Source organism: Leucobacter chromiiresistens, assembly GCF_900102345.1.
GTDB lineage: Bacteria > Actinomycetota > Actinomycetes > Actinomycetales > Microbacteriaceae > Leucobacter > Leucobacter chromiiresistens.
The window spans coordinates 1-110,241 of record NZ_FNKB01000001.1 but is presented as its reverse complement, the minus strand read 5'-3'; the positions used below and the strand labels follow the sequence as shown (position 1 = coordinate 110,241).

General features: G+C 68.5%; 126 protein-coding genes and 2 tRNA genes (1 of these 128 only partly in view). 42 read left to right on the top strand and 86 right to left on the bottom strand.

Translation table 11 applies throughout. The features are described from left to right. From BLT44_RS00600 to hpf, 6 genes are all read left to right on the top strand, one after another. Positions 1-328 carry the 3' portion of a metallopeptidase family protein gene (locus BLT44_RS00600; RefSeq protein WP_010156131.1) on the top strand. It extends 128 nt beyond the left edge of the window, so the window shows 328 of its 456 coding nt (coding positions 129-456); its start codon lies beyond the left edge, outside the window; its stop codon occupies positions 326-328. Between the two features lie 142 nt (positions 329-470). Further along, on the top strand, positions 471-1,154 hold the full coding sequence (gene mtrA / locus BLT44_RS00595; protein ID WP_010156132.1) for an MtrAB system response regulator MtrA: 684 nt from the start codon (positions 471-473) through the stop codon (positions 1,152-1,154). Positions 1,155-1,162: 8 nt separating this feature from the next. After that, complete coding sequence (gene mtrB, locus BLT44_RS00590; RefSeq protein WP_010156133.1) at positions 1,163-2,863, top strand: MtrAB system histidine kinase MtrB; 1,701 nt, start codon at positions 1,163-1,165, stop codon at positions 2,861-2,863. Next, positions 2,860-4,539: an LpqB family beta-propeller domain-containing protein gene (locus tag BLT44_RS00585; RefSeq protein ID WP_010156134.1), complete on the top strand. Its 1,680-nt coding sequence runs from the start codon at positions 2,860-2,862 to the stop codon at positions 4,537-4,539. Before mtrB ends, BLT44_RS00585 begins: the two co-directional genes overlap by 4 nt. Positions 4,540-4,681: 142 nt before the next feature. After that, positions 4,682-5,467, top strand: a complete 786-nt coding sequence (locus tag BLT44_RS00580; RefSeq protein ID WP_050803106.1) for a ComF family protein — start codon at positions 4,682-4,684, stop codon at positions 5,465-5,467. A gap of 111 nt (positions 5,468-5,578) precedes the next feature. Next, complete coding sequence (gene hpf, locus BLT44_RS00575) at positions 5,579-6,208, top strand: ribosome hibernation-promoting factor, HPF/YfiA family (protein ID WP_010156136.1); 630 nt, start codon at positions 5,579-5,581, stop codon at positions 6,206-6,208. 89 nt (positions 6,209-6,297) lie between these two features. Here the strand turns inward: hpf and BLT44_RS00570 are convergent, their stop codons facing one another. Then, positions 6,298-7,038 carry a polyprenol monophosphomannose synthase gene (locus BLT44_RS00570; protein ID WP_010156138.1) on the bottom strand — a complete coding sequence of 247 codons (741 nt, stop codon included), beginning with the start codon at positions 7,036-7,038 and terminating at the stop codon, positions 6,298-6,300. 197 nt (positions 7,039-7,235) lie between these two features. Here BLT44_RS00570 and secA point away from each other — a divergent pair, with 197 nt between their 5' ends. The 4 genes from secA to BLT44_RS00550 all read left to right on the top strand — a co-directional run bounded on the left by secA (position 7,236) and on the right by BLT44_RS00550 (position 12,347). Continuing rightward, on the top strand, positions 7,236-9,971 hold the full coding sequence (gene secA, locus BLT44_RS00565) for a preprotein translocase subunit SecA (protein WP_010156139.1): 2,736 nt from the start codon (positions 7,236-7,238) through the stop codon (positions 9,969-9,971). Between the two features lie 61 nt (positions 9,972-10,032). Further along, a complete protein-coding gene (locus BLT44_RS00560) occupies positions 10,033-10,992 on the top strand; it encodes a DsbA family protein (RefSeq protein WP_010156140.1) in 960 nt (319 codons plus the stop codon). Positions 10,993-11,029: 37 nt separating this feature from the next. Beyond that, positions 11,030-11,105, top strand: a tRNA-Thr gene (locus BLT44_RS00555). 300 nt (positions 11,106-11,405) lie between these two features. Beyond that, positions 11,406-12,347, top strand: coding sequence for a DMT family transporter (locus BLT44_RS00550; RefSeq protein WP_010156141.1), 942 nt, complete (start codon positions 11,406-11,408; stop codon positions 12,345-12,347). Here BLT44_RS00550 and BLT44_RS00545 read toward each other — a convergent pair. Both BLT44_RS00545 and msrB read right to left on the bottom strand, forming a co-directional pair. Further along, positions 12,344-12,901 (bottom strand): nitroreductase family protein, encoded by a 558-nt coding sequence (locus tag BLT44_RS00545; RefSeq protein ID WP_010156142.1) that lies wholly within the window; start codon positions 12,899-12,901, stop codon positions 12,344-12,346. The two genes, BLT44_RS00550 and BLT44_RS00545, sit on opposite strands and share 4 nt — an antisense overlap. After that, positions 12,898-13,356, bottom strand: a complete 459-nt coding sequence (msrB, locus tag BLT44_RS00540; RefSeq protein WP_010156143.1) for a peptide-methionine (R)-S-oxide reductase MsrB — start codon at positions 13,354-13,356, stop codon at positions 12,898-12,900. Before msrB ends, BLT44_RS00545 begins: the two co-directional genes overlap by 4 nt. A gap of 296 nt (positions 13,357-13,652) precedes the next feature. Here msrB and BLT44_RS00535 point away from each other — a divergent pair, with 296 nt between their 5' ends. The 9 genes from BLT44_RS00535 to BLT44_RS15805 all read left to right on the top strand — a co-directional run bounded on the left by BLT44_RS00535 (position 13,653) and on the right by BLT44_RS15805 (position 27,497). Continuing rightward, entirely contained in the window at positions 13,653-16,265 is a 2,613-nt protein-coding gene (locus tag BLT44_RS00535; protein WP_010156144.1) for an HtaA domain-containing protein, read from the top strand. Between the two features lie 281 nt (positions 16,266-16,546). After that, entirely contained in the window at positions 16,547-19,426 is a 2,880-nt protein-coding gene (locus BLT44_RS00530) for an HtaA domain-containing protein (protein WP_074689805.1), read from the top strand. 68 nt (positions 19,427-19,494) lie between these two features. Continuing rightward, on the top strand, positions 19,495-20,445 hold the full coding sequence (locus BLT44_RS00525; protein ID WP_074689803.1) for an HtaA domain-containing protein: 951 nt from the start codon (positions 19,495-19,497) through the stop codon (positions 20,443-20,445). After that, positions 20,445-21,566 (top strand): heme/hemin ABC transporter substrate-binding protein, encoded by a 1,122-nt coding sequence (locus tag BLT44_RS00520; protein WP_010156146.1) that lies wholly within the window; start codon positions 20,445-20,447, stop codon positions 21,564-21,566. Before BLT44_RS00525 ends, BLT44_RS00520 begins: the two co-directional genes overlap by 1 nt. Positions 21,567-21,663: 97 nt before the next feature. Then, positions 21,664-22,734, top strand: a complete 1,071-nt coding sequence (locus BLT44_RS00515) for a FecCD family ABC transporter permease (protein ID WP_010156148.1) — start codon at positions 21,664-21,666, stop codon at positions 22,732-22,734. Beyond that, positions 22,731-23,540 carry a heme ABC transporter ATP-binding protein gene (locus tag BLT44_RS00510; RefSeq protein ID WP_010156149.1) on the top strand — a complete coding sequence of 270 codons (810 nt, stop codon included), beginning with the start codon at positions 22,731-22,733 and terminating at the stop codon, positions 23,538-23,540. Before BLT44_RS00515 ends, BLT44_RS00510 begins: the two co-directional genes overlap by 4 nt. Before the next feature lie 97 nt (positions 23,541-23,637). After that, positions 23,638-24,474 carry a LytR C-terminal domain-containing protein gene (locus BLT44_RS00505; RefSeq protein ID WP_010156150.1) on the top strand — a complete coding sequence of 279 codons (837 nt, stop codon included), beginning with the start codon at positions 23,638-23,640 and terminating at the stop codon, positions 24,472-24,474. A gap of 196 nt (positions 24,475-24,670) precedes the next feature. After that, positions 24,671-26,293, top strand: a complete 1,623-nt coding sequence (groL, locus tag BLT44_RS00500) for a chaperonin GroEL (protein WP_010156151.1) — start codon at positions 24,671-24,673, stop codon at positions 26,291-26,293. Positions 26,294-26,657: 364 nt separating this feature from the next. Beyond that, positions 26,658-27,497 (top strand): DUF559 domain-containing protein, encoded by an 840-nt coding sequence (locus tag BLT44_RS15805; protein WP_010156152.1) that lies wholly within the window; start codon positions 26,658-26,660, stop codon positions 27,495-27,497. 104 nt (positions 27,498-27,601) lie between these two features. On the opposite strand, the gene BLT44_RS00490 is transcribed toward BLT44_RS15805, so the two are convergent. From BLT44_RS00490 to BLT44_RS00470, 5 genes are all read right to left on the bottom strand, one after another. Beyond that, a complete protein-coding gene (locus tag BLT44_RS00490; protein WP_010156153.1) occupies positions 27,602-29,098 on the bottom strand; it encodes a sensor histidine kinase in 1,497 nt (498 codons plus the stop codon). Between the two features lies 1 nt (position 29,099). Further along, a complete protein-coding gene (locus BLT44_RS00485; protein ID WP_010156155.1) occupies positions 29,100-29,801 on the bottom strand; it encodes a response regulator transcription factor in 702 nt (233 codons plus the stop codon). A gap of 121 nt (positions 29,802-29,922) precedes the next feature. Further along, entirely contained in the window at positions 29,923-30,831 is a 909-nt protein-coding gene (locus BLT44_RS00480; protein WP_083351953.1) for a carbohydrate kinase family protein, read from the bottom strand. Beyond that, complete coding sequence (locus tag BLT44_RS00475) at positions 30,828-31,598, bottom strand: SDR family oxidoreductase (protein WP_010156159.1); 771 nt, start codon at positions 31,596-31,598, stop codon at positions 30,828-30,830. The genes BLT44_RS00480 and BLT44_RS00475 overlap by 4 nt, the downstream gene beginning before the upstream one ends. Further along, positions 31,595-32,554 carry a sugar-binding transcriptional regulator gene (locus tag BLT44_RS00470; RefSeq protein ID WP_010156160.1) on the bottom strand — a complete coding sequence of 320 codons (960 nt, stop codon included), beginning with the start codon at positions 32,552-32,554 and terminating at the stop codon, positions 31,595-31,597. The genes BLT44_RS00475 and BLT44_RS00470 overlap by 4 nt, the downstream gene beginning before the upstream one ends. Positions 32,555-32,733: 179 nt before the next feature. On the opposite strand from BLT44_RS00470, the gene BLT44_RS00465 reads away from it, so the two are divergent. From BLT44_RS00465 to BLT44_RS00455, 3 genes are all read left to right on the top strand, one after another. Next, entirely contained in the window at positions 32,734-34,338 is a 1,605-nt protein-coding gene (locus tag BLT44_RS00465) for a sugar ABC transporter ATP-binding protein (protein ID WP_010156161.1), read from the top strand. Position 34,339: 1 nt separating this feature from the next. Further along, positions 34,340-35,353, top strand: a complete 1,014-nt coding sequence (locus tag BLT44_RS00460; RefSeq protein ID WP_010156162.1) for an ABC transporter permease — start codon at positions 34,340-34,342, stop codon at positions 35,351-35,353. A 70-nt stretch (positions 35,354-35,423) separates the two neighbouring features. Continuing rightward, positions 35,424-36,497, top strand: coding sequence for a substrate-binding domain-containing protein (locus BLT44_RS00455; RefSeq protein ID WP_010156164.1), 1,074 nt, complete (start codon positions 35,424-35,426; stop codon positions 36,495-36,497). A gap of 61 nt (positions 36,498-36,558) precedes the next feature. On the opposite strand, the gene BLT44_RS00450 is transcribed toward BLT44_RS00455, so the two are convergent. Further along, entirely contained in the window at positions 36,559-37,500 is a 942-nt protein-coding gene (locus tag BLT44_RS00450; protein ID WP_010156165.1) for a sugar-binding transcriptional regulator, read from the bottom strand. Between the two features lie 154 nt (positions 37,501-37,654). Here BLT44_RS00450 and BLT44_RS00445 point away from each other — a divergent pair, with 154 nt between their 5' ends. Genes BLT44_RS00445 through BLT44_RS00420 form a run of 6 tightly spaced genes read left to right on the top strand, consistent with a single transcriptional unit; the run spans position 37,655 to position 43,383 of the window. After that, positions 37,655-38,299 carry a KpsF/GutQ family sugar-phosphate isomerase gene (locus BLT44_RS00445; protein WP_010156166.1) on the top strand — a complete coding sequence of 215 codons (645 nt, stop codon included), beginning with the start codon at positions 37,655-37,657 and terminating at the stop codon, positions 38,297-38,299. Next, entirely contained in the window at positions 38,296-39,753 is a 1,458-nt protein-coding gene (gene xylB, locus BLT44_RS00440; protein WP_074689801.1) for a xylulokinase, read from the top strand. The genes BLT44_RS00445 and xylB overlap by 4 nt, the downstream gene beginning before the upstream one ends. Next, positions 39,750-40,493 carry a beta/alpha barrel domain-containing protein gene (locus BLT44_RS00435; RefSeq protein WP_010156168.1) on the top strand — a complete coding sequence of 248 codons (744 nt, stop codon included), beginning with the start codon at positions 39,750-39,752 and terminating at the stop codon, positions 40,491-40,493. The genes xylB and BLT44_RS00435 overlap by 4 nt, the downstream gene beginning before the upstream one ends. After that, positions 40,490-41,527 carry an NAD(P)-dependent alcohol dehydrogenase gene (locus tag BLT44_RS00430; RefSeq protein ID WP_010156169.1) on the top strand — a complete coding sequence of 346 codons (1,038 nt, stop codon included), beginning with the start codon at positions 40,490-40,492 and terminating at the stop codon, positions 41,525-41,527. The genes BLT44_RS00435 and BLT44_RS00430 overlap by 4 nt, the downstream gene beginning before the upstream one ends. Before the next feature lie 60 nt (positions 41,528-41,587). Next, a complete protein-coding gene (locus tag BLT44_RS00425) occupies positions 41,588-42,346 on the top strand; it encodes an SDR family NAD(P)-dependent oxidoreductase (RefSeq protein WP_010156170.1) in 759 nt (252 codons plus the stop codon). Beyond that, the gene (locus BLT44_RS00420; protein WP_010156171.1) at positions 42,346-43,383 is read left to right on the top strand and encodes a zinc-dependent alcohol dehydrogenase; all 1,038 of its coding nucleotides are present in this window, start codon (positions 42,346-42,348) and stop codon (positions 43,381-43,383) included. Before BLT44_RS00425 ends, BLT44_RS00420 begins: the two co-directional genes overlap by 1 nt. Before the next feature lie 116 nt (positions 43,384-43,499). On the opposite strand, the gene BLT44_RS00415 is transcribed toward BLT44_RS00420, so the two are convergent. From BLT44_RS00415 to BLT44_RS00380, 8 genes are all read right to left on the bottom strand, one after another. Then, positions 43,500-44,768 carry an AGE family epimerase/isomerase gene (locus BLT44_RS00415; protein ID WP_010156172.1) on the bottom strand — a complete coding sequence of 423 codons (1,269 nt, stop codon included), beginning with the start codon at positions 44,766-44,768 and terminating at the stop codon, positions 43,500-43,502. A gap of 90 nt (positions 44,769-44,858) precedes the next feature. After that, entirely contained in the window at positions 44,859-45,989 is a 1,131-nt protein-coding gene (locus tag BLT44_RS00410) for a substrate-binding domain-containing protein (protein WP_010156174.1), read from the bottom strand. A gap of 35 nt (positions 45,990-46,024) precedes the next feature. After that, positions 46,025-47,443: a multiple monosaccharide ABC transporter permease gene (gene mmsB / locus BLT44_RS00405; RefSeq protein WP_010156175.1), complete on the bottom strand. Its 1,419-nt coding sequence runs from the start codon at positions 47,441-47,443 to the stop codon at positions 46,025-46,027. Next, on the bottom strand, positions 47,440-49,029 hold the full coding sequence (gene mmsA / locus BLT44_RS00400) for a multiple monosaccharide ABC transporter ATP-binding protein (protein ID WP_010156176.1): 1,590 nt from the start codon (positions 49,027-49,029) through the stop codon (positions 47,440-47,442). The genes mmsB and mmsA overlap by 4 nt, the downstream gene beginning before the upstream one ends. A gap of 80 nt (positions 49,030-49,109) precedes the next feature. Next, positions 49,110-50,132 (bottom strand): LacI family DNA-binding transcriptional regulator, encoded by a 1,023-nt coding sequence (locus tag BLT44_RS00395; protein ID WP_010156177.1) that lies wholly within the window; start codon positions 50,130-50,132, stop codon positions 49,110-49,112. A 115-nt stretch (positions 50,133-50,247) separates the two neighbouring features. Next, the gene (locus BLT44_RS00390; RefSeq protein ID WP_010156178.1) at positions 50,248-51,912 is read right to left on the bottom strand and encodes a DNA repair helicase XPB; all 1,665 of its coding nucleotides are present in this window, start codon (positions 51,910-51,912) and stop codon (positions 50,248-50,250) included. A gap of 87 nt (positions 51,913-51,999) precedes the next feature. Then, a complete protein-coding gene (locus BLT44_RS00385; protein ID WP_074689799.1) occupies positions 52,000-53,958 on the bottom strand; it encodes a helicase-associated domain-containing protein in 1,959 nt (652 codons plus the stop codon). A 13-nt stretch (positions 53,959-53,971) separates the two neighbouring features. Then, on the bottom strand, positions 53,972-54,238 hold the full coding sequence (locus BLT44_RS00380; protein WP_010156182.1) for a hypothetical protein: 267 nt from the start codon (positions 54,236-54,238) through the stop codon (positions 53,972-53,974). 139 nt (positions 54,239-54,377) lie between these two features. On the opposite strand from BLT44_RS00380, the gene BLT44_RS00375 reads away from it, so the two are divergent. Beyond that, positions 54,378-54,755, top strand: a complete 378-nt coding sequence (locus tag BLT44_RS00375) for a cold-shock protein (protein ID WP_010156183.1) — start codon at positions 54,378-54,380, stop codon at positions 54,753-54,755. After that, entirely contained in the window at positions 54,748-55,386 is a 639-nt protein-coding gene (locus tag BLT44_RS00370; protein ID WP_010156184.1) for a DUF3027 domain-containing protein, read from the top strand. Before BLT44_RS00375 ends, BLT44_RS00370 begins: the two co-directional genes overlap by 8 nt. Positions 55,387-55,648: 262 nt before the next feature. Here BLT44_RS00370 and serC read toward each other — a convergent pair whose 3' ends face one another. After that, complete coding sequence (serC, locus tag BLT44_RS00365) at positions 55,649-56,767, bottom strand: phosphoserine transaminase (protein WP_010156185.1); 1,119 nt, start codon at positions 56,765-56,767, stop codon at positions 55,649-55,651. A gap of 88 nt (positions 56,768-56,855) precedes the next feature. Between serC and BLT44_RS00360 the strand changes: the two genes are divergently transcribed. The 4 genes from BLT44_RS00360 (at position 56,856) to BLT44_RS00345 (ending at position 60,185) form a co-directional block, all read left to right on the top strand. Beyond that, entirely contained in the window at positions 56,856-57,548 is a 693-nt protein-coding gene (locus tag BLT44_RS00360) for an iron-dependent transcriptional repressor DtxR (RefSeq protein ID WP_010156186.1), read from the top strand. 30 nt (positions 57,549-57,578) lie between these two features. After that, positions 57,579-58,931, top strand: coding sequence for an NADP-specific glutamate dehydrogenase (gene gdhA / locus BLT44_RS00355; protein WP_040504956.1), 1,353 nt, complete (start codon positions 57,579-57,581; stop codon positions 58,929-58,931). 277 nt (positions 58,932-59,208) lie between these two features. Next, positions 59,209-59,895, top strand: a complete 687-nt coding sequence (locus BLT44_RS00350; protein ID WP_081473385.1) for an NlpC/P60 family protein — start codon at positions 59,209-59,211, stop codon at positions 59,893-59,895. Positions 59,896-60,112: 217 nt separating this feature from the next. After that, a tRNA-Arg gene (locus BLT44_RS00345) sits at positions 60,113-60,185 on the top strand. 51 nt (positions 60,186-60,236) lie between these two features. Here BLT44_RS00345 and BLT44_RS15080 read toward each other — a convergent pair. Both BLT44_RS15080 and BLT44_RS15800 read right to left on the bottom strand, forming a co-directional pair. Then, on the bottom strand, positions 60,237-60,494 hold the full coding sequence (locus BLT44_RS15080) for a hypothetical protein (RefSeq protein ID WP_143025928.1): 258 nt from the start codon (positions 60,492-60,494) through the stop codon (positions 60,237-60,239). Between the two features lie 99 nt (positions 60,495-60,593). Continuing rightward, complete coding sequence (locus BLT44_RS15800; protein ID WP_010156189.1) at positions 60,594-61,322, bottom strand: DUF2510 domain-containing protein; 729 nt, start codon at positions 61,320-61,322, stop codon at positions 60,594-60,596. Between the two features lie 145 nt (positions 61,323-61,467). Between BLT44_RS15800 and BLT44_RS00335 the strand changes: the two genes are divergently transcribed. Further along, positions 61,468-61,755: a hypothetical protein gene (locus tag BLT44_RS00335; RefSeq protein WP_050803108.1), complete on the top strand. Its 288-nt coding sequence runs from the start codon at positions 61,468-61,470 to the stop codon at positions 61,753-61,755. Positions 61,756-61,919: 164 nt separating this feature from the next. Here the strand turns inward: BLT44_RS00335 and BLT44_RS00330 are convergent, their stop codons facing one another. The 29 genes from BLT44_RS00330 to BLT44_RS00200 form a co-directional block, all read right to left on the bottom strand. Next, positions 61,920-62,297, bottom strand: coding sequence for a DUF7882 family protein (locus tag BLT44_RS00330; RefSeq protein ID WP_331270909.1), 378 nt, complete (start codon positions 62,295-62,297; stop codon positions 61,920-61,922). A gap of 44 nt (positions 62,298-62,341) precedes the next feature. Then, positions 62,342-62,692, bottom strand: coding sequence for a DUF7882 family protein (locus BLT44_RS00325; protein WP_010156192.1), 351 nt, complete (start codon positions 62,690-62,692; stop codon positions 62,342-62,344). 179 nt (positions 62,693-62,871) lie between these two features. Continuing rightward, positions 62,872-63,174 carry a hypothetical protein gene (locus BLT44_RS00320; protein WP_010156193.1) on the bottom strand — a complete coding sequence of 101 codons (303 nt, stop codon included), beginning with the start codon at positions 63,172-63,174 and terminating at the stop codon, positions 62,872-62,874. Next, a complete protein-coding gene (locus BLT44_RS00315; protein WP_010156194.1) occupies positions 63,174-63,557 on the bottom strand; it encodes a hypothetical protein in 384 nt (127 codons plus the stop codon). Before BLT44_RS00315 ends, BLT44_RS00320 begins: the two co-directional genes overlap by 1 nt. Positions 63,558-63,651: 94 nt before the next feature. Further along, positions 63,652-64,290 carry a M23 family metallopeptidase gene (locus BLT44_RS00310; RefSeq protein WP_010156195.1) on the bottom strand — a complete coding sequence of 213 codons (639 nt, stop codon included), beginning with the start codon at positions 64,288-64,290 and terminating at the stop codon, positions 63,652-63,654. A gap of 35 nt (positions 64,291-64,325) precedes the next feature. After that, a complete protein-coding gene (locus BLT44_RS15075) occupies positions 64,326-64,625 on the bottom strand; it encodes a hypothetical protein (RefSeq protein WP_143025927.1) in 300 nt (99 codons plus the stop codon). A 10-nt stretch (positions 64,626-64,635) separates the two neighbouring features. Then, positions 64,636-65,166 carry a hypothetical protein gene (locus tag BLT44_RS00305; protein WP_231291530.1) on the bottom strand — a complete coding sequence of 177 codons (531 nt, stop codon included), beginning with the start codon at positions 65,164-65,166 and terminating at the stop codon, positions 64,636-64,638. A gap of 2 nt (positions 65,167-65,168) precedes the next feature. After that, positions 65,169-66,206 carry a hypothetical protein gene (locus tag BLT44_RS00300; protein WP_010156197.1) on the bottom strand — a complete coding sequence of 346 codons (1,038 nt, stop codon included), beginning with the start codon at positions 66,204-66,206 and terminating at the stop codon, positions 65,169-65,171. 15 nt (positions 66,207-66,221) lie between these two features. Further along, entirely contained in the window at positions 66,222-68,408 is a 2,187-nt protein-coding gene (locus BLT44_RS00295) for a fibronectin type III domain-containing protein (protein ID WP_010156198.1), read from the bottom strand. Next, positions 68,408-71,260 (bottom strand): peptidoglycan DD-metalloendopeptidase family protein, encoded by a 2,853-nt coding sequence (locus BLT44_RS00290; RefSeq protein ID WP_010156199.1) that lies wholly within the window; start codon positions 71,258-71,260, stop codon positions 68,408-68,410. The genes BLT44_RS00295 and BLT44_RS00290 overlap by 1 nt, the downstream gene beginning before the upstream one ends. Before the next feature lie 3 nt (positions 71,261-71,263). Continuing rightward, on the bottom strand, positions 71,264-71,704 hold the full coding sequence (locus BLT44_RS00285) for a hypothetical protein (protein WP_010156200.1): 441 nt from the start codon (positions 71,702-71,704) through the stop codon (positions 71,264-71,266). Then, complete coding sequence (locus tag BLT44_RS00280) at positions 71,650-72,021, bottom strand: hypothetical protein (RefSeq protein WP_010156201.1); 372 nt, start codon at positions 72,019-72,021, stop codon at positions 71,650-71,652. Before BLT44_RS00280 ends, BLT44_RS00285 begins: the two co-directional genes overlap by 55 nt. A 103-nt stretch (positions 72,022-72,124) precedes the next feature. Beyond that, positions 72,125-72,715 (bottom strand): phage tail tube protein, encoded by a 591-nt coding sequence (locus tag BLT44_RS00275; protein WP_010156202.1) that lies wholly within the window; start codon positions 72,713-72,715, stop codon positions 72,125-72,127. 74 nt (positions 72,716-72,789) lie between these two features. After that, positions 72,790-73,212 carry a hypothetical protein gene (locus tag BLT44_RS00270; protein ID WP_010156203.1) on the bottom strand — a complete coding sequence of 141 codons (423 nt, stop codon included), beginning with the start codon at positions 73,210-73,212 and terminating at the stop codon, positions 72,790-72,792. Next, a complete protein-coding gene (locus BLT44_RS00265) occupies positions 73,209-73,457 on the bottom strand; it encodes a hypothetical protein (RefSeq protein WP_029608208.1) in 249 nt (82 codons plus the stop codon). Before BLT44_RS00265 ends, BLT44_RS00270 begins: the two co-directional genes overlap by 4 nt. Continuing rightward, positions 73,457-73,798 (bottom strand): hypothetical protein, encoded by a 342-nt coding sequence (locus tag BLT44_RS00260; protein WP_010156205.1) that lies wholly within the window; start codon positions 73,796-73,798, stop codon positions 73,457-73,459. Before BLT44_RS00260 ends, BLT44_RS00265 begins: the two co-directional genes overlap by 1 nt. Continuing rightward, positions 73,795-74,298: a hypothetical protein gene (locus BLT44_RS00255; protein WP_040504958.1), complete on the bottom strand. Its 504-nt coding sequence runs from the start codon at positions 74,296-74,298 to the stop codon at positions 73,795-73,797. The genes BLT44_RS00260 and BLT44_RS00255 overlap by 4 nt, the downstream gene beginning before the upstream one ends. 41 nt (positions 74,299-74,339) lie before the next feature. Next, complete coding sequence (locus tag BLT44_RS00250; RefSeq protein WP_010156208.1) at positions 74,340-74,573, bottom strand: hypothetical protein; 234 nt, start codon at positions 74,571-74,573, stop codon at positions 74,340-74,342. A gap of 65 nt (positions 74,574-74,638) precedes the next feature. Then, entirely contained in the window at positions 74,639-75,871 is a 1,233-nt protein-coding gene (locus BLT44_RS00245) for a phage major capsid protein (RefSeq protein ID WP_010156209.1), read from the bottom strand. A 17-nt stretch (positions 75,872-75,888) separates the two neighbouring features. After that, positions 75,889-76,638, bottom strand: coding sequence for an HK97 family phage prohead protease (locus BLT44_RS00240; RefSeq protein ID WP_010156210.1), 750 nt, complete (start codon positions 76,636-76,638; stop codon positions 75,889-75,891). An 11-nt stretch (positions 76,639-76,649) separates the two neighbouring features. Next, positions 76,650-78,599, bottom strand: coding sequence for a phage portal protein (locus BLT44_RS00235; RefSeq protein ID WP_010156211.1), 1,950 nt, complete (start codon positions 78,597-78,599; stop codon positions 76,650-76,652). 14 nt (positions 78,600-78,613) lie between these two features. Further along, positions 78,614-80,347, bottom strand: coding sequence for a terminase large subunit domain-containing protein (locus BLT44_RS15500; RefSeq protein WP_176783255.1), 1,734 nt, complete (start codon positions 80,345-80,347; stop codon positions 78,614-78,616). Then, the gene (locus tag BLT44_RS00225; protein WP_010156213.1) at positions 80,274-80,597 is read right to left on the bottom strand and encodes a terminase small subunit; all 324 of its coding nucleotides are present in this window, start codon (positions 80,595-80,597) and stop codon (positions 80,274-80,276) included. The genes BLT44_RS15500 and BLT44_RS00225 overlap by 74 nt, the downstream gene beginning before the upstream one ends. A gap of 253 nt (positions 80,598-80,850) precedes the next feature. Further along, positions 80,851-81,279, bottom strand: a complete 429-nt coding sequence (locus tag BLT44_RS00220) for a hypothetical protein (protein ID WP_040504959.1) — start codon at positions 81,277-81,279, stop codon at positions 80,851-80,853. Continuing rightward, the gene (locus BLT44_RS00215) at positions 81,276-81,578 is read right to left on the bottom strand and encodes a hypothetical protein (protein ID WP_010156215.1); all 303 of its coding nucleotides are present in this window, start codon (positions 81,576-81,578) and stop codon (positions 81,276-81,278) included. Before BLT44_RS00215 ends, BLT44_RS00220 begins: the two co-directional genes overlap by 4 nt. Positions 81,579-81,580: 2 nt before the next feature. Then, positions 81,581-81,772 carry a hypothetical protein gene (locus tag BLT44_RS00210; RefSeq protein ID WP_010156216.1) on the bottom strand — a complete coding sequence of 64 codons (192 nt, stop codon included), beginning with the start codon at positions 81,770-81,772 and terminating at the stop codon, positions 81,581-81,583. Further along, the gene (locus BLT44_RS15495; protein ID WP_155819043.1) at positions 81,772-81,927 is read right to left on the bottom strand and encodes a hypothetical protein; all 156 of its coding nucleotides are present in this window, start codon (positions 81,925-81,927) and stop codon (positions 81,772-81,774) included. The genes BLT44_RS00210 and BLT44_RS15495 overlap by 1 nt, the downstream gene beginning before the upstream one ends. After that, complete coding sequence (locus BLT44_RS00205) at positions 81,927-82,235, bottom strand: hypothetical protein (protein ID WP_010156217.1); 309 nt, start codon at positions 82,233-82,235, stop codon at positions 81,927-81,929. Before BLT44_RS00205 ends, BLT44_RS15495 begins: the two co-directional genes overlap by 1 nt. Before the next feature lie 72 nt (positions 82,236-82,307). Beyond that, positions 82,308-82,874: a DUF4352 domain-containing protein gene (locus BLT44_RS00200; protein WP_010156218.1), complete on the bottom strand. Its 567-nt coding sequence runs from the start codon at positions 82,872-82,874 to the stop codon at positions 82,308-82,310. Between the two features lie 46 nt (positions 82,875-82,920). Between BLT44_RS00200 and BLT44_RS00195 the strand changes: the two genes are divergently transcribed. Continuing rightward, positions 82,921-83,253, top strand: coding sequence for a hypothetical protein (locus BLT44_RS00195; RefSeq protein WP_143025932.1), 333 nt, complete (start codon positions 82,921-82,923; stop codon positions 83,251-83,253). Between the two features lie 121 nt (positions 83,254-83,374). Here BLT44_RS00195 and BLT44_RS00190 read toward each other — a convergent pair whose 3' ends face one another. Genes BLT44_RS00190 through BLT44_RS00175 form a run of 4 tightly spaced genes read right to left on the bottom strand, consistent with a single transcriptional unit; the run spans position 83,375 to position 85,095 of the window. Beyond that, a complete protein-coding gene (locus tag BLT44_RS00190) occupies positions 83,375-83,608 on the bottom strand; it encodes a hypothetical protein (protein ID WP_010156220.1) in 234 nt (77 codons plus the stop codon). Further along, positions 83,605-84,222, bottom strand: a complete 618-nt coding sequence (locus tag BLT44_RS00185) for a hypothetical protein (RefSeq protein WP_010156222.1) — start codon at positions 84,220-84,222, stop codon at positions 83,605-83,607. The genes BLT44_RS00190 and BLT44_RS00185 overlap by 4 nt, the downstream gene beginning before the upstream one ends. Continuing rightward, positions 84,212-84,487: a hypothetical protein gene (locus BLT44_RS00180; RefSeq protein WP_010156223.1), complete on the bottom strand. Its 276-nt coding sequence runs from the start codon at positions 84,485-84,487 to the stop codon at positions 84,212-84,214. The genes BLT44_RS00185 and BLT44_RS00180 overlap by 11 nt, the downstream gene beginning before the upstream one ends. Beyond that, entirely contained in the window at positions 84,484-85,095 is a 612-nt protein-coding gene (locus BLT44_RS00175) for a hypothetical protein (RefSeq protein WP_010156224.1), read from the bottom strand. The genes BLT44_RS00180 and BLT44_RS00175 overlap by 4 nt, the downstream gene beginning before the upstream one ends. Before the next feature lie 27 nt (positions 85,096-85,122). Between BLT44_RS00175 and BLT44_RS15490 the strand changes: the two genes are divergently transcribed. Further along, positions 85,123-85,281 carry a hypothetical protein gene (locus BLT44_RS15490; RefSeq protein WP_155819046.1) on the top strand — a complete coding sequence of 53 codons (159 nt, stop codon included), beginning with the start codon at positions 85,123-85,125 and terminating at the stop codon, positions 85,279-85,281. 99 nt (positions 85,282-85,380) lie between these two features. On the opposite strand, the gene BLT44_RS00170 is transcribed toward BLT44_RS15490, so the two are convergent. From BLT44_RS00170 to BLT44_RS15060, 14 genes are all read right to left on the bottom strand, one after another. After that, positions 85,381-85,611, bottom strand: a complete 231-nt coding sequence (locus tag BLT44_RS00170) for a hypothetical protein (protein ID WP_010156225.1) — start codon at positions 85,609-85,611, stop codon at positions 85,381-85,383. Positions 85,612-85,625: 14 nt separating this feature from the next. Further along, on the bottom strand, positions 85,626-85,988 hold the full coding sequence (locus BLT44_RS15070) for a hypothetical protein (RefSeq protein WP_143025931.1): 363 nt from the start codon (positions 85,986-85,988) through the stop codon (positions 85,626-85,628). A gap of 274 nt (positions 85,989-86,262) precedes the next feature. After that, a complete protein-coding gene (locus BLT44_RS00165; protein WP_010156226.1) occupies positions 86,263-88,728 on the bottom strand; it encodes a phage/plasmid primase, P4 family in 2,466 nt (821 codons plus the stop codon). A 4-nt stretch (positions 88,729-88,732) separates the two neighbouring features. Next, complete coding sequence (locus BLT44_RS00160) at positions 88,733-88,933, bottom strand: hypothetical protein (protein ID WP_010156227.1); 201 nt, start codon at positions 88,931-88,933, stop codon at positions 88,733-88,735. 69 nt (positions 88,934-89,002) lie between these two features. Then, complete coding sequence (locus tag BLT44_RS15485; RefSeq protein ID WP_074689797.1) at positions 89,003-89,659, bottom strand: hypothetical protein; 657 nt, start codon at positions 89,657-89,659, stop codon at positions 89,003-89,005. 25 nt (positions 89,660-89,684) lie between these two features. Then, a complete protein-coding gene (locus tag BLT44_RS00150) occupies positions 89,685-90,554 on the bottom strand; it encodes a hypothetical protein (protein WP_010156229.1) in 870 nt (289 codons plus the stop codon). 8 nt (positions 90,555-90,562) lie between these two features. Next, positions 90,563-90,916 carry a hypothetical protein gene (locus BLT44_RS00145; RefSeq protein ID WP_010156230.1) on the bottom strand — a complete coding sequence of 118 codons (354 nt, stop codon included), beginning with the start codon at positions 90,914-90,916 and terminating at the stop codon, positions 90,563-90,565. A gap of 5 nt (positions 90,917-90,921) precedes the next feature. After that, entirely contained in the window at positions 90,922-91,269 is a 348-nt protein-coding gene (locus BLT44_RS00140) for a hypothetical protein (RefSeq protein WP_010156232.1), read from the bottom strand. Next, entirely contained in the window at positions 91,266-91,664 is a 399-nt protein-coding gene (locus tag BLT44_RS00135) for a hypothetical protein (RefSeq protein ID WP_010156233.1), read from the bottom strand. Before BLT44_RS00135 ends, BLT44_RS00140 begins: the two co-directional genes overlap by 4 nt. After that, positions 91,661-92,260: a hypothetical protein gene (locus BLT44_RS00130; RefSeq protein WP_010156234.1), complete on the bottom strand. Its 600-nt coding sequence runs from the start codon at positions 92,258-92,260 to the stop codon at positions 91,661-91,663. The genes BLT44_RS00135 and BLT44_RS00130 overlap by 4 nt, the downstream gene beginning before the upstream one ends. Beyond that, entirely contained in the window at positions 92,247-92,495 is a 249-nt protein-coding gene (locus BLT44_RS00125) for a hypothetical protein (RefSeq protein WP_010156235.1), read from the bottom strand. Before BLT44_RS00125 ends, BLT44_RS00130 begins: the two co-directional genes overlap by 14 nt. Continuing rightward, complete coding sequence (locus tag BLT44_RS00120; RefSeq protein ID WP_010156236.1) at positions 92,496-92,765, bottom strand: hypothetical protein; 270 nt, start codon at positions 92,763-92,765, stop codon at positions 92,496-92,498. Positions 92,766-92,845: 80 nt separating this feature from the next. Further along, positions 92,846-92,986 (bottom strand): hypothetical protein, encoded by a 141-nt coding sequence (locus BLT44_RS15480; RefSeq protein ID WP_155819049.1) that lies wholly within the window; start codon positions 92,984-92,986, stop codon positions 92,846-92,848. 89 nt (positions 92,987-93,075) lie between these two features. Beyond that, positions 93,076-93,339, bottom strand: a complete 264-nt coding sequence (locus tag BLT44_RS15060) for a transcriptional regulator (protein WP_143025930.1) — start codon at positions 93,337-93,339, stop codon at positions 93,076-93,078. 150 nt (positions 93,340-93,489) lie between these two features. On the opposite strand from BLT44_RS15060, the gene BLT44_RS00110 reads away from it, so the two are divergent. Genes BLT44_RS00110 through BLT44_RS00095 form a run of 4 tightly spaced genes read left to right on the top strand, consistent with a single transcriptional unit; the run spans position 93,490 to position 96,377 of the window. After that, on the top strand, positions 93,490-94,005 hold the full coding sequence (locus tag BLT44_RS00110; protein ID WP_143025929.1) for a hypothetical protein: 516 nt from the start codon (positions 93,490-93,492) through the stop codon (positions 94,003-94,005). A gap of 9 nt (positions 94,006-94,014) precedes the next feature. Next, complete coding sequence (locus BLT44_RS00105; RefSeq protein WP_010156238.1) at positions 94,015-94,497, top strand: ImmA/IrrE family metallo-endopeptidase; 483 nt, start codon at positions 94,015-94,017, stop codon at positions 94,495-94,497. A 25-nt stretch (positions 94,498-94,522) separates the two neighbouring features. Next, positions 94,523-95,185, top strand: coding sequence for a DUF2335 domain-containing protein (locus BLT44_RS15055; protein ID WP_074689791.1), 663 nt, complete (start codon positions 94,523-94,525; stop codon positions 95,183-95,185). Between the two features lie 4 nt (positions 95,186-95,189). Continuing rightward, the gene (locus BLT44_RS00095) at positions 95,190-96,377 is read left to right on the top strand and encodes a site-specific integrase (protein ID WP_010156240.1); all 1,188 of its coding nucleotides are present in this window, start codon (positions 95,190-95,192) and stop codon (positions 96,375-96,377) included. Positions 96,378-96,486: 109 nt separating this feature from the next. On the opposite strand, the gene BLT44_RS15050 is transcribed toward BLT44_RS00095, so the two are convergent. Both BLT44_RS15050 and BLT44_RS15795 read right to left on the bottom strand, forming a co-directional pair. Continuing rightward, positions 96,487-96,744: a hypothetical protein gene (locus tag BLT44_RS15050; RefSeq protein WP_143025928.1), complete on the bottom strand. Its 258-nt coding sequence runs from the start codon at positions 96,742-96,744 to the stop codon at positions 96,487-96,489. A 99-nt stretch (positions 96,745-96,843) separates the two neighbouring features. Beyond that, complete coding sequence (locus BLT44_RS15795) at positions 96,844-97,572, bottom strand: DUF2510 domain-containing protein (protein WP_010156189.1); 729 nt, start codon at positions 97,570-97,572, stop codon at positions 96,844-96,846. Positions 97,573-97,717: 145 nt separating this feature from the next. Between BLT44_RS15795 and BLT44_RS00085 the strand changes: the two genes are divergently transcribed. Next, positions 97,718-98,005: a hypothetical protein gene (locus tag BLT44_RS00085; RefSeq protein ID WP_050803108.1), complete on the top strand. Its 288-nt coding sequence runs from the start codon at positions 97,718-97,720 to the stop codon at positions 98,003-98,005. Positions 98,006-98,169: 164 nt separating this feature from the next. On the opposite strand, the gene BLT44_RS00080 is transcribed toward BLT44_RS00085, so the two are convergent. The 17 genes from BLT44_RS00080 to BLT44_RS15475 all read right to left on the bottom strand — a co-directional run. Further along, complete coding sequence (locus BLT44_RS00080; RefSeq protein ID WP_331270909.1) at positions 98,170-98,547, bottom strand: DUF7882 family protein; 378 nt, start codon at positions 98,545-98,547, stop codon at positions 98,170-98,172. A 44-nt stretch (positions 98,548-98,591) separates the two neighbouring features. Further along, positions 98,592-98,942, bottom strand: a complete 351-nt coding sequence (locus BLT44_RS00075; RefSeq protein WP_010156192.1) for a DUF7882 family protein — start codon at positions 98,940-98,942, stop codon at positions 98,592-98,594. 179 nt (positions 98,943-99,121) lie between these two features. Then, on the bottom strand, positions 99,122-99,424 hold the full coding sequence (locus BLT44_RS00070) for a hypothetical protein (protein ID WP_010156193.1): 303 nt from the start codon (positions 99,422-99,424) through the stop codon (positions 99,122-99,124). Next, on the bottom strand, positions 99,424-99,807 hold the full coding sequence (locus tag BLT44_RS00065; RefSeq protein WP_010156194.1) for a hypothetical protein: 384 nt from the start codon (positions 99,805-99,807) through the stop codon (positions 99,424-99,426). Before BLT44_RS00065 ends, BLT44_RS00070 begins: the two co-directional genes overlap by 1 nt. A gap of 94 nt (positions 99,808-99,901) precedes the next feature. Continuing rightward, entirely contained in the window at positions 99,902-100,540 is a 639-nt protein-coding gene (locus tag BLT44_RS00060; protein ID WP_010156195.1) for a M23 family metallopeptidase, read from the bottom strand. A 35-nt stretch (positions 100,541-100,575) separates the two neighbouring features. Beyond that, complete coding sequence (locus BLT44_RS15045; protein WP_143025927.1) at positions 100,576-100,875, bottom strand: hypothetical protein; 300 nt, start codon at positions 100,873-100,875, stop codon at positions 100,576-100,578. A 10-nt stretch (positions 100,876-100,885) separates the two neighbouring features. Next, positions 100,886-101,416 carry a hypothetical protein gene (locus BLT44_RS00055; protein ID WP_231291530.1) on the bottom strand — a complete coding sequence of 177 codons (531 nt, stop codon included), beginning with the start codon at positions 101,414-101,416 and terminating at the stop codon, positions 100,886-100,888. Positions 101,417-101,418: 2 nt separating this feature from the next. Next, entirely contained in the window at positions 101,419-102,456 is a 1,038-nt protein-coding gene (locus BLT44_RS00050) for a hypothetical protein (protein ID WP_010156197.1), read from the bottom strand. Positions 102,457-102,471: 15 nt separating this feature from the next. After that, positions 102,472-104,658, bottom strand: a complete 2,187-nt coding sequence (locus BLT44_RS00045) for a fibronectin type III domain-containing protein (RefSeq protein WP_010156198.1) — start codon at positions 104,656-104,658, stop codon at positions 102,472-102,474. Then, positions 104,658-107,510: a peptidoglycan DD-metalloendopeptidase family protein gene (locus tag BLT44_RS00040; RefSeq protein WP_010156199.1), complete on the bottom strand. Its 2,853-nt coding sequence runs from the start codon at positions 107,508-107,510 to the stop codon at positions 104,658-104,660. Before BLT44_RS00040 ends, BLT44_RS00045 begins: the two co-directional genes overlap by 1 nt. A gap of 3 nt (positions 107,511-107,513) precedes the next feature. Then, entirely contained in the window at positions 107,514-107,954 is a 441-nt protein-coding gene (locus tag BLT44_RS00035) for a hypothetical protein (protein ID WP_010156200.1), read from the bottom strand. Next, positions 107,900-108,271 carry a hypothetical protein gene (locus BLT44_RS00030; protein WP_010156201.1) on the bottom strand — a complete coding sequence of 124 codons (372 nt, stop codon included), beginning with the start codon at positions 108,269-108,271 and terminating at the stop codon, positions 107,900-107,902. Before BLT44_RS00030 ends, BLT44_RS00035 begins: the two co-directional genes overlap by 55 nt. Positions 108,272-108,374: 103 nt before the next feature. After that, positions 108,375-108,965 carry a phage tail tube protein gene (locus BLT44_RS00025; RefSeq protein WP_010156202.1) on the bottom strand — a complete coding sequence of 197 codons (591 nt, stop codon included), beginning with the start codon at positions 108,963-108,965 and terminating at the stop codon, positions 108,375-108,377. A gap of 74 nt (positions 108,966-109,039) precedes the next feature. Then, positions 109,040-109,462, bottom strand: coding sequence for a hypothetical protein (locus BLT44_RS00020; protein ID WP_010156203.1), 423 nt, complete (start codon positions 109,460-109,462; stop codon positions 109,040-109,042). Continuing rightward, positions 109,459-109,707, bottom strand: coding sequence for a hypothetical protein (locus BLT44_RS00015; RefSeq protein WP_029608208.1), 249 nt, complete (start codon positions 109,705-109,707; stop codon positions 109,459-109,461). Before BLT44_RS00015 ends, BLT44_RS00020 begins: the two co-directional genes overlap by 4 nt. Beyond that, positions 109,707-110,048 (bottom strand): hypothetical protein, encoded by a 342-nt coding sequence (locus tag BLT44_RS00010; protein WP_074689789.1) that lies wholly within the window; start codon positions 110,046-110,048, stop codon positions 109,707-109,709. Before BLT44_RS00010 ends, BLT44_RS00015 begins: the two co-directional genes overlap by 1 nt. Then, on the bottom strand, positions 110,045-110,241 hold a 197-nt coding region (locus BLT44_RS15475), incomplete at its 5' end, for a hypothetical protein (RefSeq protein ID WP_176783254.1). The genes BLT44_RS15475 and BLT44_RS00010, both read right to left, overlap by 4 nt.

Here is a 110,241-nt window from a genome sequence, read left to right as displayed (position 1 = left end):
CAGGTTCCGCAGGTTCGAGGCCGACGCCCGCGCCGCGGTCGAGGTGGTGCAGGGGTACCTCCCCGACGAGCTGCAAGGGGTGCGCTTCGGCTTCCAGACCGCGCCGTCGGGCGAGGGCGAGAGCCAGCTCCCGCTGCTCTACGCGATCGATCGGCCGTCGAAGAGCATCGTGCTCTACCGCATGCCGATCCAGCGGGCGAAGACGCTCCACGTCGACGATGCCGAGCACCGGCGCGCGTTCCTCGAGTTCTGCGTGTATCGCGCCGTGTGCGAGTACCTCGGAGCCGACCCCTGGGATCTGATCCCCGGCCGGTTCGAGCACTACTGATCCCCGCCCGCCCGATCCGGATGCCGGTCCCGGCGCCGCGGCGGCGACTGCGACGCCGCAGCGACGCCGCCGGTGCGGCGCCGGGGCGCGACCGCGGCGCGACACTCCGCGGATCCTGCAGCTTTGCCGACATAATGGAGCCATGAGCGCGCGCATCTTGGTGGTTGACGACGACAGGGCTCTGGCAGAGATGCTGGGGATGGTGCTGCAGGCCGAGGGGTTCGTCACGGAGCACTCGGCCGACGGGGCCGATGCGGTCGAGCGCTTCCGCGAGATGCGCCCCGATCTCGTGCTGCTCGACGTCATGCTGCCGGGGCTCGACGGCATCGAGGTCGCCGAGAAGATCCGGGCCGAGTCGGGCACCCCCATCATCATGCTGACCGCCCGCACCGATACGCGCGACGTGGTGCGCGGACTCGAGGCGGGGGCGGACGACTACGTCGTCAAGCCGTTCAATCCGGCTGAGCTCATCGCACGCATCCGCGCGCGTCTGCGCGAGCCGCAGCAGGAGAGCGCCGAATCGCTGCGCATCGGCGACCTCACCATCGACGTGTCGGCGCACGAGGTGCGCCGCGGCTCGCAGCCCATCCCGCTGACGCCGCTCGAGTTCGATCTGCTCGCGATCCTGGCCCGCAAGCCGCAGCAGGTGTTCACCCGCGAGGTGCTCCTCGAGAAGGTGTGGGGCTACCAGTACAAGGCCGACACCCGACTGGTGAACGTCCACGTGCAGCGGCTGCGCGCCAAGATCGAGCAGGATCCCGATCACCCGACCATCGTCACGACCGTGCGGGGCGTCGGGTACCGGGCCGGCACCGCCGTCGAGTAGGGGGCGCCATGACGCGCGCCCGCCGCTCACGCTTGATCACCGCGCTGCGGCGGTTGCGCCTGCGCTGGCTGCGGTTCTCCGAGCCGGTGCTGGGCGGGTTCCGCGCGCGCTGGCGCCGCTCCCTCATGGTGCGCACCATGACGGTGACGGGTCTCGTCACCGGGTTCATCGTGCTGACCGCGGGGCTCTTCATCCTCGGCAGCGTCGCGAGCGACCTCTACTCGTCGCGGCAGGAGCAGGCGCTGCAGGACTCCGCGCGCGCCACCCTCGCCGCGCAGCGGCAGATCGACGCCTCCGAGGCGTCGGACCGGGGCGCGCTGTCGACGCTCGCGGCGTCGGTGCGGCGCACGGTGCGAGACACCACCTCGAGCCAGATGATCTATCTGCGGAGGCAGGCCGGGCAGGAGCCGTTCGCAGACGCGCCGCCCCCGTCGTTCACGAGTGCGCTGCTGCCGGAGGCGGTCACCCCCGAGCTCTCGCACGCCGTCGAGGAGGGCGGCGCGGCGCAGCACTGGCAGCCGGTCACGTTCATCGAGGAGGACGGATCGCCGTCGCCGGGGATCGTCGTGGGGTCGAGCGTCACCTTCCCCGCGGGCGCGGGAACCTACGATCTCTTCATCGGCTACAACCTCGCCGATACGCAGGACACGCTGTCGTTCGTGCAGCGCACCCTGCTGATCACGGCGGCCGCGATGATGGCCTTCATCGGCGTGCTCGTATGGATCATGTCGCGGATCGTCTTCCGGCCCATCCGTTCGGCGGCGGCGGCGAGTCGCCGTCTCGCGTCGGGGGAGAGCGATGCGCGCATGCCGCTGCAGAACGACGAGCACTTCGACGTGCTCTCGGAGGGCTTCAACGACATGGCGGAGACCCTGCAGATGCGCATCGGCGAGCTCGATCAGCTGTCGGAGATGCAGCAGCGCTTCGTCTCGGACGTCTCGCACGAGCTGCGCACCCCGCTGACCACGGTGCGCCTCGCCAGCCAGGTGCTCCAGAGCAGCACGCAGGGACTCGAACCGGGCCAGCAGCGCGCCGTCGAGGTGCTCGGCGCGCAGATCGACCGCTTCGAGTCGCTCCTCGAGGACCTGCTCGAGATCTCGCGATACGACGCGGGGCGGGTCACGCTCGAGACGGAGCCGACGAACCTCGTCTCGCTCGCGACCGAGGTGGTGGAGGGGCTGCAGCCGCTCTCGCGCGGCATCATCGAGGTGCGCGCGCTCGGCGGCTACGCCCCGATCGATGTGGACGCCCGGCGCATCCGCCGCATCGTGTCGAACCTGGTCGGCAACGCCATCGAGCACGGCGAGGGGCGCAGCATCCTGGTCTCGATCGATTCGAACGCCAGCGCCATCTCGCTGTCGGTGCGCGACTGGGGCATCGGGATGCGCGAGGAGGATCTGGCGCACGTGTTCGACCGCTTCTGGCGCGCCGATCCGTCGCGCAAGCGCACGCTGGGCGGCACGGGCCTCGGGCTCGCGATCGCTCAGGAGGATGCGGCGGTGCACGGCGGCATCCTGGAGGCGTGGTCGCAGCTCGGCGTCGGAACGAACTTCAGACTGACGCTGCCCCGCGGCGAGAGCATCACCGACTTCATGTCGCCGCTGCCGCTCATCCCCGACGACATCGCCGGCGACCAGGGCGATCCCCGGGTGACCGGCGGGTGGTTGCGGCGGCCGGGGCGACGCATTCGGAAGGAAGGCAGAAGATGAAGCGTTTCCGGAGCCGCGCGCGGGCGGCGGCGGTCATCCTCGCCGCCGCGTCGCTCATGCTCACGGCGTGCAACGCGATTCCGAGTTCGGGGCCGGTGCGGGCCGGGGCCGAGGATCTGCAGCAGGCCGAGCAGCCCGTGCAGTTCAACGCGGCGGGCCCAGCGGCCGGCTCGTCGCAGGAGGACGTCGTGCGCGGCTTCGTGCTTGCGGCCGTCTCGAGCGCCGACGACTACGCCACCGCCCGCGAGTTCCTCGCGCCCGACTACGCGAAGCAGTGGGACCCGTCGTCCAACGTGCTCGTCGACGACGGCAGCCGGCCGTACACCGCGAACGACGACGGATCGGGCACCCTCGAGATCTCGGCTCAGGCCAAGGTCGACGCCGAGGGCTTCATGCTTCCGGTCGAGCCCGGGGCGAACACCGAGCTGCGCTTCGAGCTGGAGCGCATCGGAGGCGAGTGGCGCATCGCATCGGCGCCGAACGGCATCATTCTCGACACCACGACGTTCACCACCATCTGGGCCCCGCATCAGCTGTACTTCGTCGGCCCGGGCGAGATCATGGTGCCCGAGACCCGCTGGTTCATGACGCGGGCGGCGCTGCCGACCGAGATCGTCAGCGCACTGCTCGGAGGGCCGGGCGAGCGCATGTCGGGCGTGCTGCACAGCGGCTTCCCGACGGGCACGACGCTCGTCACGGGCTCCGTGCCGATCGAGAACGGCCGAGCGCAGATCGATCTCTCGGGCAATCTGCTGGAGGCGAGCCCGACGGCGATGGCGGAGGTGCGGCAGCAGCTGCGGCTGAGCCTGCAGACGGTGCAGAGCGTCAACGGCTACGACCTGTCGGCGGAGGGCACGGAGATCCGCTCCGAGGAGCGGAGCGATGCGGGCGTGCCGCGTCTGCTCAACGACGTCACCGATCCCGCCCTGCTCGTCGGCGATCAGTTCGGCACGATCGTCGCGGGCCAGTTCGTGGCGATGACCGGGTTCGCGACGTCGCTGGGCGAGTACGAGCCGAGTGCGATCACGCTGAACGCCGACGCGTCGGCGGCGGCGCTCCGCAACGCCCAGGGCGTGACCCGGGTGGATGCCCTCGGCGTCGTGCCGATCGACCCGCGCGCCGGTCTGCTCGCGCCGATGTTCGACGTCTTCGACTACGTCTGGACGGTGCAGGCGTCGTCTCCGCAGACGCTGCGGGCGACGACGCGCGACGGCACGGCGACGGATGTGCCGGCCCCCTGGCTCGCCGGGCGCACCCCGGTCGCGATGCGACTCTCGCCCGACGGGATGCGGGTGGCGGCGCTCGTGAGCGACGAGCAGGGGAGTCAGGTGCTCGTCGCAGGCGTCGAGCGCGACGCCGAGGGAGCCCCGGTGCGCACCACTGACGAGGCCGACGTGCAGCTCTGGACGAGCGGGGCCCCCGTCGACCTGGACTGGGTGGGGCAGACGCGCTTCGCCGCGCTCTCGAAGGTCGATGCGACCAGTCGGGTGACCATCGGGGGCGTCGGCCTGATCCCGGTCGAGCAGGGCGGCGTGCAGGGCGGTGCGCAGGTCGCGGGCGGCTCGGCGCGCTCGCAGCTGCGCGTGCTGAGCGCGAAGGGCGATCTCTACGCCTCGCAGGGGAGCGGGTGGCAGCGGGCGCTGACGGGCATCGAGCTGCTCGCCAAGCACGGCTGAGTGCTGCGCTCCGGCGGCCTCCGAGTCGCCGGCGGCGCCCGGATCACCGCGCACAGGTCTGCCGCCGCCGCTCACCGCCGCAGTTGTCCACCGCCTCCGCGCAACGGCTGGATCGGGCGGCGCGGCCCGCGATGCTGGAGGCATGACCGCTCGCACCCCGCCACCGCCTCCGTCGTCTCCCCTGTCGCCGACCCCGCTGCGGCCCTCGCTCCGGCTTCGCGAGCTCGCGCTCGATCTCGCCGCCCTCGTGTGGCCGACGGCGTGCGTCGGCTGCGGCGCGGCCGACAGGGAGTGCTGCCGATCGTGCCGGGCGCGCATCGGGGAGCCTCCCGAGATGCTCGCGCGCGAGCTCGACGGGTTGCCCTGCATCGTGCGCGGCCGGTACGAGGGGCCGCTTCGCGCCGTGCTCGTCGCGTTCAAGCACGGGGGCCGCGAGAGCTTCCGCCGCATGCTCGGAGAGGCGCTGCGCGCTCCGCTCCTGCGCGCCATCCGCCTCGCCGCGCCCTCGGCGCCGGCCGGCGCGCCAGGGGAGCCGGGAGCGCCGCTCGTCGTAGCGATGCCCTCCCGCCCCCGCGGGGTGCGCGAGCGCGGGTACCGGCACCTCGACCTGCTCATCGCCTCGGCCCTCCGCCGTCAGCGCGCACCCGCACTGCGCGTCCGCGCGCTGCGCACTACCCGGGGCCGGGTCGGCCAGGTCGGCCTCCGCGCCGCGCAACGGGAGCGCAATGCGCGGCGGATCGCCGTCCGCCGCGCTGCCCGCCGGGTCATCCACGGCCGGCGCGTCGTGCTCGTCGACGACATCATCACGACGGGCGCCAGCGTGCGCGCGGCACGAGACGCGCTGGAGCGCGCGGGCGCGAGCGTCGCGGTGATCGTCGCGCTCTGCACGGCCGAACGGCGCGATGCCGCGGGCCTACCTGCGAAGTAGCGGATGAAGTTCTGCCGAGGTGGAAACGCGTCGCGCGAGTGGAGTAGAGTTCGAGAAAGGCGTAACGGTGCGCCAGATGGCACACCCGCCCGAGTACTCAGGGAGGTCACCATGGACGTGAACATCCGCGGCAAGAACGTCGGAATCACCGATCGCTTCGAGAGCTACGTCGAAGCGAAGACGGACAAAGTGGAGGGGCTGCTGCCCCGCGCGCAGGCGTTCGAAGTGAGAGTCTCTCGGCAGAGCGACCGGAGCCCCCAGCACGGTGATCACGTCGAGATCACCCTCATCGGGCCGGGCCCCGTGATCCGCGCTGAATCAGCCGGAGGAGACAAGTACTCGGCGTTCGACATCGCCTACGGGCGCGTGCTCGAACGCATCCGTCGCATGAAGGACAAGCGACAGGATCGCCGAGGCCGCGGACGCACCTCGCTGGCGGACGCCGCCGCGAACGATTTCGAGATGATCGACGTCACCCCCGCCCCCCTCGAAGTGCTCGAGGCCGTCGCCACCGGCGAGGTGCCGGTGGTGAACTCGGAGGAGCAGGACTACTCGCCGGTCGTCATCCGCACGAAGGAGTTCCCCGCCGAGCGCATGGCCGTCGAAGACGCCGTCGACCGCATGGAGCTCGTCGGCCACGACTTCTTCCTCTTCATCGAAGAGGAGGGCGGGAGCCCGAGCGTGGTGTACCGCCGCAAAGGCTGGAACTACGGCGTGATCTCACTCTCTGAGACCGCCTAGCGCCGGCCGAGCCGCCGCACCACCGCATCACCGCACCGCCGGAGGGCATTCGGAGCGGGGTCGCCGACGGCGACCCCGCTCCGTCGCGTTCAGCGGGCCGTGCTGCGCTGCCGCCTCGCCCGCCAGCCCCACCGCACGACATTGCCGAACGCCTCGAGCACGATGCCGAGCGTCATCTTCGACCGGCCGTCGGCGCGCTCCACGAAGGTGATCGGCACCTCCGCGATCGGGCAGCCGAGCTGCTCCAGCCGCCAGGCGGTCTCCACCTGGAAGCCGTACCCCTGCGAATCGAGCGCGTCGAGATCGATGCGGCGCAGCCAGTCGAGCTCGATCACGCGGAACCCGCTCGTCAGATCGTGCAACTGCGACCCGAGCACCGCGCGCGCGAACCCGGTGCCGCCCCGCGAGATCCATCGGCGGATGAGCGGCCAGTTGACGATCCGCCCGCCCGCGATCCACCGCGTGCCGATCGCGAGGCCCGCGCCGGAACGCGCGGCGGCCATGAGCGCCGGCAGATCCTCGGGCCGATGCGATCCGTCGGAGTCCATCGCGACGACGAACCGGTACCCGCCCCGCTCGGCGGCGCCGAACCCGTGCACATACGCCGATCCGAGCCCCAGCTTGCCGCTGCGATGATGCACGGCGACGTGCGCGTCCTCGGCGGCCAGCTCGTCCGCCGCGTCGCCCGTGCCGTCGGGGCTGCCGTCGTCGACGATGAGGATGCGGGCGCTCGGCACGTGCGCGCGGATGCCCGCCACCACCGCTGCCAGCGATGCCCGCTCGTTGTACGTGGGGAGCACCACCAGTACCTCACCCGCTGCAGGCGGCATGGCGTCCTTCCTTCCGAGATGCGCGACGCGGGCACTCGCGCTCCGAAGGGCGGAAACGAATCCCGCCTCCATATTGGCATCTCCTCAGCCGGGGAGGAGCATGCCGTTGCTAAGCTGAGGAGTTGTCACATTGTGGCAACGGCGGTGACCCCGAACCATGGGCAACCACACCGCGCGGAACGTACAGGAGAGACAACGTGGCGACAGTTCTCGAGAAGCTTCTTCGCGTCGGTGAAGGACGGATCCTGAAGAAGCTCGAGCGGCAGGCGAAGCTCGTAGCGAATCTGGAGAGCACCTTCGCAGACCTCAGCGATGAGGAGCTTCGCGAAGAGACCACGGAGTTCCGCGAGCGACTCGAGAAGGGGGAGACCCTCGACGACCTGCTCCCCGAAGCCTTCGCCGCCGTGCGCGAAGCCGCCAAGCGCACCATCGGGCTCAACCCGTTCCCCGTGCAGATCATGGGCGGCGCGAACCTGCACAACGGCAACATCTCCGAGATGAAGACCGGTGAGGGCAAGACCCTCGTCGCGACGATGCCGGCGTACCTGAACGCCCTCGCCGGCAAGGGCGTGCACATCGTCACCGTCAACGACTACCTCGCGACCTACCAGAGCGAGCTCATGGGCCGCGTCTTCCGCGCCCTCGGGCTCACGACCGGCTGCATCGTCTCTGGCCAGGATCCCGCGACCCGTCGCGAGCAGTACAACGCCGACATCACGTACGGCACGAACAACGAGTTCGGCTTCGACTACCTCCGCGACAACATGGCCTCCTCCGCGGCGGAGCGCGTGCAGCGCGGCCACTTCTTCGCGATCATCGACGAGGTCGACTCGATCCTGATCGACGAGGCCCGCACCCCGCTCATCATCTCGGGCCCCGCCTCGGGCGAGGCCAACCGGTGGTTCGCCGAGTTCGCGCGGATCGCGCGCAAGCTCGAACCGGGAGTCGACTTCGAGATCGACGAGAAGAAGCGCACCGTCGGCGTGCTCGAGCCCGGCATCGAGAAGGTCGAGGATCACCTCGGCATCACCAACCTCTACGAGTCGGTGAACACCCCGCTCATCTCGTTCCTCAACAACTCGATCAAGGCGCGGGCGCTCTTCACCCGCGACAAGGACTACGTCGTGCTCAACGGCGAGGTGCTGATCGTCGACGAGCACACCGGCCGCATCCTGGCCGGGCGCCGCTACAACGAGGGCATGCACCAGGCGATCGAGGCCAAGGAGGGCGTGCAGGTCAAGGCCGAGAACCAGATGCTCGCCACCGTCACCCTGCAGAACTACTTCCGCCTCTACGAGAAGCTCTCGGGCATGACCGGTACGGCCGAGACCGAGGCGAGCGAGTTCATGTCGACCTACGGGCTCGGCGTCGTGCCGATCCCGACGAACCGCTCGATGCAGCGCAAGGACCAGCCCGACCTCGTCTACAAGAACGAGGAGGCGAAGTTCGCCCAGGTCGTCGTCGACATCGCGGAGCGCTACGAGAAGGGGCAGCCCGTACTGGTCGGCACCACGAGCGTCGAGAAGAGCGAGTACCTCTCGCGCCTGCTGGCGAAGGCCGGCGTGCGCCACGAGGTGCTGAACGCGAAGAACCACGCGCGCGAGGCCGCGATCATCGCGCAGGCGGGCCGCCTCGGGTCGGTGACCGTCGCCACGAACATGGCCGGCCGAGGCACCGACATCATGCTCGGCGGCAACGCCGAGTTCCTCGCCGTGCAGGAGATGGCCTCCCGGGGCCTCTCGACCGACGAGGATCCCGACGCCTACGAGGCCGCCTGGGACGACGTCTTCGCCGCCGTCAAGGAGACGGTGAGCGCCGAGGCGGAGAAGGTCATCGAGGTCGGCGGCCTCTACGTGCTCGGCACCGAGCGCCACGAGTCCCGGCGCATCGACAACCAGCTGCGCGGCCGCTCCGGCCGACAGGGCGACCCCGGCGAGAGCCGCTTCTACCTGTCGCTCGGCGACGACCTCATGCGCCTGTTCAACTCGGGCGCAGCGGCGGCGCTCATGAACCGCGACAGCTTCCCCGACGATCTCGCCATCGAGTCCAAGGTCGTGTCGCGCGCCATCCAGAGCGCGCAGAGCCAGGTCGAGCAGCGCAACGCCGAGATCCGCAAGAACGTGCTCAAGTACGACGACGTGCTCGACCGCCAGCGCAAGGCGATCTACAGCGACCGCCAGCAGATCCTCGACGGCGAAGAGATCGAGCCGCGCATCGACGCGTTCCGCGAGCAGACGATCGACGCGATCCTCGACTCCCACGGCCGCGACGGCGAATGGGACTTCGACGCCCTGTTCAACGACCTGCGCCAGGTCTACCCGGTGGGCCTCACCATCGACGAGCTCGTCGCCGAGGCCGGCGGGGCGCGTCGCGTGGATCGCGCGTTCCTGCGCCGCGAGATCCTCTCCGACGCCGAGGTGGCGTACACCAAGCGCGAGGAGACCCTCGGCAGCGAGGCGATGCGCGAACTCGAGCGCCGCGTCGTGCTGGCCACCATCGACCGCCGCTGGCGCGACCACCTCTACGAGATGGAATACCTCAAGGAGGGCATCGGCCTGCGCGCGATGGCGCAGCGAGACCCGCTCGTCGAGTACCAGCGCGAGGGCTTCACCCTCTTCGAGGGTATGATGGGGCAGATCAAGGAGGAGTCCATGGGGCTGCTCTACAACCTCGAGGTCAAGGTGCGGCCCGCCGAGGGCCCGCAGGATCACGTGCACCTCGAAGGCGGCGGCCTCGAAGCCGAGCAGGCGACCGACCAGTCGAAGCTCAGCTACAGCGCCCCGAACGAGGACGGCGCCCCGGCCGTCACCGGTGCCGACGAGCCGAAGGCGGGGGCCGGCAAGCCCGCGCAGCAGGCGCGCGGCGCATTCGGCCAGCAGTCGGGCAACGGCTCCACGAACCGCGCCGATCGCCGCTCCGCCAAGAAGAAGTAGGGCGCTCGCGCCCCCGATCTGATCCGTGATCCGCTCCGCCGGACCGACTGAGAGAACACCCATGGCACACGAGACGAACCCCCGTCCCACGAAGAACGAGCGGCGCGCCCAGGCGCGCGCCGAGGCCGCCGCAGCGCGGGAGCAGGAGAAGAAGCGGGAGAAGCGCAATCGCCTCTTCCTGCAGGGCGGCATCGCCGTCGGCGTGATCGCGGTACTCGCGATCGTCGCCCTCGTGCTGACGCAGTCGATCAAGCCCGCCGGCCCCGGCCCCGAGAACATGGCGTCGGGCGGCGCAGTCTTCGGCAAGGACCTCAAGGTCGTCACCGGCCCGGCGCTGCCCGCAGGCGAGGAGCGCGTCGCGCCCGAGCAGAACTTCGACGAGCTCCCCGTCGAGGTCACCGTGTACGCCGACTACATGTGCCCCTACTGCGGCCAGTTCGAGCAGCAGTACGGCACCATGCTCGAGAACTACGTGGGCGCGGGCGACGTCGAGATGACGATCTACCCCCTCAACTTCCTCGACAACGCCTCACTCGGCTCGAAGTACTCGACGCGCGCCGCGAACCTCTTCGCCTGCGTCGTCGACCAGCAGCCCGGCTACGCGTTCAAGCTGAACAACGCGCTGCTCAGCGCCGAGGTGCAGCCCGCCGAGAGCACCACCGGCCTCACCGACGAACAGCTCATCGAGCAGGCCGAGGCCGCGGGCGCGGAGGCCGACACCGAACTGCGCCAGTGCGTGAAGGATCGCACCTTCGGCAGCTTCATCTCCGCGAACTACAAGCAGGTCAGCGAAGTGGGCATCCAGGGTCTCGCCAAGGGAGCGCAGCTGCTCGGCGCCGACGGCGTGACGCTGCAGGACGCCGACGAGCCGCAGCGCCTCGTGAGCACGCCGACCGTCATCGTGAACGGTCAGCAGTGGAGCCAGAGCCGCGACGGCGACCTCGAGTCGTACCTGCTGAAGGTCAAGAGCGAACTCGAGCAGCAGAACGCATCGGCCGAGGCTCCGGCCGACTCCGAGTAAGATTGAACGGGGCGGTCGAGCGATCGTCCGCCCCCACGCCGCCTTAGCTCATCTGGTAGAGCAGCGCCCTTGTAAAGCGCAGGTGGTCGGTTCGAGTCCGACAGGCGGCTCCACTCGCTCCGCTCGCGGCGCCGCTGTTCGGCCTGCGAACCGACTCCGATGTCGCAGGCTCCATCGGCTCGCCGCGCGCAACGCTGGCGCGTTGCTCCGAGCGCGGCGGGCGAGTCCGACAGGCGGCTCCACTCGCTCCGCTCGCGGCGCCTTCCCGCCGAACCCCCGCTCGTTCACCGAACCCTTGTCGGGCGGACGCGATCCCGACAGGGGCTGGGCGTTTCGGCGGGGAATCGGCGGAGGAGTCGGCGCTCGGGCAACTGCGTCAGAGGCCTGACCGCAGTCGGAGTAAGGTGGGAGGAGTGCCGAATTCCTCGATTCCCGTCTGGGCCGCCCTCATCGGTTCGGGGCTCGCCGGCGTGCTGGTCGCCGTGCAGTCCCGCATCAACGGAGGGCTGAGCCAGGAACTCGGCAACGGATACGTCACGGCCGCCGTCTCCTTCGGGTCGGGGCTCATCGTCATGTGCATCGCGGTGCTCATCACGCGGAGGGGTCGTACCGGGCTCGTCCGCCTGCGCGACGAGGTGCGATCCCGCTCGCTGCCCGTGTGGACGCTGTTCGGCGGCGCGGGGGGCGCCTTCTTCGTGCTCGCCCAGGGCCTCGTCACGCCGATCATGGGGCTCGCGCTGTTCACCGTCGGCATCGTCGCGGGCCAGGTGCTCGGCGGACTGCTGCTCGATCGCGCGGGTCTCGGCCCGGGCGGACGCATCGACCCCACCCCGATGCGCGTGATCGGAACCGCGCTCGCGATCGTCGCCGTGGCGCTCTCGGTCGGATTCGGGGGCGTGCACGGCGCCTGGCTCATGGTGTTCCCCGTGATCATCGGCGTCGGGGTCTCCGCGCAGTCCATGGTGAACGGCCTCGTGCGGGCCGCGGCGCAGAGCGCGGTCACCTCGACGTTCGTGAACTTCGTCGTCGGCACGGCGATCCTCGCAGTGATGGCGGTGATCTCCGTCGCCGTCGACGGCTGGCCGACCGCGTGGCCGACGGCGCCGTACTTCTATATCGGCGGAGTGATCGGCACGCTCTTCATCGCCGTCGCCGCGATGCTTGTGCGCACGGCAGGCGTGCTGCTGCTCAGCATGTCGAACGTCGCCGGTCAGCTGATCGCCTCGGTCGCCTTCGAAGCGGGCGCTCCGCTCGCGGGCGGGCTGACGCAGGGCATGATCGCCGGATCGGCGGTCGCACTGCTCGCGGTGGTCGTCGCCGCGCTCCCCTCCCGCCGCCGGTCGACGGAGGGCTAACCCGGTCCGCTGAGATGCCGCGAGAGATCCAGCGGCTTCCGAGGCTTCTCCGCCCGATCGCGCTCGGGGATCCCGCCCACGTGCAGCCAGCCGAGCAGATACTCGGGCTTCCGCACGCCCAGGGCTTTGCGCACCGCCTTGCTGCGCGTGTGCGTGCCGCTCTTCCAGATCGAGCCCCACCCCGACTCGTGCAGCAGGAGCCCGAGGAGATGCGCCACCCCGCTCGCGACGGCCTCCTGCTCCCAGAGCGGCACCTTACGGGTATCTCCCGGGCTGACCACGATGACGAGCACCAGCGGGGCGCGCGTCATCTTCGCGATGTACTTGCCGCGATCCTCACCCGAGGCCTTCGCCAGCCCTTTCGCGAGTTTCTTGCGATCCTTGCCCCGCAACTCGATGATGCGCCACGGCCGCATGCGGGAGTGATCGGAGACGCTCGCCATCGCCGCGACGTACGCCTCGAGCTCCTCGCGGCTCGGCGCCTCCTCCGTGACCTTCGAGTGAGAGCGCCGGCGCCGCAGCGCGCGGTACGCCGGCCCCCCGTACTCGCTCATGCGTCGTCGCGCTCCGCGCCAGGCTCGCCGGGCTGCGCGCCGGGCTCGAAGCTCAGCGAGAGCGAGTTCATGCAGTAGCGGTCGCCCGTCGGGGTGCCGAATCCGTCGGGGAAGACGTGGCCGAGGTGCGAGCCGCAGCGAGCGCAGCGCACTTCGGTGCGCACCATGCCGAGGCTCCGGTCTTCGAGGAGTTCGACCGCGCCGGGACGCACGCTCTCGTAGAAGCTCGGCCATCCGCAGCCCGAGTCGAACTTCGTGCCCGCGACGAAGAGCTCGTTGCTGCAGGCGCGGCAACGGTACAGGCCGTCGCGCTCCTCGTCGAGCAACTCACCGGTGCCCGCCCGCTCGGTGCCCTGATTGCGCAGCACGGCGTACTCATCAGGCGCGAGGCGTTCGCGCCACTCGCTCTCGCTGAGCTGGAACGGGTAGTCGGCCGAATCGATGGGCTTGCTCATGGCGACCTCCGGTGTCGTAATTGGCTCGGCCAGTGTACGCCCGCGACGTGTGCAGGCGCAGGGCGCGTCGTTCGCCCTGCGCGGAGCGAAGCGGGGCGGAGCGGGGCGGCGGGGCGCGCCGGGATCCGTGCGACCGGCGGGATGGGAGCGGAAGATAACGCAAGAGTTGCAACGTCTGATGAAAATCGTCAGACTATATGCGGTACTGCAGGTTAGGGGAGCCTCAGTTCAATCCGATGAGCGGGTTGCTGTTTGCGCGGTGGCCAATACCAAAACAGATAAGGAGTGCACTCTTCATGACTGCACAGAAGAACTGGCGGCGTGTGCTCGCCACCGCGACGACGGGCTTGCTCGTCGCCAGCGGCCTGGCGCTCGCACCCGTGGCGGCGAACGCCGCTCCGGGCGACGGAGTCGTGGCAGACGCGACGCTCAGCTGGGGCGTGAAGTCGTCGTTCCGCAACTACATCACTGGCACGATCGCCAACGGCAAAGTGACGAACCTCGGTGCGACCACCGGATCGGGTCCGTACGCGTGGGCGGGCGGATCAGGCACCGCGAACCTCGACGGTTCGGGTCTCGAGATCGCCTTCGGAGAGAACGACGGGGTGCACTTCCAGGGCCACGCGAGCGGTGACGATTACAGTCTTGACCTCTCGCTGACGCAGCCGCAGGTCAAGGTGACGTCGGCATCGACCGCCGAGCTCTACTTCGATGTCGACGGCCGCGAGTTCGCGGGCGCTCAGGCGGGCGCCGTCGGCGAGCGCTACTCGCTCGATGACGTGCACTTCGCGGATATCGCGCTCCCTGCACCGAGCGCTTCCGGTTCGACGTACACCTGGACTTCCGCTCCGACGACACTGACAACTGAAGGTGCTAAGGCTCTCTCTCAGTATCCGGCTGGCACAGCGCTCGATCCGATCACCTTCACCGCACCCGTCAGCGCGGTTCCCGCAACGGAGACCACCACGTCGATCGCCGCGAGCGCGTCGAAGGTCACCCAGGGCGACAGCGTCGAGTTCACGGCGACCGTCGCACCGGCAGAGGCGGCGGGGTCGGTCACGTTCACGAACCGCACCGCCAACGGCGTCGGCGAGATCTCGCCGGCGATCCCGGTCGCGAACGGCGTCGCGAAGTTCAGCATCGACACACTTCCGGTCGGCGCGAACGCGGTCGAGGCGAAGTTCACGCCCACCGACGCTTCGGCGTTCGCCGCATCGACGACGACGACGAGCGCGACCGTCACGGTCGAGGAGCAGAAGGTCTGGGCTCCGAAGATCGACGTCTACCTCGAGGACGGCGTGACGCCGGTCGGCGACACCCGCGTCTCGGCGGGCGACAAGCTCGTCGTCAAGGGCCAGGGCTTCGATCCCGAGGCGAACGTCGGCGGCCGCGGCATGCCGATCCCGAACACGCTGCCCCAGGGCACGTACGTCGTATTCGGCGAGTTCGCCGAGAACTGGAAGCCCTCGGCGGGCGCCGCGTCGACGCAGCGACTCAGCGCGACTCAGGGCTGGGTGCTGACGGAAGACACGCTGAACGCGATTCCGACCCAGTACCAGGGCGCCGTGCGCGGCCAGTGGGTCGAGCTGAACGCCGACGGCTCGTTCGAGTGGACGGCGACGCTGCAGGATCGCGACGCTGCGAAGCCCGCGCCGGTGGACGGCAGCTACGGCGTCTTCACCTACGCGGCAGGCGGCGTCACCAACGCGGCGCAGGAGCAGGAAGTGCGCCTGAACTACGGCGCTCCGATCGTCAAGACCTCGACGACGCTCCAGGCCGACGTCGAGAGCGTGCGCGCAGGCGCCGAGGTCACCCTCACCGCCGACGTCACCCCCGCTGACCAGGCGGGCACCGTGCAGTTCTCGAACGGCTCCGCCGCGCTCGGCGAGCCCGTCGAGGTCGTCGACGGCGTCGCGACGCTGACCACGACCGAACTGCCGCTCGGCGCCAACAAGATCACCGCCGAATTCGCGCCCGCGAACGCCGCGGACGTCATCGGCTCGAAGTCGGACGCCGTGACGGTGACCGTCGCCGCGCAGCCCGCGATCACGATCGACGGCGAGAAGCCCGCCGCAGTGGCGGTGCGCCAGGGCGAGCCGATCGAGTTCGCCGGCGGCCCGTTCACGGCTGGCAGCGAGTTCGAGGTGTGGATCGATGCGGCCGGCGCGATGCAGCCGGTCTCGCTCTCGAGCGTCGCCGCCGAGGCCGCTGAGGATGCCGTGCCGCTGAAGGTCGGCGATGTGACGGTCGACGGATCGGGCATGGCCGCGATCACGTGGAACGTGCCCGCCGACTTCGCGCCGGGCGAGTACGTCGTGTCCTTCCGCGGCACGAACGTCGACGAGTACCTCGACGCGGACTTCACGGTTTCGCAGTACGTGCTCTCGACCACCACGCTGACCTCTTCGGCCGGTGTCGGCGGAAGCCCGAACGGCGTCGAGTTCGTCGCGACCATCGCGCCGGAGACGGCGACCGGTGAGGTGACGTTCACCAACAACGGCGTCGCCTTCGCGACGGTGCCGGTGGCGAACGGCACGGCGAGCGCGACGGCGGATCTCGCGGTCGGCTCGAACGAGATCGTGGCGACCTTCGCGTCGAGCGACGCCACCGTCTCCGACTCGGTGTCGGACGCCCTGGTCATCACGGTCACGGGCAGCGGCTCGGGTGCGGGCGGCGCTGCCGACGGCGGCGCTGACGGATCGGGCTCGGCGGGTGCCGGTGCGAACGGCGGTGGCACCGGTGCGGGCACCGGCACCATCGATGCCGTGGTCACGAAGCCGGCGGCCGGAGCGAAGGGTCTCGCCTCGACGGGCGGCGCCGACTTCGCCGGGCTCCTCGCCGGCGGTGCGCTCGCGCTCCTGCTCGGCGCCGGCTTGATGGTCGCGCGTCGTCGCATCACGGCGAACTAAACGCGAACGCCTCGAACGGCCCCTCCTCGCGCCGCGCGGAGGGGCCGTTCGTCGTGGCGGTGCGGCCGAGTGCAGCGACTCGCGTCGCGGGGCTCGCCTGTAGCGCGCGACCCTCATCTCTCCGGCCCGCACCGGGCGAGATGCCCCCGGGACTTGCATCATCAGATGATCAAGACCACACTAGAAGATGAAGAACTTAGGCAACCCTCACCATCGGCAGATCTGCGCCGGGTGACGCGGTTCCAGTATCCGATCGACGTCGTCTCACTGAAGGATTTCTCGTGTCTGCTCGCGCGCGCATTGCCAGGACCGGTTCGCTCGGACTCATCGGGATGCTCGTGCTCGGCGCCGTCTTCGGCGGTGCGTCGGCGGCTCAGGCTGCGGACGGCGCGACGATCGGATCGATCGGCGCGATCGAGTCGGTGCAGGGCGGGGCCGAAGGTACTGCGGCGGATGCCGCAACCCCCGGCGTCGCCGCGGGGGAGGGCGCGTCCACGACCGCGAGCCCGAGCGCCCCAGCGGCGGTGCCGGCTCCCGCGACGGAGGCGGCTCCCGAGGCGGCGCCCGCGGACGAGACCGGAGCGGCAGCACCGGCGATCGCGCCGGAGCCGCAGGTCGCCGACGCGTCGCCGAGCGCCGAGGCGGCAGCCGACCAGGAGCCCGCCGCGATCGCCGACGCGATGCTCAGCTGGGGCGTGAAGTCGTCCTTCCGCAGCTACATCACGAGCCCCATCGCGAAGGGTGCGATCACGCTCCTCGGCGCGGTCACCGGAAGCGGGCCGTACACCTGGTCGAATGGTGCGGGATCCGGCACGGCGCAGCCCGATGGGACGGGCCTCGAGATCGCGTTCGGCGAGAACGACGGCGTGCACTTCCAGGGGCACGCGGAGGGCGAGGACTACATCCTCGACCTCGCGTTCACGCAGCCGCAGATCACGGTCACCTCTGCGACGACGGCCGAGCTCACCCTCGACGTCGACGGCCGCAAGTTCGTCGACACGACGACGGTGGGCGAGACCTACTCGCTCGACGATGTGCACTTCGCCGACCTGGTGCTGCCGAGCCCGAAGATCGACGGCACGCGGTACACCTGGGAAGGGTCCTCCGCAACGATGACGGCGGACGGGCTGCAAGCCTTCGGCGGGTTCTACGACGAGTCCACCGCAGCACTCGATCCCATCACGTTCTCGGCGCAGGTGATCGCGCAGCCGGGCGAGCCGGAGGTGCCGGCCCCGGCGAACACGACGACCGCACTGACGGCGAAGGCCACCTCTCCCAATGTGGGAGCGAACGTCGAGCTGTCGGCGAGGGTCGCACCCGCGGGCGCCTCCGGTTCGGTGCAGTTCACGCAGAACGGCAAGAACCTCGGCGAGGCAGTGCCCGTTGCGAATGGATCTGCCGCAACGACGGCTCGGCCGACGGAGCCCGGCGCGTACACCTACGGTGCGGTGTTCACGCCGAGCGACCCGAAGGCGTTCCGCGGCTCGCAGGCGACTCCGCAGCAGGTCGACCTCGCCGACCCGAAAGACGCGGGCACGCTCCAATGGGGCGTGAAGAAGTCGTTCCGCGAGTACGTGCTCGGGCCGATCGCGAAGGGCAAGATCGTAGCTGAGGACGGCGCGAAGCAGGCGGCGAACAACGGCGTCTTCACCTTCCCGCAGTCGTCGACGACGCACTGGAACGGCACCTCGGGCACCGTGCAGTACGCGGGCAAGGTCAAGTTCTCCGGGCATCACGGCCAGATGGACGTCGACCTGCTCAATCCGGCCATCGTCGTGCAGAACGCGAAGAGCGCGGAGGTGCGCATTCCGCTCAACGGCAAGACCGTGACGCTCGCGCAGATCGACCTGACCCAGGCGAAGCGCGAGACGCTGCGGGGCGGGGCCGTGAAGTTCACACGGGCCACCACGAAGCTCGCGAAGGCCGGCGCGGAGCAGTTCTTCGTGAACGGCACCGGCACCGGGCCGGTCGGCACCTTCTACGAGGTGGGCACGGCCCTCGACGACATCACCTTCGTCATCGGCTCCGACAGCGGCGTGAAGCCCGCGGCGCCCACCGACCCGGCGTCGAAGCCGAAGCCGACGACTGCGCCCGAGAAGCCCGCGGCTCCGGCGTCGACGCAGGGCGCTGCGGCCGGATCCCTCGTCTGGAGCGTGTCGAACGCCTTCGCGGCGTACACCACCTGCACGAACAAGGAGGCGTTCGGCTACCAGCACTGCGCGAAGGGCAGCGTCGAGACGAACGGCGTGGGCGCCGGATACCTGTTCCCGCAGGCCGTGAGCTCGAGCTGGGATCGCGCGAGCCAGACCGGCACGGTCGCCTACAGCGGCTCCGTCGCCTTCACGGGCTACGGCATGACGATGTACAACGTCGCGAACCCGTCGATCACGGTGACGGGCCCGACGAGCGCCACGCTCAGCACGGGCAACTCGACGTCGTTCGGTTCGGGCACCTACCAGCTGGACCTCGCGAGTGGCAGCAAGTCGGTCGGCGCGAACGGCGAGGTCACGTGGAGCAACGTGCCCGTGCTCGGCTCGTTGAGCAGCGGCGGCGCGGGCGGCAGCGGCAGCCAGTCGATCGGGCTCGACCCGCTCACCTTCACCGTGGGCGCGGAGTCGCGGGTGAGCTACGGCGCCACCGCCGCCGGGAACGACAAGAAGCAGTACACCGCCGCCGCGACGCCGCCCGCCACGACCGGCGTGACGGTGCTCACCGATGCCGACAAGATCAAGCCGGGCGGCCGCATCGAGATCGAGGCCTCCGGGTTCGACCCCGACGACGAGGGCGTGCTGATCGTGCTGTACTCCGATCCGATCGTGCTCGACGACGAGGCGACCGCCGACGAGAACGGGGTCGTGCGCTGGTCGGGCACGCTGCCCGATGACGTCAGCGGCGAGCACACGATCACCATTCAGGGCAGCTCGAACGCGGGCGCCGTGATCGACATCGTCGAGCCGAAGGCGAAGAAGTCGGCGAAGTCGGCCGATGTCGAGACGCGCACCCTCGCCGACGGCGTCGCGCAGGATCGCGTCACCGCTGCGGGGCTCGCCCCTGCGGCGGGCATGGCGCTCTGGGAGTGGTGGGCGAGCGCTGCAGGGCTCGTCGCCATCGCCGCCTGCATGACGCTGCTCACCATCCGCCAGCGACGCTCCGCGGGGTGACGCGGCCCCGAAACCGCTCCGCCGATCCGCCATCCCAATTCCACGCACGCCCACCAGGAGGCCCCCACGTGAACCCCCGACTCCGCCGCCCCGGCTCCCTCATCGCGGGCGCCGCGATCCTCGGCGGCCTGCTGCTCGCCCCCACCGCGGCGCAGGCCCACCCGCTGCGCGCCGAGGTCGAGGCGGGCGCCTGCGAGGTCACCGGCGGCGACCTGTCGTGGGGTGTGAAGGAGAGCTTCCGCGCGTACATCAGCGGCAGCATCGCGAAGGGCTCGTGGGAGACGGCGGACGGCGCGTCGTACGAGACACCTGAGTTCTCCTGGAGCGGCGCGACCGGCAGCATCGACCCCGAGTCGGGGGTCGGCAGCGTCTCGTTCACGGGCAGCGTGCACTTCACCGGTCACGACGGGGTGCTCGATCTGACGCTCGCGAACCCCACGATCGAGTTCGAGGGCGGCGGCAAGGCGGCGCTGCTGCTCGACGCGCGGAGCACCGACATGGAGGGCGCGGTCGCGGTCGACGCGACCCAGGAGTGGGTCGGCGATGTCGTGGCGCCGGATCAGCTCCCCATCGCCGACGACGCGCTCATCGCTGACGATCTGCCGTCCACCCTCACGAACTCGGGAGCGAAGGCCTTCGCCGGGTTCTACGAGGCGGGCGAGGATCTCGATCCGATCTCGCTCGATCTTCAGTTCGCGAGCTGCGCCGACTCCGGCGCCGCCGCGGCCGAGCCCGCCCCCGAGGAGGGCGACGACGCCCCGGTCGCCCCCGCGCCCGAGTCGTCCGACACGGCCGCGACCGCGGCGGCGCCCGCGTCGATCCCGTGGCTGCCGATCATCATCGGCGGGATCGCGATCCTCGTGATCGGGGTCACGGGCGGCATGCTGCTCGCCGGGCGCACGCGCAAGCCGCGCAGCGGGCCCGCCCCGGCCGCCGAGTCGGCGCAGGACCCGGCCCAGGATCCGGCGCCGGAGACCGACCCGCGCGCGAACGACCGCCTCTTCGGGGAGGACCGGTGATGCGGCGCAGGATCGCGGCCGGCCTCGCGACGCTCCTCGCGGGATCGCTGCTGCTCGTCGGCTGCGCCGCGCCGTCATCCTCCGGCGACGCAGACGCAGACGGCGCAGCCTCGGCCCCGGCCTCGACCGAGCCGCTCGCAGACCTCGACACCCTCGACGATCCGAAGGCCTACGAGGGGCCGTCGACGGCGGTGCTGCAGCACACAGAGATCGAGCCCGTCGCGGAGAACCCCGCGCAGACGCTCCCCGCGACCGTCCCCTCGTACGCCGTCGACGGCTCGAGCACCGATGTGACGATCGAGCGCACCGACAAGGTCGTCGCGGCCGACCTCGGCGGCAACATCTCCGTGACGGTCGCCGGGCTCGGCTTCGCCGACAGCCTCGTGGGCGTCGACCAGTCGACCACCCTCGAGAGCCTCGCAGACCTGCCCCGCGTCACGAGCGGCGGCCACACGGTGAACGCCGAGGCGATCATCGACCTGCACCCCGACGTCGTCATCACCGACGGATCGGTCGGCCCGCGAGACGTCGTCGAGCAGCTGCAGGACGTCGGCATCACCGTCGTCTTCGTGCAGAACGACCCGTCGTTCGCCGGCGCCGAGGCGCTCGCGCGGCAGATCGCCGCGATCTACGGCAGCCCCGAGGCGGGCGAGCAGCTCGCCGAGCGCATCGCGGGCGAGGTCGAGGCGAAGATCGCGGAGATCGCCGCCATCGCGCCGCAGGCGGAGGATGAGAAGCTGCGCATCGCCTTCGTCTACCTGCGCGGTTCGGCCGGCGTGTACTACCTCTTCGGGAAGGAATCGGGCGCCGATCAGCTCATCGAGGCCGTCGGCGGCATCGACGTCGCCACGGAGATGGGCTGGGACGGGATGAAGCCGATGACCGACGAGGCCCTCGTGAAGGCGAACCCCGACCTGATCCTCGTCATGTCGCACGGCATCGAGTCGGTCGGCGGCGTCGACGGGCTGCTCGAGGAGAAGCCCGCGATCGCGGTCACCACCGCGGGCGAGCACCGCCGCTTCGTCGACATGGAGGACGGCACGGTGCTCTCGTTCGGCCCCCGATCCGCCGAGATCCTCGACGCGCTCGCGCGAGCCGTCTACGCGCCCGAGAGCCGCTAGCGGGCACCGCCCGAGCCGGGCGACGCCGGTAGACTGGGGGTTCGCGCCCGCCCGGATCCGGTCGCGAACGGCACCCCTCAGCCAGAGAGAGCACCACGTGACGCACCTCGTATCGAGCACCGCCGGTCGCCGCAGCGCGAGCCGCGGCGCCATCGTCATCACCGCAGCGGTGATCCTCATGGTCGTCGGCATCCTCCTCTCCGCCGGACTCGGCCAGCTCTCCATCGGACCAGCCGAAGTGGTGGGATCGGTGCTGCGGAGGATGGGCATCGACAACGCGTGGGCGCCCGCCGATGAGCTTATGGACCGCACGCTCTGGCAGATCCGATTCCCGCGCGTCGTCATGTCGCTGCTCGTCGGCGCCGCCCTCGCCGTCGCCGGTGCCGTGATGCAGGCGATCTTCGGCAACCCGCTCGCCGAACCCGGCGTCGTCGGCGTCTCCTCGGGAGCCGCGCTCGGCGCCTCGGCGTCCATCACGCTCGGCATCACCGCATTCGGCGGCTGGACCGTCGCGATCTTCGCGTTCCTCGGGGGCCTCGCGGCGACGTTCGTCGTGTACCTCACCGCGCGCGCCCAGGGCAGAACCGAGATCGTCACGCTGCTGCTCACCGGCGTCGCCATCAACGCGTTCGCGGGGGCGGGTCTCGCGCTCTTCACGTTCATCGGCGACACCGCCAGCCGCGAGCAGATCGTGTTCTGGCAGCTGGGATCGCTCAACGGCTCGCGCTGGAACGAGGCCGGCATCGTGGCGATCGTCTCCGCGGCGGCCGCCGTCGTCGCGATCCTGTTCGCCCAGCAGTACGACCTGCTCTCCCTCGGCGACCGCACCGCGTCGCACCTCGGCGTGCGCGTCGAGCGGCTGCGCATCGTGTCGATCGTGGTCGTCGCCCTGCTCACCGGCGTCGGCGTCGCGTTCGTCGGGGTGATCTCGTTCGTCGGCCTCGTCGTGCCGCACCTCATGCGCATGATCCTCGGGCCCGCCCACCGGCTCCTGCTGATCTGCTCGCTGCTCGGAGGCGCCGTGCTGCTGATCTACGCGGATCTGCTCGCCCGCACGCTCGTCGACGGGGCGGATCTGCCGATCGGCATGCTCACCTCGCTCGTCGGCGGCCCCTTCTTCTTCTGGCTGATCAGACGCAACCGACGCCGATCGGGGGGCTGGGCATGAGCGCCGCGAACGAACCGGCGACGGAGCGCGGCGCCGTCGCCCAGCGGGTCGCCGGCGTTGGCTTCCACGTCGGCTCGGTGCCGATCCTCGCGGAAGTGACGATGGACGTGCGCTACGGCGAGGTGCTCGCGCTCGTGGGGCCGAACGGCGCGGGCAAGTCGACGCTCCTCAGTGTGCTCTCCGGCGACGTCGAGCCGACCAGCGGCACCGTCGAACTCGCCGGGCGCGACCTCGCCGAGTGGCGCGCCCGCGACCTGGCCCGCGCGCGGGCCGTGCTGCTGCAGGCCAACCAGGTCGCGTTCTCGTTCACCGCGCAGCAGGTCATCGACATGGGGCGCGCCCCGTGGATCGGCACCCCCGAAGCGGACGACGACGAGCGGGCCATCCGCGAGGCCACCGCCGCCGCCGACGTCGGCCACCTCACCCAGCGCGGCTTCCCCCACCTCTCGGGCGGCGAGAAGGCGCGCGTGTCGCTCGCGCGGGTGCTCGCCCAGGAGACCCGGGTGGTGCTGCTCGACGAACCGACGGCCGCGCTCGATCTCAAGCACCAGGAGGCGGTGCTGCAGATCGCCCGCGGGCTGGCCGAGCAGGGGCGCGCGGTGATCATCGTGCTGCACGACCTGTCGCTCGCCGGCGCGTACGCCGACGAGATCGCGATCCTCGCACACGGTGCGCTCGTCGCCCGCGGAGCGCCGGGGGAGGTGCTCACCGAGAGCCGCATCGCCGAGGTCTACGGGGCGGCGGTGCGCGTGCTGCCCGACCCCGATACGGGGCGGCCGATCGTGATCCCGAGACGCGCACTCTGACGCTGTCACCCTTCTGGCAGGCGGGCCGCTGTAGGGTGTCAGTATCTCGCAGTGCGCGAGTTCGGCTCGATACCAGCGACATCTGAAGGGGCACCGCGTGACGCGACCGACTGACGACGAGGTCAAGCACTCCGCTGCCCGGCAGTCGTACCCGGAGGATCGCTTCGATCGCCTGCAGCAGTCCGGCCGCGTCGGCGCCCACCGCGTCACCGCGCGCCCCCGCTACATCTGGCAGTACCTCATCGCCGGCCTCCTCGGGTTCGCGGTGCTCACGACCATCGGCATCCTCGTGGTGCAGAACACCGGCGGATCGGGCAAGCTGCCGCTCACGTCGTCGGGCACCTCCTCGGGATCGGCGCAGCCGAGCGTGACAGCCGAGCTCGACCCCGAGGCGACCATCGCGATCCTCAACGGAACGCCCACCGAGAACCTCGCCGCCGCGCTCGACCAGATCGTGACCAGCGAGGAGTGGGGCAAGATCCAGTTCTCGGGAAGCGCGGCGACCACCGACGTCGACATCTCGGCGGTCTTCTACTCGAACCCCGACGACGAGGCGGCGGCGGCCGGCCTCGCCGAGAAGCTCGGCGGCGTGTCGACCTACACCTCCGACGAGTACGCGGAGTACGACGTGCGTCTCGTCGTGCTGCTCGGGGCGGACTACTCGGGCCCGGGGCTCGAGGAGGCGGCGCAGATGACCGAGGGCAGCGCCGACAATGCGACCGACGCCGACGCCGACGCCGACGCGGAGGCCGACGGCGAGGAGGCCCCGGCGCGGGAGACGAACCCCGACACGGGTCTCGAGATCAACCCGGAGACCGGCCTCGACATCGATCCCGCGACCGGCTGGGACATCGATCCCGCAACCGGATTCCCCATCGACCCCGCAACCGGCGCTCCGACCGACCCCGCGGTGGGCGGCTCCGTCTCCGGGTGACGGGGCGCGCACGAACCCGTCACCGCCCGTTCCCCGCGTGTTCGCTGCGCGCGAGCAGACACGCTTGCACTCGACGTGGCAGAGTGCCAAAATGAGACTTAGCAGTCGATCCGACTGAGTGCTAACCATCCGTGCGGGGGCGTCACGCGTCGGCACGGTGCTCACCACATCGAACACCTCCGGAGGGGCGAAATACATGGCAAAGATCATTGCGTTTGACGAGGAAGCGCGTCGCGGGCTCGAGCGGGGCCTGAACACGCTCGCCGACGCCGTCAAGGTGACGCTCGGGCCGCGCGGCCGCAACGTCGTGCTGGAGAAGAAGTGGGGCGCCCCCACCATCACCAACGACGGCGTCTCCATCGCCAAGGAGATCGAACTCGACGATCCGTACGAGAAGATCGGCGCCGAGCTCGTCAAGGAGGTCGCGAAGAAGACCGACGACGTCGCAGGCGACGGCACCACCACCGCCACCGTGCTCGCCCAGGCGCTCGTGCGCGAGGGCCTCCGCAACGTGTCGGCCGGCAGCGACCCCATCGCGATCAAGAAGGGCATCGAGAAGGCCGTCGCAGCTGTCTCGGCGAAGCTTCTCGACAACGCCCAGGAGATCGAGACCACCGACCAGATCGCCGCGACCGCGTCCATCTCGGCGGCCGACGAGCAGATCGGTCAGCTGATCGCCGAGGCCATCGACAAGGTCGGCAAGGAGGGCGTCGTCACCGTCGAGGAGTCGAACACCTTCGGCACCGAGCTCGAGCTGACCGAGGGCATGCGCTTCGACAAGGGCTACCTGTCGGCGTACTTCGTCACCGACACCGATCGCCAGGAGGCGGTCTTCGAGGATCCCTACATCCTCATCGTCAACAGCAAGGTCTCGAACATCAAGGACCTGCTCCCCGTCGTCGATCCGGTGATCCAGTCGGGCAAGCAGCTCCTCATCCTCGCGGAGGACGTCGAGGGCGAAGCGCTCGCTACCCTCGTGCTCAACAAGATCCGCGGCATCTTCAAGTCGGCAGCCGTCAAGGCTCCGGGCTTCGGCGATCGCCGCAAGGCCATGCTGCAGGACATCGCGATCCTCACCGGCGGCCAGGTCATCTCCGAGGAGGTCGGCCTCAAGCTCGAGAACGCGACGCTCGACATGCTCGGCACGGCGCGCAAGGTCATCATCACCAAGGATGAGACGACCATCGTGCAGGGCGGCGGCGACGACGAGGCCATCCAGGGCCGCGTCACGCAGATCCGCCGCGAGATCGAGAACACCGACAGCGACTACGATCGCGAGAAGCTGCAGGAGCGCCTCGCGAAGCTCGCCGGCGGCGTCGCCGTCATCAAGGCCGGCGCTGCGACCGAGGTCGAGCTGAAGGAGCGCAAGCACCGCATCGAAGACGCCGTGCGCAACGCGAAGGCCGCCGTCGACGAGGGCGTGCTGCCCGGTGGCGGCGTCGCCCTCATCCAGGCCGGCAAGGACGTCTTCGACGCGCTCGAGCTCTCGGGCGACGAGGCCGTCGGCGCGAAGATCGTGCAGACCGCGATCGAGGCTCCGCTGCGCCAGATCGCGCTCAACGCGGGCCTCGAGCCCGGCGTCGTCGCGGACCGCGTCGCGAACCTCCCGATCGGCCACGGTCTGAACGCCGCGACCGGCGAGTACGGCGACCTCGTCGCGCAGGGCATCCTCGACCCGGCGAAGGTCACCCGCTCGGCGCTGCAGAACGCCGCGTCGATCGCAGGTCTCTTCCTCACCACCGAGGCCGTCGTCGCCGACAAGCCGGAGCCGGCTTCCGCCGCTCCCGCCGGCGACCCGACCGGTGGCATGGACTTCTAAGTCCCGCTGCTTGCAGGGGTCGCGCCTTCGGGCGCGGCCCCTGTTCGCGTTTTCGGGCGCCTGTTGCCGCGCGGGTGCTCTGCGGGGGGTCTGCTCAGCGGGCGGCGCTCGCGTGCGCTTCATGCAGGAGATCCGGCTGCCAGCGGATGCATTTCCTCCTCAGGCCCTGCATCGGGCCGGATCCACTGCATGAGCGCGAAGAGGTGCGGCCGCGATGCGAGGATCGCGGTGCGTGGGGAGGATCGGTGGGCAGTGGTGCCGCAAGATCCGCTCACAGACCTCGACCGCCGGTCGGTCCGTTGCGTTGTTCACAGATGGGCTTCTCGCAGGGGAGATCGCTGCTCTCAGCGACCACGATGGAGCTATGAGCATGCGAGCAGAACTTCATCGGGCGGGCGGTCTGCTGCGATCGACCGATCTCATGCAGCGCGGGTATTCTGCGCACGCCATCGCCTCCGCCTGCGCAGCGGGAGCGGTCATGCGGCCGGCGCGCGGCTGGATCGCGCTGCCGGATGCGGATCGGGAGCTCGTGCTCGCCGCGCAGCGCGGCATGGTGGTGACGTGTGTGACGCTCGCGCGCAGACGTGACCTGTGGGTGCGTCGTTCCGGCGGGCTCCACCTCGCGACGCGGTCGCCGAAGCAGCACGCGCCCCGCGGGCCGCATCGGGTGCACTGGGGCGGGGCCGTCGTCCGACGCGAGCCGTTCGCGATCATCGACTCGATCGAGAACGCGCTCAATTACGTCGCCACCTGTCAGCCGCCGGATGAGGCTCTCGCGATCTGGGAGTCCGCACTGCACAGCGGGCTCGTCTCCCGCCCTGCGCTCGCCCGGCTCCCCTTCCGGGGAGCCGCACGGCGACTCCTGGAGCGATGCAGTCCGCACTCCGGGTCAGGAGTGGAGACGTATGTGCTGCAGCGACTGCGGCGGCTGCGCCTGCACGACGTTCCACAGGCGATCGTCAGGGGGCGCCCAGTCGACTTCCTCATCGAACGATGCGTGATTCTGGAAGTCGACGGCGCGACGCACACCGGGCGACAACGCGATCGCGACAATCTCAACGACGCGATCGAAGCCCTCGACGGGTACTTCTGCATTCGAGTCTCGTATCGACAGGTCTTCGAGGACTGGCCGGAGGTGCAGCGGCTCGTGATGATGGCCGTCGCGCAGGCGCAGCTCGCGGGAGGCCCGGGCGGCCGCGCATGACGGCCGTGCAGTGGATCCTGCGTCGAGCGGGTGCATTGCGGGCACGAAGCTCCGCTCGCGACAGGATCCACTGCCGGAGCGCGGCCCCAGCGCGCGGCAGCGGCTCAGGGGAGGCGGGGGACCGGGACCGTGTCGTCCGAGGCCTCCGCACTCGGCAGGTCCACGCGGAACGTGGCGCCCCCGCCCGGCGTCTCGTGCACGCTCACCGACCCGCCGTGCGCGTCGACGATCGACTTGACGATCGCGAGGCCGAGCCCCGAGCCGCCGGTCTCGCGGTTGCGGGAGGTGTCCGCGCGCCAGAAGCGGCCGAAGATCTTGTCGCGGATCTGCTCGGGCACGCCCTCCCCGTGGTCGACGATCTCGAAGCGCGCGAACGGCTTCGCGCCGGGCTCGGGGGTCGGGTGCGACACGACGAGCTCGATCGGCCCGCCATCAGGGGTGTGCCGCATGGCGTTGCCCAGCAGGTTCGTCATGAGCTGCCGCACCTTGTGCTCGTCGCCGATCACCGTCGGCTCCGCCGGATCGGTGACGACGGTCACCTCACGATCCGGGGCCTGCGCCCGCGCATCGAGCGCGGCGTCGGTGGCGAGCTGATTCAGGGGGAGTGCGGCGAGCGCCAGCGGGCGGCGCTCGTCGAGACGTGCGAGCGCGAGCAGATCCTCGACGAGCGAGGTCATGCGGATCGCCTCCTTCTCGATGCGCTCCATCGCCTGGGCGACGTTCTCCTCCTCCTGCAGCGCCCCCATGCGGTACAGCTCCGCGTAGCCGCGCACCGACACCAGGGGAGTGCGCAGCTCGTGGCTGGCGTCGCCGATGAAGCGCCGCATCCGCTCGATCGTGCGCGATTGGTCCTCGAGCGAGCCATCGAGCCGATCGAGCATGATGTTGAGCGACTGGCCGAGGTGCCCGACCTCGGTATGCGGGCTCGAGATCATGATGCGCTTCGAGTAGTCGCCGCGCGCGATCTCGAGCGCGGTGCGCTCGACCTCCGCCAGCGGCAGGAACGTGGCCGTGACGAGCAGGCGGGTGAGCGCGGCCCCGAGCAGGATCACCGCGATGCCGAACCCGGTGAAGATGATGATGTACTGCGCGACCGTCTGCGTCACCGGAGCGGTCGAGGAGGCGATGAGCAGCGTGCCGGCCGCCTGCCCCTCCTGATAGATCGGCTTGACGATCGCGTTCCACTTCACGCCATCAGCGGAACGCAGCCCGATGAGCGCCGACTGGTACTCCGACATCACCGAGTCGAGGGTGATGCCCGTCACTGCGGGCAGCGTCTTCCGATCCTGATCTCGCGTGTTGTCGCGGATCACATTGCCATCGGCGTCGAGCAGCGCCACGTAGTACCCGCTCGGCGCCTGCGTGATGTCTTCAGGGGTGAGCCCGTTGAAGTTGGCGTAGGGGCGCAGCGCCGGGGTCGGGTTCTCGCGCAGCCGCTCGAGCGCCTGAGTCTGATTCGACGTCAGCATCGGCTGCAGCACCGCGAGCGTGCCGACGCCCGCCACGATGAGCCCGAGGAAGAGGATGAAGACCGTGACGCCCGTGATCTTCGCCCGCAGCGAGACGTCGGCCCAACGCTCCGACCAGTTGGGCCGAGCCACGCTACTTGACTTCGGTCTTCAGCATGTAGCCGAAGCCGCGCTTCGTCTGGATCAGCGACTCCTCGGTCAGCGGATCGAGCTTGCGCCGCAGGTACGAGATGTACGACTCCACGATGCCGGCGTCGCCGTTGAAGTCGTACTCCCAGACGTGATCGAGGATCTGGGCCTTCGAGAGCACCCGGTTCGCGTTCTGCATGAGATAGCGCAGCAGCTTGAACTCCGTGGGGGAGAGCTCGACCGAGGCCCCCTGCACGGTCACCTCGTGCGTGTCCTGATCCATCGTGATCGGGCCGACGCTGAGCACCGAGTCCTCGTCCTCCTGGATGGTGCGCCGCAGCACCGCCTTGATGCGGGCGATGATCTCGTCGAGGCTGAACGGCTTCGTCACGTAGTCGTCGCCGCCGACGGTGAGGCCCTCGACCTTGTCCTCCGTGTCGTCCTTCGCCGTGAGGAAGATGATCGGGGCCGTGTACCCGGCTGAGCGCAGCCGCTTCGTGACGCTGAAACCGTTCATGTCGGGCAGCATGACGTCGAGCACGATGAGATCGGGCTCCTCCTCGAGCACCGCCGAGATGGTCTGCGCGCCGTTGCCGACCGCGCGAACGCCGAACCCGGCGAAGCGCAGACTCGTGCTGAGCAGCTCGCGGATGCTGGGCTCGTCATCGACGATGAGAATCCTGGGTCCTTTTGGCTGAGTGTTCATGATCCCAGTCTCTGATTGTTTGCTATGAAGTGGCTGGAAATGGAGCCGCCACCCAGCGAGACCTGCCGACGGCGCGACAGGCACCGCCGCGCACCGCCGAGCCCGGCGCGCACCGCCGAGCTCAGGCACCCCCGGCGAGCTCGCGCGTCCACGGCGGATTCGCGCCGGCCCGAGAAGCCGTGACGGCGGCGGCCCGCACCGCGAAGCGCAGCGCGCCCTCGACGTGCGCCGCATCGAGCGGGCGCCCGTCGAGCAGGGCGTCGCCGAGCGGCCCGTCGAGCACCGCGGCGAGCAGCGCCGCCATGAACGAGTCCCCGGCGCCGACCGTGTCGACGACGGTCACGCGTTCGGCGGGCACGTCGAGGCGCTCGCCGCCGAAGCGCGCGCTGCAGCCCGCGCCGCCGCGAGTCACGACGGCGAGCGGAGCGCCGAGGGCGAGCAGGCGCGCCAGTACGTCGTCGGGGTCCGTCTCGGGGTAGAGCCAGGCGGCGTCCTCGTCGCTCAGCTTCACGATGTGACTGCGGGCGGCGAGGCGCTCGACCCGGTCGAGCGTCGCGCCGTGATCCTGCATGAGATCGGGCCGGATGTTCGGGTCGTAGCTGCGCAGGCGGGCGCCGGGATCGTCGAAGGCGTCGGCCACGGCTGCGGCGCCGGGGGCGAGCACGGCCCCGAGCGAGCCGGCGTGCACCAGGTCGATGCCGTCGAGCGGCATGCGCGGCAGCTCGGAGTCGAGCACGAAGCGGTACCGGGCCTGCCCCGTCGCATCGAGCGAGACCTCGGCCCGCGACGTCTCGGCCCCGGCGACGGGCTTGGCGAACGCGACCGACGAAGCGGCGAGGTGCTGCGCGATGCGGTCGCCGTGCGCGTCGTCGCCGAACCGCGCGGCGAGGGTCGTGTCGACGCCGAGGCGGCTGAGCCCGACCGCGACGTTGAGCGGCGAGCCGCCGGGGAACGCGGTGCCGTCGATCACATCGACGAGGGCCTCCCCGAAGACCAGGGCTCGCGGCGCCGCGCTCCGTGCGTGCTTCACAGCGCCGTGTACCCGCCGTCGATGACGATCGACTGGGCGGTGAGGTAGGCGGAGGCGTCGGAGGCGAGGAAGGCCACGAGGCCGTGCAGGTCGGCGGGGTCGCCCATGCGCCCGAGCGGGATGCGCGAGGTCCACTCGGCGGCGAGCTCGGGGTTGCTCTCGGTGAACTGCTTGGTCATGTCGGAGAGGAAGTAGCCGGGGGCGATGGCGTTGACCCGGATGCCGGCGCCCGCCCACTCGACGGCGAGCGACCGGGTGAGGTGGTCGACGGCGGCCTTCGAAGTGTTGTACGCGGTCTGCTGCTGGGGCACGTTGATGATCTTCGCCGACATCGACGAGACGAGGATCGCGGATCCGCCGAGCTGCGCGGCGAGCAGCCGCCGCGCGAACTCCTGGGCCACGAAGAAGGTGCCGTCGACGTTGATCGCCTGGAGGCGGCGCCACTGCACGGGGTCGATGTCGACCGCGGCCTCGAGCAGCGTGATGCCGGCTGCGGTGAGCAGCACGCGCGGGGTGCCGAGTGCGGCGTCGATCCGGTCGAACGCTGCCGAGATCTGCTCGGGGTCGGTGACGTCGGTGGGGATGCCGATCGCCCGCACGCCGAAGCGTTCGGCGAGCCGCTCGGCGGTGGCCTCCACGTCGGGCAGCACGTCGAGCAGCGCGACGTCGACGCCCTGGCCGGCGAGGGCCTCGGCGAGCGAGAGGCCGAGGCCCCGCCCGCCGCCGGTCACGACGGCTGCGCGCCCCTGCAGATCTTCGAACTTCATGTATCGCTCCTTCGGTGCGGGTCGGTGCGGGAGGCGTCGGCGAGCAGCGCCTGGGCGGTGCCCGCGTCGCACGCGAGCGAGTGGATGAGCCCGCTGCGCAGTGCGGCGCGCACCGCGACGAACTTGAGCGGCCCGCCGGCGACGGCGAGCACGTGCGGAACGCCGCGGAGTCTGGCGGCGTCGATGCCGACGCTCCGCCCCACAGCATTCTCGACCACGGCGCCGTCGATGTCGAGCAGCACGGCGCCGAGGTCGGCGCGCACGCCCGCGTCGAGCAGGGATTCGCGGATCCCGAGCTGCCCGGCGAGCATCGACACCTGCGAGTCCTCGGGGTTCCAGCTGCCGATGCCGACGACCGCGGTGGTCACCTCCGCGAAGCGGGAGAACGTCTCGCGGGCGGCGGGCTCGTCGCGCAGCAGCGCGGCCGTCTCGTCGCTGCGGGTGAGCAGGGGTGCGAGCAGCGCGTGGGGCACGCCGCCGGACACGCGGGCGGCGTGGCGCACGAGTTCCACGCCGCTCTCCTGCAGGCCCGCGGCGACCCCTTCGAGCTGCACGACGTCGACCGGGGGCAGCGCGTCGAACGCCATGACCATCTGCCGCAGGGTGCGGCCGGCCGCGAGGCCGAGTACCTCGCCCGGCGTCATCACCTCTTCGACGAGGCGGGCGGCCGCGGCGCCGAGGCGCTGCTTCAGCGTGTCCTCCGCCCCGCTGGGCGCGTGTACAACAATTGCGTGTCGAAGTCGGAAGGCCTCGCGCAACTGAGCGGAGAGGGCGAGGTCGAGGTCGTCGGGGGAGGCGATCTCGAAGCGTACGATGCCGCGCTCTCTGGCCTGCTCGAGCAGGCGGGCGACGGCGAACCTCGAAATGCCGAGTTCATCTGCGATTTCGATGCGCGAGAGACCGTCGAGGTAGTGTCGGGTGGCGACGAGGGCCATGCGGCGTTCGGCTTCGCTCATGGGGCTCCTCCATCGGATTGGCACAGTGCGACAGACAGACTGTAGCATCGCTCAAATGTGCGGGCGTGTTTCTCAGATGTTACAAGTCGTGGTAAAAACCTATACGGGCCTCGATCGAAGCGCCCACATGCCGGGACGACGAGGAACCTCCGCTCGCCGTGGAGAGGGGTGAATGCAACATGAGTAACCAGCAGGCCGACGTGCGCGATTCAGCGCAGCACGCGCCGGCGACCGGAACGCTGCTCGAGTGCACGAATATCGTCAAGGGATTCGGTGGAATTCCGGTGCTGCGCGGCATCTCGCTCAGACTCGAGGCCGGTACCATCACGGCGCTCGCGGGCGAGAACGGCGCCGGGAAGTCGACGCTGATGAAGATCGCGTCGGGCCAGTACCGGCCCGACGGCGGCAGCGTCGAGGTGCAGGGCACGCCCCTCCCGGCCGGCAACGCGCAGGCCGCCCACCGGCTCGGCGTCGCCATCGTGCCGCAGGAGCTGGCGTCGATCCTCGAGCTCAGCGTCTACGAGAACCTCTTCATCGGCCGCGAACTGCGCGGCCCGCTCGGGCTCCGCCGCGGGGCGATGATCGAGCAGGCCCGGGAGCAGCTCGCCGTCTTCGGCCTCGAGACCGATCCCCGCAAGCGCATGGGCGACCTCCCCGTCGGCATCCGGCAGATCATCGAGATCGTCAAGGCGACGAACACCGGCGCCAGCGTCATCCTCCTCGACGAGCCCTCGAGCGCGATCTCGGAGCGCGAGGTCGGCCGTCTGCTCGAGGTGATGGGCCTGCTGCGCGACCGCGGCGTCGCGCTGCTGTTCACGACGCACAAGATGGAGGAGATCCGCGCCATCGCCGATCGCGTCATCGTGCTCCGCGACGGCGAGCTCGTCGAGGATCGGGCGCTCGCGCAGCTCACCGACGACGACATCGTCACCGCGATGATCGGCCGCGAGCTCGAAGACCTCTTCCCGGAGCGCGGGGTGCCCGCCGCCGACGTCGTGCTCGAGCTCGACGCGCTGCAGGTGCCGGGCGCGAGCGAGCCCATCTCGCTGCAGGTGCGCCGCGGCGAGATCGTCGGCCTGGCCGGCCTCGTGGGCGCGGGCCGCACCGAGCTCATGGAGACCGTCTTCGGCGTGCGCAAGGCCGAGGGCGGCGAGGTGCGCGTGCGCGGCAGCCGCGTGAAGCCGGGCGAACCCGCCGCCGCGATCACGGCGAAGATGGCGCTCGTCCCCGAGGATCGCAAGGGTGCGGGGGCGGTGCTGCCGATGTCGGTGCTCGACAACGGCACGCTGCCCGGCCTCTCCCAGTTCTCCGTCGCCGGCTTCCTCAAGCAGCGCGCCCGACGCGCGCGCGTCGGCGAGGTCATGGACTCGGTGCGTCTGCGCAGCCGCGACCTCGACCAGTCGCTCGAGACCCTCTCGGGCGGCAACCAGCAGAAGGTCGTGCTCGCGCGCTGGCTCACCGATGACGTCGACGTGCTGCTGCTCGACGAGCCCACCCGCGGCGTCGACGTCGGGGCCCGCAGCGAGATCTACCGCATCATCGTCGACCTCGCCGCGAGCGGCATGGCGGTGCTCATGGCGTCGAGCGACATGCCCGAGATCCTGAGCCTCTCGCATCGCGCGCTCGTGCTGCGCGAGGGAGCGGTGGCGGGAGAGCTCTCCGCAGCCGAGCTCTCCGGCGCCGAGGTGCAGGACCGCATCTTCCGCCTCGCCAGCGGACTCGAAGTCTCGGGGGCGGGCACGGCCGCCGCTGAACCAGCAGACGCTCCTCGAAAGGACGCATGACATGTCGAATCCGACGCAGACCGAAGTGATGCGGACGGTGTCCGAGAGCGGCGACCTCCGCCGCTTCTCCGGCCCGTGGTTCCGCGAGCTGGCCATCCGCTACGCGATGGTCATCGTGATGCTGCTCATCATCGCGTTCTTCCTGTACCGGAGCGCCCGCTTCGGCACAGTCGACAACGTGACGACGATCCTCGTCGCAGCGGCGCCCTTCGCCCTGATCGCGCTCGGGCAGACGCTCGTCATCCTGACCGGCGGCATCGACCTGTCGGTCGGCAGCGTCATCGCGCTGAGCGCCATGGCGGCGGCCGTCGCCGCGAAGGAGCTGCCGGATCAGATCTGGCTCGCGCCGATCGTCGCCGTCGCGGTGGGCTTCGCCGCGGGGTCGATCAACGGCTTCGTCGTCGCCGTGATGAAGGTGCCGCCGTTCATCGCGACGCTCGGCATGCTCACCCTCGCCAGCGGTCTCGCCTTCGTGCTCGGCGACGGCGCCCCGATCAACGGCCTGCCGACCGAGTACGGCCAGTTCGCGAACACCCGCGTATTCGGGCTCACCATCCCCGTGATCCTCATGATCATCATGATCGTCGGCTTCGGGCTGATGATGCGCCGCACCAGCTACGGCCTGCGGGTCTACGCGGTGGGCGGCAACCCGCTCGCCGCGCAGATCGCCGGCGTGAAGACGGGTCGGGTGCTCTACAGCGTGTACGCGATCAGCGGTGCGCTCGCCGGGCTCTCGGGCATCATGCTCTCCTCGCGCGTGATCAGCGGCTCCCCGAACCTCGGTCAGGGGTACGAGCTCGACGCCATCGCGGCCGTCGTCATCGGCGGTGCGAGCCTCATGGGCGGTCGCGGCACGGTCTGGGGCACGGCGCTCGGCCTGCTGCTCATCCAGACCCTCAACAACGGTCTCGACATCTTGACCGTGCCCGCCTACTGGCAGGACGTGATCAAGGGCGTGCTCATCGTCGCGGCGGTCGCCGTCGACGTCTGGGCCAGCAAACGACGACGATCTTGACGGCAGCCGCCCCGACCGGGGCGGCGCGCCCTCCCGAACCCCCCGATTCACCGATGAAATGGAGTACCCAATGAAGTTCACCTCCCGAATGAGCCGCGGATTCGCGGTCGCCGTGGCCGGCGCGGCAGCGCTGTCGCTCGCGGCTTGCGGTGCGGGCGATCCTGCAGCGCAGCAGGGTGCCGACGAGAGCGGCAAGGAGCGCGTCACCGTGGGCGTCAGCGTCTACGACATGTCCTCCTTCATCACCGAGGGCAAGGAGGGCATCGACCGCTACGCCGAAGAGAACAACATCGAGATCCTGTGGAACGTCGCGAAGATGGACGTCTCGACGCAGGCCACGCAGGTCGATCAGTTCATCCAGGCCGGCGTCGACGCCATCATGGTCGTCCCCGTGCAGGCCGACACCCTGCAGCCCCAGGTGACCGCTGCGAGCGAGGCGGGCATCCCCTTCCTCGACGTCAACGCGACGCTGAACAACGACGAGGTCGCGGGCAGCGTGCAGCCCGACGACGTCGCGGCGGGCGCTCAGGAAGCGCAGATGATGATGGACGAGCTCGGCGGCAAGGGCAACGTCGTCATCCTGCAGGGCCCCCTCGGCGGCTCGGGCGAGATCAACCGCGGCGCCGGCATCGACCAGGTGCTCGAGGAGAACCCCGACGTCAAGGTGCTCGCCAAGGACACGGCGAACTGGAGCCGCGACGAGGCCGTCAACAAGATGAAAAACTGGATCTCGGCATTCGGCGACGACATCGACGGCGTCATCTCGCAGAACGACGACATGGGCCTCGGCGCCAAGCAGGCGCTCCGCGAGGCGGGCATGGACGACGTGCCGGTCGTCGGCATCGACGGCATCGAGGACGGCCTGAACGCCGTCAAGAGCGGTGACTTCATCGGCACCTCGCTGCAGAACGGCACCGTGCAGCTCGCGACCGGCGTGGCCGTGGCCGCGGCGATCGCCCGCGACGAGGACGTCGACAACAACCTCGTCTACACGATGCCCCCCATCACGCAGGAGAACGTGGACGACGCGCTCGAGCACGTCGTCACCGACCGCCCGGCCTTCCTCGACGGCCTCAGCGCGCTGATCGCCGAGAACCTGAAGACCGGCGACATCGCGTACGAGGGCCTTCCCGGCCAGGAGTAATCGACGATGCGGCGGCGGCGATCCTCTCCCGGGCAGGGGAGGGGATCGCCGCCGTTTCGCGTCAGCGGGGGTCGGCGAGCAGCGACTGCGCCGAGTCGCGATCGGTGATGAGCGTGGTGACGAAGCCGGCGCGCAGCACCGCTCGGAGGGCCGCGTGCTTCTCGGCGCCGCCCGCCACGACCATGATCTCGGGAACGGCGCGCAGCTGATCGAAGGGGATCGCGATGGTGCGAGCATCCAGCGCCGAGATGCGGCCGCCGGTCGCGTCGAAGAGCGATGCGGCCACGTCGGCGCGCACCCCCGTCGCGATGAGCCCGCCCGCTGCGTCCTCCGCAATCGACTCGGCGAGCTGCGAGACGACCGGGTTCCAGCTGCCCACGGCGAGCACGGCCCGGGTCACCTCGCCCATGCGCGCGAGGGTCTCGGCGACGCCGGGCTGGCGGCGCAGCATGGCGGCGGCCTCGGCGTCGGAGGCGACGAGCGGAACGTACAGCGACGCCGGTTCGCCGCCCGAGATGGCGCTCACGGTGCGCACGAGATCGCCGGCCGTCTGCCCGGGCGGGCCCGCGAGCCCGGTCAGCTGCACCACGTCGCAGCGGGGCAGTTCGCGCAGGTGGTCGGGGATGGCCGCGAGGGTGCGCCCGCTCGCGAAGCCGAGCACTTCGCCGGGGCGCACGTGCGACTGGAGGTACTCGGCGGCCGCACGGCCGAGTGCGCTGCGGAGACTGCGGGGGTCGGAGTCGCCGTCGGGCATGGTGACGCAGCGGATGTCGCGGAGCCCGTATCGGCGCCGCAGCTCGGCGACGTCGTCGCGGCCGAGCGACTGGGGGGCGCCGACGGTGATGCGCAGCACGCCGAGGTCGCGGGCCTCGGCGATGAGGCGGGCGACGCGGAAGCGGGACATGCCGGTGCGCGAGGCCAGCTCGACCATGGGCACGTCGTTGATGAAGTGCTCTCGGGCGACGTGCGCCATCTCGACCAGTCGGTTCGGACCGGGTTCCATGGGCGGCTCCTCTCGATGGGTCATCCTCTCACACCGGTCGGGCGGGGGCCCGCGCCGGCTCCGTCCGGAGACCGCATCGGCGGGTTCCGGAGGTCGCTTCGCACCGCGCGAAGCAGTAGAATAAATGCAACAAATGAGAGATAAGGTCAATCATATGAGCGCAACCGCCGCTGACCTCGTGCAGCACGCGCGCGAGGCGATCCTCCGGGAATCGCAGGCACTCGCCAATCTCGCGGAGCAGATCGACGACGGCTTCGCCGAGGTCGTCGCCGCCGTGCAGCGCTGCACGGGCAAGATCGTGACCACGGGCGCCGGCACCTCCGGCATCATGGCCGAGCGCCTCGCCCACCTGCTCTCGGTCTCGGGCACCCCCGCCTTCTACCTCCCGTCGCAGGACGCCCTGCACGGCGGCATGGGCGCGGTGACCCCCGACGACCTCGTCATCGCGTTCTCCAAGGGCGGCCAGTCCGCCGAGCTGACGCAGCTCGCCGAGCGCCTCGTCGAGCGCGGCTCCGAGGTGGTCGCAGTCACCGAGCGCCCCGACTCCCCGTTCGCGGCGGCGGCATCGCGCGTGGTGCACCTCACGACCGACCCGGTTGAGGCCGACGCGGGCGGCCTCATCGCGCTCGGCAGTACCCTCGTCGCCGGCGCCTGGGGCGACGCCCTCACCCTCACGCTCATGGGCCTGCGCGGCTTCAGCTGGGAGGAGGTCGTGCAGATCCACCCGGCCGGCATCGTGGGGCAGCAGCGCGACCTGCCCGACACCGTGGCCGTGCCCACGCGAGGAGGCGCCGCATGATCCCCGTCGTCTGCGGCGTCGACACCTCGACGCAGTCGTGCAAAGTCGAGTTCTTCGCGCTCGAGGACGGGCGCCGGATCGCGGGGGCCTCCGCCGCCCACCCGCCGGTCGCGCCGCCCCGCAGCGAGCAGAACCCGCAGGCCTGGTGGGACGCGTTCGTGGGCGCGTTCCGCAGCGCGCTCGCGCAGGCCGGGCCGGTCAGCGTGCGCGCGATCTCGGTCGCCGGCCAGTGCCACGGCATGGTACCGCTCGATGCGTCGGGCGCCGTCATCCGCGACGCGAAGCTCTGGAACGACACCACCACCGACGCCGAGCTCCGTGCGCTCGTCGAACGCATCGGCCCGGAGCAGCTCATCGCCGCCACCGGGTCGCTGCCCACGGCGGCGTTCACCCTGAGCAAGGTCGCGTGGTTCGCCGCGCACGAGCCCGAGAACTTCGCTCGGCTCGCCACGATCCTGCTGCCGCACGACTACCTCACGTACCGACTCACCGGCGCGTTCGCGACCGACCGCTCGGAGGCGTCGGGCACCGGGTACTTCGACCCCTCGGCGAACCGCTACCTGATCGACCACCTCGCGCTCATCGACGACACCCGCGACTGGGCTGCGATGCTGCCGGAGGTGCTCGCGCCCGACGGCGTCGCCGGCACGACCACGGCGGTCGCCATGACCGAGCTCGGCCTCTCCGAGCCGGTGCTCGTCTCCGCCGGCGGCGGCGACCAGCACGCCTCCGCCCTCGGGCTCGGCATCGCGGAGGGGGACGCGGTGTTCGCGTTCGGCACCTCGGGCGTGGTCTTCTCGACCACCCCCGAGCCGGTGCGCGACCCGCGAGGGTTCGTGAACGGCGTCGCGAACCTCACCGGGGGCTTCCTGCCGCTCGTGTGCACGCTCAACGGCGCCAAGGTCATCGACACGTTCGCCCGGCTCATGGGCACGAATCACGACGAGCTCTCGGCGCTCGCCCTGCAGGCAGGGCAGGAGGGCCCGGTGCTCGCGGCCTTCCTCGACGGGGAGCGCACCCCCAACCGTCCGCTCGCCACCGGGCTGCTCGCCGACCTCACGACCGAGACCACCCGCGAGCAGCTGGCCCGCGCCGCCTACGAGGGCGTCGTCTTCGGGCTCGTCGCGGGGCTCGCGCACTTCGAGCGGTGCGGGGTGCGCACCGACGGCGAAGTGATCGCCATCGGCGGAGCCGCGCGCTCCGCGGCGACGCGCCAGATCCTCGCCGACGCGCTCGGCAAGCCGGTGCACCTCGTCGACGCCCCCGAGGCGGTGGCGCGCGGTGCCGCCGTGCAGGCCGCGGCCGTGCTCGGCGGCACGCCGATCATGGAGCTGGCCGAGCGCTGGAAGCCGGAGCGCCGCGTCGCCGCCGAGCCGGGGCGCGTCTCCTCGGATCGCTTCGCGCGCTACGCCGAGGTCGCCGCGGTCGACTCACTCGACCGGAGCCGCGCGTGACGGCCCCGCAGCTCGCAGCCCGCGACGCGGTGCGCGCGCTGCCGAACGCCGGGTGGATCGGGGAGCTGCCGGAGGGAGCCGTGTACGGGAGCCTGTACGCCGCGCCGCAGGGCGAGCGGGAGGCGGCCGCCGACCGCTTCGCGGACGCCGGACTGCCGATGCACCTCGACGTCATCCTCGACCGCGACGCGCACGGCGAGCCCGCGCACCGCGGCATTACGATCGCCGAGCTGCGGGCCTGCGGCGCCCGCCACCCCGATTCCCTGCTCGAGGTGCACCTCATCGTGCTCACCGGAGCGCAGCACGGCGCGGGCCCGGAGTTCGCGTCGCGCCTGCGAGCCGAGATCGCCGCGGTGCTCGAGGTCGCCGCCGCGATCGGCGCCCAGCGCGCGGCTCTGCCCGTCGACATCGCGTCGGACGCGGCGCTGACCGAGGCGTTCCGCGCCGCCGGCGGCGAGGTGTGGACGGTGCTCGCACCCGGTGACGATCCCGCTCCGCTCCGCGCCGACGCGACGGGCGCCCTCATCATGCTGATCGAGCCGGGCACCCGCGACGCCGCGCGCCCCGAGCTGCTCGACCGCATCCCCCGCCTCGCCCCGAACGTGCAGGTCGGCGTCGACGGCGGCGTCGACGCCGCCATCGCACGCCGCGCCATCGCGCTCGGCGCCCACCATGTCGTCGTCGGCCGAGCCCTGCTCGACCCCGAGCCCCCCGAAGCAGTACGAGGAGAACAGCCATGACCCACCCAGAGATCCCCGAGCGGATGCGCGCCAGCGTGCTCCTCGGCACCCGCGACCTCACCATCGAGGAGCGCCCGGTGCCGAAGCCCGCCGCCGACGAGGTGCTCGTGCGCGTCGGCGCCGTGGGCGTCTGCGGCTCCGACGTGCACTACTTCCGCGAGGGGCGCATCGGCGACTTCGTCGTCGACGCTCCGCTCGTGCTCGGGCACGAGGTCGGCGGCGTGATCGTCGCGGTCGGCGAGCGCGTCGATCCCGCCCGCGTCGGCCGCCGCGTCGCCATCGAACCGCAGCGCCCCTGCGGCCGCTGCCGCGAATGCCGCATCGGCAGGTACAACCTCTGCCCCGACATGGAGTTCTACGCCACGCCGCCGATCGACGGCGCGTTCACGGAGTTCGTGACCATCCAGTCGGCGTTCGCGCACGACGTGCCCGACTCCGTGACCGATGAGGCCGCCGCACTGCTCGAGCCCCTCTCCGTCGCCATCACCTCCGTGCGCAAGGCGGGCATCGTGCCCGGCTCCACGGTGCTCATCGCGGGCGCGGGCCCGATCGGCATCATCACCGCCCAGACCGCGCGCGCATTCGGCGCGGGCGAGGTGATCGTGTCCGACCTCGTCGAGGCCCGCCGCGAGCGCGCGCTGCAGTACGGCGCCACCCGCGTCATCGACCCGCGCACCCAGAACCCCGCGGACCTCGACGTGCCGATCGACGCGTTCATCGACGCGAGCGGGGCCGCCCCCGCCGTGCAGTCGGGCATCCGCGCCGTGCGGCCCGCGGGCACCGCGGTGCTCGTCGGTCTCGGCAACCCCGAGATGACGCTTCCGGTCGAAGACATCCAGAACCGCGAGATCACCGTCACGGGCATCTTCCGCTACACCGAGACCTGGCCCGTCGCCATCCAGCTCGTCGCGAACGGGCAGGTCGATCTCGACTCGCTCGTCACGGGGCGCTTCGGCCTCGACGAGGTGGCGCAGGCGCTCGAGAGCGACACCGACCCCGACAGCCTCAAGTCGGTCGTCTACCCGGCTCGCTGAGCCGCCAGCACGTCACGCGACCCGCGTCGCACCCGCACACCTACGAAAAGGACACGACACATGACTTCGTTCAGCCTCGAGGGCAAGACCGCCCTCGTCACCGGCGGCAACCAGGGGCTCGGCAAGGCGTTCGCCTTCGGGCTCGCAGAGGCGGGCGCGCGCGTCGCGATCGCCGGGCGCAGCGCCGAGCGCAACGCGCAGGTCGTCGCGGAGGCCGCCGAGCGCGGCTTCGAGTTCGTCGCGATCACCGCCGACATCACCGATGACGCCCAGATCACCCGCATGGTCGAGGAGGCCAAGGCGGGCCTCGGCCGCATCGACATCCTCGTGAACAACGCCGGCACCTGCTTCCACGGAGAGTCGTGGAGCGTCACCGATGAGCAGTGGGATGCCGTGTGGGATCTGAACGTGCGCGCGCTCTGGAAGGCGAGCGTCGCCGTCGGCGAGCACATGCGCGAGATCGGGGGCGGCTCGCAGGTGAACATCGGCTCGATGTCGGGTCTGATCGTCAACCGCCCGCAGTGGCAGCCGGCCTACAACGCGTCGAAGGCGGCCGTGCACCACCTCACGAAGTCGCTCGCGGTCGAGTGGGCGCCCCTGAACATCCGCGTGAACGCCGTGGCCCCGGGCTACGTGAAGACGGAGATGGCCCCGGTCGACAACCCCGAGTTCCAGCGCTACTGGATCGAGGACGCCCCGCAGCAGCGGTTCGCCCTGCCCGAGGAGATCGCGCCGAGCGTCGTCTTCCTCGCGAGCGACGCCGCATCGTTCATCACGGGCTCGGTGCTCGTCGCCGACGGCGGATACACGGCCGTCTGATGAGCGACGTGCAGAACGCGGTGCGGCGCATCGTCGTCAACGCGGCCGATGACATCCGCGTCGAGCAGGTGCCCGCCCCGGTCGCGGGCGCGAACGAGGTGCTCGTGCGCTCCACCATCGTGGGCATCTGCGGCTCCGATGTGCACGCGGCGCACGGCCGTCACCCCTTCATGTCGCTGCCGTTCTGGCCCGGGCACGAGGTCATCGGCGTCGTCGAGGCCGCGGGCGACGGGGCTCCCGCCGACCTGGTCGGGCGGCGCGTCGTGGTCGAGCCGAACCTCGCCTGCGGCGAGTGCACCCCCTGCCGGCGCGGGCGCTACAACATCTGCGCGACCCTCGACGTGTTCGGGTGCCAGACCCCGGGCGGCATGACGGATCGCTTCACCATCGCCGCAGACCGTGTCATCCCGCTGCCCGACGATCTGAGCGACCGCGAGGCCGCCCTCATCGAGCCCCTCGCGACGCCCGTGCACGCGGTGCGCCGCGCCGGGGACCTCACGGGCGCGCGCGTCGTGGTGCTCGGCGCCGGCCCCATCGGGCTGTTCGTCACCATCGCGGCGCTGCACGCCGGGGCCGAGGCGGTCGTCGTCGCCGACCTGCTGGAGTCGAAGCGCGCCCGCGCCGAGCGCCTCGGCGCCACCGGCAGCTTCGATTCGAGCGCCCCCGATGCCGCGGAGGCCGCGCTGCGCGAGCTCGGCGGCAAGGCCGACGTGGTGTTCGACTGCGTGTCGCGCGAGTCGACGGTGCGCCTCGCGATCGAACTGCTGGAGAAGGGCGGCACGGTGATGACCGTGGGCGTGCCCGCGGGGCCGACCACGGTCGACCTCGAGCTGATCCAGGATCGGGAGATCTCGCTGCTCGGCAATCTCATGTACGTGCGCACGGACGTGGAGGTGGCGATCGGGCTGCTGCGTGAGCGCCGTCTGCCCCTCGACGAGCTCATCACGGGCGTCTTCTCCCTCGACGAGGCGCAGCAGGCGTTCGACGCGTCGAACGACCCCGAGCAGGTCAAGGTGCTCGTGGAGATCGCGGGCTGACGGCTCGCCCGCCGTCACCCGCGCGCACTGAATCGGGGCCGGCATCGGAGGCGCCACGTCCGTGGCACGCCCCCGGTGCCGGCCCCGAGTCGTCGAGTGAGGGGCGCGGGTCGCGGTCAGGGCGAGGCGAGGGCGCCGGATCGCAGGCCGTGCGTCAGGCTGCGCGTCGCGGGCAGGCGCGCGAAGAGCGTCGCCTGCAGCGCGTGGTACAGGTCGGGCTTGCCGCTCCACGTGCCGTTCGCGGGGGCCCCGTCGGCGTCGAGCTCGTGGATCCAGCTGCCGTCGGCCTCGATGTGTCGGCTCGCGGCGTACGCCCAGAAGCGGGCGTACCATTCGGCGTACGCCGCGTCGCCCGTTGCGCGGAAGAGCACGGCGGCGGTGCCGATGGCCTCGGCGATGACCCAGTGGAAGCGGTGGTCGTTCAGCACCCGTCCAGTCCAGTCGGTGCTGAAGGCGAAGCCCCCGCGGCGCTCGTCCCACGCGTCGGCGACGGCGCGGTTGAAGAGGCTGCGCGCCGCGTCGATCAGCCAGGCGTCGGCCGTGCCCGTGGCGTCGCGCTGCGCGGTCTCGAGGGCGACGAGCAGGCGCGCCCATTCGAGCCAGTGCCCCACGGTCGCCCCGTACGGGCGGAAGTGGCTGTCGGGGGAGTCGGCGCCGTACTCGGGGTCGGGGGTCCAGTCCTCGCGGTAGTGCTCGGGCAGGCGCCACGCGTTGTTCGCGGTGACGTCGCCGATCAGTCGCCGCGCGATGGCGGTCGACCGCTCGACGTGGCGCCGGTCGCCGTCGGCCTCGTACGCGAGCAGCCCGGCCTCGACGAGGTGCATGTTCGGGTTCGCCCCGCGATACGGGTCGAGCACGGTGAAGTCGCGACTCCACGTGTCCGCGTACATCGACGCGTCGGCCTCCCACCAGCGCTCGAGCACGGCGAAGGCATCGGTGTAGAGATCGTCCGCATCGAAACCGGCCAGTTTCGCCGAGGCTGCGGCGAGCAGCACGAACGCGTGCCCGTAGCTCTCCTTGGCGTCGGAGTTCGCGGCGTCGTCGGCGGCGCCGGCCGTGACGAACCAGCCGCCGTGCACGGGGTCGCGCAGCGCGCCGGAGCGGAGGAAGGCGAGCCCGTGCTCCACCCGCTCGGCCTGGCCCGGCGCCCCGAGCAGGTGCCCGAGCACCGCGCAGTAGGTGTACCGGCCGGCGATCCAGAGCTGCGAGCCCGCGGAGGGTACCGGTGCACCCGCGTCGTCGAGCCAGCTGAACCCGCCGCTCGGGTCGAGTGCGGGCTCCGAGAAGGCGAGCAGCCGGTCGGTCTGCTGCTCGAGCCAGGCGCGGTGCGCGGGGGAGTCGATGGCGAAGCGCTCGTCGGCGCCGGCGGTGCGATGGTCGGTCATGTGCAGCCTTTCCAAACGGCGCTGCGCCGGGGAGCGGAGGAGGGATCCCGCCGCGCCCCGGCGCAGCTCAGTGCGTCGAACTCACGAGCCTCAGCGGTACTCTTCGACGATCTCCAGCAGGTTCGGCACGTTCTGGTACGCGTCGGCCGCGTTCTCCTGCGTGACGATCACCGGATCGAGGAGGTACGCCGGCACCACCTTCGAGCCGTTGTCGTACTGGTCGGTGTCGTTCACGTCGACCTCTTCGCCCTGCTGCAGCTGGCCGATCATGGTGATGGTCTGCTCGACGAGCAGCGCCGTGTCCTTGTTGATCGTCGAGTACTGCTTGCCCTCCATGATGGAGCGCACCGACTCGACCTCGGAGTCCTGGCCGGTCACCACGGGCAGCGGCTTGCCGGCCTGCTCGACCGACGTCAGCACGGCGCGCGCCAGGGTGTCGTTCGGCGAGAGCACGCCGTCGAGCTCCGTGTCGCTGTAGGCGGAGGTGAGGATCGTATCCATGCGGCTCTGCGCGTTCTCGGCCTTCCACCCGGCGGTGGCGGTCTGCTGGATGTCGGTCTGGCCCGAGGCGACGACGAGGGTGCCGTCGTCGATCTTCGGCTGCAGCACGTCCATCGCACCGTTGAAGAAGACGGCCGAGTTCGCGTCGTCGGTCGATCCCGAGAACAGCTCGATGTTGTAGGGCGCGTCGTGGTCGGTGCGCTCCTCGAGACCGTCGAGCAGCGCCTGGCCCTGCAGCTGGCCCACCTTGAAGTTGTCGAACGCCACGTAGTAGTCGAGGGCGTCGGTGTTCTCGATGAGGCGGTCGTAGGCGATGACGGTGGCGCCCGCATCCTTCGCGGCCTGCACCTGGGTGGCGAGCTGCTTGCCGTCCTTCGCGCCGATGACGATGACCTTCGCGCCGCCGGTCACCATGGCTTGGATCTGGTTCTGCTGCTCGGCGACCGTGTTCGACGCCGGCGCGTACTGCACGTCGGCCTTGTAGCCGGCCTCTTCGAGCCCGTCGGTGAACAGCTTGCCGGCGAGCACCCAGTTCTCGCTCGTCTTATCGGGGAGTGCGACGCCGATGGTGGCGCCCTCTTCGAACCCGGTCGATGCGGCGCCCGAGTCGGAGCCGCCCGAGCCGCCGGAGTCGCCGCCGCGCTCCGAGGAGCACCCGGTGAGCGCCAGGGCTGCTGCGGCGAGCAGCGCGCCCGTGGAGAGGAGGAGTCTGTGCTTCATGGTTGCTTTCACTTTCTCTGATCGTCGAACTCTCGTCAGCGAGAGCCGGGTTCCTTCGTCGCGCTGTCGTCTGCGGCGGGAGGAGTCTGGGTGGTGGTGCTGCGCGGGCTGGGCGCGGGCGGCGCGGCGGGGGGCGCCTCCATGGCGCGGGCGCCGATGGGGGTCGTGTCGATGCCGGCGAACTCGCCCGCGGGCCTCCGCCGCTTCGTGAGGAAGCCGAGCACGGAGGGGCGGCCCTGCTGCTTGTTGTAGGCGTCGATGCCGACGGCGACGAGCAGCACGGCGCCCTTCACCATCTGCACCGTGTCGGCGCCGAAGCTGAGCAGCTGCATGCCGTTGTTGAGGAACGCCATCACGAGCCCGCCGATGATCGAGCCGATCACCGTTCCGATGCCGCCCGAGACGGCGGCGCCTCCGATGAACACCGCCGCGATCGCGTCGAGCTCCCAGCCGTTGCCGTCCTGCGGGCCCGAGGCCTGCGAGCGGGCGACGAAGATCATGCCCGCCACGGCGGCGAGCACCGACATGTTCATCATGACGAAGAAGTCGACTCGGCGATCCTTCACCCCCGAGAGCTTCGCAGCCTGACGGTTGCCGCCGACGGCGTAGATGTGGCGGCCGAACACGGTGTGGTTCGTGACGAACGAGTAGAGGATCACGAGCGCCAGCAGGATGATGCCGGAGACGGGGAAGCTGGTGCCGGGGCGGCCGCTGCCGAAGAGCAGTGCGGCGCCGAGGATCACCGCGCAGAGGAGCACCACCTTGACGACGCTCACCCAGAGGGGAGCGCGCTCCGACCCCATCTTCTTCTGCTGCCGGCGGGTGCGCCACTCGAAGAACACGAGCCATGCCGCGGCCAGCACGCCGAGAATGAGGGTGGGCACGTTGTAGGGGATCGGGATCCCGGCGATCTCGGGCAGGTAGCCCGCCCCGATGGTCACGAACTCGCGGGGCACGGGAACGGAGATGGAGTCGCCGATCCACTGATTCGCGCCGCGGAAGAAGAGCATGCCCGCGAGCGTCACGATGAAGGCGGGAACCCCGACGTAGGCCACCCAGAGCCCCTGCCACGCTCCGACGAGCGCGCCGAGGCCGAGACCGAGCAGGATGGCGCCCCACCAGGGGAGGTTCCACTCCGACATCGACTTCGCGACGACGATGCCGACGAACGCCGCAACGGATCCGACCGACAGGTCGATGTGCCCCATGATGATCACCATCACCATGCCGATCGCGAGGATCAGGATGTAGGAGTACTGCTGCATCACGTTGATCACGTTGCCGGGCGACAGGGTCAGCCCGTCGGAGAAGATCTGGAAGATCAGGATGATGGCGATCAGGCTGCCGAGGATGCCGAACTGGCGGGCCGTGGACTGCCCGCCGCCGAACATTCCGCGGATGTCTGAGAACCGGAAGCCGTGCCGCTCCGTGGTCTTCGTGTCGGTCGAGGTCATGCGTGCGCCTTCTCGTTCAGCGACGTCATGCTGCGCATGAGCGTCTCGGGGGTGGCCCGGTCGGCCGGGATGCAATCGGTGATGCGGCCCTCGAACACCGTGTAGATGCGATCGCAGATGCCGAGCAGTTCGGGGAGTTCGCTCGAGATCACCACGACGCCCTTGCCGGCGTTCGCGAGCTCGTTGATGATCGAGTAGATCTCGTACTTCGCGCCGACGTCGATGCCGCGGGTGGGCTCGTCGAGGATCAGCAGGTCGGGGTCGGTGAACATCCACTTCGCCAGCACGACCTTCTGCTGGTTGCCGCCCGAGAGGCTGGAGACGCCGTTGTTGACGTCGGGCGTCTTGATGCGCAGCGAGGTGCGGTACCGCTCCGCGACGGTGCGCTCCTCGCGCGCGTCGACCATGCCGCGGTGGGTGATCTTCGAGAGCTTCGCCGAGACGATGGAGCGCTTGATCGAGTCGAGGAGGTTGAGCCCGAGCGATTTGCGATCCTCGCTCACGTAGGCGATTCCGTGCCGGATCGCGGCGGGCACGTCGGGCACCTCGATCTCGGCGCCGTCCTTCATGAGCGTTCCCGAGATGAATCGGCCGTAGGAGCGGCCGAAGACGCTCATCGCGAGCTCCGTGCGCCCGGCGCCCATGAGGCCGGCGATGCCCACGACTTCGCCGCGGCGCACGTTCAGGCTCGACCCCTTCACCACGTACCGCTCGGGCACGGTGGGGTGCTGCACCACCCAGTCGCGCACCTCGAAGAAGACCTCGCCGGGGTTCGGAGTGCGGTCGGGGTAGCGGTGCTCGAGCGAGCGGCCGACCATGCCGTGGATGATGCGGTCCTCGTTGATGCCGCCCTGCTGCACGTCGAGGGTCTCCACGACCCGGCCGTCGCGGATGATCGTGATGTCGTCGGCGATCTGCTCGATCTCGTTGAGCTTGTGGCTGATGATGATGGAGGCGATGCCGCGGTCGCGGAGGCCCCGGATCAGGCCGAGCAGGTGCTCGGAATCGGTGTCGTTGAGCGCCGCCGTGGGCTCGTCGAGGATGAGGAGGCGCACGTTCTTGTTGAGCGCCTTCGCGATCTCGATGAGCTGCTGCTTGCCGACGCCGAGCGCTTTGATCGGCGTATCGGGGTCTTCGCGCAGCCCGACCCGGTCGAGCAGCTCGACGGTGCGCGAGCGCGCGGTGCGCCAGTCGATGGCGGCGCCGCGGCGCAGCTCGTTGCCGAGGAAGATGTTCTCGGTGATCGACAGCTCGGGGATCAGCGCGAGCTCCTGGTGGATGATGACGATGCCGGCCTCTTCGCTCGCGCGGATGTCGCGGAAGCGCATCTCGCGGCCCTCGACGATGATGTCGCCGGTGTACGTGCCGTGGGGGTAGACGCCGGAGAGCACCTTCATGAGCGTCGACTTGCCGGCGCCGTTCTCGCCGCAGATCGCGTGGATCGTCGCCGGGCGCACGGTGAGCGAGACGTCGGAGAGCGCCTTCACTCCGGGGAAGATCTTGGTGATGTCGCGCATCTGCAGCACGGGAGCCTCGTCGGGCCGGTGCGTCGCTCGTTCCACTTGATTGACCTCGCTGTCATCCATGTCGTCACTCGTGTGACCGTTCACATCGTGGAACACGGGGCGCCCGCGTGTCAAGGCGTTGTGGGCTGATTACAGAATCGTTACCGGCGCGTTGCGGCGGCGTTTGTCGATTGCCGCACTATCAGCTGCGGACTGACCGGGGCGAACTGCGGGGCGGGCTCTCCGGCGATGGCGGCGAGCAGGTGCATGATCGCGCGCGTGCCCAGCTCCGCGAAGTCCATGCGCACCGTCGACAGGGTCGGCCACACGTGCGCCGCGACCGGGATGTCGTCGAAGCCGATGACGCACACGTCGTCGGGCACGCGCACCCCGGCATCGCGGAACCCGTGCATCAGCCCGATCGCCATCAGGTCGTTCGCCGCGAAGATCGCCGTGAAGTCGCGTCGACCCGCGAGCTCGCGCCCGGCGAAGTGCCCGAAATCGGCGGTCCAGTCCCCGCGGATCGGCGGCAGCGTGGAGAGGTCGGCCTCGAACATCGCGTCGAGGTACCCGTGCATCCGCGACTCGGCCTCGATCCAGTCCTGAGGGCCGGCGAGGTGCAGGATGTCGCGGTGCCCGAGCGACACGAGGTGCTCGACGGCGATGCGCGCGCCCGCCCGCTGATCGGAGGCGATGGTCTCCGCCGCGCCGCCCGCCCCGGTGTGGAGCGTCGCGATCGGCACGCGCAGACCCAGCCCGCCGATCACGTTGAAGACGCGCACCTGCGGCGCGAGCACGATGATGCCGGCGACCTGCTCGTGCTCGAACTGCCGCACGGCCTCGCCGATCGCCTCGGGTGATGCGGCTGCGAGGTTGAGCGTGCTGATCGAGAAGCCCCGCTCGCGGGCCACCTGCTCGATCGCGACGATCGCCGACGTGGTGCCGTACTCGCCCACTGTCGTCGAGAGGATCCCGAGCACGCTGGGGCGGGCGGAGGCGAGGGCGCGCGCCGCCTGGTTGGGTCGGTAGTCGAGGGCGCGGATGGCGTCGAGCACGCGCTGCCGCGTGTCTTCGCGGATGCTCGGGTGATCGTTGAGCACGCGCGAGACGGTCTGATAGGAGACCGATGCGAGGCGCGCCACGTCGCGGATGCTCGCGGGCTTGGCCCGCGCTTCTCCGGGCATCAGGGCCTCCACGCCGAAAGTCGAATGTGTACGTTCACATTAGTGTACGCACGCCGCATTCGGGGAGGCGCGGAGCGAGGAGCGGGGGAGCGTGCAGCGCCCCGCAGCGCGGCCCTCAGAGCTGGTCGGCGTCGAGGATCGTGTACGCGTACCCCTGCTCGGCGAGGAAGCGCTGCCGGTTCTGCGCGAAATCCTGGTCGACGGTGTCGCGGGTGATCAGCGTGTAGAACGACGCCGTGGCGCCGTTCGACTTCGGGCGCAGCAGTCGCCCGAGCCGCTGAGCCTCCTCCTGGCGCGAGCCGAACGATCCCGAGATCTGGATCGCGACCGAGGCGTCGGGGAGATCCACCGAGAAGTTCGCGACCTTCGACACGACGAGGATCTTCTCCGCGCCGCTGCGGAACGCCTGGAACAGCCGCTCGCGCTCGTCCACCGGGGTCTGCCCCGTGATGAGGGGTGCGCCGAGCGCCTCCGCCATCGACTCGAGCTGGTCGATGTACTGCCCGATCACCAGGACGCTCTCGCCCGGGTGGCGGTCGATGATGCGCCGGGCGACCGGCTGCTTGATGAGGGCGCTCGAGGCGATGCGGTAGCGATCCTGATCCTCGGCGACGGCGTACTCCATGCGCTCCGCCTCCCCGAAGTCGACGCGCACCTCGAAGCAGGCTGCGGGGGCGATGAAGCCCTGCGCCTCGATGTCCTTCCACGCCGCGTCGTAGCGCTTCGGCCCGATGAGGCTGAACACGTCGCCCTCCCGGCCGTCCTCGCGCACCAGCGTCGCGGTGAGGCCGAGGCGGCGGCGCGCCTGCAGGTCGGCCGTGAGCTTGAACACGGGCGCGGGCAGCAGGTGCACCTCGTCGTACACGATCACGCCCCAGTCCTCCGCGTCGAGCAGGGAGAGGTGCGCGTACTCGCCCTTCCTGCGACTCGTGAGAATCTGGTACGTCGCGATGGTGACGGGCTTGACCTCCTTCACCTGCCCCGAGTACTCGCCGATCTCGTCCTCGGTGAGGCTCGTGCGGCGCAGCAGCTCGTCGCGCCACTGGCGCGCCGACACCGCGTTCGTGACGAGGATCAGGGTCTTCGCGCCGACCGCCGCCATCGACGCCGCGCCCACGATGGTCTTGCCCGCACCGCACGGCAGCACGACGACGCCCGAGCCGCCCCGCTGGAAGGCCTCGACGGCCTTCGCCTGGTAGTCGCGCAGTTCCCAGCCGTCTTCAGCCAGCGAGATGTCGTAGGGCTCCCCGGCGCGATAGCCGGCGAGGTCCTCCGCGGGCCAGCCGCGGGCCACCAGCTGCTGCTTGAGCTCGCCGCGGGCCCACGCCTCGACGGGGAACGTGTGCTCGTCGATCCGGTTGCCGAGCAGCGGGGCGATCTTCTTCGCGCTCGCGACCTCGCGCAGCACCATCGGATCCTCCGAGCGCAGCACGAGCTGAGTGGGGGCCTCCTCGGCGGAGGCTTCGCCGGGCACCGGTGCGCGCTCGATCGTGAGGCGCCCGTAGCGGCGCATCGTGTCGGCGATCTCATTCGCGACCCCGCTCGGCACGGGGAACTTCGCGTACCGGTTCAGCGTCTCGAGGATCTCCTCGGAGGTGTGGCCGGCGGCGCGCGCGTTCCACAGGCCGAGGCGGGTGATGCGGTAGGTGTGGATGTGCTCGGGCGCGCGCTCGAGTTCGGCGAACACGGCGAGCGCGTGCCGCGCGTCCTCGGCGTCGGGGTGGGCGACTTCGAGGAGCACGGTGTGGTCGCTCTGCACGATGAGGGGGCCGAGAGTCATAACGAGCGAGTCTACCGCGCATCGCTGTACCGGCGGAGTGCGTCGTGCGCTCAGCGCGGCCCCGCGCATGGTCCGGCGCAAGCCGGATCAGACCGACTCGACCGCCGTGATCAGGGTGATCGGCAGGGTGCGCTCGACGCCGGCCGACTGGTCGGCGGCCCGCAGCCGCCCCGCGCTCACGGAGACCGGCAGCAGCGTGAACGTGCGCACCTCACCGCGCGACTCCGCCGTGACGCGCACGGGGCTGCGGTCGCGGATCGCGAGTTCGAGCCGCCGCGTGAAGTCGCCGGTGCCCGGCTCGGAGCGCGCGGCGGTGAAGACGCGATCGACCAGCGCCTCCTGCGGAGAAGGCGAGTGATCCCGGTCGGGGGCCGCTGCGCTCGCCGCAGCGCCCGCTGCGCTGCTCGGCGCGGTGCCCGACCCGGTGCGCGGCGCGTTGCTCGGCGCGCCGTCCGCATTCGCGTCCGCGCCCGGCTCGGTCTCCGGCTCGTCCGTGCGCGCGGCCTCCGGCGGGGCATCGAGCGCCCCCTCCGCCTCGTGCAGCGCCGCCGCCCCCGATGAGGCGTGGTAGCGGGCGTCGGCGAGGGCGGCGAGCACATGGTCGGGGCTCAGGCGCGAGAAGAGCTCCGTCTCCGACGCGCGGGTGCGGTGCAGCTGCAGGTGCTGCAGGGTGCGATCGACGAGGATCGTCGCGGCGAGCTCGGCGCGCGCGAACGCCAGCCGTGTGCGGCCCTCGTCGCCGTGGTGCTCGCTCACGACGATGCCGCCGACCCGCTCCCCGAGGGAGCTGAGCAGGTACTCGAGCGGCTGGGGGATGCCGGTGAGCGAGATGCGCGCGAACGCCTCGCGCGCCGTGGCGGGGGTGAGGCCCCGCTCGTACGCGCCCGCGATGGAGGCCTCGCTGATGCGGCGGGTCGATGCGACCCCGATGTGCTCGGGCCGGGCGAGCGCCACCAGCACCGCTTCGTCGCGGGGCGGCAGCGGGCCCGGTACGACGACGCTGAGGTCGGGCTGCACGTACACGCCCGCGGCGGTCTCGGGCATGGCTGCGGCGACCCGGGCGACCACGTCGGCGTCGCCGGCGCCGCGGGGTTCGGCGACGCCGACGCCGTCCCGGGCGAGCAGCGCGTCGGCGACGTCGGTGCAGCGGCCGGCCACGGTGAGGCCGAGGTACTCGGCGAGCCGCGCGAAATCGGCGACCGCGGCGAGATCGGCCGCGGGGAGCAGGGGGTACTCCTCGGGCACGGCTGCGGCGAGCGCTCGCACGTCGCAGCTGGGCCGAGCCGCCGCCGCCCACTCGGCGCGCAGCGGGGCCGGCATGGAGAGCGCGGCGGCCCGGGCGAGCGCGATCCACCGCTCGACGTGGGCGCTGGCGAGCCAGGAACCGGAGCCGGATGCGGCGATGAGGAGCTGGTCGTCGGCGAGCGCGGCGATGAGGTCTGCGCGCAGCAGTGCGGCGAGCGCGAGCGTCACCTCGTCGGGTTCGATCGCCGTGGCCTCCGCGAGGTGCTTCACCGTGGCGACGGCGATGCTGCCCGACCGGTTGAGCTTGCCCGGGCGGTCGCGCAGCATGCGGAGGCACTCGGCCGCCTGCCCCACTGCGGTCAGGGCCGAGGTGAACCAGACGCTCGTGTCGGGGTCGGGGTCGGGATCGGGGTCGGGGCCGGCCTCGGCGCCGGTCGGCAGCGCGCCCGCCGCGCGCGGCGCATCACCCGATCCAGCCGCGGCCAGCGCATCGTCGAGCACGGCTTCGACCTCGGGCAGCGCGACGGCCGCGTCGCCGTCGCGACCGACGAGCCCGAGGCCCCGGAGCTGCTCGATGCGGGCCGAGTCGGCGGAGCGCGGGTCGCGGACCGCCGCCAGCTGCGCGCGATCGAGCGGGGCGAGTGCGCGGGCGATCGAGTCCGGCTTCAAGAGATCCGACGCGAGCCCGATCGGGTCGTTGATGCTCGCGTGCGCGTGGGGCCGTCGGCTGCGCACCAGAGCCGCAAGGGTGTCGCGATCCATCTCCGCGATGGCGGAGGCGAGCGCGAGTGTGCCGCTCATCAGCGCATCCGACCTAGCGGCCGGAGAGCTTCCGGGTTTCCGTGCGGCGGCGGCGCTGGGTCAGGATCAGCAGCGCGATCAGCAGCACGAAGCCGATCGGCAGACCGATCATCGAGATGCCGTACACGAGGGGCCAGAGGCCCTCGGCGAGCGCGAAGCGATCGTTCATCCCCACGATCAGGGTCGCGAAGAAGGAGAGGAGCGCCAGCGCGATGATGGAGAGCGACGCGTAGGCGAGGATCCGCTCGAGGATCGACGGGGTGCTGGGTTCAGTGGACATCCGCTCCATTTTATCGGCATCCCGGCTCCGCGCGAGAGCAAGTTGCTCCGCTAGAATTGGCTGAATGCTCGGGGAGCGCGCTCGCGAACGAGCGCGCGGGCTCCGCGGCGCATCACGAGGAGACGGAGGGGAACGAGGCATGCCGAACGGCAAGGTCAGGTTCTATGACGAGGCGAAGGGCTTCGGGTTCATCCAGGGGGATGACGGCGCACAGGTGTACCTGCACGCGTCGGTCGTTCCGGAGGACGCCGACATCCAGGCCGGAACGCGTCTGGAGTACAGCGTCGCCGATGGACGGCGCGGCCCGCAGGCGCTCTCCGTGCAGGTGCTCGACACCCCGCGCCTCGCGAAGCGCAGCCGCAAGTCGGCCGACGAGATGGCGGTGATCATCGAGGATCTGGTCAAGCTGCTCGACGGGCTCGGCGAGCGGCTGAAGCACGGGCAGTACCCCGAGCGCTCGCAATCGCGAAAGGTCGCCACGATGCTGCGACGGGTGGCGGATGATTTCGATGTCTGAGACCGAGCTCACGCCCGACGCGGTGCTGCTGGCCGCGCGCGACCAGGCGCGCGCCGCCCTGGCCGAGATCACCGACCCCTCGATGATCGGTGCCGACGCGGGATACGAGGTCGAAGAGGCCCACGTGCTCACCCTGCTGTTCGAATGCCGTCTGGCGGGCTACCCGGGGTGGCGGTGGGCCGCGACCCTCGCCCGCACGAGCGAGGACGCGCCGGTGACGGTGCTCGAGGTGGAGCTGCTGCCCGGCCCCGACTCGGTGATCGCTCCTGACTGGGTGCCGTGGTCCGAGCGCCTCGCGCAGTACCGCGAGGGGCACGCCAAGCAGGCGGATGCCGCGGGAGACCCGCATGACGACGAGGCGGCGGACGCGGAGGACGACGAGCTCGAGAACGATTTCGACGACGACCTCGACGGCGTCGACCTCGACGAGGACGCCGATGCGTTCGACGACGATTCGGACGACGACGATTCGGACGGCGACGACACGGATGACGACGATTCCGAGGACGAGGACATCGACGACGACTCCGACGACGCCGACCTCTTCGACGAGGACACCGACGACGTCGACGACGAATCGGACGACGACTCCGAAGACGACGACTCCGAGGACGACGACTCCGAGGAGTAGCCGCCCCCGCCGCGCGCGGAATACGTAGATCTCCCGGATCCGGTTCCGTGCGCCGCTGCATATCGTGGGTGCAGGGCCGGGGCGTCCGGGGTCTTCCTGCCGACGGGCGCCCCGGAACAGAAGCGGATGCGCGTCGCGATCGCTGCGGCGATGCCCGAGCGCTCGCGACCCCCGCTTCCCGTCGGGCCCGGAGCTTACCCCCTAGGCGCCCGGGCCCGACGGCCCGCCCCGCCCGGGCGGGCCGTCCCGGCGCCGCTCGCGCTCAGCCGAGGCGCTCGAGCACGTAGTCGATCGAGGCCACGAGAGCGCGTACGTCGTCGGGCTCGATCGCGGTGAAGGTCGCGATCCGCAACTGGTTGCGGCCGAGCTTGCGGTACGGCTCCGTATCGACGACGCCGTTGGCGCGCAGCGCGCTCGAGATGGCTGCAGCATCGACGGAGTCCTCGAAGTCGATCGTGACGACGACCTGCGAGCGATGATCCGGGTCCGAGACGAAGGGCGTGGCGACCGCCGTGCGCTCGGCCCATTCGTACAGCACGCCCGACGACTCGGCCGTGCGGGCGGCGGCCCACGACAGCCCGCCGTTGGCGTTGATCCAGCGCACCTGCTCGTCCATCATGCCGAGCGTCGCGAGCGCCGGGGTGTTGAGCGTCTGGTTCTTCCGCGAGTTCTCCACCGCCCCGGCGAGGTTCAGAGTCTCCGGAATGTAGCGGCCCGAGGCGGCGACGCGCTCGATGCGCTCGATCGCGGCCGGCGAGACCAGCGCGAACCAGAGGCCTCCGTCGGAGGCGAAGTTCTTCTGCGGGGAGAAGTAGTAGACGTCGACCTGGTCGGCGTCGAAGTCGATGCCGCCCGCGCCGCTCGTCGCATCGACCACGGTCAGCGCACCCGCATCGCCCGCCACGCGTCGAACGGGGGCCATGACGCCCGTCGAGGTCTCGTTGTGCGGGAAGGCGTACACGTCGACGCCCGCGACCGGCTCCGCGGCCGAGCGCGAGCCGGCGTCGGCCGAACGCACATCGGGATCCTCGAGGAACGGGGCCGCGCCCGCCGCCTTCGCGAACTTCGCACCGAACTCGCCGAACGTCAGGTGCTGGCTGCGGCGCTCGATGAGCGAGTGCACGGCCGAATCCCAGAACGTCGTCGCCCCGCCGTTCGCGAGCAGGATCTCGTAGCCCTCGGGCGCGCGGAACAGCTCGGCGAGGCCGGAGCGCACGCTCCCCACGAGGTCCTTCACCGGTGCCTGGCGGTGCGAGGTGCCCAGCACGCGCGGCTGCAGCGAGCCGAGGAAGGCGAGCTGCTCGTCTCGCACCTTCGAGGGGCCACAGCCGAAGCGGCCGTCGGCGGGCAGAAGCTCAGTGGGGATCGTGATGTCAGCCATGAGCGCAATTGTATCGAGCGCGGACCCCGCAGCCCGCGTCGCTCGGCCGCGATGGCCTAAGCTGGACGACGGACCCGAAAGGACGGCGATGACGGACCTGATCGACACGACCGAGATGTATCTCCGCACGATTCTGGAGCTCGAGGAGGAAGGGATCGTCCCCCTGCGCGCTCGAATCTCCGAGCGCCTCGGTCACTCGGGGCCCACCGTATCGCAGACCGTCGGGCGCATGGAGCGCGACGGTCTCGTCGTGGTCACCGACGATCGCCGCCTCGCACTCACCGTCGACGGTCGCAGCAAGGCGATCCATGTGATGCGCAAGCACCGCCTCGCCGAGCGCCTGCTCGCCGACGTGATCGGCCTCGAGTGGGCCTACGTGCACGAGGAGGCCTGCCGCTGGGAGCACGTGATGAGCGAGCAGGTCGAGCGCAAGCTGCTGGGCATCCTCGGCAACCCGACCGAATCGCCCTACGGCAACCCCATCCCGGGCCTCGAAGAGCTCGGCGCCGTGCGCGCCGGCTCGTTCCAGACCGGCGTGACCGGGCTCACCGAACTGCTCATCGACCCCGAGGCCGTGGTCGTCGCCCGCATCAAGCGACTCGCGGAGCCCCTGCAGGTCGATCCCGAACTGCTCGAACAGCTCGCCGCGGCGGGCGTGCTCCCCGGCAAGCGGGCGTCGTTCAGCCGCAGCGGCCACATCGTGCACGTCGAGGTCGAGGGATCGAGCGAAGCGATCGACCTGCCGACCGAGGTCGCCGCCCACATCTTCGTCTCGCAGTAGCGAACCGCCGCAGTACCCGAGGAGCCGACATTGACGTTGCTGACCCCTGACGCCCACCTGCGAGACATCGCCGACACCGTCGCCCGCCGAAGCGCGGCCGAGCCCGAGTTCCAGCAGGCGGTGCGCGAGGTGCTCGAGACGCTGGAGCCCGTGCTCGCCGAGCACCCCGAGTACATCGAGGCCGGCATTCTGGAGCGCCTCGTCGAGCCCGAGCGGCAGCTGATCTTCCGGGTGCCCTGGACCGACGACGCCGGGCGCGTGCGGGTGAACCGCGGCTACCGCGTGCAGTTCAACTCGGCGCTCGGCCCCTATAAAGGGGGGCTCCGCTTCCACCCGAGCGTGAACCTGTCGGTCGTGAAGTTCCTGGGGTTCGAGCAGATCTTCAAGAACGCGCTCACGTCGCAGCGCATCGGCGGCGGCAAGGGCGGATCGGACTTCGACCCGAGCGACAAGAGCGATGCCGAGGTGATGCGGTTCTGCCAGAGCTTCATGACGGAGCTCGTGCACCACATCGGCGAGCACACCGACATCCCCGCCGGAGACATCGGGGTTGGCGGTCGCGAGATCGGCTACCTCTTCGGGCAGTATCGGCGCATCACGCAGCGCTACGAGGCGGGCGTGCTGACCGGCAAGGGCATCGGCTGGGGCGGGGCGGAGGTGCGCACCGAGGCCACCGGGTACGGGGCCGTGTTCTTCGCCGAGGAGATGCTGCTGCGCGCCGGGCAGGGCATCGACGGCCGCCGCGCCATCGTCTCGGGCTCGGGCAACGTCGCGACCTACGCGATCGAGAAGATCCAGCAGCTCGGCGGCACCGCCGTGACGGCATCCGACTCGAGCGGGTACATCGTCGACGAGCGGGGCATCGACGTCGAACTGCTCAAGCAGGTCAAAGAGGTCGAGCGCGCCCGCATCTCCGCGTACGCCGAGCGCCGCCCGGGCGCGCACTTCGTGGCCTCGGGTTCGGTGTGGGATGTGCCGGGCGAGCTGGCGTTCCCGTGCGCCACGCAGAACGAGCTCGACGGCGACCACGCGCGCACGCTCATCGCCGGTGGCCTGCGTGCCGTCGCCGAGGGCGCGAACATGCCCGCGACGCCCGAGGCGGTCGCCCGCTTCCGCGAGGCCGGCGTGCTCTTCGCCCCGGGCAAGGCGGCGAACGCCGGGGGAGTGGCGACGTCCGCGCTCGAGATGAGCCAGAACGCCGCCCGCTCGCGGTGGGATCGCGACAAGAGCGAGTCGCGGCTCCGCGACATCATGCGCGACGTGCACGCGTCGACCTACGCCGCCTCCGAGCGGTACGGGCGGCCCGGGGACTACGTGCTCGGAGCGAACTCCGCGGCGTTCGAGACCGTGGCGCACGCGATGCTCGCGCAGGGCGTGATCTGAGTCGTGGTCGCTCGGCATCGAGATACTCCGAGGCCCCCGCAGGCGAGCGCGGGCGCTTGTTTCAGCGGTACTTGAAGGTTTCGTGACCTGAGCGTGACATATTCGTGATGTTCGGTTACGCTTTAACGGTCGCGGCCCGCAAGGGCTGCACCTGACGCAGACACCAGTTGGCAACAGTAAGGCAGATATACACGTGACTCAGCACTCCAGCACGGACATCGTGCTTCCGAGCGAGCTCGTCGGACGCACTCCGTCGCGAGCGAAGCGGATCGTACAGATGGCCGGCGCAGCTGCACTGAGCCTGGGCATGGTCGGCACGTTCTCCATCCCGGCGTACGCGACGAACGAGACGCCCGCCGGTGTCAACGAGGTTCCCGACGGGTTCCTGGCCGCGCAGACGCTCCAGACGAGCACTGCCGCGCCGGTGGCGAACGTCGTCGTCGACGCCGAGGGCAGCGAAGCCACTGCGGTCGCCGCCGAGAAGAAGAAGGCGGCCGACAAGGCCGAAGCGGACGCCGAGAAGGCCGAGCAGCTCGCCGAGCAGCAGGCTGCAGACGCCGCAGCTCCCGCCGAGGGCGGCGCACCCGCCGCTGCGGGCGAGGCTCCCGAGGCTCCGCAGGAGGGCGACGTTCCTCCCGGAAGCGGCGCTCAGGGCATCGTCGACGCGGCGCTCGCGCAGCTCGGCGTCAACCAGGACTGCACCGCGCTCGTCGAGAAGTCGCTGCGCGCAGTGGGCATCCCCGCCGGCGACCTCGGCACGCAGGTGCACGAGTACACCGCGCTCGGCGGCACGGTGGTCACGAGCGGCAGCTACGCTCCCGGCGACATCCTCGTCTTCCCGGGCCAGCACGTCGGCGTCTACATCGGCAACGGCCAGGCCGTGCACGGCGGCTGGGGCGGCACGACCCGCATCGGCCCGATCGCTCCCGGCGGCGAGACCGGCCTGACGGTGGTCCGCTTCTAACCCGAACGGGTACACGCGCTCAAGCGGGCGGGGTTTCGACCCCGCCCGCTTTCGCGTTCCCGCGCCGCCGACTCTAAATTGTGCGAGCGGGGTCACTTCGGGAGTGTGTCGGCCATGCGTTCCGCCGCGACACGCTCTCGAAGCGACCCCGCTCGCACTGAGTGAAGGCGGAGGGGGCGGTGCGCTAGACTCGCATGGGCCGGTCGACCGGTCCCGCGCCCCGGTAGCTCAGTGGATAGAGCACTTCTCTCCTAAAGAAGGTGTCGTAGGTTCGATTCCTATCCGGGGCACCGCAATCTCTTAAGCGATAATCGTTGCTATGACTGGGATCGCGGCGGCTTCTAACTGTCGCCGTTTGGGTGTTTGCCCACATTTTGCCCACACTTTTTCGCAGCCCTGGCTTCTGCTTCCGCATGAAAGCCGCGGATCTGGGCCTCGAGTTCTTCTACAGAGGGCGTGACGTTCGGGATGTAGGCGCCGAGTGCCGCTTCGTGCGGATCCATAGACATGGTTCGGAGGATGCCTTTGGTGAGAGCGCGACCTGCGACCTTGAGGCACTCAGCCTCGGTGGGTAGACGGTAACCGTATTCATCCTTCATCCGTCCATGCTGGCAGCCGCACAAAAGTGAAGCACCCCCTCGCGCGGAGCAAAAGCTCAGAACCAGGGGGTGCTTGTCGAGTGATGGGGCTGTGCGGCTCTAGAGACCGAGCAGCTTCCGCTTCGCAGCTTTGAACTCCTCATCGTCGAGAACGCCTTGCGCCTTGAGGGCTGCGAGACGCTCGAGTTCGCTGTTCAGATCACTCGCGCCTGATGCCTCGGCCACGGTCGTGACGGGAGGCGCGGCGGCCGGCGGGGCTGAAGTGGAATGCGGCTGACCATTGTAGGAGACCGTTGAGTGTGAGGTGCGCTCCCGCAGGCTATGCGAATGCCTGGCTTCATCGGAGACGCGGTTGATGATGTTCACGCCCTCCCGGAAGTTCGTGATGTCCTGCAGGGTGACCTTCTCCTCGCCAGACTCTCGTCGGGCCTGAAGGGTGATGTTCCCTACGCCTCGGGCCTTTTGCGCCATCGTCTGCGAGGAATCAACATCGAAGATCTCGCGTGTACGAATCTGCTGGCCGCGCGACGAGAGCGTGCCGACCTCGAAGATCAGGTATTCTGCGGTGAGCTTGTAACGTCCGCCGCCAATCCCAGTGAGCGGCTTGCCCACTGCCGTCCAGATCGCATCCTCATCGCCACTGAGGTCGTGTTTGTTCGTCATTTTGCGACCAAATGACTGCATCTGGGACGCGGCCTTCTGCATGGCGCTCGAGCGTTCAGGAGCGGCGGGCTGCTCCTCAGCGAACTGATCGGTCCATGCCGATCCGTCCCACCAGCGCTGTCGTCCCGAGCCGTCGTCGTACCAACCTGCAGCAATGTCCGCCATTGCGATTCCGATCTATTCAGAGGACCGCACCGACGCGATCCGACTTCTCCCTAGCGTGCCACAGACTGATGCGCAGACGACACGAGATCACCCGGAAGATCACCCTGCCGTCCCAGTGTCGACGGCACGACGTACGATGCTGCGCATGAGTAGACCTGCACCGGTCCGCCTCGACGCGGACACGTGGGTGATCATGCGCAGCGCGAAGGATCACCCGACCGCGATCGTGAACCGCGTCACGGACACGACGGGTGAGGCGCGGTTCCTGGTGCTGAAGTGGGCTCTCGATCCGGCGCAGCGGCGCATGACGGGTATCTTCCCGACGCTCGAGCAGGCGGACGCGTCGGTGCTGTACGACAATGCGGCGCACATTGCGCATGCGCAGCGGAAGACGTCGGGGCCGCCGAATGGAGGCGGGCCGTTGCACACGTGAGCCTATAGCTTCTGCTCCGCGGAGAGGTCAACGGCTTACTCAGACGGTGTGCAGTGTTGCACTCTGGTCGCGTCGCCCCGGGCTACCGTGTACCCCATACATCAACCGGGATACGACGAAGGACGGTCCCTCTCAGAACTCCGAGAGGGACCGTCCTTTTAGTCTTACGTCAGGTCGGGATTGTTCTTCACGAACCTATTGGCTTCGTCTTCGCTGATCGCGAGAAGCCCCCGGGGCGTGTGCGCCAGCGCGTTGAGCGCCCGAACCCACGCCTTGCTCAGCTCGGGCTCCCGGCTACCGGAGAAATGGAATGCGACGCCCGTGTAGGGCGACAACCATACCGACACCCTTCCATCGCCCTGATCGTGGGCCTTATTCCAGCTCAGGAAGAAGCTCTCCTGCTTTTTCAGTTTCTGCCCGATCACGAACTGCAGGTGCGCGAGCAACCTGTCTTCAAATTCGTATTCCCGTCCACCGTGTTTCAAATACCCCATACGCCAAATCTTGGCATTGAAAACAAAATAGGTCAGGGGTTGATTCACTTCAGGATATGGAGTATTGGCCAGCGAACGGGTTGCTTTCTGGTCTAAGCATCCGGCAGATTTCCCGGGTATGGAGTGTCTGCTGCTTCTGCGCGAGCCAACGATCCGTCTGCCTCAGTCACGATCATTCCCGTGTTCGAGTTCGCGGACTCGCCGAGGCGCTGCAACCACTCCTCATCCATGTCCGGCATCTCACTCTCCTCGAAGCTGAACGTCAGTCGCGTGCTTGGAGCTATCCAGATCGCGGTGCGGCCCTCGCCCGCGCTCGTCCCATTCTTCCAAGCCATGAGGAACGATTCCTCACGCATGATCTTCTGCACGATGACTACCTGCATGTGCGCAAGCAGGCGGTCGTTGAAGTGAATCGTGAGTCCGTCGTACCTGATCGATCCCATGAGTGGTCGTCCTTCCGTCGGTGGCCAGCGTCGGCCGTTGGCATCCTTCACATTCCAGTAGAGCGGGCCGAGGGAAGGAGATGCAGGCCTTGACACTAGAAGGGGCATCGGAGAACGACGAAAGCGCCCCCTCCCAGCCCGGAGGCTAGGAGGGGGCGCAATGTCTTGGGAGAGGGCGCTCAGTGCGCGCCGTACTTTCCTTCGATGTTCTTCGCGGAGGTCTTCAGTATGAGTGCGTAGGCGGCTTGCTGCACGACGATCGCGAGAAGCACGAACACGGGCCAGTGCGGCACGACGTCGCCCGTCATCACGAAGTACAGCACGAGCACGATCGCGGCGAGCACGACACTCACGACGATCGATACGATGCGCTTGGAACCTGAAGGCCAGCTCGGGTGGTTGATGAGCGCGATCGCGAACGGGCTGAAGAACGCGAGGAGCGTCAGTACGCCGGCGGGGATCGCGGGAATCTGGATCTCCATTACGGGCGGTCCTTTCGTAGGTCGAGAGTGTCCTCGATGTTGGTGAGACGGTCGGCTGCGCCGCGGTCGGCCGTTCCGAGCTCGTCGATCTTGACGTGCAGTTCGCGCATCTCGCGGCCGCGCTCGATGTCACGCTGGTCGAGCCGGCCGATGTCACGGCGGATGCCTCGAATCTCGCCGAGCACGGCCAACTGGTTGTGGTCGATGTTGTCGCGCAGGTTGTACGGCTCGCCGTTCGGGAGCACGTGCGAGTTCGCGACTTGCTCTTTGACGGCCTCAGTCGATCGCTTCGTGCGGCGCGCATCGATCGTGACCTTGCTGATGAGAGCGACTACGACACCCTGCATCGCGACGATGAGGGCGACCCAAATGGGTTCTGTCATTTGGACCGCCGCTCGAACCACTGCCGGACAGCGATGATGCCGCCGAGAACCACGAGACAGAACGCGGCGACCAGCAGCACCACCACCGTCGCGCTCATGAGAGCTTGTACTCCTTGAACAGACCGGCGATGATCGTCAGGTCGCTCAGCGTCGGGAAACCGCTCTGCTTCTTCCCTCGGTACGTGGCCTTGCCACCCTTGAACAGGTAGAGCCCGGCCTTGTGTGAGCCCGTCTTGCCTCGCAGATTGATGAGCATGTCTTCCTCCTCGTGAATCGTGGTGAGTGACTGTTGTGCGGTGAACGTCGTGGGTGCGACGCTGCGCGGGTTGATCCAGCGGCCGCCGTTCCATGCGCGGTCCCAGCGCAGCTCCCAGTGGATGTGCACGCCGGTCGAGTAACCGGAGTCACCCGCGTACCCGGTGACGTCGCCGGCGCGCACCTTGTCGCCCACGCGCACGTTGTATCCCTCGAGGTGGCCGACACGGGAGATGAGCCCGTCCGCGCGTTGGATTTCGACCGTGCGGCCTTGCCCGTTGGGGTACAGCCACCGATCACCGAGCCAGAGGCGACCGGATGCGCCGTCTCCGCCGACAAACACGACGGTCCCGTCAAACGGTGCAAGGACCGGATCTCCGCGCTCGGCAGCGAGATCGATGCCCGTGTGAGTGCCGTTGCGGGTGCCGGCTTCTTCGGTGACTCGCGGCTTGACCGCAGGCCAGATGACTCCAGTCATGCGCTACTCCTTTCTATGGGAACGAGAGTGCCCCGCTACTCGGCGGGGATCGAGGGTTCTTCGGGAGAAGCCGCTGGCGGGTGGGTAGTGACGATGTTGTGAGCAGCGACGCGGATCATTTCGTCTGTCACTCCCGCCTGGATGTTGCCGTTCGCACGGAGCACTGCCTCATCCCATCCCGGTTGGGTTGCGAAGGCCCAGGCTTGCGCGCGCGCCCATTCGCGGGGATCGGCTGCAGGCGGCCGGGCAAGTCCTTCTTCGAAAGCGCATGCTGCGATGCGCGCGAGAAGCAGTGAGTCCTCAGCGAGCGTTGCTTGAGTGAGATAGTCAGCCATGGGGCTCCTTCTACGAGTTCGGGACGATCTCCCAGCGAACGGTGAGCGTCTGAGCTGTGCCCGCCCCAACTTGTGTGAAGCGGATAGTCACGGTCGTGCTTGATACCCCAGGGGCTTGGCTTACGAGTGCGATGCTCCCGTATCCGGTGCCGACACGAAGGGCTTCAACACGGACGGCGCAGCCGGGTGGGGGGACTGCAGGGACTGTGAAGGTGAGCGTCGTTCCATAGGTGCCCGTGCCGCTGATGTTGGTGAGGGTTCCGGTGGAGACCAGTACCTCACCGCTCCGGTATACGGTCCCGCCGCCGCGGCCGACTACTGTCGCGCGGCGGTTCTGAATCATGACGAGCACCCGTTCACCGGGGGACAAGTTCGAAACGAGCCTTGAGGGGGTACCGAGCATCGGCTCGCTGTCGCCGTCGAGTTGCACCGTGAGCGGTGACGAAGACGCCACGGTGCCCCACTCGAAGTGAGGGGCACCGCGGACCGCTGCGGCGAGCGCGGCGATCCGATCGACGATCGGTGCGAGGACGTCGGGCATGCTCACACCTCCCTCCACTCGGCAGAGCATTGGCCGTCGAATGTGAGTCCGTAGGACATGCGCTGGATGGTCGCGCGGGCGGGGTCGGCGTTGCGTGGTCGGAAGTCGACGACGTCGTTGGGGTCGAGGGGGACGATCGCGTGGGATACGGCGAGCTTCGCGACGGGTGACATGGCGTCGCGGAGTCGGCGTTGCGCGAGGGCTTGCAGGACGGGCAGGGTGCCTTCGGCGCCGGTCTCGGAGCGGGTGATCACGCGGCCCCGGTTCTGCACCGAGTACGGCGATTCGGGGTCTTCGTTGATCGCCTCCGCGGAGAGCGCGGGCGCGCTGTCGGAGCCGGTGCCGACGACGATGTACCGGTTCGGCACGGAGGAGAGATCCTGCTCCTGATCCCATTCAGGGGAGTGGATCGACACCTCGCCGGCCTCGAACACGAACGACACCGCGCGGTCGGCCGGCGCGATGTAGGGCTCGACGCGGAACTGTCCGCTGCCGTCGCACCACAGCGCCCAGTAACCGGCGGCATCGAGCAGGTCGTTAATAATGGTGAGCTTCGACTCCGCCGGCTCCCACACCATCGCGTTCGTGAGCGTCGCATCGGAGTCGGTGACCGCGATGCGGGTCTCGCCGGTGGACTGGATGAGGCTCACGACCGCGGGGATGATGGGAGTTCCGGCGGCGAGGCTGAAGCGCGCCGCGACGGAGTCCTCGTCGATGATCGACATCTTCGAGAGCAGGTCGACCGTTTGGGTGACGATCATGCCGTGGCGGGTCTTCGGGGTGGTGAAGAGCATCGTGGCGATCGGCCACGCTTCGACGCCTCGGATGCCGGGATCGTAGGTGATGCGCACCCGGTGGCTCATCCAGTCGATATTCTGTCCGCGATCGTCGATCGTGAGCGATGCGGAGCCGCCGAGACGAGTGGTCGCGGCGACCTCGCAGCTGCCGCCCTTCACGCCGTCGAGCGCGCGCAGCGGCACGTCCGCGGCGTCGAGGAGGGTGTACAGCCACCGGGGGCGGCGCGCTCCTGTGAGGTCCATGCCGCCCCCTTCCTGTTATCGGTCGGTCTCTTCGAGCTGGAACGACCAGCCCCACATGATCGCCGCGGCGTTGCCGCCGTTGCGGGGGAGCGAGATCGAGCCGAGCACCCCGTAGATGCGGCGCCCGTCCGGGTCTCGGTACAGGTGCAGCGGTGACGGATCCTGCGCGAGCTCCTCGAGCAGCGCCACCGTCGCGTTCGCGTCATCGCTCTCGATGAGCGCCCCGGACGCGTCGACGACGCGCGTCACCTGCTCGCCGGCGTACGCAACGCCTCGGCTGCGCCCCTCGTAGCGCTGCACCGAGCGCTCCCGGCCGGCGTCGACCTTCACCTTGGGCGAGTACGGCAGGCGCGCCGTGAGGCCGAACTGCTCGCCGCCGCCGAGCCAGAGCGCCTGCGACTGCGCCAGAACCGTGATGTCGGCGTAGGCCGACGCCCCGGTGACGGTCGCGTACGCGATCGCGCGGTACATCGTCTGCCCGTTCGACAGCGCTTCGGGATCGTCCACGATCAGGTTCACATCGGGGCTGTCGGCGAGCACGGACTCCCACACCTGGCCGTTATCGACGGACCGCAGCAGGTCGATCGTGCCGGTCTCTGCGACCGGCGGCCCGCCAGGCACGGGGTCGCCGGCGCCGACGCTGAGGGTGACGGCGCCGGTGTCCTCGCTCCATTCGCCCGAGATGTTCGGGAGCGCGGGCGGCACGAACGAGACGGTGAAGGTGAACGTGTCCCAGTCGGACCAGAGCGTGCCCGTCGCGGCGCGCACCTTGACGGTGTACGTTTCGTCGTCGGTGAGCATGTCGGGGAACGTCACCGAGTTCGTTGCGCCGGTGCCGGACCGGCGCGCGACGAGGAGGTCGTTGCCGTCGTAGAGCTCGGCTTCCCACGAGGATTGCGGGCGGCCGAGATCCTGCGAGTAGTCCCACCGGGCGAGCGCCCGCGCCTGGTCCCACGGCGAGACCGGTGACGTGATCGAGACGTTGGGCGGTGAGGTGAGCGTGAAGGTCGCTGTCGCCGACCACGGGCTGTAGTCGGCGTGCTGCCCCTTCGTGCGCACCTGCCACTCGATGTCACCCTCTCCGAAGGTGGCCTCAGAGCTGACGAAGGTTGCGCTTTCGGAGTCCGTAGACACCGCGGTGAGCACCGTCCAGGCCGAGGTGCCCGCTTTGCGCCATTGAAGCTGACGCACCGTCTGCTCCGAGGCATCCACCGGGTTATGGCGCCAGCTCAGCAGCAGCACCGCAAGCTTCGATACCACCTGCCCGTTGGGGGACAGGTTTGTCGGAGCCTTCGGAGGTGCGGCGATCTCGACGACGTTCGACGCTACCGACCACCCGGATGCCAGCGACCCGATCCTTGCGCGCACCTTGTACACGTGCGCGGTCGGCGACGGGTTCGCATGCGTCCACGGCAGGGCGACGTTGGACGCCACCAAGGTCGAGCCGTCCATGATGTCGTACGACGCCGCGTACGGTGGACGGCCACCCTCTTCTGCGTTGACACGAATACCGGCAGCAACTCGGGTCGCCGTGATGCGCGAGGGGATTCGCGGTGTCGTGTATACCGGGCCCGCGGTGCCGGACACCGGCGACGTCCCGCCCGCATTCACGCCGTAGACGCGGTAGTAGTAGCGCTCGTTCGGCTTCACCGTGCGGTCGACGAATGTAAACGCGTTCCCCGAGGGGCGGCCAACCTGCGTCCATGTGCCGTTCCCAGTCGAGCGCTGCACGATGACACTCGTGTACGTGCTGTTGCGCGACCAGGTCAGCGTGATCTGCGAATCCGAGTTGCGAACTGCGCTCAGCCCAGAGGGGGCATTCGGGCGCGGCGGTGGCGCCGCCGGTCTCGCGGGGATCGTGAACCCCCGCGAGATCGACGTCGACCCGAACACATGCGACAACGTCGCGTTGAACGTCTGTCCCTGACTCGAGGATGAAGTGGCACGCGTGAACGTCGCAGTGTGGATCAGGGCGGACTGCCCTGGCCCCAGGTTCACGTTCACGGACGTGCCACCTGACCATGAGCCGGAGAACGACAGCGAGAGCCCGTTGTAGTAGATCGACGACGAGCCGTCCATCTGCACATAGGTGCGCACCGTCAGCGTCACCGAGCTGGTCGATGTACCGACCGAGCTCGGTGACATGATCACGTCGATGCCGAGGCGGACGTGATTCTGATACGGACCCCACGAGATAGCCACTATCGAACTCCCAATCTGTCGTTCAGGACGCGATCCGATCCCGCCGAAGAGGCGGCCGCGATGCGCCCGTCGATGGTGCCGAACAGCACACCGTCGGAGTCATACAGGTGGAATACGCCCTCGCCGTCGCCGCGCTCGGGAGCGTCGACGGCGGCGTGCAGCGTGGACCACTGCGAGGGGCTGAACACTGGCTCCGGCCTGCCGGTCTTGTTCTCCACGAGGGAGATACCGGTCGGCAGGAACCCGCCGTCGTCGTACAGCGCCGTGTGCCCGTCCGCGGCTGCGAACGGGTTGAATGCCTTCGACATGAGACCGGCGGCGTTCTTCGCCATAGCTGTCGCGACGTCGACCCAGAGGCCGCCGCCCGGGAACTGGCTCTTGATCTTCCCGACCGCCCAGTCGACAAGCCCGTCGAGAATGGACGCTGCACCGCCGGCTTCTCCGAGGTCTTTCCCGTAGATGCCGAGGTACGGTGCCGGGTTCACGTGGCTGCCGTAGTTTACGGCCCCGCCGCCCGGGTTGTGCACCATGTAGTGCAGGTGAGGGCCCGTCGACATGCCGGTCGAGCCGACATAGCCGATCACGTTGCCGGCCTTCACCTTCGTGCCGGCCGACGTCGCGAAGCGGGAGAGGTGCGAGTAGCGCGTTCCCAGCCCGTTGCCGTGCTGGATGTAGACCTCGTTGCCGCCCATGTTGACGGACCCGGCGAGCCCCACGACGCCGTCTGCCGCGGCGTAGACCCTGGTGCCGCTGGCGGCGGCGAGGTCGATGCCGTTGTGGCCGCCGTGGTACGGCTGCGATACCGAGTAGGAGCCCTTCGGCAGCGGGTTCACCAGCCCGCCGCGCGCGAAGCCCTGCAGCATCGACGCGAAGCCGACACCCTTCCGACCCGCCGCGTTGGCAGCGAGGAACGCGGCCTTGTCCGCCGAACTGCGGAGGGCCTCGGAGACCATGACACCCTCACCCGGCCGGGCCGCGATGAGCTGGCTATCGCCGTCGCTCATCCGCGACATGCCGGGGAGGATGCCGCCGACCGCGAACCCCTTCGGGAGATCGATCTTCGGGATCTTCATCCCCTTCGGGAGGATCTTGTTCACGGTCCCGATGAGGCCATTGATCACGGTGTCGATGACAAACCGGACCGGCTTCTTCGCGAGCTCCTGGATGCCCTTCCACGCTGAGCCGATCGCGTCGCGAGCGGCCTTGAACGCTTCGACGGGCTTGGTCTTGACGAAGTTGATCATCGTCATAAACACGGACTTGATGCCGTTCCAGATGTTCGAGAAGAACGTCTTGATCCCGTTCCAGATGTTCTGCCACGTGTCTCGCAGGATCGCGAGCGAGAGGCGGAACACGGTCTGCCAGAACGCGATCTTCTCCTGGAACCAGGACACGATGCCGTTCCAGATTCCCCGGAAGAAGCTCGTGATGTTGTTCCACGTGTTCGACCAGAACGACACGAACAGGTAGAGGCCGACCTTGAAGACGTTCTGCCAGAACAGGATCTTCTGCTGGAACCACGAGACGATGCCGTCCCAGATGCCGCGGAAGAAGCTCGACACGTTGGTCCAGACGTCGGAGAAGAACTGACCGACGCTGTTCCAGATGCCGTTCCACCAGGCAACGAACCCGTCGATCACGCCGGTGATCCAGGAGATAAAGCCGGACCACACCTCGGTCACCCACGCCACGACGTTGTTCCACACGTCCGTGAAGAACTGCGTGATGGCGGACCAGACGCCCGTCCACCACTCGACGAAGCCGTCGATGACGCCCGTGATCCACGAGATGAACCCCGCCCACACCTCACTGATCCACGCGACGACCGTGTCCCAGTTCGCAACCAGGAGCACGATCGCCGCGATGAGTGCCATGATGCCGAGGACGATCCACGTCATCGGGTTCGCGAGCAACGCGACCGTTGAGGCCCAGATCGACGCCGTCCACGCGACGAACGCCGCGACGAGCGTTACCCCGATCGCGGCCGCAACGCCGAGCAGCACCCCCTGGTTCTCGGAGAGCCACTGAAACACGGGCACGAGCCCGCTCATAAAGCCCTGCAGCGCGGGCATGACCGCACCCATAATGGTCTCGCCGAGCGTCCCGAACGAGTGCCCGAGGAGCTCCATCTGCCCGGCGTACGTCTTCGCGTACGCCTCGCCCGATCCGCCGAACTGTGAATTCAGCTCCTCGAGCATGATCTTCTGAGCGCCCGCGGTGTCGCCCATCTCGACCATCGACTTGATCGTGTTCTGCTGCTCTTCGGAGAACGTGACGCCGACGCGAGTGAGCTGGGTGATGCCCTTCACCGGGTCGTTGAGCGCCTTGCCGAGCTGCATCGCGGCTGCCTTCGGCTCGGTCCCCATCGCGCGCGACATATCGACGAGCGCCTTTGTCGATTGATCGAAGACGTCGTTGCCCTTCCCGACACCGTTTCGGATGTTCTTGAAGGTGAGGAGGAGGTTCGCGCCCTCCTGCGTGGCTTCGGCCTCGGTCGCGGTCGTATTCTCGAGCGCGCCCGCGAGATCTTCCACGTGCTTCGCGGATACCCCTGCTGCGTTGCCCGTGGACTTGATGACGGTCTCGGTCTGCGTGTTGATCTTCTCGATGCGCGCGAGCGAGTTCACGGACTCGGTGACAAACGACTTCACGCCGGCGGCAACACCGAGGAACACGGCGCCGGTGAGGAAGCCGCTCGCCGCGCCCTTGAAGCCGCTACCGAAGCGCTTCCCCGCATCCTTGCCCGCGGGCCCCATGCTCGGCACGACGGCCTTCGTGATGCCGTCGGTGATTCCCTCGACGGACGGCACGAGACGCACCCATGCTGTTGCCAGCTCGACCCCATCGGCCATGACCTACCTCCGGTTCCGTCGCTTCTTCTTGTCGGTGAAGCTGTCCCACCAGTCGGAGAACTTCGATACTGGGATCGGGTCAGACCCGAGCTTCTGGGCTTTCGCTTTCTCCCATGGGCGGGGAAAGCGCTTCGGTTTCGCCGCATGCTTGCGGCCGGCGCGCTGCCAGTTGCCGATGTTCAGGAGGTCGATGATTTCCGCGAGAAGCTGCTCTGCCACGCCCCAGTGCTCGCGGCCCTGTACGGCCGCGCAGGTGGCAGTGCCGGGCAGCGTTTGCCACCTGCGCGTCAGCACCCAGAGGTGGCGCCATGAGAGCGAGTGGCCGAGATCGTCGAGCGAGTAGCCCGCGTTGAGCAGGTCGTACTCGATTGCGTCCTCGTGCCGGTCGATCAGTCGGCAGAGGGCGAGGATTCCCCCAGGCCGATGTTCGACGCCTCCTGCCACGCTTCCTGGATCGCCTGCAGCTGATCGTCGGTGACGAGTTCGTACAGGCCGGGCGCGTACTTCTCGATGAGCTCGCGCTGGATTTCCGCAGCTTCGACCTGCAGTGCGGGGTCGACGGTCTCGCCTTCCTTCTGCAGGGCGTCGATCTTCACGCCGACTCGCTGCATGCGGTGGCGCACGTCCGACGACACGAACTGCATCTTCGGGAGCGAGAACTTGCGCTTCTTGGTCTTGCCGTTCGCCGCGGGGACGTCGAGTTCAAACTCGAATCGGTTCTGATTGATCGACGCTTTCGACGCCGGAACCTGGAACACCATGGGGAACCTCCTGGGGTATTGGGTGTTGTGGGTGGGGAACCGTGAGGGGGAAGCAGAGCGCCCGGACGGGTTCCCCGGTCGTCCGGGCGCTCTGGTCGGGGATCTACGCGCCCGATGCGGCGACCACGCCGTCGTCGGTGTAGATGTAGATCGACTTGCCGGCGGCGTCGGGGTAGGTCGACAGCGTGACCGGCAGGGTGATCGCGCCGGACGCGACGAGGGGGATCTCGCCGCGCTCGGTGATCTGGCCGTGAGGGATGAACACGATCGCGCGACGCGCGCCGTCCTTGATGCGGAACACCCACTGCTTGATGGGGCGCTGCTCGCCGGCGATCGCGGACCGCGTCTGCGTGCCCTTCGTCGCGGTCGCGTCGGTGACCTCGACGTTGTCGTCGCCCATGTAGTTCTTCAGGGCGCCCAGCGAGAGCTCGAGGTGCGACCACGCCACGGTGCCCTCGAACTCGGTCAGGATCTTGCGGATGGTCTTGAGCGACCAGTCCTTGATCGACTCGGTCGACTCCGACGGGGTGATGGTCACGCCGTCTTCGTTCACGTACCCGGAATCGGTGAGCTCATCGACGTCGAAGTCGTCGATCGTCGCCGGGATGGTGTCGGTCTCGGGACCGGACAGGATCGCACCGGTGACGGCCTGGTCCGGCGCACCGATAAAGACGTTCTTGGAATCCACGCTCATGGCGGGGTGCCCCTTTCAGGCAGAAACGGAAAACGCCCGACAGGGTTTGCCGGGCGTGTGGGTGGTTGGGGAACCTAGACCGACGCTCTTCGCAGAGCGGCGGAGACAGTGGCGGTGAACCGGAAGTGCGTGGTTACCGTCGGATGGGGGAGGTTCGCGGGGAGGCCGCCGACGCGCACCCCGTAACAAGGCACACCGCCGAGCGTTCCCACGCGCCCCGCTCGCTGCAGTACAGCGACAGCGAGGGCCGAGAGGTCGCGGGCGTGCTGTTCATCGACGGAGAAGGCGTCCAGGACGACAGTGGGGGTATCGGTAACGAGGTCGCGCTGTCCGCCGCCGGTCGCCGTGACGCGGATGAAGTGCGTCGGCTTCGGCTCGAGTGGGATCTTCGTGCCGACCTTCGCGTCCTGGAACTGGGTGCCGACGAGCGACGCGTCGATCTCACGCTTGATCGCGACTTCGACGTCGGTGGGGATGAGGAGCTCGGTCACGGTCACCGCCCTGCGTCGATCGCGCGCTGCAGTGCGTTGTCCGCCGCCTGCGCGCGTCGTGCTTCAGTGGTCTCCGCACGCACGAACACGACCGCGCGGTCCTTGTTCAGCTGCGGAGTCGCTTCGAAACCGGGGCCGGCCGCGTCGGCGATGCGCTCGCCGCGCTCCTTGAGGTGGTCTGCGACCTGCTGGGACTGCAGCAGGCGGATGATGCCCTTCTTGTTGAGCTTGATGCGTACACCGGTAGCCATCATCCGTCCCATCGTTCGAGTAGCAGGATCGTGTGCGAGGTCAACGGAGTCGGGCCCGGCTGACGGACCACCGCGCCGTTGATCTTGTACCGCTCACCGAACACGGTGATGCGGTCGTGCCGTTCGACGTCGGCGCCGAATGGGCCGCGCGCGGTCCACGCGATGAGCGCGCCGTCGCGGTTCTGGGTGTCCTTCGTCGTCGCGCCGGCATCGAGCGCCCACCCGAGCAGGTCGACGCCGACGACGTCGGTGAAGTCGGAGCGGTGCCCGCCGCGGCCGTCGTCAACGAGGAGCGGGCGCTCGCGGATGAGGGCGTGCCGGGAGGTGAGTCCCTGGATCACGGGAGCACCCCCAACCGGTACGGCTCGAGGCGCGCGGCGTCGGCACCGCCCGGGCCAACGAGCAGCGAGTTCGAGGTGCGGTTCAGCGTCACCGAGACGCCGCCAGCCTGCTCGCGCGAGATCCCGAGCGGGGAGATCAGCGCGCCGGCCGCGAGTTCGAGCGTGAGCGTGACGAGATCCGCCGGCACTTCTTCGAAGCCGGCTACGAACGAGACGTTGAACTTGCGCCCGGTGAGCGACGTCCACCCGGTCTGTGGGTCGAAGTCGATCGTGTCGACGTCGACCGCGGCCCCGTTGACGGTAGCTGAGGTGATGCTGACGATCTCCATCGCAGGTAGCCACACCGCGTCGTGGTAGGGCCGCACCCTCTGGAAGCGGCGAGTTTCTTGCCCCGCGATGTGCCAGCCGCAGTGCAGTCGGATAGCGCGCGTCGCCGATGCGAGCTCCTTCGCGAGGAACGGGTGGGTGGCGGCGATGATGCCGCCGGTGCGCTCTTGCATTTCAGCGGGTGTCGCGAAGCTCTCCATCGCCGCCACCTCCGTTACTCGCTCGCGCTCGGGTCGGACGCGTCTTCGACGCCGCCAGCCGGAGTGGCGGGCGCGGATGCCGCTGCGGCCTTGTCGGCTGCGGCCTTGTCGGTCTTGTTCGTGACCGGCTTCGCCTTGTTGGCGGGCTTCGGTGCGGCCTTGGACCCGACGAGCTTCGCGCCGCTGGGCTGCTGACCCTCCTCGTACTGCCAGGTCGAGCCGTTCACCTCGTACTCCTTCAGAGCCATGTGATTACCTCCGGGGTAGTAGCGGTGGGGCAGACCAGATCGGCCCGCCCCACCTGGATGGGTGGCTACGCGGTGGGCGCAGCGTTGGAGAGGGTGACCTTCGTGAAGCCGGACGGGCGCCGGTTCGCGAGGAGGAGGCGACGCTCGGCGCGCACCGTGATGCGGTTGTTGACGAAGTCGTCCTCGTTCGTGTTGACCGCCTCCACGGTGATGCCGCTCTTCGAGATCACCGACGCTGCCTGCGCGAACGCGCCGACGAGCGCGGTGCCCGCCTCGATCGCCGGCGTGACGACCGTGCGCAGACCCCACAGCGGGGGCTGCTCGACGATCGTGCCGTTGCCGTACTGGCCCGTGAAGAACCCGCCACCGAAGTACTGGCCGTTGTTGTCCTTCGACAGGCGCAACGACTGGTAGTCGGCGGGGTTGATGACGATGCCGTCGGCCTCGAGTCCGCTGTTGAGGGCGGTCTTCGAGATCGCCCGGAACAGCGCGTCAGCGTTGTCCGTACGGTCGGCGGCGGTCTCCGTCTGGATGCCGGACCGGTTGAGCAGGCCGCGGATGTTGGTGCCGGTGCCGTTCCCGTTGAGCAGCTGGTCCTCGATGAAGAGCGACAGCTGATACAGCAGGCGGCCGTCGATCGCGGACGCGAGCCACGGCAGATCGTCGACGATCTCGTCCGACTCCTTGATGTACGCCGCGACCTTGGCAAGCGCCTCGGTGACGGCGGTCGGATCGGCGAAGTGGAGCTGCGGCTTCTTGCCGTTCTCCGCGACGGTCGTCGGTGCGCCCTCGAGCGCGCCCTCCACGAAGTACGTGATCGCGGCCCCGCTGATCGTCTCCGTGCCGAGGAGATCCTCGACGGTGAGACGGCGACGATTGCCGGTCACGATGTTCGTGTCGACCTGCGTCAGGGCCGGGCCGAGGACGCCTGCGGCGCCTCCGGTGACCTGCACGTCGGTTGCGGCCTTGTACTCGGTCTGAGCCTGGAAGCGGGTGCCTCGCACGCCCTTGAGCTTCGGGCCGAGGTCGTTCTTCACGAACGCGCCGAGGCTCTTGGCGTGGACCGGGGCGCCGCCGGGCTCTTCGTCCGGCTGCACGCCGAGACCATCGATGGAGGCCGCGATCGCAGCACCCTTTTCCTGGCGCTCGATCTTGCCCTTGAGTTCGGTCGCCTCTGCGTTCTTCGCCTCGAGGTTCTTGATCTCCTCTTCGGTGAGTTCACGCTCGGACGCCTTCGCGCCGTCGATGATTGCCTGCATCGCCTTGAGCAGGGCTGCAAGCTGTTCTTTGAGATTCATGGGTGAACCCCTTTCCCCTACGCTCCGCGCAGGATCGTGATTTGTGCTTGTGCCAGTGCTCGGGCGGACGGGCTGACGCCGGGCTCCTCCGACTTGACCCCGGTGGGGCCCTCGTCGTTGAGCGCAGCTTGACCGCTGGCCTTCTCCTGGTCTTCTGTTGCTTCGGCCGCGGCGATTACCGTGCCGATAGCGTCCTGCGCGGCGCGCAGGGAGTCGATGTGCTTCGCAGCGAGCACGCGGCCCGCCTTGAGGTCAATCGCGATCGTGTCGACCGCGGCCTTCACCGCGACGACGCTCGTGTCGTCGTTCGCGGCGAACCCCTTCGGCAGGAACGAGAACTCATGCGGCATGAGCTTGCGCAGCTCATTGGCCTTCCGACCGTCCTCGAGCTCGACCGCGCCTTCCTCGAGTACGTCGAACGCGAACGACAGCGACGACAGGCGTCGCCCCTTGAGGAGTCGGTAGATGCGCTGCGCCTCAGGGTCATCGTCGAAGACGCCCTTCACCCACCAGCCGGTATCGTCCTCGCCCATATCGATCGCGCTCGCAACGATCTGGTTCGGGTCGTGGAGGTACATGCCGGGCATGACATCGCCCGACTCCTGCCACGCCTTGATGCCGTCGACGAAGGCACCCTTCGCGACCACATCGCCGTAACTGTCGGGCTCGCGCGTGAACGTGGACGGGTAGACGAGGAACTCGCCCTCGGCGAGCCCGTCCGCTTCGCCCGCTTTCACTCGGCCGAGAGCCACACTCTTGATCTTCATGTCGGCCCCTTTCAGCCGTAGATGATTTCGACATCGCAGGTGCATCCCGCGACTCCATCGGCACCGAGCACGGGATCTCCCGGCCACTTCGCGCCGTTCGAGAACAGGTCGTCGATTCCGACGGTCTCTCCGTCCATCTGCGCGTGTTCAGCGCGTGGGCGGCCGGAGGTGACGAGCCATGTCTTCGTCGCAGCGGGTGCCGTCTGCCGGGCGGCTTCCACGGTTGCGAACGCGACGAGCGTCGTCGTGATCGTGGCCGCAATCCCGCTCGAGCGTGACTCCTCCGCGACGTCGAACACGTGAGCCGGACCATCGGCGTCCTCGGGGCCTTCACCGTCGAGGATCGCGGCAATCTGGTCGCGCGTTGTCGAGTTGATCGCGCCCGCGCGCGATGCCGCAACCTCCTTGAGGAAAGCCTGCGTGCGGTCGACGTCGTACTCGTCCGGGTCGAAACCCATCTGTTCCGCCGTCGCAGTGCCGACGCTCGCAGTCACGGTGAGCGCGAGCGCATGTAGGTCATCGGCGAGCTCGCGATTCCAACGCTCTTCCTCCCACCAGTCCGCGTCCTTGGCCCCGAGTTCATCGAGCACGCTCTTGCGCTGTCGTTTGAAGAACGCGCGTACCACCTCGTCGGCCTTCGCCTCGTACGTCTCAGACGGGTGCGCCTTCGCGCGGATGCGACCGGGCTCGTGTTGTGACTTCACTCGCACGGGCGCAGCGTTCTGGTTCTGAGAGCCCGTGTCGCGCGGTGATGCCTGTCCTCCGATGAGCACGTTCAGTGGCACGACAGGTTCGTCCATGCCCTCGATGTACGGCATGTTCATGCGTGCACGAGCTTCGCTGCGCAGCATCCAAGGTGCCCCGGTCGATGTCGAGAGGATCGTCGCTTGCTCCTCGAAGTCGCCCTGCAGCTTCTCCGCGATATTGAACTCGAGATACGCCCCCTGAGCCTTCGTGACGCGGGGGACGAGGAATGTGTTCAAGCGGTCCTCGATCATCGCCAGGAGCGGCCCCAGCGTCTCGCTGTAGAGCATCTTCCGGAACTCCTTGGTGTTCGAGAAGTTCGCGTTGTCGAGGATGCCGACCATGACCGGGTTCACGTGATACACCGCGGCGACGGTCGAGAGTGCGACCTTCGCGACCTCAGCCCACTCGTCCTCGCGGGCGGAGAAACCGAGGTTGTTGATGGTCATGCCGTCTTCGAGGATTGGAGTACCACCGGCCTTCGCACCGTTCGCCCCGGTCCACCGGGCCTTCCAGTCGGTGACGAAGCGCTCGCGCGCGGAGTCTGACCAGTTGGCGCCGGCGGGGCGCGTGATGATCGCGCTGGCGCGGCCGCCGCGCTGCCATACCTGCTCGCGGTACGACCACGCCTGGATCTGCTCGGCGAGGATCTGCTTCAGAGTTTCCACGGGGGAGGTTCCCTGCTTCGGGCGGCCGGGATTCCAGCCGTGGAAGACGAGCATGTCCTCCGCCGAGATCTCCTCGGTCGTGTTCGTCGGCATACGCACCTTGTACTTGCCTGGTGCAAACGCGGTGCCGCCCGAATGGCCTACCACCCATGACGGCGGAATCGGCTGGATCCGCCACCCTGACGGCGAATCGGGCACCTCCAGCACCAGCCAGTACGCGATGTCGTAGAGCCCGAGGTCGAGCACGAGCGACTCGATCAGTTCATACCGCGTCATCGACGGGTTCGGGCGAGCGAACAGCTGCGCGAGCGGGTCGTCCTTGAGGCGACGCCGGTCGTTGTCATCGACGCGCTCGAATGCTGGAAGGCCCAGGTGCGCGACGTTCCGTGCCACGAAGTCGAGCACGATTCGCAGGTGCGGCTGCGTGCGGTACAGCTCCTCCGCGGTCAGACCGAGAACCATCTGCTGCAGCGAAGGGCCAAGCCACTCCACCGCACGACTGGTGTCCTGGCGGCCGAACAGCGCGGCCAGCGCATCACGAATAGCCACGTGGCCTCCTTCATCTAGACGACGAGGAGTCCCTCGCGTTCGTACGCCGATTCGAACTTCGGCTTCGGGTTGGTGAGCAGCATTCCGACGGCCGCGATTATCGCGAGCAGCGGGGACGCGTCGGCGGGCGACGCCTTCCGGTCGATCACCCAGCCGTCGCCGACGGCCTTGATCTGTGCGGATGATGCGGCGACGTCGAGCACGGGCTGTACGCCGTGCGAGAAGCCGACGCGCTGCCGGAATTGTTCGGGCGTCTCTTTCTTTGGGGCTTCGTCGGGGGCGGCGCGCTTCACGAGGTCGTACACCTTGCCGTGCCAGCCGGCGAGCTCGGACTCGCCCCACGGGTGCACCGTGAGCCCGGCGTCCTCGAAGTCCTTCCAGAGCGACGAGATCGGCGCGCCGCGCCGCTGGAATGCGAGGTGTGTCGGCGCGACCTTTCGGGCGGGGGATTGCAGCCAGGGGATGACCCAGTCGGGGCCGGCGCGGTGCGCGACGATCTCGGCGCGGATCCGCCCCTCGGAATCCCAGAAGGCGAGCGCGACGTACACCATCGTGCGGTCGTGTGACATGTCGACGCCGTAGCAGGCCGTCCGGGTCCGGTCGCGCACGACGCCTCGCGCGATGCGGTCGTCCTTCGCGTCGAGCGCGTTGGGCCATGAACCGGTCGGGAATGGGCCCGTGCCGGAGGTGTTCACGAACTGGCAGAGCACCTCCGTGCGGAACTCGACCTCGGGGTCGCTGTTCGCGGCCGCGGCGATCGCGCGCTCGTCGAGCTCGGTGTAGCCGAGCGACGGGTTCGCGCGCGCCCACCCTTCACGGTCCCAGCGGCCGACGGGCTGCCCGTCCTCGGTGCCGTCGACGGTGCCGGCGGACCACTCGAACAGGCCGATCGAGTCGAGATCGAGCTCATCCGCGAGATCTTCGGGGACGCCGTCGGGGATCTCGCCGCTCATGTTCGCGATCGCGACCTTGCGCAGGTGCCGCAGCACGACCGACGAGAGGTCGCCAGCGTTCGACACACCCCACACCTGCGCGCGCCGGCGAGCCATAGTCGTCTTCGACGTCGCCGACCACGCGCGCCAGTCCTGGTGCTCGCGCAGCTCGTCGAAGATGACGAGGTCGCCGCGGAACCCGCGCCCGCCGCGACGGTTCGCGGTGGCGATCTTGAACTTCTCACCACCGTCGAGCAGCATCAGCTCGGAGTTCTTGCCCTCCTGCACCTTCGCGATCTCGTCGGCGAGCTCCGGGATCGCCTCGGCGACCGCGACGACTTCCTCCCATGCCGCGCGCGCATGATCGTTCGACGCATGCGTCTCGAGCGCCATTCTCGCGCCGTCCTGGAACAGGCGCCACAGGAACAGCACCGTGAGGAGCGTCGACTTCCCGTTCTGGCGGGCGACGAGCAGCAGCACAGTGCGGAACCGAAACACCGCGCCCGGGCCGTCGAGAAGTTCGAGCGCGTGGATGAACAGCCAGCGCTGCCATTCGAGAGCGCGCGGAAGCAGGCCGAGGTAGTCGGTATCGTCCTCGACGGTTCGAGTCCGGTCGAGCTCCTCGAGGCGGTCCCGCATCCAGTCCCAGAACTCGATGACCTCGTACCCGAGGGACGTCTCCGGGGTCAGCTCGCGCAGCGGCGGGGTGAACAGGCGGGGAGTCTGGCAGCCGTAGAGCTTCTTACGCGCGCCGCTTCGGGGGCCGCTTGAGCTTCGTGACGTTGTCCGGCGTCGGGGTCGCGTCGTCGCGCTCATCGTCCCCCTCCGCTTCCGGTGCGTGCTTCAGTGACCGCAGCTCGCGCTGCATGCGCATGTTCGGGGTGCCGCCGAGGTCCGACAGCACGCGAGAAAGCGCACGGTGAGCGCTCAGCGCCTTCGTGCGCTCGCCCTCGTGAGTGAGTTCGTCGATCTCGCGCGCGAGCTCCTTCGCCTGCATCTTCGACGCGACATCAGACGCCACCAGCCACTTCATCGACGCGAGCGCCTCGTCGACCGCGTCACGCATCGTACGCGGCGCTGCGGACGCGTTCTGCGTCCGCGCCTCGGCACGCCCCGCATCCCGGCTCGCTGCAGCCTTCGCGCGCGCTCTCCGCTTACGCTCAGCGTCTTTCGCGCGCCGTTCCTCGGGAGACATCGCCATGAAGCAACCTCCGATTTTGCGGACGCGGACACGACGTCCGCGGACGGGCGGACCCCGGTGGGGGAAATCACTGCCGGCGAACTCTTCACCTGGTCGGGTTGCCAGCGATCCGAACCCCCTACCCCTTGGAGTAGTCGGTGCCGCAGTTCTCGCAGATGAAGTCGGTGGTTACGCGGATCGGCTTCATGCACTGGGCGCATCGACCATCGGCGGTGCGCTTGCAGGTGTTGCACCACGGTGGCTTCGCGTCGCGGTGTTGCACCGGACGATGCTCTGGGCACGGAGGCGGATCGGTAAGTTCGTCGATCCTCGGGAACACTTCGCTGCAATGCGCCGGCTTGGTTGCTGCGTTCGCCGCTGCATCGAGGATCGCAGAGACGATCGCGACGGTGTCCGGTGCGTCGATGTGCAGAGTGGAGCCGCGCATCGTTGCCTTCAGTGGAACGGGAACTTGGGTCTCGACGTGTCCGACCTCGGTGAGTTCGTCACCGATGCCAGCGTCTACTCGGATGCGCAGGTTCAGTTCGAGGCTGCCGAGGTTCATCACTCGCTCGCGTCTGCTGCGCTTGTCTGCTCTGCTGCGTCGGTGACTGCCGCTGTGGCAGTGTCGACTGGGGCGTCCGCGGGTGCGACCTCGGCACCGGGTGTCGGCTTCGGCTTCGGCTTCGTCTCGCGCTTGCGGGCCGCTCGGGCCTGTGCGGGCTTCGCTGCCTTCGTGGGTTCCCACTGCCCGGTCTTCGGGGTGAGACGGTAGGCGCCGCCGACGGCGGGAATCCGCACGGCGTTGTCGGGCACGTCGTAGGTCTTGCCGTCGAGCGGGCCGTCCTTGAGGGTGATGCGTCGCATGATCAGATCCTTCCGTTGAGGGTGAAGATGTCGAGCGCGAGATCCCAGAGCCGGAGGCAGGTGCGCGAGCGGTCGCGGTCGCGAAGAGCGAGGTGGCGCATGTTGCACCCCTGCAATACCTCGGCGACATAGCAGTCTTGCTGCCACCGCTGGCTCGCGGCTTCGCGCTTGCGCACGAGGAATCGTCTCAGCATCAGTAGTCCTCCGCGTTTTCGATGATGTGGATGAGTCGGCCCCAGAACTCGAGGTCGAGGAACTGATGGTCGGTGATCGTGAGGCACTTCGGCACACCGGGCTCGTAGTCGGTGAACTCGGCGAGCAACGCGCGCAGCTGCTCGATGGGGTCCATCAGTACTCCTCCGAGGTCTCTCCGATGGATGGGCGTCCGGCTCGGGCGCCGGCGCTGCGGTTGCAGCGGTGATGCGATGGTGCGCAGTTCGTGGGGTCGACGATAAGGTCGGGGCGGCCCATGCGTTTCGCGTCGCGCCGGCTGATGATGTGCTGCAGCTCGAAGCTGTCGGGCTGGTTCGCTTCCCCGTCCCAGTTGATCGTGGCTTGCCCGCAGAAGTAGCAGGCCGCGTTGATGCGCTGCCATGCCGCCTTTAGGGTGGCGCGCATGTCCTGGTAGGCGCGGGAGTGAATCAGGTCGGTGGCCACGCTGCCTCCGTCCTGGAACGACTGAGCCCCCACACTCGGTGAGTGCAGGGGCTCGATGCGAAGGGGCGGGAGCTACGGGGTGACGACGACGGGTTCTTCGTTGCCGGCGTACACCTCGAAGGTGCCGGTGGTGTCGGCGTCGATGAGGTAGAGCGCGTCGCCGGTCACTTCGCCGCCCGGCGTGAGGGTCTCGTACGTGAGCTTGTTCTCGCCCGGGGTGGTGCCAAAGGCTTCCCAGAGGCCGGCGGCCACGCCGTCGCTGTCGGGTACGTAGAGGATCTGCACGTTGGCGTTGTCGCCGGTGCCTTCCCCGTTGTACTTCATCGTGACGTTCATCACGGCGAATTGTTTGCCCTCGTCGGGCACGTCGACGCCGCCGGAGGCTTCGAGCACGGCGGCGTCGGCGTCGGCCGTCCACGAGTTGATGGTGACTTCCCAGTCGCCGGCGACGACGGGCGTCCCGATCTTCGCGGCCTCAACCTCCGGCTCCGCGGGCTCTGCTTCGGGCTCTTCAGTTTCGGTGGTCTCGGCCGGCGTGGTCACCTCGGTCTCCGACGTCTCTGGCGCTTCTTCGGGGTCCGAGGAGCATCCGGTGAGGGCGAGGAGGGCGATTGCCGCGGCGGCGAGGGTGCGCTTCATGGCTCCAACTTAGCGGAGAGCTATGCGTCGGGTAAGGTCGGTGCTCATGGACGCGACTGTCATTTCGGCGATGATTGCAGGGGCGGTCGGCCTCATCGTTCTTGCGGTAGGTGTGATCACTGACCGAGAGCTATCTCGCCGTATCGACCGGCTGACGAATGCACGGAACAATCTCCGTGATGACGCCCCCGGGTCGAGCCAGCTTGACGACGTCATCGAACACTTGGTGGGGAAGCTCCATAGAAGAACGGTTGCGAAGCCCGGCAAACGCACCTGGGCCGACCGGCTCGATTCGGCGGCGAAGGCATTGACCGCGGCTGCAGTGACGGTCACCGTCATAATGTTGCTGCTGCGTCTTGAAGACGTTCTCGTGAATTGAGGGTGCGCGGCACCACCGCCCGTGAGCCGCGCACCCCGGAAGGAATGAGAAAGGGCCGGTCGCTATCGCGCTCCGGCCCACTTGCTCAACACTCAAGGTAGGGGGTGACACTAGGGGGCGGTCAAGCCTCCGTGCCACCCGGCGTGTCGCGCATGATTCTGCGGAGCTTCGCCTGGTGTGCAGGCCACGCTTTGAGGTTCTTGCGATACCAGGCGAACAACGTAGTTTCGTGCACGATCCGTCGGCCCTCTGCGTCGAGCTGCATCGGCATCCCGTGTCGTCGCCAGCGCTGCAGGGCACGCTTAGAACGGCCGACCTGCTCGGCAGCCTCCCGGTAGGTCAGCCATTCGCTCATGCCTCGAGGTAGTCCTTCCAGGGCCAGGAGTCCCGGCATCCGTCACACCTCATGGTGGGTTCGTCCGCCGATTCTTCGTACGTGGGGTGAATCAGGCGCTCTCCGCAGGTTGGGCACGGTCTGCGCCGGTAGGCGCGGAACTTCGGCTCGGCTCGCGGGTAGCGTCCGCGTACTTCGCGGATGAGGTCGATGAGCGACTCGGGGGCGTCGTTCAAGGTCGCATCATGGGCGATCTGGTGTGTGCACGCGATGAGCCACCGGATGATCTCGGTCGACATCGCGAACGCATCGGACGGGGTGCAGAGCGGCAGCCCTTGCGGTTCGTCGCGTCCCGACCACATGCGGGCGCGGAGCGGGCGTGGGGAGGCGCCGCCGATCTTCTCCGCGACCTCGCGCCCGAAGATGATCAGGGTTGCGTAGAGCAGGTCGGCGTCGTCGGCGGGGTCGACGCGGTATGGAAGCCTGGCCTTCTCGCTCGTGCCCGACACGACGACGGCGCTCGTGTCCTGCGCTGCGAGGGTGTTCTCCGCGAGCTCGCGCATGTGCATGAGCTGGAACGGCACCTGCTCGAGGTGCCACTTGAACGAACCCGACCATGAGCTCTCAGTCTGCATGCGATTTCTCCTCGTATCCGGTGGCGCGGCGAGCGCGCTGCTCGCGACGGCGGGTTCGTTCTTCGCGGCGACGAGCGCGGCGGATCCAGGCGTCGCCGGCGGCCTTCGCCCACGCGGCGGTCGGACGCCAGAGGTCGACGATGCTGCGCGGGTTGTATCGCTCGATCGTGCCGTCCACGACGCGGGCCTCGTAGCCGAACGGGATGTCGCCGAACGGGGTCTGCGCCTCTGCCGCGTGCACGATCACGGCGAGCTCGCGGCTCATCGCCCCTCACCTCGCAGCCACTCGGCGACGAGTTCGGCTATCTGCCGACCGAGGGTGTTGCCGAACGTCGACCACGTCCACTCGCGGGAGTCGATCATGTCGGCCAACTCGGCGAGCTTCGCTTCGTCTACCTCGACCGGAGCGGCGAGAGCGTCAGCGGCTTCGCGCATCGTGTCGGCGCACTCATGCGAGTACCAATCGACCACCTCCGCGCCGTGCCGAAGTCGCGCGGTCAGCTTCTCGCGGTCGCCTGTTACCGTTGCCGCATGATCCTCGGACTCGGCCTCGCAGGCGGGGCATTTCGGTTCAGTCACACCGTCCGCGCCGTAGCACCGGCACTCGGCCTCGCGCTCCTCGGCATCGTGGTGCTCGCCCGCTGGATCGGCGGACGCCGACGCTGACACCGCCGTGGCAGCTTCCATAGCGGCCAGTGCTTGATCGCGCATGCGGTCCCGGTACTCGTCGTCGCGCGTGCCCGTCGGCGACCCGCCGAGCTCGCCGTTCGTAGGCCAGTCTTCGCCCGGCTCGAGGCACGCGAGAGCACGTGCAGCCGCCTCAATCTGTTCCTCGGGTACGCCACCCTGCACGGGGGCCTTCTGGTTCGTCATGGTGTCGCCTCTCGGTAGTCTGTGCGCATGGAAAATGCGCAGCTCTTGTTCTTCATCTACATCGCCGCCGGGATCGTCGGCTTCGTGCTGTTCTGGCTGCTGCTGTGGGCTGTCATTCGCGCCGGTGTTCTTTCTGCTCTTCGTGCTCACTCGGATGAGCAGCGGGAGCACGGCCGACTTCGATAGCTGCCGACCTCCGCTCCTTCGGGAGGTCGAGTGATGTTCGGGGGAGCCCCATGCGGGCGAGGGCGTCGAGGTCGGTCTCGGTGAGAGGCGCGTAGGTGGTCATCGTGCTGCTCTGACTTCGTCGAGTGCTGCGCCGAGGTCGGTGACGGTGGTGACGTGGCGCTTGAGGGGGTTGATGAAGATGCGGAGGCGGCCGCTGACGGTGTGGGTGCCTTCGCCGATGGTGGTGCCGTGGGTGTCGGTGATGTGTACGACGGTGCTGGCGCGGGTGATGCGGTAGCCGCTGGTGGTGACGGTTTCGTCGACGAGTTTCGGGCTGATCTTCGCCATGTCGGGTGCCTTTCTCAGAAGGGGGTGGTGTCGGTGGTGTCGGTGGTTTCGGTGGTGGCGGGTTCGAGGGGGTGGGGTGTGCCGGGGAGTGGTCGGCCGCATTCGTGGGCGGGGAGGATTGCGTTGGGTGGGCCGTGGTGGTGTCGGCGGTGCCATTCGGGGTCTCGGCGGGTGAGGTGTGGGCGGCCTGCTCGTCGGTGGAGGTTGTAGGTGGGGCGGCCGATGATGATGCAGGCGGCTTCGATGTCGGCGGGGATTTCGACGGGGTCGGCTCGTCGGGTGCCGTGGGTGGGCATGAGGTCGGAGAAGTCCCATTGGGTGGCGAGCACGGGGGCGTGGCATCGGGGGCATTCGGCGGGGAAGGCGTGGTGTTTCATGGCCGGCCTCGAGGGCCGTCAGGGACCGATTTCGCGCTTACTGGCATCGGCTGCGTATAGGTAGGGGCAGAACCCTCTGTTGCCCTGTTACCTATCAATGAGCTGGCGTACTTCGAAATATCGGTCCCTATCGGTCCCTGAGTCGCGTTCTGTCCCGTGATTTCAGCGAAGTTGGCAGGGCCAGTTGCTGATTTTGGTCGGTCCCTTTCGGTCCCTTTCTGTCCCTCGTTGGCCGCGGGCAGGGACCGATCGCAGGGCGCGTTACTCCGGTTGCTCATCGGTCGGCCCAGTGTGTGCCGAACAGGCCGCCCTGCGACTGGTCGTCGGATTCGGCTTCGTGCTCGGCGAGCATGAGTCCGGTGTAGTAGCGGCGACCGTTCGACTTCGCGACGTCGATGTCGAACTTCTGCCGCAGCTGTCGCCCGAACGACTGGCCGGAGAGCTCGCGCTCGTTCTCGTCGCGACACCACTGGTCGTAGACGCGGCGCAGTTCGGAGGTCTGGATGCGGGCGTGTTCGCCGCCGCCGAGGATGCAGCGGTCTTCGATGAAGCGGGCGAGGTGGTCCTCCTCTTGCTGGTAGGTGGCGGTGGCGGCGCGCACGCTGTCGGGTTCGCGGACGCCGTTGGCGACGTAGTCGACGCATCCTTGGATGAGCCAGGCGAGGATGCCGGGGCCTTCTTCGTCGACGAGTCGCTGCTGCAGGTTCTCGATGCGTTCAGATTCGGGGATGATGCGGGTGAAGGGGATGAGGCGTAGGCGGCGCCAGAAGCTGTTGCCGCCGGACTCGACCTTGGGCTGGTTGTTGCCCATGAGCCAGAGCGTGTGCGAGGGGTTGAAGGTGAAGAAGTCCTGCCGCATGAAGCGGGCGGTGATCTTGTCGCCGCCGGTGAGGGCTTTCACTTTGGCTTCGTCGAATCGGGTGCCCTCGTTGATCTCGGCGGCGACGACGAAGCGGCGGCCCTGCAGGGATGCGAGTTCGGTTTCGTGGCGGTCGCGGCCGGCGAGGAGGAACCCGTGGGGTGCTTCGGTGGCGTAGTCGCCGAGGAGGGTGGTGAGCGTTTCGAGGTAGACGGTCTTGCCGTTGCCGCCTGCGCCGTGGAGGAAGGGGAGGATGTGCTCGACGACGGTGCCGGCGAGCGAGAGGCCGGCGAGGCGCTGCACGTACGTGATCATGGGTTCGTCGTCGCCGAAGGTGGTGTGCAGGAACCGGGTCCAGAGCGGGGTGGGTCGTTCGGGGTCGGGTGCGACGCTGGTCTGCTTCGAGTGGTAGAGGTGTGGGGTGGCGGGGGTGACGGCGCCGGTGGTGAGGTCGACGACGCCGCCGGGGGTGTTGAGCTGCCAGGGGTGCGTGTCGAACTCGGCGGCGGCGGTGCGCATGGTGGGGAGTGCGCGGGCGAGGCGGACGACGTTGGTGAGGGCGCGAGTGCTGAGTGAGCGGACGCGGTGCTTGCGGATCTGGTCGTTATCGGTGGGGAGTCGGTCGGCAATGTCGAGTGCTGCCTGCAGGGCGGGGGCGTCGTCGGGCGCCCATTCCCAGCGGGTGCCGGTCCACTCGGCCCAGCGGCCGGCGTCGGGGATGAAGCGCAGCTGCGAGGTGTAGTCGGCGGCGAGGAGGCGGGCGTTGCCGGCGTCGGTGAGGTCGGCGGAGTCGGAGCCGACGAGCGGTGAGGGTGCGGGCGCGGTGACGGTGTTGCTGTGGTCGATGACGGCGAGCTCGCCGGCGCGCGGTACGGCGGTGAGGTGGCGGGCGGGTGCGAGCGGGCGGGGTGCGCGGTGTCCGTGCCCGTCGGCGGCGAGCTGCTTCGCGGCGGCGGCGTGGTCTCCTCCGTGCTCGAGGAGGGCGTACGCGCCGAACTTCGTGTACGGGGTTTCGGGTTCGAACGCGGTGCTCGACGTGAACACGTAGAGGCGGTCGCGGTCGTCGGCGCGGCCGGTGCTCGCGCTGATGCCGTCCTTCTTGCCGGGCCGGCACCAGTAGCGGAGGTTGCCGCGCTGGTGGATGAGGGTCCACCCGTGGGGGGTGAGGATGTCGGCCCAGTCGGTCTTCTGCTCGAAGTCGTCGCCGGGGGTGATGTCGCCGTCGTGCTGCTGGTAGGTGGACCAGATCGCGGCGACGGGCCCGTTGGGCTGGGTGGGGGTGGTGTCGACGGTTTCGTCGATGGTGCGGATGAGGGCGTGCAGCTGCTCGCGTTCGTCGCTGGTGATGGTGGGGACGGTGGCGGGGCCGCCGGCGAGCCGCATCCAGGCTTTCCCGGAGGGGTGCGCAGTGCCGCCGGTGGGTGCGGCGACGACGAACCCGCCTTCGCCGCGGGTTTCGGCGAGGGTGATGCGGTCGGGGCCGGCGGCGAGCTTCGTGTTGCCGGGCACGTCGGCGTTGGCGAGGCGGTAGAACCAGTGCACGCCGCCGGAGGGTGAGAGTTCGAACCAGCCGGTGGTGATGCGGTCCCAGAGCTCGGTGAGGCCGGTGGCGTCGGCGAGTGCTTTCAGTTCGGGGACGCGGTGCGCGGCGCGGCCTTCGAGCTCAAGCATTTCGAGGGCGCCGGAGATGCGTCCGGTGATGAGGCCGACACCGACGGTGGTGCCTTCGCGCATGAACCAGGCGTCGAGCTGGTCGATGTCGGCGCGCTGCTGCGTGTACTGCTTCCATGCGATGGCAGGTCGTTTCGTGCCGTCGGTGGCGACGGGAACGACCGAGATGCCAGCCTGGAACAGCTCTGCGACGGTGGCGGCGTAGGTCAAGGGGTTACTCCTGGTGTGCGAGGGTGGCGCGCGACGCTGCGATGGTGATGTCGACGCGGGGGTATGCGTGGAGGCTGGATGCGGTGATGCGGGTGCCGCCTCCCTGGGCGGGCATGGTGCGGGTGATCTTCCAGCTGCCGTCCTGGTTCTTGATGTGGACGATGTCGCCGGCGCGGATGAGGCGGCGGGGTGCGAGGTCGCGCATGGTGTTCCCTGTCTGGGGTGGGGCGTGGGCGCCGCCGGTGTGGTCGGCGCCCACGCGGTTCGGGTGGGGTTAGAAGGTGCCGGCGGCGATGTGCTGGACCTGCTCGGCGGTGAGGCCGAGCGCGGTCTGGATCAGCGCGCTCTCGCTGCCGATCGCGAGCAGCTGCTTCGCCTTGTCGTACTGCTCCTGGGTGACGCCGACGGGCAGCGACGGGGCGAACGCGGCGGGCGCCGGCGCGGCCTGCGGTGCGGGCGCAGGTGCTCCCTGCGGTGCGGGGGCGGCCTGCGGTGCCGCGGGTGCGGCTGCGGGCTGGGCGAGGCCGGTCGCGGGCGGCGAGTACTGCGCTTGGTACAGCTTCTTCGGGTTCGCGGGGTTCTGGCTCGCGGGGTCGTTGCCGGTGTACTGCACAGTGAGGGTGCCGCCGACCTGCACGTCCTGCGCGCCGGCGGCGCTGATCGCTGCGAAGATCGCCTTCTTCATCGCGGTCGACGACACATACAGGGTGCGGTCGCCGTCGTCGTTGCCGTCCTCGCGGGGCGCGTTCGTTTCGGTGAGCGGCACGACGACCTGCATCTTCGGGTCGCCGTTGGGCCAGTAGTCGGGTTCCTGCGACCCGAACTTCGTGGCCTGCTTCTCGAAGGGCAGCTGCGCGATCTTCCCCGTGATGCGGGCGCCGATCTCGTTGAACTTGACGCCCTTACCGGTGCTGGTTGCAAACAGTGACATGGTGTTTCCTCGTTTCGTTGTTGCGTTATTGGAAGAGGTTGAGGCGCTGCGGTTGCGGCGTCTGCGGTATCTGCCCGAGGCCGGGCAGAGGTTGGAGGGTGGCGGCCGGCGGCGCGGGCGCCGGGGTCGCCGGTCGGGAGATCACGGGCCCGGTGCCGGCTTCGAACACGCTGCGCCGCTCGGGCTGCGGGCGTTCGCGTGAGCACCACGGGCACCACTCGTCCGCGCACAGCTCCTTCGTGCGCAGCGCGGCCTCGAGGCCGACGATCTGCAGCAGCCCGTACAGCGCGTTGAGCCGATTGAGGGCGTCGAGCGCGAGGTGCGGGTTGTACGGCTCCTGCCACCAGTACGACTTCCCGAGCTCGCCGTCGCGGGGAAGGAACGAGATCGCGACGTGCTTCGCGTCTCCCCATCCGCCGGTCTCGGTGAAGCCCTTCCCGTAGAGGTGGGCCTGCACGCGGTACTGCTGCGATGGGCCGTGGAGGCGGTACTTCGTGAGCTGCTTCGGGCCGATGATCTTGTGGTCGATCACCGTGCCCGTGGGGACGTGGAACAGGTCGCTGTGCCCGGTGATCGGTGTCGCATCGGGGCCGGCGCCGAGCATCCCGACGGTGATCTCCCACTCGGTCACCCAGTCCGTCTTCGCGACGTCGCCGGATGGGTTCGTTGCGTCGAACCAGCGTTCGAGCTGGTCGTGCACGGCGGTCCCGACTGCGGGCTTCCACGCGGGCGGGCGCGGGGGTTCTTCGACGCCGGCGATCTTGTACAGGATGCGGCGGTCGCATTCGATGCCGATCTCGCTGGGCCCGATGCGCTTCTGCAGGGAGCGGGGGTGGGCGGCGATCGCGTTCTCGATCACCCCCTTGTAGAGGGCTTCGACGGGATGCTCGGTCATGGCGGCGGCTACTTGATCGTGACCGACGGGGCGGAGTACGTCTTGAACTCCTCGAGCGCGGTCGGCGCGAACTCCTTCTTCACCTGCGCGGTGTCGAGGCGCGTCGACGTCGTGTACAGCTGCGGGAACTGCTCGGCCGGGTAGGCGGCTTCGAGCTGCTTCGCGTCGAGCGTGCCGCGGCGCGCGATGACGACCTTCGCGTGCTGCGTCTCGTGGGTGCCGTCGCCGAGCTTCTCGATGATCTGCAGGTTGATGGTCTGCTTCTCCTCGGTGGCGCGGGCGATGAGGTCGTCGAGTTCGACGCGGCGGAGTACGAGGTTGTCGACGGTCTGCTCGGTGTGCGGGGAGGTGGTGGTGGTCATGGTGCTCATTCCTTCTCGTTGTGGGTGTCCTGGCCGAGGATGCGGCGCAGGGTGGGGAGCGTCATGGTGACGTTCCACGCTTCGGGGGCGGTTTCGTCGATGCCGGTGAGGCCGGCGGGGGAGACGACGATGCCGAGGTCGGCGTCGTTGTCGCCGCGCTCGAGTTCGGCGAGCTCGAGGCGCGCGTTGTCGTGCCCGTCGGACAGTGCGGGGGTGTCGAACACGGTCGCCGTGATGGTGTCGCCGAGCGGGCTGCGCAGCCCGGTCACGGTGGTGCTCTCCGGCGCGCCTGCAGGGTCGACGCCGAGGAGGTTCCGCACCCACGCCGCGGGGCTGCCGAGCGCGACGCTCACGACGTCCTCCCGGCCGCCGCGACCGGCTCGTCGACGATCTCCGCGTCAACGACGTCACCTTCGATCGCGAGCGACGGCGACGCGGGCACGTCGACGAATTCGTCAGCCGGGTCGGACAGGTCGAGCGTGTCCGGGCGGCGGCCGACGCGCTGCTCGAGCGCTCCCTGCAGCAGGTCGAGCGCCGCATTCTCGTCTTCGCCGGTGACGGGCTCGATGCGGACGACCTTCACCGCGGGGGTGCGCTCGCCGGCCTCGTCCGTTACGCGGAGCGATTCGAGCACGACGATCGCGGTGGTGCGCCCGCCGGAGTAGTAGCGGTCCGCGAGGGTGGACTCGATCGAGGCGAGCCCGTTCTTGTCGTCCTTCGGCAGGGCGGACAGGAGTTTGACGGTCATCGGGTGGTTCCTTCCTGGTCGGTGGTCGGCCACCGGACGGCGGCCGTGGCCTGCACCCGCTGCGGGGTGGAGGAGTCGATGGGGGCGCCGAGGTGTCGGGCGCCGATGCATGCCAGCGCGAACGCGTCGGCGATGTTGTCGTTGGAGAGGTGCAGGTGCGGGTGCTCGGCGGCGAGCGCGGCCACGACCTCGTTCTTGTCGGGGCCCTTCCGGGTGCTCTTCACGGGGAGGTGGCCGGCGGCGTACTTTGCCCGGGTGCGGGGATACGCCTGGGTGACGATGTGCCCGCGGGAGTGCAGCAGTCCCGCCGTCCGCCACCAGAGCCCTGCGCGCTCGTGCGACTTCCCGTTCTGCGAGCCGAGCGAGGGCGCTTCGATCACGATTACGCTGCGCTCGGCGGGCACGTAAGCGGCGATCCCAGCGAGCGCGACCTGCAACCGGTCGAGCGTCTGGTCGAGACGAGCCTTCGCAGTGCCCTTCGTCTCGACGAGGCCGAGGGCGACCTGCCCGGTGTGCAGGCTGATCACCGCGACACCGGAGCCGGTGAGCGAGAGATCGAGGCCGACCGCGTACCGCGGCGCACTACCGGCGCTCATTGCACGATCCCGACTGCTCGAGCGACGCGGCGGACCGCGGCGGCGAGTCGGCGGAGGAGGCGTAGTCCGCTAGCGCGATGACGAGCATGAAGATCACGAAGAGCAAGATCGCGACGCCCTGCACGACCGGGCCGATCACGAACCACGCCGCCGTGAATGGCAGCAGCGCTGACGTGCATGCGAGCAGGCACAGGATGCGCCACGCGACGGTGAGCGGGCCGCTGATCTTGCGCATTCACTTCACACCCGCCTCGGCCCGGCGCGGATCAGCCAGGTCCGCGTAGATGCGTCGCGCTTCGTCTGCGGAGATGGGTGCGTGGGCGAGCATGCCGGCGGTTTCGGCGTTGATGCGCACCGCGTCTGCGCGCTCGTCGCGCGCTTCGGCGAGCATGTTGGCCGCCTCGGCGCGGTGTTCGAGCGCCTTCTCGTACCGGTGAGTAGCGAGCCGCAGGAGCAGCGCGGCGATGAGAAACGCTGCGACGCCGGCGATGACGTTGATGTCCATGAGAGGGGAGTTCCTTCGTTTTCGGGTACGACAAATCGGCCCTCCACCAGGTCGGCGGAGGCGAGAACGGGAGCGGTGCGTTAGTGGCGAGGAGTGGACGCGGTCTCGCGTACCCACTCGTCGACTTCGCCCTGCTCGTAGATGACCGTCTTATTCGACGGCTTGAAGTAGCGGGGGGAGAGGTTGGCCTTGCGGCGTTCGGCGAGGATCGTGGTCGTCATGCCGGGAATGCGCTCACAGACTTGCTCGGGGGACAGCCACACCGGAGAGGGCGATGCTGCCGACTTCCGTATCGGCGTGACTGCGGCGCTCATGCTGCGGGTGCTTCCTGCGCTGCCTTGTTGCTACCGACTGCTTCAACTGGCACGACGTCGAACGCTTCGCTGAGGCCCAGTCCGAACGCTTCGTGAACCCCGGCCATGAAGCCAGCCGAGGGGGTGCTGCCCTTGTCGACTCGACGCAGGGTGACCCGATCAACACCGATCATTCGTGCTTGCACTTCCTCGCTCGGTATGGAGCGAATTTCGCGGATGCGCTTCAGAAGATCTTTTTTGATCTTGATCGTCATCGTCATTGCTGTTCCTCTCTGTTGCGTGAACGCTACGTGGTGAGATAACTATGCACGCAGGACGCAACGAATGCAACACGAAATGAACGCAAATTGCATCATTGTAATTTGGAACGGCGTAATTACGCGGCAGTTCAGCTTGCGCATGATGCAAAGATGCATCATTATGAACGTGTGAATGAGAACGCGTCTGACTACCTGAAGCGAATTACCGGAGAAAAGAGCGTGCGTGCGATCGCCCTGCGCATCGGGGTCGCGCCGACCACGATCGGACGACAGATCGAATCTGAACTGCGCCCTGAACTCCTCGTCCGCATCTGTCGTGAGTACGGCATCCCGGTGCTTCCAGAACTTGTCGCGATCGGCTTCATCACAGAATCGGAGGCGAAGTTCATGACGGGCGCCAATGCGCTCGTGACCGCCACCGATGAACAGTTGGCGAAAGAGATCTTGCGTCGGGTGCAGGACAGCTCTGCGACCTCGACCCTCACCGAGCCGATGGATGTTGATTCGCTCAGCGATCCGCTCCCGGGAAACGCCTCGAATGTCGGTGGTCAAAGTGAAGATGACATTCCCCACCTCGGGAAGGTCGAACTGGACGGATACGCGCTCGCTGCGCATGATGAGGCCGGCGTCGACGAAGAACAAGAACGATCACAGGAAACCCCGTAAGGAGAAGTCATGCAGGATCTGCTCGATGAGGCACAACGGCTCGGCGTCGGAGTTGCGTTCGCGTCGCTCCCCGCTCACCGCCGCGGCGCGTACCTCGACGACCAGCGACTGATTCTCCTGAACGACCGACTCGACCTCGTGCAGCAGCGGGAGTCGTGTGCCCACGAGCTCGGCCACTGCAAGTACGGCGATCGATGCAGCAGCCCCGAAGCGGAGGCGCGCGCCTGGATCTACGCTGCGAAGCTGCTCGTCAATCTCGAGGCGTACCGGAACGCAGAGCTCGAGGATCCCCACCCGCTGGCAATCGCTCAGAAGCTACGCACGACGCGACGGATCGTGCTGCTCTACCAGGAGCACCACCTGCAGCGCGATGCGCTCGCTGCTCCACGCAACATCTTCGGCGAACTCGAGGACGAAGACTACTTCGAGGACTCCCTGCGCCACAGCCTCAAGACCGAGCGACGCATGACATGCGGGCTCGCAGCAGTTTGAATTCGAAAATGAGCCTGAATGACGCATGGATGCGACATTCATCAGAAAGGACGTACAGTTGTCCCATGACCACGACCCCGAGCCACGCAGCAGTGACGGGCTTGAAGCGGGCCGTCAAGACGAGCTTCGCCCCGACTCCGCGGCGCCTGCGGGCCCTCAGCGAAGCGTCGAGGCGGAAGCCATACACGGCACTGGCGTGGCAGAGAACCGGCCGCTACATGAGCACGGCCGCGACGATAGCCAACAAGAAGATCGCTTAGTCGCACTCGTTCAGCAGACTGTTCAGCAGGAGATCACGCAGGTCTTTCTCGAGGCGCAGCCGCAACTCCATTCGCCCGAAGCCCTTGAAGGCTACAAGCGAGTGGATCCATCCATGCCTGGCCGAATTCTCGCAATGGCGGAGCGCGAGCAGAAGGCGCAGATCGATGCCGATCTACTCCCGATCCGCGCCGAAGCATACTCATATCGTTTCGCGGTTACCGTGGTTACTCTGTTGCCGACGTTGCTTGTGGTCCTCGGAATGCTTCTGCTGATCAATGGGAAAGATGCAGCTGGGTATATCGCTGCGGTAACAGGTGTCATCGGGGGCGGTGCACAGGTGATTAGCCAAGTCCGTCCGAGTAGGCAGGGGCGATCGAAAGACGCTGGCGAGTTCACAGCGCGGCACAAGAAGCCCCGGCAGAAATAGCCTCATGGCCACGATCACACCGTACGAAACAGCCTCGGGGCGCAGATACCGAGTGCGCTACCGGAAGCCCGACCGCACCCAGACGGACAAGCGCGGGTTCAAGACGAAGCGCGAGGCCGAGCTCTTCGCTGCAACGGTCGCCGTTTTGAAAGCGACCGGCGACTACGTTGACCCCTCGCTCGGGCGAACGACAGTCGCGGCGATCGGCGACGCGTGGATCGCAGCGCAGCTGCACCTCAAGCCAGCGTCGCGCGTCGCGATGGAAGGGTCTTGGCGCACACATGTGAAGCCGAAGTGGGGGACGCGTCAGATCGCATCGATCACGTTCTCCGAGGTACAGGCATGGGTGGCGGAGCTCTCGACCGGGATTCCCGGCGCGCGTGAAGGGGAGTGGGAGCGGAAGCCGAAATCAGCATCGACCGTCAACCGTGCACACGGGGTGCTCTCATCGATCCTCGACGTCGCCGCGCGCGATCGACTGATCTCGTCGAATGCAGCACGGGGTGTGAAACTGCCCAGGAAAGTGCGTCGCAGCCACGCTTACCTCACGCACGCGCAGGTCGCCCACCTCGCGCGCGAGAGCCGCGCCCACTCGACCCTCGTCAATGCGCTCGCCTACACGGGGCTGCGATGGGGTGAAATCACCGGCCTTCGCGTGATCGACTGTGACTTCATGCGCGGGCGCGTCCGTGTGACTCAGAACGCCGTCACAGTGTCCGGGCAGCTCGTGGTCGGCACTCCGAAGACTCACCGCGCCCGGTCCGTGCCGATCCCGTCATTCCTTCGCGAGGAGTTCGCCGAGCTCGCGGTCGGGAAGGAACTCGACTCACCGCTGTTCGGGACGGGCGCCGCTCACCTTCCAGTGTCGGCTTCGAAGCGTGGATGGTTCGCCGAGGCCGTGAAGCGCTGCCAGGCCGCAGACCCGACTTTCCCGAGGGTCACACCGCACGATCTCCGCCACACTGCGGCGTCGCTGGCAATCGCGAGCGGAGCGAATGTGAAGGCCGTGCAGCGCATGCTCGGGCACGCGTCAGCGGCGATGACCCTCGATGTCTACGCGGACCTATTCGATGACGATCTCGACCTCGTCGCATCGGCACTCGATCAGGCCCGCCGTGCCCACATTTTGCCCACACTCGAGCAACCCGGACCCCCTTCGACACCCCCTCACACTCCCTCAAAAGTGGCGTGATCATGCGGAAGTTGAGTGGCTGATTCGGTCTTTCTCGAATCGATTCCTATCCGGGGCACCGCAATCTCTTAAGCGATAATCGTTGCTATGACTGGGATCGCGGCGGCTTCTAACTGTCGCCGTTTGGGTGTTTGCCCACATTTTGCCCACACTTTTTCGCAGCCCTGGCTTCTGCTTCCGCATGAAAGCCGCGGATCTGGGCCTCGAGTTCTTCTACAGAGGGCGTGACGTTCGGGATGTAGGCGCCGAGTGCCGCTTCGTGCGGATCCATAGACATGGTTCGGAGGATGCCTTTGGTGAGAGCGCGACCTGCGACCTTGAGGCACTCAGCCTCGGTGGGTAGACGGTAACCGTATTCATCCTTCATCCGTCCATGCTGGCAGCCGCACAAAAGTGAAGCACCCCCTCGCGCGGAGCAAAAGCTCAGAACCAGGGGGTGCTTGTCGAGTGATGGGGCTGTGCGGCTCTAGAGACCGAGCAGCTTCCGCTTCGCAGCTTTGAACTCCTCATCGTCGAGAACGCCTTGCGCCTTGAGGGCTGCGAGACGCTCGAGTTCGCTGTTCAGATCACTCGCGCCTGATGCCTCGGCCACGGTCGTGACGGGAGGCGCGGCGGCCGGCGGGGCTGAAGTGGAATGCGGCTGACCATTGTAGGAGACCGTTGAGTGTGAGGTGCGCTCCCGCAGGCTATGCGAATGCCTGGCTTCATCGGAGACGCGGTTGATGATGTTCACGCCCTCCCGGAAGTTCGTGATGTCCTGCAGGGTGACCTTCTCCTCGCCAGACTCTCGTCGGGCCTGAAGGGTGATGTTCCCTACGCCTCGGGCCTTTTGCGCCATCGTCTGCGAGGAATCAACATCGAAGATCTCGCGTGTACGAATCTGCTGGCCGCGCGACGAGAGCGTGCCGACCTCGAAGATCAGGTATTCTGCGGTGAGCTTGTAACGTCCGCCGCCAATCCCAGTGAGCGGCTTGCCCACTGCCGTCCAGATCGCATCCTCATCGCCACTGAGGTCGTGTTTGTTCGTCATTTTGCGACCAAATGACTGCATCTGGGACGCGGCCTTCTGCATGGCGCTCGAGCGTTCAGGAGCGGCGGGCTGCTCCTCAGCGAACTGATCGGTCCATGCCGATCCGTCCCACCAGCGCTGTCGTCCCGAGCCGTCGTCGTACCAACCTGCAGCAATGTCCGCCATTGCGATTCCGATCTATTCAGAGGACCGCACCGACGCGATCCGACTTCTCCCTAGCGTGCCACAGACTGATGCGCAGACGACACGAGATCACCCGGAAGATCACCCTGCCGTCCCAGTGTCGACGGCACGACGTACGATGCTGCGCATGAGTAGACCTGCACCGGTCCGCCTCGACGCGGACACGTGGGTGATCATGCGCAGCGCGAAGGATCACCCGACCGCGATCGTGAACCGCGTCACGGACACGACGGGTGAGGCGCGGTTCCTGGTGCTGAAGTGGGCTCTCGATCCGGCGCAGCGGCGCATGACGGGTATCTTCCCGACGCTCGAGCAGGCGGACGCGTCGGTGCTGTACGACAATGCGGCGCACATTGCGCATGCGCAGCGGAAGACGTCGGGGCCGCCGAATGGAGGCGGGCCGTTGCACACGTGAGCCTATAGCTTCTGCTCCGCGGAGAGGTCAACGGCTTACTCAGACGGTGTGCAGTGTTGCACTCTGGTCGCGTCGCCCCGGGCTACCGTGTACCCCATACATCAACCGGGATACGACGAAGGACGGTCCCTCTCAGAACTCCGAGAGGGACCGTCCTTTTAGTCTTACGTCAGGTCGGGATTGTTCTTCACGAACCTATTGGCTTCGTCTTCGCTGATCGCGAGAAGCCCCCGGGGCGTGTGCGCCAGCGCGTTGAGCGCCCGAACCCACGCCTTGCTCAGCTCGGGCTCCCGGCTACCGGAGAAATGGAATGCGACGCCCGTGTAGGGCGACAACCATACCGACACCCTTCCATCGCCCTGATCGTGGGCCTTATTCCAGCTCAGGAAGAAGCTCTCCTGCTTTTTCAGTTTCTGCCCGATCACGAACTGCAGGTGCGCGAGCAACCTGTCTTCAAATTCGTATTCCCGTCCACCGTGTTTCAAATACCCCATACGCCAAATCTTGGCATTGAAAACAAAATAGGTCAGGGGTTGATTCACTTCAGGATATGGAGTATTGGCCAGCGAACGGGTTGCTTTCTGGTCTAAGCATCCGGCAGATTTCCCGGGTATGGAGTGTCTGCTGCTTCTGCGCGAGCCAACGATCCGTCTGCCTCAGTCACGATCATTCCCGTGTTCGAGTTCGCGGACTCGCCGAGGCGCTGCAACCACTCCTCATCCATGTCCGGCATCTCACTCTCCTCGAAGCTGAACGTCAGTCGCGTGCTTGGAGCTATCCAGATCGCGGTGCGGCCCTCGCCCGCGCTCGTCCCATTCTTCCAAGCCATGAGGAACGATTCCTCACGCATGATCTTCTGCACGATGACTACCTGCATGTGCGCAAGCAGGCGGTCGTTGAAGTGAATCGTGAGTCCGTCGTACCTGATCGATCCCATGAGTGGTCGTCCTTCCGTCGGTGGCCAGCGTCGGCCGTTGGCATCCTTCACATTCCAGTAGAGCGGGCCGAGGGAAGGAGATGCAGGCCTTGACACTAGAAGGGGCATCGGAGAACGACGAAAGCGCCCCCTCCCAGCCCGGAGGCTAGGAGGGGGCGCAATGTCTTGGGAGAGGGCGCTCAGTGCGCGCCGTACTTTCCTTCGATGTTCTTCGCGGAGGTCTTCAGTATGAGTGCGTAGGCGGCTTGCTGCACGACGATCGCGAGAAGCACGAACACGGGCCAGTGCGGCACGACGTCGCCCGTCATCACGAAGTACAGCACGAGCACGATCGCGGCGAGCACGACACTCACGACGATCGATACGATGCGCTTGGAACCTGAAGGCCAGCTCGGGTGGTTGATGAGCGCGATCGCGAACGGGCTGAAGAACGCGAGGAGCGTCAGTACGCCGGCGGGGATCGCGGGAATCTGGATCTCCATTACGGGCGGTCCTTTCGTAGGTCGAGAGTGTCCTCGATGTTGGTGAGACGGTCGGCTGCGCCGCGGTCGGCCGTTCCGAGCTCGTCGATCTTGACGTGCAGTTCGCGCATCTCGCGGCCGCGCTCGATGTCACGCTGGTCGAGCCGGCCGATGTCACGGCGGATGCCTCGAATCTCGCCGAGCACGGCCAACTGGTTGTGGTCGATGTTGTCGCGCAGGTTGTACGGCTCGCCGTTCGGGAGCACGTGCGAGTTCGCGACTTGCTCTTTGACGGCCTCAGTCGATCGCTTCGTGCGGCGCGCATCGATCGTGACCTTGCTGATGAGAGCGACTACGACACCCTGCATCGCGACGATGAGGGCGACCCAAATGGGTTCTGTCATTTGGACCGCCGCTCGAACCACTGCCGGACAGCGATGATGCCGCCGAGAACCACGAGACAGAACGCGGCGACCAGCAGCACCACCACCGTCGCGCTCATGAGAGCTTGTACTCCTTGAACAGACCGGCGATGATCGTCAGGTCGCTCAGCGTCGGGAAACCGCTCTGCTTCTTCCCTCGGTACGTGGCCTTGCCACCCTTGAACAGGTAGAGCCCGGCCTTGTGTGAGCCCGTCTTGCCTCGCAGATTGATGAGCATGTCTTCCTCCTCGTGAATCGTGGTGAGTGACTGTTGTGCGGTGAACGTCGTGGGTGCGACGCTGCGCGGGTTGATCCAGCGGCCGCCGTTCCATGCGCGGTCCCAGCGCAGCTCCCAGTGGATGTGCACGCCGGTCGAGTAACCGGAGTCACCCGCGTACCCGGTGACGTCGCCGGCGCGCACCTTGTCGCCCACGCGCACGTTGTATCCCTCGAGGTGGCCGACACGGGAGATGAGCCCGTCCGCGCGTTGGATTTCGACCGTGCGGCCTTGCCCGTTGGGGTACAGCCACCGATCACCGAGCCAGAGGCGACCGGATGCGCCGTCTCCGCCGACAAACACGACGGTCCCGTCAAACGGTGCAAGGACCGGATCTCCGCGCTCGGCAGCGAGATCGATGCCCGTGTGAGTGCCGTTGCGGGTGCCGGCTTCTTCGGTGACTCGCGGCTTGACCGCAGGCCAGATGACTCCAGTCATGCGCTACTCCTTTCTATGGGAACGAGAGTGCCCCGCTACTCGGCGGGGATCGAGGGTTCTTCGGGAGAAGCCGCTGGCGGGTGGGTAGTGACGATGTTGTGAGCAGCGACGCGGATCATTTCGTCTGTCACTCCCGCCTGGATGTTGCCGTTCGCACGGAGCACTGCCTCATCCCATCCCGGTTGGGTTGCGAAGGCCCAGGCTTGCGCGCGCGCCCATTCGCGGGGATCGGCTGCAGGCGGCCGGGCAAGTCCTTCTTCGAAAGCGCATGCTGCGATGCGCGCGAGAAGCAGTGAGTCCTCAGCGAGCGTTGCTTGAGTGAGATAGTCAGCCATGGGGCTCCTTCTACGAGTTCGGGACGATCTCCCAGCGAACGGTGAGCGTCTGAGCTGTGCCCGCCCCAACTTGTGTGAAGCGGATAGTCACGGTCGTGCTTGATACCCCAGGGGCTTGGCTTACGAGTGCGATGCTCCCGTATCCGGTGCCGACACGAAGGGCTTCAACACGGACGGCGCAGCCGGGTGGGGGGACTGCAGGGACTGTGAAGGTGAGCGTCGTTCCATAGGTGCCCGTGCCGCTGATGTTGGTGAGGGTTCCGGTGGAGACCAGTACCTCACCGCTCCGGTATACGGTCCCGCCGCCGCGGCCGACTACTGTCGCGCGGCGGTTCTGAATCATGACGAGCACCCGTTCACCGGGGGACAAGTTCGAAACGAGCCTTGAGGGGGTACCGAGCATCGGCTCGCTGTCGCCGTCGAGTTGCACCGTGAGCGGTGACGAAGACGCCACGGTGCCCCACTCGAAGTGAGGGGCACCGCGGACCGCTGCGGCGAGCGCGGCGATCCGATCGACGATCGGTGCGAGGACGTCGGGCATGCTCACACCTCCCTCCACTCGGCAGAGCATTGGCCGTCGAATGTGAGTCCGTAGGACATGCGCTGGATGGTCGCGCGGGCGGGGTCGGCGTTGCGTGGTCGGAAGTCGACGACGTCGTTGGGGTCGAGGGGGACGATCGCGTGGGATACGGCGAGCTTCGCGACGGGTGACATGGCGTCGCGGAGTCGGCGTTGCGCGAGGGCTTGCAGGACGGGCAGGGTGCCTTCGGCGCCGGTCTCGGAGCGGGTGATCACGCGGCCCCGGTTCTGCACCGAGTACGGCGATTCGGGGTCTTCGTTGATCGCCTCCGCGGAGAGCGCGGGCGCGCTGTCGGAGCCGGTGCCGACGACGATGTACCGGTTCGGCACGGAGGAGAGATCCTGCTCCTGATCCCATTCAGGGGAGTGGATCGACACCTCGCCGGCCTCGAACACGAACGACACCGCGCGGTCGGCCGGCGCGATGTAGGGCTCGACGCGGAACTGTCCGCTGCCGTCGCACCACAGCGCCCAGTAACCGGCGGCATCGAGCAGGTCGTTAATAATGGTGAGCTTCGACTCCGCCGGCTCCCACACCATCGCGTTCGTGAGCGTCGCATCGGAGTCGGTGACCGCGATGCGGGTCTCGCCGGTGGACTGGATGAGGCTCACGACCGCGGGGATGATGGGAGTTCCGGCGGCGAGGCTGAAGCGCGCCGCGACGGAGTCCTCGTCGATGATCGACATCTTCGAGAGCAGGTCGACCGTTTGGGTGACGATCATGCCGTGGCGGGTCTTCGGGGTGGTGAAGAGCATCGTGGCGATCGGCCACGCTTCGACGCCTCGGATGCCGGGATCGTAGGTGATGCGCACCCGGTGGCTCATCCAGTCGATATTCTGTCCGCGATCGTCGATCGTGAGCGATGCGGAGCCGCCGAGACGAGTGGTCGCGGCGACCTCGCAGCTGCCGCCCTTCACGCCGTCGAGCGCGCGCAGCGGCACGTCCGCGGCGTCGAGGAGGGTGTACAGCCACCGGGGGCGGCGCGCTCCTGTGAGGTCCATGCCGCCCCCTTCCTGTTATCGGTCGGTCTCTTCGAGCTGGAACGACCAGCCCCACATGATCGCCGCGGCGTTGCCGCCGTTGCGGGGGAGCGAGATCGAGCCGAGCACCCCGTAGATGCGGCGCCCGTCCGGGTCTCGGTACAGGTGCAGCGGTGACGGATCCTGCGCGAGCTCCTCGAGCAGCGCCACCGTCGCGTTCGCGTCATCGCTCTCGATGAGCGCCCCGGACGCGTCGACGACGCGCGTCACCTGCTCGCCGGCGTACGCAACGCCTCGGCTGCGCCCCTCGTAGCGCTGCACCGAGCGCTCCCGGCCGGCGTCGACCTTCACCTTGGGCGAGTACGGCAGGCGCGCCGTGAGGCCGAACTGCTCGCCGCCGCCGAGCCAGAGCGCCTGCGACTGCGCCAGAACCGTGATGTCGGCGTAGGCCGACGCCCCGGTGACGGTCGCGTACGCGATCGCGCGGTACATCGTCTGCCCGTTCGACAGCGCTTCGGGATCGTCCACGATCAGGTTCACATCGGGGCTGTCGGCGAGCACGGACTCCCACACCTGGCCGTTATCGACGGACCGCAGCAGGTCGATCGTGCCGGTCTCTGCGACCGGCGGCCCGCCAGGCACGGGGTCGCCGGCGCCGACGCTGAGGGTGACGGCGCCGGTGTCCTCGCTCCATTCGCCCGAGATGTTCGGGAGCGCGGGCGGCACGAACGAGACGGTGAAGGTGAACGTGTCCCAGTCGGACCAGAGCGTGCCCGTCGCGGCGCGCACCTTGACGGTGTACGTTTCGTCGTCGGTGAGCATGTCGGGGAACGTCACCGAGTTCGTTGCGCCGGTGCCGGACCGGCGCGCGACGAGGAGGTCGTTGCCGTCGTAGAGCTCGGCTTCCCACGAGGATTGCGGGCGGCCGAGATCCTGCGAGTAGTCCCACCGGGCGAGCGCCCGCGCCTGGTCCCACGGCGAGACCGGTGACGTGATCGAGACGTTGGGCGGTGAGGTGAGCGTGAAGGTCGCTGTCGCCGACCACGGGCTGTAGTCGGCGTGCTGCCCCTTCGTGCGCACCTGCCACTCGATGTCACCCTCTCCGAAGGTGGCCTCAGAGCTGACGAAGGTTGCGCTTTCGGAGTCCGTAGACACCGCGGTGAGCACCGTCCAGGCCGAGGTGCCCGCTTTGCGCCATTGAAGCTGACGCACCGTCTGCTCCGAGGCATCCACCGGGTTATGGCGCCAGCTCAGCAGCAGCACCGCAAGCTTCGATACCACCTGCCCGTTGGGGGACAGGTTTGTCGGAGCCTTCGGAGGTGCGGCGATCTCGACGACGTTCGACGCTACCGACCACCCGGATGCCAGCGACCCGATCCTTGCGCGCACCTTGTACACGTGCGCGGTCGGCGACGGGTTCGCATGCGTCCACGGCAGGGCGACGTTGGACGCCACCAAGGTCGAGCCGTCCATGATGTCGTACGACGCCGCGTACGGTGGACGGCCACCCTCTTCTGCGTTGACACGAATACCGGCAGCAACTCGGGTCGCCGTGATGCGCGAGGGGATTCGCGGTGTCGTGTATACCGGGCCCGCGGTGCCGGACACCGGCGACGTCCCGCCCGCATTCACGCCGTAGACGCGGTAGTAGTAGCGCTCGTTCGGCTTCACCGTGCGGTCGACGAATGTAAACGCGTTCCCCGAGGGGCGGCCAACCTGCGTCCATGTGCCGTTCCCAGTCGAGCGCTGCACGATGACACTCGTGTACGTGCTGTTGCGCGACCAGGTCAGCGTGATCTGCGAATCCGAGTTGCGAACTGCGCTCAGCCCAGAGGGGGCATTCGGGCGCGGCGGTGGCGCCGCCGGTCTCGCGGGGATCGTGAACCCCCGCGAGATCGACGTCGACCCGAACACATGCGACAACGTCGCGTTGAACGTCTGTCCCTGACTCGAGGATGAAGTGGCACGCGTGAACGTCGCAGTGTGGATCAGGGCGGACTGCCCTGGCCCCAGGTTCACGTTCACGGACGTGCCACCTGACCATGAGCCGGAGAACGACAGCGAGAGCCCGTTGTAGTAGATCGACGACGAGCCGTCCATCTGCACATAGGTGCGCACCGTCAGCGTCACCGAGCTGGTCGATGTACCGACCGAGCTCGGTGACATGATCACGTCGATGCCGAGGCGGACGTGATTCTGATACGGACCCCACGAGATAGCCACTATCGAACTCCCAATCTGTCGTTCAGGACGCGATCCGATCCCGCCGAAGAGGCGGCCGCGATGCGCCCGTCGATGGTGCCGAACAGCACACCGTCGGAGTCATACAGGTGGAATACGCCCTCGCCGTCGCCGCGCTCGGGAGCGTCGACGGCGGCGTGCAGCGTGGACCACTGCGAGGGGCTGAACACTGGCTCCGGCCTGCCGGTCTTGTTCTCCACGAGGGAGATACCGGTCGGCAGGAACCCGCCGTCGTCGTACAGCGCCGTGTGCCCGTCCGCGGCTGCGAACGGGTTGAATGCCTTCGACATGAGACCGGCGGCGTTCTTCGCCATAGCTGTCGCGACGTCGACCCAGAGGCCGCCGCCCGGGAACTGGCTCTTGATCTTCCCGACCGCCCAGTCGACAAGCCCGTCGAGAATGGACGCTGCACCGCCGGCTTCTCCGAGGTCTTTCCCGTAGATGCCGAGGTACGGTGCCGGGTTCACGTGGCTGCCGTAGTTTACGGCCCCGCCGCCCGGGTTGTGCACCATGTAGTGCAGGTGAGGGCCCGTCGACATGCCGGTCGAGCCGACATAGCCGATCACGTTGCCGGCCTTCACCTTCGTGCCGGCCGACGTCGCGAAGCGGGAGAGGTGCGAGTAGCGCGTTCCCAGCCCGTTGCCGTGCTGGATGTAGACCTCGTTGCCGCCCATGTTGACGGACCCGGCGAGCCCCACGACGCCGTCTGCCGCGGCGTAGACCCTGGTGCCGCTGGCGGCGGCGAGGTCGATGCCGTTGTGGCCGCCGTGGTACGGCTGCGATACCGAGTAGGAGCCCTTCGGCAGCGGGTTCACCAGCCCGCCGCGCGCGAAGCCCTGCAGCATCGACGCGAAGCCGACACCCTTCCGACCCGCCGCGTTGGCAGCGAGGAACGCGGCCTTGTCCGCCGAACTGCGGAGGGCCTCGGAGACCATGACACCCTCACCCGGCCGGGCCGCGATGAGCTGGCTATCGCCGTCGCTCATCCGCGACATGCCGGGGAGGATGCCGCCGACCGCGAACCCCTTCGGGAGATCGATCTTCGGGATCTTCATCCCCTTCGGGAGGATCTTGTTCACGGTCCCGATGAGGCCATTGATCACGGTGTCGATGACAAACCGGACCGGCTTCTTCGCGAGCTCCTGGATGCCCTTCCACGCTGAGCCGATCGCGTCGCGAGCGGCCTTGAACGCTTCGACGGGCTTGGTCTTGACGAAGTTGATCATCGTCATAAACACGGACTTGATGCCGTTCCAGATGTTCGAGAAGAACGTCTTGATCCCGTTCCAGATGTTCTGCCACGTGTCTCGCAGGATCGCGAGCGAGAGGCGGAACACGGTCTGCCAGAACGCGATCTTCTCCTGGAACCAGGACACGATGCCGTTCCAGATTCCCCGGAAGAAGCTCGTGATGTTGTTCCACGTGTTCGACCAGAACGACACGAACAGGTAGAGGCCGACCTTGAAGACGTTCTGCCAGAACAGGATCTTCTGCTGGAACCACGAGACGATGCCGTCCCAGATGCCGCGGAAGAAGCTCGACACGTTGGTCCAGACGTCGGAGAAGAACTGACCGACGCTGTTCCAGATGCCGTTCCACCAGGCAACGAACCCGTCGATCACGCCGGTGATCCAGGAGATAAAGCCGGACCACACCTCGGTCACCCACGCCACGACGTTGTTCCACACGTCCGTGAAGAACTGCGTGATGGCGGACCAGACGCCCGTCCACCACTCGACGAAGCCGTCGATGACGCCCGTGATCCACGAGATGAACCCCGCCCACACCTCACTGATCCACGCGACGACCGTGTCCCAGTTCGCAACCAGGAGCACGATCGCCGCGATGAGTGCCATGATGCCGAGGACGATCCACGTCATCGGGTTCGCGAGCAACGCGACCGTTGAGGCCCAGATCGACGCCGTCCACGCGACGAACGCCGCGACGAGCGTTACCCCGATCGCGGCCGCAACGCCGAGCAGCACCCCCTGGTTCTCGGAGAGCCACTGAAACACGGGCACGAGCCCGCTCATAAAGCCCTGCAGCGCGGGCATGACCGCACCCATAATGGTCTCGCCGAGCGTCCCGAACGAGTGCCCGAGGAGCTCCATCTGCCCGGCGTACGTCTTCGCGTACGCCTCGCCCGATCCGCCGAACTGTGAATTCAGCTCCTCGAGCATGATCTTCTGAGCGCCCGCGGTGTCGCCCATCTCGACCATCGACTTGATCGTGTTCTGCTGCTCTTCGGAGAACGTGACGCCGACGCGAGTGAGCTGGGTGATGCCCTTCACCGGGTCGTTGAGCGCCTTGCCGAGCTGCATCGCGGCTGCCTTCGGCTCGGTCCCCATCGCGCGCGACATATCGACGAGCGCCTTTGTCGATTGATCGAAGACGTCGTTGCCCTTCCCGACACCGTTTCGGATGTTCTTGAAGGTGAGGAGGAGGTTCGCGCCCTCCTGCGTGGCTTCGGCCTCGGTCGCGGTCGTATTCTCGAGCGCGCCCGCGAGATCTTCCACGTGCTTCGCGGATACCCCTGCTGCGTTGCCCGTGGACTTGATGACGGTCTCGGTCTGCGTGTTGATCTTCTCGATGCGCGCGAGCGAGTTCACGGACTCGGTGACAAACGACTTCACGCCGGCGGCAACACCGAGGAACACGGCGCCGGTGAGGAAGCCGCTCGCCGCGCCCTTGAAGCCGCTACCGAAGCGCTTCCCCGCATCCTTGCCCGCGGGCCCCATGCTCGGCACGACGGCCTTCGTGATGCCGTCGGTGATTCCCTCGACGGACGGCACGAGACGCACCCATGCTGTTGCCAGCTCGACCCCATCGGCCATGACCTACCTCCGGTTCCGTCGCTTCTTCTTGTCGGTGAAGCTGTCCCACCAGTCGGAGAACTTCGATACTGGGATCGGGTCAGACCCGAGCTTCTGGGCTTTCGCTTTCTCCCATGGGCGGGGAAAGCGCTTCGGTTTCGCCGCATGCTTGCGGCCGGCGCGCTGCCAGTTGCCGATGTTCAGGAGGTCGATGATTTCCGCGAGAAGCTGCTCTGCCACGCCCCAGTGCTCGCGGCCCTGTACGGCCGCGCAGGTGGCAGTGCCGGGCAGCGTTTGCCACCTGCGCGTCAGCACCCAGAGGTGGCGCCATGAGAGCGAGTGGCCGAGATCGTCGAGCGAGTAGCCCGCGTTGAGCAGGTCGTACTCGATTGCGTCCTCGTGCCGGTCGATCAGTCGGCAGAGGGCGAGGATTCCCCCAGGCCGATGTTCGACGCCTCCTGCCACGCTTCCTGGATCGCCTGCAGCTGATCGTCGGTGACGAGTTCGTACAGGCCGGGCGCGTACTTCTCGATGAGCTCGCGCTGGATTTCCGCAGCTTCGACCTGCAGTGCGGGGTCGACGGTCTCGCCTTCCTTCTGCAGGGCGTCGATCTTCACGCCGACTCGCTGCATGCGGTGGCGCACGTCCGACGACACGAACTGCATCTTCGGGAGCGAGAACTTGCGCTTCTTGGTCTTGCCGTTCGCCGCGGGGACGTCGAGTTCAAACTCGAATCGGTTCTGATTGATCGACGCTTTCGACGCCGGAACCTGGAACACCATGGGGAACCTCCTGGGGTATTGGGTGTTGTGGGTGGGGAACCGTGAGGGGGAAGCAGAGCGCCCGGACGGGTTCCCCGGTCGTCCGGGCGCTCTGGTCGGGGATCTACGCGCCCGATGCGGCGACCACGCCGTCGTCGGTGTAGATGTAGATCGACTTGCCGGCGGCGTCGGGGTAGGTCGACAGCGTGACCGGCAGGGTGATCGCGCCGGACGCGACGAGGGGGATCTCGCCGCGCTCGGTGATCTGGCCGTGAGGGATGAACACGATCGCGCGACGCGCGCCGTCCTTGATGCGGAACACCCACTGCTTGATGGGGCGCTGCTCGCCGGCGATCGCGGACCGCGTCTGCGTGCCCTTCGTCGCGGTCGCGTCGGTGACCTCGACGTTGTCGTCGCCCATGTAGTTCTTCAGGGCGCCCAGCGAGAGCTCGAGGTGCGACCACGCCACGGTGCCCTCGAACTCGGTCAGGATCTTGCGGATGGTCTTGAGCGACCAGTCCTTGATCGACTCGGTCGACTCCGACGGGGTGATGGTCACGCCGTCTTCGTTCACGTACCCGGAATCGGTGAGCTCATCGACGTCGAAGTCGTCGATCGTCGCCGGGATGGTGTCGGTCTCGGGACCGGACAGGATCGCACCGGTGACGGCCTGGTCCGGCGCACCGATAAAGACGTTCTTGGAATCCACGCTCATGGCGGGGTGCCCCTTTCAGGCAGAAACGGAAAACGCCCGACAGGGTTTGCCGGGCGTGTGGGTGGTTGGGGAACCTAGACCGACGCTCTTCGCAGAGCGGCGGAGACAGTGGCGGTGAACCGGAAGTGCGTGGTTACCGTCGGATGGGGGAGGTTCGCGGGGAGGCCGCCGACGCGCACCCCGTAACAAGGCACACCGCCGAGCGTTCCCACGCGCCCCGCTCGCTGCAGTACAGCGACAGCGAGGGCCGAGAGGTCGCGGGCGTGCTGTTCATCGACGGAGAAGGCGTCCAGGACGACAGTGGGGGTATCGGTAACGAGGTCGCGCTGTCCGCCGCCGGTCGCCGTGACGCGGATGAAGTGCGTCGGCTTCGGCTCGAGTGGGATCTTCGTGCCGACCTTCGCGTCCTGGAACTGGGTGCCGACGAGCGACGCGTCGATCTCACGCTTGATCGCGACTTCGACGTCGGTGGGGATGAGGAGCTCGGTCACGGTCACCGCCCTGCGTCGATCGCGCGCTGCAGTGCGTTGTCCGCCGCCTGCGCGCGTCGTGCTTCAGTGGTCTCCGCACGCACGAACACGACCGCGCGGTCCTTGTTCAGCTGCGGAGTCGCTTCGAAACCGGGGCCGGCCGCGTCGGCGATGCGCTCGCCGCGCTCCTTGAGGTGGTCTGCGACCTGCTGGGACTGCAGCAGGCGGATGATGCCCTTCTTGTTGAGCTTGATGCGTACACCGGTAGCCATCATCCGTCCCATCGTTCGAGTAGCAGGATCGTGTGCGAGGTCAACGGAGTCGGGCCCGGCTGACGGACCACCGCGCCGTTGATCTTGTACCGCTCACCGAACACGGTGATGCGGTCGTGCCGTTCGACGTCGGCGCCGAATGGGCCGCGCGCGGTCCACGCGATGAGCGCGCCGTCGCGGTTCTGGGTGTCCTTCGTCGTCGCGCCGGCATCGAGCGCCCACCCGAGCAGGTCGACGCCGACGACGTCGGTGAAGTCGGAGCGGTGCCCGCCGCGGCCGTCGTCAACGAGGAGCGGGCGCTCGCGGATGAGGGCGTGCCGGGGAGGTGAGTCCTGGATCACGGGAGCACCCCCAACCGGTACGGCTCGAGGCGCGCGGCGTCGGCACCGCCCGGGCCAACGAGCAGCGAGTTCGAGGTGCGGTTCAGCGTCACCGAGACGCCGCCAGCCTGCTCGCGCGAGATCCCGAGCGGGGAGATCAGCGCGCCGGCCGCGAGTTCGAGCGTGAGCGTGACGAGATCCGCCGGCACTTCTT

Coding starts and splice junctions, on each gene's coding strand:
- BLT44_RS00350 (WP_081473385.1), top strand. CDS start 59,209: ATGGCCGGCGCAGCTGCACTGAGCCTGGGCATGGTCGGCACGTTCTCC.
- BLT44_RS00520 (WP_010156146.1), top strand. CDS start 20,445: ATGCGGCGCAGGATCGCGGCCGGCCTCGCGACGCTCCTCGCGGGATCG.
- BLT44_RS00075 (WP_010156192.1), bottom strand. CDS start 98,942: ATGGGATCGATCAGGTACGACGGACTCACGATTCACTTCAACGACCGC.
- hpf (WP_010156136.1), top strand. CDS start 5,579: ATGGACGTGAACATCCGCGGCAAGAACGTCGGAATCACCGATCGCTTC.
- BLT44_RS00170 (WP_010156225.1), bottom strand. CDS start 85,611: ATGGCGAAGATCAGCCCGAAACTCGTCGACGAAACCGTCACCACCAGC.
- mmsA (WP_010156176.1), bottom strand. CDS start 49,029: ATGGATGACAGCGAGGTCAATCAAGTGGAACGAGCGACGCACCGGCCC.
- BLT44_RS00390 (WP_010156178.1), bottom strand. CDS start 51,912: ATGACTCTCGGCCCCCTCATCGTGCAGAGCGACCACACCGTGCTCCTC.
- BLT44_RS00325 (WP_010156192.1), bottom strand. CDS start 62,692: ATGGGATCGATCAGGTACGACGGACTCACGATTCACTTCAACGACCGC.
- BLT44_RS00290 (WP_010156199.1), bottom strand. CDS start 71,260: ATGGCCGATGGGGTCGAGCTGGCAACAGCATGGGTGCGTCTCGTGCCG.
- BLT44_RS00195 (WP_143025932.1), top strand. CDS start 82,921: ATGGACGCGACTGTCATTTCGGCGATGATTGCAGGGGCGGTCGGCCTC.
- BLT44_RS00450 (WP_010156165.1), bottom strand. CDS start 37,500: ATGGAACCCGGTCCGAACCGACTGGTCGAGATGGCGCACGTCGCCCGA.
- BLT44_RS00580 (WP_050803106.1), top strand. CDS start 4,682: ATGACCGCTCGCACCCCGCCACCGCCTCCGTCGTCTCCCCTGTCGCCG.
- mmsB (WP_010156175.1), bottom strand. CDS start 47,443: ATGACCTCGACCGACACGAAGACCACGGAGCGGCACGGCTTCCGGTTC.
- BLT44_RS15500 (WP_176783255.1), bottom strand. CDS start 80,347: ATGAGCGCGACGACGCGACCCCGACGCCGGACAACGTCACGAAGCTCA.
- BLT44_RS00040 (WP_010156199.1), bottom strand. CDS start 107,510: ATGGCCGATGGGGTCGAGCTGGCAACAGCATGGGTGCGTCTCGTGCCG.
- BLT44_RS00160 (WP_010156227.1), bottom strand. CDS start 88,933: ATGCGCGACCTCGCACCCCGCCGCCTCATCCGCGCCGGCGACATCGTC.
- BLT44_RS00320 (WP_010156193.1), bottom strand. CDS start 63,174: ATGGAGATCCAGATTCCCGCGATCCCCGCCGGCGTACTGACGCTCCTC.
- BLT44_RS00395 (WP_010156177.1), bottom strand. CDS start 50,132: ATGCCCGGAGAAGCGCGGGCCAAGCCCGCGAGCATCCGCGACGTGGCG.
- msrB (WP_010156143.1), bottom strand. CDS start 13,356: ATGAGCAAGCCCATCGATTCGGCCGACTACCCGTTCCAGCTCAGCGAG.
- BLT44_RS00200 (WP_010156218.1), bottom strand. CDS start 82,874: ATGAAGCGCACCCTCGCCGCCGCGGCAATCGCCCTCCTCGCCCTCACC.
- BLT44_RS00050 (WP_010156197.1), bottom strand. CDS start 102,456: ATGGACCTCACAGGAGCGCGCCGCCCCCGGTGGCTGTACACCCTCCTC.
- BLT44_RS00370 (WP_010156184.1), top strand. CDS start 54,748: ATGTCTGAGACCGAGCTCACGCCCGACGCGGTGCTGCTGGCCGCGCGC.
- BLT44_RS00130 (WP_010156234.1), bottom strand. CDS start 92,260: ATGAGCGCCGGTAGTGCGCCGCGGTACGCGGTCGGCCTCGATCTCTCG.
- BLT44_RS00210 (WP_010156216.1), bottom strand. CDS start 81,772: ATGCTGAGACGATTCCTCGTGCGCAAGCGCGAAGCCGCGAGCCAGCGG.
- BLT44_RS00180 (WP_010156223.1), bottom strand. CDS start 84,487: ATGAGCCGCGAGCTCGCCGTGATCGTGCACGCGGCAGAGGCGCAGACC.
- BLT44_RS00095 (WP_010156240.1), top strand. CDS start 95,190: ATGGCCACGATCACACCGTACGAAACAGCCTCGGGGCGCAGATACCGA.
- BLT44_RS00145 (WP_010156230.1), bottom strand. CDS start 90,916: ATGACCACCACCACCTCCCCGCACACCGAGCAGACCGTCGACAACCTC.
- BLT44_RS00025 (WP_010156202.1), bottom strand. CDS start 108,965: ATGAGCGTGGATTCCAAGAACGTCTTTATCGGTGCGCCGGACCAGGCC.
- BLT44_RS00110 (WP_143025929.1), top strand. CDS start 93,490: ATGCATCATTATGAACGTGTGAATGAGAACGCGTCTGACTACCTGAAG.
- BLT44_RS00105 (WP_010156238.1), top strand. CDS start 94,015: ATGCAGGATCTGCTCGATGAGGCACAACGGCTCGGCGTCGGAGTTGCG.
- BLT44_RS00125 (WP_010156235.1), bottom strand. CDS start 92,495: ATGCGCAAGATCAGCGGCCCGCTCACCGTCGCGTGGCGCATCCTGTGC.
- BLT44_RS00305 (WP_231291530.1), bottom strand. CDS start 65,166: ATGCCCGACGTCCTCGCACCGATCGTCGATCGGATCGCCGCGCTCGCC.
- BLT44_RS15060 (WP_143025930.1), bottom strand. CDS start 93,339: ATGACGATGACGATCAAGATCAAAAAAGATCTTCTGAAGCGCATCCGC.
- BLT44_RS15485 (WP_074689797.1), bottom strand. CDS start 89,659: ATGTCACTGTTTGCAACCAGCACCGGTAAGGGCGTCAAGTTCAACGAG.
- BLT44_RS00185 (WP_010156222.1), bottom strand. CDS start 84,222: ATGCAGACTGAGAGCTCATGGTCGGGTTCGTTCAAGTGGCACCTCGAG.
- BLT44_RS15055 (WP_074689791.1), top strand. CDS start 94,523: ATGGATGCGACATTCATCAGAAAGGACGTACAGTTGTCCCATGACCAC.
- BLT44_RS00150 (WP_010156229.1), bottom strand. CDS start 90,554: ATGACCGAGCATCCCGTCGAAGCCCTCTACAAGGGGGTGATCGAGAAC.
- BLT44_RS00030 (WP_010156201.1), bottom strand. CDS start 108,271: ATGGTGTTCCAGGTTCCGGCGTCGAAAGCGTCGATCAATCAGAACCGA.
- BLT44_RS00315 (WP_010156194.1), bottom strand. CDS start 63,557: ATGACAGAACCCATTTGGGTCGCCCTCATCGTCGCGATGCAGGGTGTC.
- BLT44_RS00415 (WP_010156172.1), bottom strand. CDS start 44,768: ATGACCGACCATCGCACCGCCGGCGCCGACGAGCGCTTCGCCATCGAC.
- BLT44_RS00055 (WP_231291530.1), bottom strand. CDS start 101,416: ATGCCCGACGTCCTCGCACCGATCGTCGATCGGATCGCCGCGCTCGCC.
- BLT44_RS00375 (WP_010156183.1), top strand. CDS start 54,378: ATGCCGAACGGCAAGGTCAGGTTCTATGACGAGGCGAAGGGCTTCGGG.
- BLT44_RS15080 (WP_143025928.1), bottom strand. CDS start 60,494: ATGAAGGATGAATACGGTTACCGTCTACCCACCGAGGCTGAGTGCCTC.
- BLT44_RS15495 (WP_155819043.1), bottom strand. CDS start 81,927: ATGGACCCCATCGAGCAGCTGCGCGCGTTGCTCGCCGAGTTCACCGAC.
- BLT44_RS00465 (WP_010156161.1), top strand. CDS start 32,734: ATGAGTAACCAGCAGGCCGACGTGCGCGATTCAGCGCAGCACGCGCCG.
- BLT44_RS15045 (WP_143025927.1), bottom strand. CDS start 100,875: ATGGCTGACTATCTCACTCAAGCAACGCTCGCTGAGGACTCACTGCTT.
- BLT44_RS00335 (WP_050803108.1), top strand. CDS start 61,468: ATGAGTAGACCTGCACCGGTCCGCCTCGACGCGGACACGTGGGTGATC.
- BLT44_RS00215 (WP_010156215.1), bottom strand. CDS start 81,578: ATGCGACGCATCACCCTCAAGGACGGCCCGCTCGACGGCAAGACCTAC.
- BLT44_RS00255 (WP_040504958.1), bottom strand. CDS start 74,298: ATGCAAGAGCGCACCGGCGGCATCATCGCCGCCACCCACCCGTTCCTC.
- BLT44_RS00120 (WP_010156236.1), bottom strand. CDS start 92,765: ATGGACATCAACGTCATCGCCGGCGTCGCAGCGTTTCTCATCGCCGCG.
- BLT44_RS15490 (WP_155819046.1), top strand. CDS start 85,123: ATGGAAAATGCGCAGCTCTTGTTCTTCATCTACATCGCCGCCGGGATC.
- BLT44_RS00065 (WP_010156194.1), bottom strand. CDS start 99,807: ATGACAGAACCCATTTGGGTCGCCCTCATCGTCGCGATGCAGGGTGTC.
- xylB (WP_074689801.1), top strand. CDS start 38,296: ATGATCCCCGTCGTCTGCGGCGTCGACACCTCGACGCAGTCGTGCAAA.
- BLT44_RS00535 (WP_010156144.1), top strand. CDS start 13,653: ATGACTGCACAGAAGAACTGGCGGCGTGTGCTCGCCACCGCGACGACG.
- BLT44_RS15480 (WP_155819049.1), bottom strand. CDS start 92,986: ATGACGACCACGATCCTCGCCGAACGCCGCAAGGCCAACCTCTCCCCC.
- BLT44_RS00475 (WP_010156159.1), bottom strand. CDS start 31,598: ATGAAGTTCGAAGATCTGCAGGGGCGCGCAGCCGTCGTGACCGGCGGC.
- BLT44_RS00135 (WP_010156233.1), bottom strand. CDS start 91,664: ATGACCGTCAAACTCCTGTCCGCCCTGCCGAAGGACGACAAGAACGGG.
- BLT44_RS00265 (WP_029608208.1), bottom strand. CDS start 73,457: ATGGCTACCGGTGTACGCATCAAGCTCAACAAGAAGGGCATCATCCGC.
- BLT44_RS00425 (WP_010156170.1), top strand. CDS start 41,588: ATGACTTCGTTCAGCCTCGAGGGCAAGACCGCCCTCGTCACCGGCGGC.
- BLT44_RS00360 (WP_010156186.1), top strand. CDS start 56,856: ATGACGGACCTGATCGACACGACCGAGATGTATCTCCGCACGATTCTG.
- BLT44_RS00470 (WP_010156160.1), bottom strand. CDS start 32,554: ATGAGCGAAGCCGAACGCCGCATGGCCCTCGTCGCCACCCGACACTAC.
- mtrA (WP_010156132.1), top strand. CDS start 471: ATGAGCGCGCGCATCTTGGTGGTTGACGACGACAGGGCTCTGGCAGAG.
- BLT44_RS00085 (WP_050803108.1), top strand. CDS start 97,718: ATGAGTAGACCTGCACCGGTCCGCCTCGACGCGGACACGTGGGTGATC.
- BLT44_RS00070 (WP_010156193.1), bottom strand. CDS start 99,424: ATGGAGATCCAGATTCCCGCGATCCCCGCCGGCGTACTGACGCTCCTC.
- serC (WP_010156185.1), bottom strand. CDS start 56,767: ATGGCTGACATCACGATCCCCACTGAGCTTCTGCCCGCCGACGGCCGC.
- BLT44_RS15795 (WP_010156189.1), bottom strand. CDS start 97,572: ATGGCGGACATTGCTGCAGGTTGGTACGACGACGGCTCGGGACGACAG.
- BLT44_RS00560 (WP_010156140.1), top strand. CDS start 10,033: ATGGCACACGAGACGAACCCCCGTCCCACGAAGAACGAGCGGCGCGCC.
- BLT44_RS00570 (WP_010156138.1), bottom strand. CDS start 7,038: ATGCCGCCTGCAGCGGGTGAGGTACTGGTGGTGCTCCCCACGTACAAC.
- BLT44_RS00455 (WP_010156164.1), top strand. CDS start 35,424: ATGAAGTTCACCTCCCGAATGAGCCGCGGATTCGCGGTCGCCGTGGCC.
- BLT44_RS00300 (WP_010156197.1), bottom strand. CDS start 66,206: ATGGACCTCACAGGAGCGCGCCGCCCCCGGTGGCTGTACACCCTCCTC.
- BLT44_RS15075 (WP_143025927.1), bottom strand. CDS start 64,625: ATGGCTGACTATCTCACTCAAGCAACGCTCGCTGAGGACTCACTGCTT.
- BLT44_RS00190 (WP_010156220.1), bottom strand. CDS start 83,608: ATGAGCGAATGGCTGACCTACCGGGAGGCTGCCGAGCAGGTCGGCCGT.
- BLT44_RS00240 (WP_010156210.1), bottom strand. CDS start 76,638: ATGAAGATCAAGAGTGTGGCTCTCGGCCGAGTGAAAGCGGGCGAAGCG.
- BLT44_RS00585 (WP_010156134.1), top strand. CDS start 2,860: ATGAAGCGTTTCCGGAGCCGCGCGCGGGCGGCGGCGGTCATCCTCGCC.
- BLT44_RS00280 (WP_010156201.1), bottom strand. CDS start 72,021: ATGGTGTTCCAGGTTCCGGCGTCGAAAGCGTCGATCAATCAGAACCGA.
- BLT44_RS00460 (WP_010156162.1), top strand. CDS start 34,340: ATGTCGAATCCGACGCAGACCGAAGTGATGCGGACGGTGTCCGAGAGC.
- BLT44_RS00445 (WP_010156166.1), top strand. CDS start 37,655: ATGAGCGCAACCGCCGCTGACCTCGTGCAGCACGCGCGCGAGGCGATC.
- BLT44_RS15805 (WP_010156152.1), top strand. CDS start 26,658: ATGAGCATGCGAGCAGAACTTCATCGGGCGGGCGGTCTGCTGCGATCG.
- BLT44_RS00380 (WP_010156182.1), bottom strand. CDS start 54,238: ATGTCCACTGAACCCAGCACCCCGTCGATCCTCGAGCGGATCCTCGCC.
- BLT44_RS00060 (WP_010156195.1), bottom strand. CDS start 100,540: ATGACTGGAGTCATCTGGCCTGCGGTCAAGCCGCGAGTCACCGAAGAA.
- BLT44_RS15800 (WP_010156189.1), bottom strand. CDS start 61,322: ATGGCGGACATTGCTGCAGGTTGGTACGACGACGGCTCGGGACGACAG.
- BLT44_RS00310 (WP_010156195.1), bottom strand. CDS start 64,290: ATGACTGGAGTCATCTGGCCTGCGGTCAAGCCGCGAGTCACCGAAGAA.
- groL (WP_010156151.1), top strand. CDS start 24,671: ATGGCAAAGATCATTGCGTTTGACGAGGAAGCGCGTCGCGGGCTCGAG.
- BLT44_RS00430 (WP_010156169.1), top strand. CDS start 40,490: ATGACCCACCCAGAGATCCCCGAGCGGATGCGCGCCAGCGTGCTCCTC.
- BLT44_RS00510 (WP_010156149.1), top strand. CDS start 22,731: ATGAGCGCCGCGAACGAACCGGCGACGGAGCGCGGCGCCGTCGCCCAG.
- BLT44_RS00275 (WP_010156202.1), bottom strand. CDS start 72,715: ATGAGCGTGGATTCCAAGAACGTCTTTATCGGTGCGCCGGACCAGGCC.
- BLT44_RS00410 (WP_010156174.1), bottom strand. CDS start 45,989: ATGAAGCACAGACTCCTCCTCTCCACGGGCGCGCTGCTCGCCGCAGCA.
- BLT44_RS00245 (WP_010156209.1), bottom strand. CDS start 75,871: ATGAATCTCAAAGAACAGCTTGCAGCCCTGCTCAAGGCGATGCAGGCA.
- BLT44_RS00485 (WP_010156155.1), bottom strand. CDS start 29,801: ATGAACACTCAGCCAAAAGGACCCAGGATTCTCATCGTCGATGACGAG.
- BLT44_RS00175 (WP_010156224.1), bottom strand. CDS start 85,095: ATGACGAACCAGAAGGCCCCCGTGCAGGGTGGCGTACCCGAGGAACAG.
- BLT44_RS00015 (WP_029608208.1), bottom strand. CDS start 109,707: ATGGCTACCGGTGTACGCATCAAGCTCAACAAGAAGGGCATCATCCGC.
- BLT44_RS00385 (WP_074689799.1), bottom strand. CDS start 53,958: ATGAGCGGCACACTCGCGCTCGCCTCCGCCATCGCGGAGATGGATCGC.
- BLT44_RS00420 (WP_010156171.1), top strand. CDS start 42,346: ATGAGCGACGTGCAGAACGCGGTGCGGCGCATCGTCGTCAACGCGGCC.
- BLT44_RS00225 (WP_010156213.1), bottom strand. CDS start 80,597: ATGCGTGACGCGGTCGACGAGGCGCTCGCGTCGATGAAGTGGCTGGTG.
- BLT44_RS15050 (WP_143025928.1), bottom strand. CDS start 96,744: ATGAAGGATGAATACGGTTACCGTCTACCCACCGAGGCTGAGTGCCTC.
- BLT44_RS00545 (WP_010156142.1), bottom strand. CDS start 12,901: ATGAGCGAGTACGGGGGGCCGGCGTACCGCGCGCTGCGGCGCCGGCGC.
- BLT44_RS15070 (WP_143025931.1), bottom strand. CDS start 85,988: ATGAAACACCACGCCTTCCCCGCCGAATGCCCCCGATGCCACGCCCCC.
- mtrB (WP_010156133.1), top strand. CDS start 1,163: ATGACGCGCGCCCGCCGCTCACGCTTGATCACCGCGCTGCGGCGGTTG.
- BLT44_RS00250 (WP_010156208.1), bottom strand. CDS start 74,573: ATGGCTCTGAAGGAGTACGAGGTGAACGGCTCGACCTGGCAGTACGAG.